At 68.2% G+C, this 115,030-nt stretch carries 94 protein-coding genes, 1 tRNA gene and 23 pseudogenes (2 of these 118 running past the window's edge); 60 read left to right on the top strand and 58 right to left on the bottom strand.

Features of this window, described 5'->3' with window-relative positions:
* From OG953_RS40710 to OG953_RS40695, 4 genes and pseudogenes are all read right to left on the bottom strand, one after another.
* Positions 1–331, bottom strand: partial view of an alpha/beta hydrolase gene (locus OG953_RS40710; protein ID WP_405690908.1) — the 5' end (the start) only. 698 nt of this gene lie to the left of the window's left edge; 331 of the gene's 1,029 nt are visible here — the first part of the coding sequence; the start codon lies at positions 329–331; the stop codon falls past the left edge of the window.
* 55 nt (positions 332–386) lie between these two features.
* Entirely contained in the window at positions 387–2,003 is a 1,617-nt protein-coding gene (locus OG953_RS40705; RefSeq protein ID WP_405690906.1) for a phosphodiester glycosidase family protein, read from the bottom strand.
* Positions 2,004–2,091: 88 nt separating this feature from the next.
* Positions 2,092–2,579 (bottom strand): annotated as a pseudogene (locus tag OG953_RS40700) (IS5 family transposase); the annotation flags it as partial.
* Positions 2,521–3,075, bottom strand: a pseudogene (locus OG953_RS40695) (LUD domain-containing protein); the annotation flags it as partial. The pseudogenes OG953_RS40695 and OG953_RS40700, both read right to left, overlap by 59 nt.
* Positions 3,076–3,410: 335 nt before the next feature.
* Between OG953_RS40695 and OG953_RS40690 the strand changes: the two are divergent.
* Both OG953_RS40690 and OG953_RS40685 read left to right on the top strand, forming a co-directional pair.
* A pseudogene (locus OG953_RS40690) lies at positions 3,411–3,593 on the top strand (IS5/IS1182 family transposase); the annotation flags it as partial.
* A 106-nt stretch (positions 3,594–3,699) separates the two neighbouring features.
* Positions 3,700–3,966 carry a hypothetical protein gene (locus OG953_RS40685; RefSeq protein WP_405692502.1) on the top strand — a complete coding sequence of 89 codons (267 nt, stop codon included), beginning with the start codon at positions 3,700–3,702 and terminating at the stop codon, positions 3,964–3,966.
* A 71-nt stretch (positions 3,967–4,037) separates the two neighbouring features.
* Here OG953_RS40685 and OG953_RS40680 read toward each other — a convergent pair whose 3' ends face one another.
* Positions 4,038–5,024 (bottom strand): class I SAM-dependent methyltransferase, encoded by a 987-nt coding sequence (locus tag OG953_RS40680; RefSeq protein WP_405690904.1) that lies wholly within the window; start codon positions 5,022–5,024, stop codon positions 4,038–4,040.
* Positions 5,025–5,516: 492 nt separating this feature from the next.
* Here OG953_RS40680 and OG953_RS40675 point away from each other — a divergent pair, with 492 nt between their 5' ends.
* The 3 genes and pseudogenes from OG953_RS40675 to OG953_RS40665 all read left to right on the top strand — a co-directional run bounded on the left by OG953_RS40675 (position 5,517) and on the right by OG953_RS40665 (position 7,819).
* Positions 5,517–5,666, top strand: coding sequence for a hypothetical protein (locus tag OG953_RS40675; protein ID WP_405690902.1), 150 nt, complete (start codon positions 5,517–5,519; stop codon positions 5,664–5,666).
* 638 nt (positions 5,667–6,304) lie between these two features.
* Positions 6,305–7,300: pseudogene (locus OG953_RS40670) on the top strand (reverse transcriptase domain-containing protein); the annotation flags it as partial.
* A gap of 33 nt (positions 7,301–7,333) precedes the next feature.
* Positions 7,334–7,819 (top strand): group II intron maturase-specific domain-containing protein, encoded by a 486-nt coding sequence (locus OG953_RS40665; protein ID WP_405692371.1) that lies wholly within the window; start codon positions 7,334–7,336, stop codon positions 7,817–7,819.
* A 365-nt stretch (positions 7,820–8,184) separates the two neighbouring features.
* Here the strand turns inward: OG953_RS40665 and OG953_RS40660 are convergent, their stop codons facing one another.
* The 5 genes from OG953_RS40660 to OG953_RS40640 all read right to left on the bottom strand — a co-directional run bounded on the left by OG953_RS40660 (position 8,185) and on the right by OG953_RS40640 (position 15,614).
* Positions 8,185–10,590, bottom strand: a complete 2,406-nt coding sequence (locus OG953_RS40660; RefSeq protein WP_405690901.1) for an Ig domain-containing protein — start codon at positions 10,588–10,590, stop codon at positions 8,185–8,187.
* A gap of 77 nt (positions 10,591–10,667) precedes the next feature.
* A complete protein-coding gene (locus OG953_RS40655; protein ID WP_405690899.1) occupies positions 10,668–11,987 on the bottom strand; it encodes a Gfo/Idh/MocA family protein in 1,320 nt (439 codons plus the stop codon).
* Positions 11,984–12,403, bottom strand: coding sequence for a carbohydrate ABC transporter permease (locus tag OG953_RS40650; protein ID WP_405690897.1), 420 nt, complete (start codon positions 12,401–12,403; stop codon positions 11,984–11,986). The genes OG953_RS40655 and OG953_RS40650 overlap by 4 nt, the downstream gene beginning before the upstream one ends.
* A 56-nt stretch (positions 12,404–12,459) precedes the next feature.
* A complete protein-coding gene (locus OG953_RS40645; RefSeq protein WP_405690894.1) occupies positions 12,460–14,592 on the bottom strand; it encodes a PQQ-dependent sugar dehydrogenase in 2,133 nt (710 codons plus the stop codon).
* 59 nt (positions 14,593–14,651) lie between these two features.
* Entirely contained in the window at positions 14,652–15,614 is a 963-nt protein-coding gene (locus OG953_RS40640; RefSeq protein WP_405690892.1) for a hypothetical protein, read from the bottom strand.
* A gap of 392 nt (positions 15,615–16,006) precedes the next feature.
* On the opposite strand from OG953_RS40640, the gene OG953_RS40635 reads away from it, so the two are divergent.
* Entirely contained in the window at positions 16,007–16,363 is a 357-nt protein-coding gene (locus tag OG953_RS40635; RefSeq protein ID WP_405690889.1) for an ATP-grasp domain-containing protein, read from the top strand.
* On the opposite strand, the pseudogene OG953_RS40630 reads toward OG953_RS40635, so the two are convergent.
* The 3 genes and pseudogenes from OG953_RS40630 to OG953_RS40620 form a co-directional block, all read right to left on the bottom strand.
* Positions 16,332–16,559: pseudogene (locus tag OG953_RS40630) on the bottom strand (transcriptional regulator); the annotation flags it as partial. The gene OG953_RS40635 and the pseudogene OG953_RS40630 sit on opposite strands and share 32 nt — an antisense overlap.
* Positions 16,560–16,622: 63 nt before the next feature.
* The gene (locus tag OG953_RS40625) at positions 16,623–17,216 is read right to left on the bottom strand and encodes an isochorismatase family protein (protein WP_405690887.1); all 594 of its coding nucleotides are present in this window, start codon (positions 17,214–17,216) and stop codon (positions 16,623–16,625) included.
* Between the two features lie 72 nt (positions 17,217–17,288).
* Positions 17,289–17,828, bottom strand: a pseudogene (locus tag OG953_RS40620) (hypothetical protein); the annotation flags it as partial.
* 124 nt (positions 17,829–17,952) lie between these two features.
* Between OG953_RS40620 and OG953_RS40615 the strand changes: the two are divergent.
* From OG953_RS40615 to OG953_RS40595, 5 genes and pseudogenes are all read left to right on the top strand, one after another.
* Positions 17,953–18,450: a nucleoside deaminase gene (locus tag OG953_RS40615; RefSeq protein ID WP_405690885.1), complete on the top strand. Its 498-nt coding sequence runs from the start codon at positions 17,953–17,955 to the stop codon at positions 18,448–18,450.
* A gap of 758 nt (positions 18,451–19,208) precedes the next feature.
* A pseudogene (locus OG953_RS40610) lies at positions 19,209–19,526 on the top strand (sugar ABC transporter substrate-binding protein); the annotation flags it as partial.
* Positions 19,527–19,596: 70 nt separating this feature from the next.
* Positions 19,597–19,898 (top strand): annotated as a pseudogene (locus OG953_RS40605) (ATP-binding cassette domain-containing protein); the annotation flags it as partial.
* 12 nt (positions 19,899–19,910) lie between these two features.
* Entirely contained in the window at positions 19,911–20,618 is a 708-nt protein-coding gene (locus OG953_RS40600; RefSeq protein WP_405692369.1) for a hypothetical protein, read from the top strand.
* 844 nt (positions 20,619–21,462) lie between these two features.
* Positions 21,463–21,891 (top strand): annotated as a pseudogene (locus OG953_RS40595) (aminotransferase class V-fold PLP-dependent enzyme); the annotation flags it as partial.
* A gap of 285 nt (positions 21,892–22,176) precedes the next feature.
* Here OG953_RS40595 and OG953_RS40590 read toward each other — a convergent pair.
* Positions 22,177–22,359: a DUF6480 family protein gene (locus OG953_RS40590; protein ID WP_093896711.1), complete on the bottom strand. Its 183-nt coding sequence runs from the start codon at positions 22,357–22,359 to the stop codon at positions 22,177–22,179.
* 517 nt (positions 22,360–22,876) lie between these two features.
* On the opposite strand from OG953_RS40590, the gene OG953_RS40585 reads away from it, so the two are divergent.
* Positions 22,877–23,209 (top strand): transposase, encoded by a 333-nt coding sequence (locus tag OG953_RS40585; RefSeq protein ID WP_405692367.1) that lies wholly within the window; start codon positions 22,877–22,879, stop codon positions 23,207–23,209.
* On the top strand, positions 23,094–24,023 hold the full coding sequence (locus OG953_RS40580; RefSeq protein ID WP_405690883.1) for a transposase: 930 nt from the start codon (positions 23,094–23,096) through the stop codon (positions 24,021–24,023). Before OG953_RS40585 ends, OG953_RS40580 begins: the two co-directional genes overlap by 116 nt.
* Before the next feature lie 201 nt (positions 24,024–24,224).
* Here OG953_RS40580 and OG953_RS40575 read toward each other — a convergent pair.
* The 3 genes and pseudogenes from OG953_RS40575 to OG953_RS40565 form a co-directional block, all read right to left on the bottom strand.
* Positions 24,225–24,587, bottom strand: a pseudogene (locus OG953_RS40575) (alpha/beta fold hydrolase); the annotation flags it as partial.
* Positions 24,588–24,822: 235 nt separating this feature from the next.
* A complete protein-coding gene (locus OG953_RS40570) occupies positions 24,823–24,948 on the bottom strand; it encodes a hypothetical protein (RefSeq protein ID WP_405690881.1) in 126 nt (41 codons plus the stop codon).
* Between the two features lie 744 nt (positions 24,949–25,692).
* The gene (locus tag OG953_RS40565; protein ID WP_405690879.1) at positions 25,693–26,061 is read right to left on the bottom strand and encodes a VOC family protein; all 369 of its coding nucleotides are present in this window, start codon (positions 26,059–26,061) and stop codon (positions 25,693–25,695) included.
* 41 nt (positions 26,062–26,102) lie between these two features.
* On the opposite strand from OG953_RS40565, the gene OG953_RS40560 reads away from it, so the two are divergent.
* Positions 26,103–26,888 carry a hypothetical protein gene (locus OG953_RS40560; protein ID WP_405690878.1) on the top strand — a complete coding sequence of 262 codons (786 nt, stop codon included), beginning with the start codon at positions 26,103–26,105 and terminating at the stop codon, positions 26,886–26,888.
* A 12-nt stretch (positions 26,889–26,900) separates the two neighbouring features.
* Here the strand turns inward: OG953_RS40560 and OG953_RS40555 are convergent, their stop codons facing one another.
* Positions 26,901–27,575 (bottom strand): DUF6233 domain-containing protein, encoded by a 675-nt coding sequence (locus OG953_RS40555; RefSeq protein ID WP_405692365.1) that lies wholly within the window; start codon positions 27,573–27,575, stop codon positions 26,901–26,903.
* Positions 27,576–27,831: 256 nt separating this feature from the next.
* On the opposite strand from OG953_RS40555, the gene OG953_RS40550 reads away from it, so the two are divergent.
* Positions 27,832–28,278 (top strand): Crp/Fnr family transcriptional regulator, encoded by a 447-nt coding sequence (locus OG953_RS40550; RefSeq protein ID WP_405690875.1) that lies wholly within the window; start codon positions 27,832–27,834, stop codon positions 28,276–28,278.
* Positions 28,279–28,574: 296 nt separating this feature from the next.
* Here OG953_RS40550 and OG953_RS40545 read toward each other — a convergent pair whose 3' ends face one another.
* On the bottom strand, positions 28,575–28,982 hold the full coding sequence (locus tag OG953_RS40545; RefSeq protein ID WP_405690873.1) for a DUF2795 domain-containing protein: 408 nt from the start codon (positions 28,980–28,982) through the stop codon (positions 28,575–28,577).
* A gap of 58 nt (positions 28,983–29,040) precedes the next feature.
* Positions 29,041–29,442 (bottom strand): annotated as a pseudogene (locus OG953_RS40540) (CBS domain-containing protein); the annotation flags it as partial.
* A 2,142-nt stretch (positions 29,443–31,584) separates the two neighbouring features.
* On the opposite strand from OG953_RS40540, the gene OG953_RS40535 reads away from it, so the two are divergent.
* Complete coding sequence (locus OG953_RS40535) at positions 31,585–32,853, top strand: APC family permease (protein ID WP_405690871.1); 1,269 nt, start codon at positions 31,585–31,587, stop codon at positions 32,851–32,853.
* 12 nt (positions 32,854–32,865) lie between these two features.
* Here the strand turns inward: OG953_RS40535 and OG953_RS40530 are convergent, their stop codons facing one another.
* The 4 genes and pseudogenes from OG953_RS40530 to OG953_RS40515 all read right to left on the bottom strand — a co-directional run bounded on the left by OG953_RS40530 (position 32,866) and on the right by OG953_RS40515 (position 34,757).
* Complete coding sequence (locus OG953_RS40530; protein ID WP_405690868.1) at positions 32,866–33,180, bottom strand: PadR family transcriptional regulator; 315 nt, start codon at positions 33,178–33,180, stop codon at positions 32,866–32,868.
* A 98-nt stretch (positions 33,181–33,278) separates the two neighbouring features.
* Positions 33,279–33,419, bottom strand: coding sequence for a hypothetical protein (locus OG953_RS40525; RefSeq protein WP_405690866.1), 141 nt, complete (start codon positions 33,417–33,419; stop codon positions 33,279–33,281).
* A gap of 218 nt (positions 33,420–33,637) precedes the next feature.
* A pseudogene (locus OG953_RS40520) lies at positions 33,638–34,069 on the bottom strand (MFS transporter); the annotation flags it as partial.
* A gap of 238 nt (positions 34,070–34,307) precedes the next feature.
* Complete coding sequence (locus OG953_RS40515) at positions 34,308–34,757, bottom strand: MFS transporter (RefSeq protein WP_405690864.1); 450 nt, start codon at positions 34,755–34,757, stop codon at positions 34,308–34,310.
* 23 nt (positions 34,758–34,780) lie between these two features.
* Here OG953_RS40515 and OG953_RS40510 point away from each other — a divergent pair, with 23 nt between their 5' ends.
* A complete protein-coding gene (locus OG953_RS40510) occupies positions 34,781–35,110 on the top strand; it encodes a MarR family winged helix-turn-helix transcriptional regulator (RefSeq protein WP_405692363.1) in 330 nt (109 codons plus the stop codon).
* On the opposite strand, the pseudogene OG953_RS40505 reads toward OG953_RS40510, so the two are convergent.
* A pseudogene (locus OG953_RS40505) lies at positions 35,046–35,667 on the bottom strand (IS630 family transposase); the annotation flags it as partial. The gene OG953_RS40510 and the pseudogene OG953_RS40505 sit on opposite strands and share 65 nt — an antisense overlap.
* Before the next feature lie 622 nt (positions 35,668–36,289).
* Here OG953_RS40505 and OG953_RS40500 point away from each other — a divergent pair.
* From OG953_RS40500 to OG953_RS40485, 4 genes and pseudogenes are all read left to right on the top strand, one after another.
* Positions 36,290–37,444 carry a PP2C family protein-serine/threonine phosphatase gene (locus OG953_RS40500; protein WP_405690861.1) on the top strand — a complete coding sequence of 385 codons (1,155 nt, stop codon included), beginning with the start codon at positions 36,290–36,292 and terminating at the stop codon, positions 37,442–37,444.
* Positions 37,445–37,487: 43 nt separating this feature from the next.
* On the top strand, positions 37,488–37,931 hold the full coding sequence (locus OG953_RS40495) for a hypothetical protein (protein ID WP_405690860.1): 444 nt from the start codon (positions 37,488–37,490) through the stop codon (positions 37,929–37,931).
* A 238-nt stretch (positions 37,932–38,169) separates the two neighbouring features.
* Positions 38,170–38,823 carry a DUF5958 family protein gene (locus OG953_RS40490; protein ID WP_405690857.1) on the top strand — a complete coding sequence of 218 codons (654 nt, stop codon included), beginning with the start codon at positions 38,170–38,172 and terminating at the stop codon, positions 38,821–38,823.
* Positions 38,824–39,337: 514 nt separating this feature from the next.
* A pseudogene (locus OG953_RS40485) lies at positions 39,338–39,445 on the top strand (ABC transporter permease); the annotation flags it as partial.
* Between the two features lie 138 nt (positions 39,446–39,583).
* Here OG953_RS40485 and OG953_RS40480 read toward each other — a convergent pair.
* Positions 39,584–39,862, bottom strand: a complete 279-nt coding sequence (locus tag OG953_RS40480) for an oligopeptide/dipeptide ABC transporter ATP-binding protein (protein ID WP_405692361.1) — start codon at positions 39,860–39,862, stop codon at positions 39,584–39,586.
* 478 nt (positions 39,863–40,340) lie between these two features.
* Between OG953_RS40480 and OG953_RS40475 the strand changes: the two genes are divergently transcribed.
* Positions 40,341–40,556, top strand: a complete 216-nt coding sequence (locus OG953_RS40475; protein ID WP_405690855.1) for an ABC transporter substrate-binding protein — start codon at positions 40,341–40,343, stop codon at positions 40,554–40,556.
* 105 nt (positions 40,557–40,661) lie between these two features.
* Complete coding sequence (locus OG953_RS40470) at positions 40,662–41,576, top strand: ABC transporter substrate-binding protein (protein WP_405690853.1); 915 nt, start codon at positions 40,662–40,664, stop codon at positions 41,574–41,576.
* A gap of 325 nt (positions 41,577–41,901) precedes the next feature.
* On the opposite strand, the gene OG953_RS40465 is transcribed toward OG953_RS40470, so the two are convergent.
* Positions 41,902–42,684 carry an SAM-dependent methyltransferase gene (locus OG953_RS40465; RefSeq protein ID WP_405690850.1) on the bottom strand — a complete coding sequence of 261 codons (783 nt, stop codon included), beginning with the start codon at positions 42,682–42,684 and terminating at the stop codon, positions 41,902–41,904.
* A 349-nt stretch (positions 42,685–43,033) separates the two neighbouring features.
* On the opposite strand from OG953_RS40465, the gene OG953_RS40460 reads away from it, so the two are divergent.
* Entirely contained in the window at positions 43,034–43,576 is a 543-nt protein-coding gene (locus OG953_RS40460) for a hypothetical protein (protein WP_405690848.1), read from the top strand.
* A 32-nt stretch (positions 43,577–43,608) separates the two neighbouring features.
* Here the strand turns inward: OG953_RS40460 and OG953_RS40455 are convergent, their stop codons facing one another.
* From OG953_RS40455 to OG953_RS40440, 4 genes are all read right to left on the bottom strand, one after another.
* Complete coding sequence (locus OG953_RS40455) at positions 43,609–44,625, bottom strand: TolB family protein (protein WP_405690845.1); 1,017 nt, start codon at positions 44,623–44,625, stop codon at positions 43,609–43,611.
* Positions 44,622–45,920, bottom strand: a complete 1,299-nt coding sequence (locus OG953_RS40450) for an MFS transporter (protein WP_405690843.1) — start codon at positions 45,918–45,920, stop codon at positions 44,622–44,624. The genes OG953_RS40455 and OG953_RS40450 overlap by 4 nt, the downstream gene beginning before the upstream one ends.
* Positions 45,920–47,266, bottom strand: a complete 1,347-nt coding sequence (locus OG953_RS40445; RefSeq protein ID WP_405690841.1) for a discoidin domain-containing protein — start codon at positions 47,264–47,266, stop codon at positions 45,920–45,922. The genes OG953_RS40450 and OG953_RS40445 overlap by 1 nt, the downstream gene beginning before the upstream one ends.
* 513 nt (positions 47,267–47,779) lie before the next feature.
* Positions 47,780–48,946 carry an alpha/beta hydrolase gene (locus OG953_RS40440; protein WP_405692360.1) on the bottom strand — a complete coding sequence of 389 codons (1,167 nt, stop codon included), beginning with the start codon at positions 48,944–48,946 and terminating at the stop codon, positions 47,780–47,782.
* Positions 48,947–49,480: 534 nt separating this feature from the next.
* Here OG953_RS40440 and OG953_RS40435 point away from each other — a divergent pair.
* The gene (locus OG953_RS40435) at positions 49,481–49,753 is read left to right on the top strand and encodes a DUF6191 domain-containing protein (RefSeq protein ID WP_405690839.1); all 273 of its coding nucleotides are present in this window, start codon (positions 49,481–49,483) and stop codon (positions 49,751–49,753) included.
* A gap of 7 nt (positions 49,754–49,760) precedes the next feature.
* On the opposite strand, the gene OG953_RS40430 is transcribed toward OG953_RS40435, so the two are convergent.
* Positions 49,761–49,916: a hypothetical protein gene (locus OG953_RS40430; RefSeq protein ID WP_405690838.1), complete on the bottom strand. Its 156-nt coding sequence runs from the start codon at positions 49,914–49,916 to the stop codon at positions 49,761–49,763.
* A 286-nt stretch (positions 49,917–50,202) separates the two neighbouring features.
* On the opposite strand from OG953_RS40430, the gene OG953_RS40425 reads away from it, so the two are divergent.
* The 7 genes from OG953_RS40425 (at position 50,203) to OG953_RS40395 (ending at position 57,974) form a co-directional block, all read left to right on the top strand.
* Positions 50,203–50,922: a cupin domain-containing protein gene (locus OG953_RS40425; protein WP_405690836.1), complete on the top strand. Its 720-nt coding sequence runs from the start codon at positions 50,203–50,205 to the stop codon at positions 50,920–50,922.
* Positions 50,919–51,983, top strand: a complete 1,065-nt coding sequence (locus OG953_RS40420) for a hypothetical protein (protein WP_405690834.1) — start codon at positions 50,919–50,921, stop codon at positions 51,981–51,983. Before OG953_RS40425 ends, OG953_RS40420 begins: the two co-directional genes overlap by 4 nt.
* On the top strand, positions 51,980–53,167 hold the full coding sequence (locus OG953_RS40415) for a hypothetical protein (RefSeq protein ID WP_405690832.1): 1,188 nt from the start codon (positions 51,980–51,982) through the stop codon (positions 53,165–53,167). Before OG953_RS40420 ends, OG953_RS40415 begins: the two co-directional genes overlap by 4 nt.
* On the top strand, positions 53,164–54,075 hold the full coding sequence (locus OG953_RS40410) for a hypothetical protein (protein WP_405690831.1): 912 nt from the start codon (positions 53,164–53,166) through the stop codon (positions 54,073–54,075). Before OG953_RS40415 ends, OG953_RS40410 begins: the two co-directional genes overlap by 4 nt.
* Positions 54,076–54,174: 99 nt before the next feature.
* Positions 54,175–54,717 (top strand): hypothetical protein, encoded by a 543-nt coding sequence (locus OG953_RS40405; RefSeq protein ID WP_405690829.1) that lies wholly within the window; start codon positions 54,175–54,177, stop codon positions 54,715–54,717.
* An 82-nt stretch (positions 54,718–54,799) separates the two neighbouring features.
* Positions 54,800–56,575: an asparagine synthetase B family protein gene (locus OG953_RS40400; RefSeq protein WP_405690827.1), complete on the top strand. Its 1,776-nt coding sequence runs from the start codon at positions 54,800–54,802 to the stop codon at positions 56,573–56,575.
* 37 nt (positions 56,576–56,612) lie between these two features.
* The gene (locus OG953_RS40395) at positions 56,613–57,974 is read left to right on the top strand and encodes an aldehyde dehydrogenase family protein (RefSeq protein WP_405690825.1); all 1,362 of its coding nucleotides are present in this window, start codon (positions 56,613–56,615) and stop codon (positions 57,972–57,974) included.
* A gap of 320 nt (positions 57,975–58,294) precedes the next feature.
* Here OG953_RS40395 and OG953_RS40390 read toward each other — a convergent pair whose 3' ends face one another.
* Positions 58,295–59,509: an RNA-guided endonuclease InsQ/TnpB family protein gene (locus OG953_RS40390; protein ID WP_405690823.1), complete on the bottom strand. Its 1,215-nt coding sequence runs from the start codon at positions 59,507–59,509 to the stop codon at positions 58,295–58,297.
* A gap of 50 nt (positions 59,510–59,559) precedes the next feature.
* On the opposite strand from OG953_RS40390, the gene tnpA reads away from it, so the two are divergent.
* The 3 genes and pseudogenes from tnpA to OG953_RS40375 all read left to right on the top strand — a co-directional run bounded on the left by tnpA (position 59,560) and on the right by OG953_RS40375 (position 61,939).
* The gene (gene tnpA / locus OG953_RS40385; protein ID WP_405684004.1) at positions 59,560–60,000 is read left to right on the top strand and encodes an IS200/IS605 family transposase; all 441 of its coding nucleotides are present in this window, start codon (positions 59,560–59,562) and stop codon (positions 59,998–60,000) included.
* Positions 60,001–60,061: 61 nt separating this feature from the next.
* Positions 60,062–60,385 (top strand): hypothetical protein, encoded by a 324-nt coding sequence (locus tag OG953_RS40380; RefSeq protein WP_405690822.1) that lies wholly within the window; start codon positions 60,062–60,064, stop codon positions 60,383–60,385.
* 330 nt (positions 60,386–60,715) lie between these two features.
* Positions 60,716–61,939 (top strand): annotated as a pseudogene (locus tag OG953_RS40375) (tyrosine-type recombinase/integrase).
* Between the two features lie 1,671 nt (positions 61,940–63,610).
* On the opposite strand, the gene OG953_RS40370 reads toward OG953_RS40375, so the two are convergent.
* Positions 63,611–63,841, bottom strand: a complete 231-nt coding sequence (locus OG953_RS40370) for a hypothetical protein (protein WP_405690820.1) — start codon at positions 63,839–63,841, stop codon at positions 63,611–63,613.
* The gene (locus OG953_RS40365) at positions 63,838–64,035 is read right to left on the bottom strand and encodes a hypothetical protein (RefSeq protein ID WP_405690818.1); all 198 of its coding nucleotides are present in this window, start codon (positions 64,033–64,035) and stop codon (positions 63,838–63,840) included. Before OG953_RS40365 ends, OG953_RS40370 begins: the two co-directional genes overlap by 4 nt.
* Positions 64,036–64,191: 156 nt before the next feature.
* Between OG953_RS40365 and OG953_RS40360 the strand changes: the two genes are divergently transcribed.
* A complete protein-coding gene (locus OG953_RS40360; protein ID WP_125506294.1) occupies positions 64,192–64,914 on the top strand; it encodes a GntR family transcriptional regulator in 723 nt (240 codons plus the stop codon).
* A gap of 70 nt (positions 64,915–64,984) precedes the next feature.
* Here the strand turns inward: OG953_RS40360 and OG953_RS40355 are convergent, their stop codons facing one another.
* Complete coding sequence (locus OG953_RS40355; RefSeq protein ID WP_405690816.1) at positions 64,985–65,830, bottom strand: GntR family transcriptional regulator; 846 nt, start codon at positions 65,828–65,830, stop codon at positions 64,985–64,987.
* 258 nt (positions 65,831–66,088) lie between these two features.
* On the opposite strand from OG953_RS40355, the gene OG953_RS40350 reads away from it, so the two are divergent.
* From OG953_RS40350 to OG953_RS40325, 6 genes are all read left to right on the top strand, one after another.
* Positions 66,089–66,415 (top strand): hypothetical protein, encoded by a 327-nt coding sequence (locus tag OG953_RS40350; RefSeq protein WP_405692358.1) that lies wholly within the window; start codon positions 66,089–66,091, stop codon positions 66,413–66,415.
* The gene (locus OG953_RS40345; protein ID WP_405690814.1) at positions 66,415–67,743 is read left to right on the top strand and encodes an FtsK/SpoIIIE domain-containing protein; all 1,329 of its coding nucleotides are present in this window, start codon (positions 66,415–66,417) and stop codon (positions 67,741–67,743) included. The genes OG953_RS40350 and OG953_RS40345 overlap by 1 nt, the downstream gene beginning before the upstream one ends.
* Before the next feature lie 138 nt (positions 67,744–67,881).
* On the top strand, positions 67,882–68,100 hold the full coding sequence (locus OG953_RS40340) for a hypothetical protein (RefSeq protein WP_405692501.1): 219 nt from the start codon (positions 67,882–67,884) through the stop codon (positions 68,098–68,100).
* A complete protein-coding gene (locus tag OG953_RS40335) occupies positions 68,004–68,771 on the top strand; it encodes a replication initiator (protein WP_405692356.1) in 768 nt (255 codons plus the stop codon). Before OG953_RS40340 ends, OG953_RS40335 begins: the two co-directional genes overlap by 97 nt.
* On the top strand, positions 68,764–68,949 hold the full coding sequence (locus OG953_RS40330; RefSeq protein WP_405690813.1) for a helix-turn-helix domain-containing protein: 186 nt from the start codon (positions 68,764–68,766) through the stop codon (positions 68,947–68,949). The genes OG953_RS40335 and OG953_RS40330 overlap by 8 nt, the downstream gene beginning before the upstream one ends.
* A complete protein-coding gene (locus tag OG953_RS40325; RefSeq protein ID WP_405690810.1) occupies positions 68,946–70,214 on the top strand; it encodes a tyrosine-type recombinase/integrase in 1,269 nt (422 codons plus the stop codon). Before OG953_RS40330 ends, OG953_RS40325 begins: the two co-directional genes overlap by 4 nt.
* 108 nt (positions 70,215–70,322) lie before the next feature.
* Here OG953_RS40325 and OG953_RS40320 read toward each other — a convergent pair whose 3' ends face one another.
* The 4 genes from OG953_RS40320 to OG953_RS40305 all read right to left on the bottom strand — a co-directional run bounded on the left by OG953_RS40320 (position 70,323) and on the right by OG953_RS40305 (position 81,860).
* Positions 70,323–70,892, bottom strand: coding sequence for a hypothetical protein (locus tag OG953_RS40320; protein ID WP_405690808.1), 570 nt, complete (start codon positions 70,890–70,892; stop codon positions 70,323–70,325).
* Entirely contained in the window at positions 70,892–71,920 is a 1,029-nt protein-coding gene (locus OG953_RS40315; RefSeq protein ID WP_405690806.1) for a Hint domain-containing protein, read from the bottom strand. The genes OG953_RS40320 and OG953_RS40315 overlap by 1 nt, the downstream gene beginning before the upstream one ends.
* A gap of 35 nt (positions 71,921–71,955) precedes the next feature.
* Positions 71,956–77,937: an RHS repeat domain-containing protein gene (locus OG953_RS40310; RefSeq protein ID WP_405690804.1), complete on the bottom strand. Its 5,982-nt coding sequence runs from the start codon at positions 77,935–77,937 to the stop codon at positions 71,956–71,958.
* 182 nt (positions 77,938–78,119) lie between these two features.
* Positions 78,120–81,860 (bottom strand): LamG domain-containing protein, encoded by a 3,741-nt coding sequence (locus tag OG953_RS40305; protein ID WP_405692355.1) that lies wholly within the window; start codon positions 81,858–81,860, stop codon positions 78,120–78,122.
* Between OG953_RS40305 and OG953_RS40300 the strand changes: the two genes are divergently transcribed.
* Positions 81,741–82,007, top strand: a complete 267-nt coding sequence (locus tag OG953_RS40300; RefSeq protein ID WP_405692498.1) for a hypothetical protein — start codon at positions 81,741–81,743, stop codon at positions 82,005–82,007. The two genes, OG953_RS40305 and OG953_RS40300, sit on opposite strands and share 120 nt — an antisense overlap.
* Here the strand turns inward: OG953_RS40300 and kdpC are convergent.
* From kdpC to OG953_RS40275, 5 genes are all read right to left on the bottom strand, one after another.
* Positions 81,979–82,557: a potassium-transporting ATPase subunit KdpC gene (kdpC, locus tag OG953_RS40295; RefSeq protein WP_405692354.1), complete on the bottom strand. Its 579-nt coding sequence runs from the start codon at positions 82,555–82,557 to the stop codon at positions 81,979–81,981. The two genes, OG953_RS40300 and kdpC, sit on opposite strands and share 29 nt — an antisense overlap.
* Before the next feature lie 86 nt (positions 82,558–82,643).
* Positions 82,644–84,773 carry a potassium-transporting ATPase subunit KdpB gene (kdpB, locus tag OG953_RS40290; RefSeq protein ID WP_405690802.1) on the bottom strand — a complete coding sequence of 710 codons (2,130 nt, stop codon included), beginning with the start codon at positions 84,771–84,773 and terminating at the stop codon, positions 82,644–82,646.
* Positions 84,773–86,437, bottom strand: a complete 1,665-nt coding sequence (gene kdpA, locus OG953_RS40285) for a potassium-transporting ATPase subunit KdpA (protein ID WP_405690800.1) — start codon at positions 86,435–86,437, stop codon at positions 84,773–84,775. The genes kdpB and kdpA overlap by 1 nt, the downstream gene beginning before the upstream one ends.
* Before the next feature lie 12 nt (positions 86,438–86,449).
* On the bottom strand, positions 86,450–86,539 hold the full coding sequence (gene kdpF / locus OG953_RS40280; protein WP_405690799.1) for a K(+)-transporting ATPase subunit F: 90 nt from the start codon (positions 86,537–86,539) through the stop codon (positions 86,450–86,452).
* 250 nt (positions 86,540–86,789) lie between these two features.
* Entirely contained in the window at positions 86,790–89,309 is a 2,520-nt protein-coding gene (locus OG953_RS40275) for a DUF4118 domain-containing protein (RefSeq protein WP_405690797.1), read from the bottom strand.
* Positions 89,310–90,059: 750 nt separating this feature from the next.
* Between OG953_RS40275 and OG953_RS40270 the strand changes: the two genes are divergently transcribed.
* The 3 genes and pseudogenes from OG953_RS40270 to OG953_RS40260 all read left to right on the top strand — a co-directional run bounded on the left by OG953_RS40270 (position 90,060) and on the right by OG953_RS40260 (position 92,486).
* Positions 90,060–92,009, top strand: a complete 1,950-nt coding sequence (locus OG953_RS40270; RefSeq protein WP_405690795.1) for an amino acid transporter — start codon at positions 90,060–90,062, stop codon at positions 92,007–92,009.
* Between the two features lie 125 nt (positions 92,010–92,134).
* A pseudogene (locus OG953_RS40265) lies at positions 92,135–92,230 on the top strand (zinc ribbon domain-containing protein); the annotation flags it as partial.
* Positions 92,231–92,294: 64 nt separating this feature from the next.
* Positions 92,295–92,486 (top strand): alpha-L-fucosidase, encoded by a 192-nt coding sequence (locus tag OG953_RS40260; protein ID WP_405692352.1) that lies wholly within the window; start codon positions 92,295–92,297, stop codon positions 92,484–92,486.
* Positions 92,487–92,846: 360 nt separating this feature from the next.
* On the opposite strand, the gene OG953_RS40255 is transcribed toward OG953_RS40260, so the two are convergent.
* Together OG953_RS40255 and OG953_RS40250 are read right to left on the bottom strand one after the other, a co-directional pair.
* Positions 92,847–94,124, bottom strand: coding sequence for a hypothetical protein (locus OG953_RS40255; RefSeq protein ID WP_405690794.1), 1,278 nt, complete (start codon positions 94,122–94,124; stop codon positions 92,847–92,849).
* Between the two features lie 15 nt (positions 94,125–94,139).
* Positions 94,140–97,511 (bottom strand): PQQ-binding-like beta-propeller repeat protein, encoded by a 3,372-nt coding sequence (locus OG953_RS40250; protein WP_405690792.1) that lies wholly within the window; start codon positions 97,509–97,511, stop codon positions 94,140–94,142.
* 407 nt (positions 97,512–97,918) lie between these two features.
* On the opposite strand from OG953_RS40250, the gene OG953_RS40245 reads away from it, so the two are divergent.
* Complete coding sequence (locus tag OG953_RS40245; RefSeq protein ID WP_405690790.1) at positions 97,919–98,347, top strand: glycoside hydrolase family 76 protein; 429 nt, start codon at positions 97,919–97,921, stop codon at positions 98,345–98,347.
* Positions 98,348–98,443: 96 nt separating this feature from the next.
* Here OG953_RS40245 and OG953_RS40240 read toward each other — a convergent pair.
* The 5 genes and pseudogenes from OG953_RS40240 to OG953_RS40220 all read right to left on the bottom strand — a co-directional run bounded on the left by OG953_RS40240 (position 98,444) and on the right by OG953_RS40220 (position 100,712).
* A tRNA-Ala gene (locus tag OG953_RS40240) sits at positions 98,444–98,516 on the bottom strand.
* A 309-nt stretch (positions 98,517–98,825) separates the two neighbouring features.
* Entirely contained in the window at positions 98,826–99,029 is a 204-nt protein-coding gene (locus OG953_RS40235) for a cold-shock protein (RefSeq protein WP_015613078.1), read from the bottom strand.
* Between the two features lie 324 nt (positions 99,030–99,353).
* A complete protein-coding gene (locus tag OG953_RS40230) occupies positions 99,354–99,686 on the bottom strand; it encodes a DUF1349 domain-containing protein (RefSeq protein WP_405690788.1) in 333 nt (110 codons plus the stop codon).
* A 45-nt stretch (positions 99,687–99,731) separates the two neighbouring features.
* Positions 99,732–100,190 (bottom strand): annotated as a pseudogene (locus OG953_RS40225) (TetR/AcrR family transcriptional regulator); the annotation flags it as partial.
* Positions 100,191–100,301: 111 nt separating this feature from the next.
* On the bottom strand, positions 100,302–100,712 hold the full coding sequence (locus OG953_RS40220; RefSeq protein ID WP_405690787.1) for a VOC family protein: 411 nt from the start codon (positions 100,710–100,712) through the stop codon (positions 100,302–100,304).
* 207 nt (positions 100,713–100,919) lie between these two features.
* Between OG953_RS40220 and OG953_RS40215 the strand changes: the two genes are divergently transcribed.
* Entirely contained in the window at positions 100,920–102,308 is a 1,389-nt protein-coding gene (locus OG953_RS40215) for an IS1380 family transposase (RefSeq protein ID WP_405690785.1), read from the top strand.
* A gap of 161 nt (positions 102,309–102,469) precedes the next feature.
* Here OG953_RS40215 and OG953_RS40210 read toward each other — a convergent pair whose 3' ends face one another.
* The gene (locus OG953_RS40210; RefSeq protein WP_405690783.1) at positions 102,470–102,862 is read right to left on the bottom strand and encodes a helix-turn-helix domain-containing protein; all 393 of its coding nucleotides are present in this window, start codon (positions 102,860–102,862) and stop codon (positions 102,470–102,472) included.
* Positions 102,863–103,016: 154 nt separating this feature from the next.
* On the opposite strand from OG953_RS40210, the pseudogene OG953_RS40205 reads away from it, so the two are divergent.
* Positions 103,017–103,199 (top strand): annotated as a pseudogene (locus tag OG953_RS40205) (IS701 family transposase); the annotation flags it as partial.
* Between the two features lie 2 nt (positions 103,200–103,201).
* Here OG953_RS40205 and OG953_RS40200 read toward each other — a convergent pair.
* The 3 genes and pseudogenes from OG953_RS40200 to OG953_RS40190 all read right to left on the bottom strand — a co-directional run.
* A pseudogene (locus OG953_RS40200) lies at positions 103,202–103,345 on the bottom strand (transposase); the annotation flags it as partial.
* 85 nt (positions 103,346–103,430) lie between these two features.
* Positions 103,431–104,690 (bottom strand): MFS transporter, encoded by a 1,260-nt coding sequence (locus tag OG953_RS40195; RefSeq protein WP_405690781.1) that lies wholly within the window; start codon positions 104,688–104,690, stop codon positions 103,431–103,433.
* 50 nt (positions 104,691–104,740) lie between these two features.
* Complete coding sequence (locus tag OG953_RS40190; RefSeq protein ID WP_405690779.1) at positions 104,741–105,499, bottom strand: GntR family transcriptional regulator; 759 nt, start codon at positions 105,497–105,499, stop codon at positions 104,741–104,743.
* Between the two features lie 244 nt (positions 105,500–105,743).
* Here OG953_RS40190 and OG953_RS40185 point away from each other — a divergent pair.
* The 8 genes and pseudogenes from OG953_RS40185 to OG953_RS40150 all read left to right on the top strand — a co-directional run.
* Positions 105,744–105,851: pseudogene (locus OG953_RS40185) on the top strand (IS5/IS1182 family transposase); the annotation flags it as partial.
* Positions 105,852–106,269: 418 nt separating this feature from the next.
* Positions 106,270–107,185: pseudogene (locus tag OG953_RS40180) on the top strand (Mu transposase domain-containing protein); the annotation flags it as partial.
* Positions 107,182–107,514, top strand: a pseudogene (locus OG953_RS40175) (ATP-binding protein); the annotation flags it as partial. The pseudogenes OG953_RS40180 and OG953_RS40175, both read left to right, overlap by 4 nt.
* 119 nt (positions 107,515–107,633) lie before the next feature.
* Entirely contained in the window at positions 107,634–107,798 is a 165-nt protein-coding gene (locus tag OG953_RS40170) for a hypothetical protein (protein WP_405690777.1), read from the top strand.
* A 33-nt stretch (positions 107,799–107,831) separates the two neighbouring features.
* On the top strand, positions 107,832–108,821 hold the full coding sequence (locus tag OG953_RS40165) for a tyrosine-type recombinase/integrase (RefSeq protein ID WP_405690775.1): 990 nt from the start codon (positions 107,832–107,834) through the stop codon (positions 108,819–108,821).
* A complete protein-coding gene (locus OG953_RS40160) occupies positions 108,811–109,503 on the top strand; it encodes a hypothetical protein (RefSeq protein ID WP_405690774.1) in 693 nt (230 codons plus the stop codon). The genes OG953_RS40165 and OG953_RS40160 overlap by 11 nt, the downstream gene beginning before the upstream one ends.
* Positions 109,454–110,968: a tyrosine-type recombinase/integrase gene (locus OG953_RS40155; protein ID WP_405690772.1), complete on the top strand. Its 1,515-nt coding sequence runs from the start codon at positions 109,454–109,456 to the stop codon at positions 110,966–110,968. The genes OG953_RS40160 and OG953_RS40155 overlap by 50 nt, the downstream gene beginning before the upstream one ends.
* Entirely contained in the window at positions 110,965–111,471 is a 507-nt protein-coding gene (locus OG953_RS40150; RefSeq protein ID WP_405690770.1) for a DUF6262 family protein, read from the top strand. The genes OG953_RS40155 and OG953_RS40150 overlap by 4 nt, the downstream gene beginning before the upstream one ends.
* Here OG953_RS40150 and OG953_RS40145 read toward each other — a convergent pair.
* Entirely contained in the window at positions 111,441–112,058 is a 618-nt protein-coding gene (locus OG953_RS40145) for a GNAT family N-acetyltransferase (protein WP_405690768.1), read from the bottom strand. The two genes, OG953_RS40150 and OG953_RS40145, sit on opposite strands and share 31 nt — an antisense overlap.
* Positions 112,059–112,184: 126 nt before the next feature.
* Between OG953_RS40145 and OG953_RS40140 the strand changes: the two are divergent.
* Positions 112,185–112,475 (top strand): annotated as a pseudogene (locus OG953_RS40140) (ATP-binding protein); the annotation flags it as partial.
* An 85-nt stretch (positions 112,476–112,560) separates the two neighbouring features.
* Complete coding sequence (locus OG953_RS40135) at positions 112,561–112,956, top strand: hypothetical protein (protein WP_405690766.1); 396 nt, start codon at positions 112,561–112,563, stop codon at positions 112,954–112,956.
* Between the two features lie 7 nt (positions 112,957–112,963).
* On the opposite strand, the gene OG953_RS40130 is transcribed toward OG953_RS40135, so the two are convergent.
* Positions 112,964–113,791 (bottom strand): hypothetical protein, encoded by an 828-nt coding sequence (locus tag OG953_RS40130; protein WP_405690764.1) that lies wholly within the window; start codon positions 113,789–113,791, stop codon positions 112,964–112,966.
* Positions 113,792–113,967: 176 nt separating this feature from the next.
* On the opposite strand from OG953_RS40130, the gene istA reads away from it, so the two are divergent.
* Positions 113,968–115,030: the 5' portion of an IS21 family transposase gene (gene istA / locus OG953_RS40125; RefSeq protein ID WP_405681794.1), read on the top strand. Its footprint extends 353 nt past the window's final position; only the first 1,063 of its 1,416 coding nucleotides appear in the window; it begins with the start codon at positions 113,968–113,970; its stop codon lies beyond the right edge, outside the window.

Genomic DNA, 115,030 nt, shown 5'->3' with positions numbered 1-115,030 from the left:
TGTAGTCCCCGCAGCAGCCGTGCAGCAGCCAGAGGGTCGGCCAGTGCCGGCTCCGGTCGCCCGGGTCCCAGCCACCGGGCGTGAGCAGACGCACGTTCACCGTCCGGCCGCCGAGAGCCGGTGAACGGACCGCCAAGTCGACCTGCCGGTCGGCGACCTGGGTTACCGCGACGACCTCGGCACCCCGGGACGAGGGCCCGAACCCGCCCGCTTCCCCGGCGGGTGACACCGTCGACGCGGTGGCCGGCGCCGGCGGGGTGGACGCCAGGGTGAGCAACAGCGCGGCAAGGACGAGCAGGAGGCGGGCTCGGCGGATCGGGATGTCGGTCATGGCGGCTCCTGGCGGTTGGTGGTCGCCGGCTCGGGCGTTCTCGGACCGGGCTGGGTCAGCCCCGGTCGGGCAGGATCAGCAGTGCGTCCCCGACGGGGCGTTCACCGGCCGCGTCGGACGGGTCGTTGATCACCTCTCCGTCCACCACCATCGTGGTCGACCCGCCGCCGTCAAGATTGACCGCGTCGCGCAGGCCGAGTGCCCGGGCGACGGCGGCGCTCTCGGGGATACTCAGCCCGAGCGCGTCCGTGCTGCGTCCGTCGGCCGTGACCAGTACGGTCCTGCCGGCGGCGTCCACCCCGGCCAGCGTGCGTGGATTGCGCTTGTGCATCCAGCCGTAGTAGAAGCTCGCGTTGCCGGGCTGCACCATCCCGTCGGTTGCAGGCGTGACGTGCAGGCGCCCGTCGCGGACCAGTTCGGGACCACCGTTGAGGATGCTGGTCGCCGGTGACGGAGAGACCTTGCGGCCGCTGCCGTCCCGCAACGTCCTCTCGACGCGCAGGGGCCGGCCGACCTGCGCCAGGGCGGCCAGGGCGGCGACGCGGGTGCCGGTCGCCTGCACGGAGCTGCCGCCGGCCGGCAGCGGTCCGCCGCGTGGTGAGCGCATCTCCAGGACCCGTCCGCGGGTGTCCAGTACGGCCTCGAGGCCGTCGCCCCGCGGCGTCTGCCGACCGTATTCAGGCGTGAAGGCGACGAGCTCGTCGCGGTCGGTGCAGGTCACGTCGTGCAGGGGCAGCGAGGTCGGCGTGTCGTCGACGGTGCCGCCGCAGTTCCTGATCAAGCCCGGTACACGGTCGATGCCGTCCAGGGGTTGCGACGCGTTCCGGCCGACGACCCGCCCCTTCCAGGTGAGCCGGGCGACCCCGCTGTGCCGGCCGGAGTCGCGCATCACCAGGCCGGGGCGCCCGTTCACAGGCTCGCTCAGCAGCCGGCCGTCGTAGACGCCGACGCCGGCCGGGTCGCCCGGTGCTCCGGCTCGCGGGTCGAGGACGAAGAACCCGGCGTTGACCGCTGCAGTCGCGCCGGCCGCGGCCGCCAGCTCACTGGTCTTCTCGCGGTTCTCCAGATCGGGACCGTACGACGCCTTGAGCTCGCCGCGGAACCGGTCCGGGTCGATGGTGAGCACGTCGATCCGCCACGGGCCACGGTCCGCGGGGTTGCCGTCCCAACCGGTGTATACGGCGGACCCGGCGTACCCGGCCCCTCTCAGCCGGGTGAGCTCGGCCGTCGCGGCGGACTGCGAGTCGAACTGCCCGACCCGGACCCGCCACCCAAGCGTTCCACCGGCGTAGTCGGCGACGGCCGGAGTCGTGACTTCCTCGACCCGGGCGTCGAAGCCGTCCCCCTGCACCTCGGCAGTCAGCTCGTCGGCGCTCGCCCGGTCCTTCAGCGCCGTCGGCGGCGCGTCGGGGTCCGGCGAGGTGGCACCGCCGGGTATGGCAACCTCAACCGTCCACGCAAGCGCCGGGGCATCGGCACCGCGCACGATCCGCGTGAGGGTGACACCTGGCTGCAGCGTCCGCGTGCTGCGGGTCTCGGTCAAGCCGACGGCGCCCAGCGGCAGGGCACGCGTCGGCCCCGGACGCGGCTCGGAGGAGGCAGGCGTCGGCGAGGCGCCCACCACAGCCAAGAGGGCCAGGACCGTACACGCGCCGAGCAACTTACTGTTCACGTAACCCCCTTGGGAAGATCGGCCCAGCAACGGTGCGTGCGGCAGCGACCACCAGTCAAGCCGTGTGCACGTCAATCTCCGAACTGCTTGGCGTGACCAGCAGGTCCAACGGGCGTCGAGGGCCCTCACCGGCCAGGTAAATCCTCGTCGTCAGCCCGCCCCGGGAGCACCCCAGGGCCTCATCCGGGCGGTGCCACGCGGGGTGCGTCCGCTTGCCTGGGACTCGCGGGCAACGCTCGCGGGCACCAGCCGCATGCTGGTGAGCACGGCAGACGGTCGAATCCACACCGCCCATGGACGAGTCGATCCGTCCCTCCGCATCGGCATTGGCCGGCAAGGCCCGCAGCCATCCCAGGTCCCGTCCGCGGACCACCTGCGATGGCTGTCATACACCGTCTGTCGCTTCCCGAACCGGGACGGCAGATCCTGCCACGGAACACCCGTCCGCAGCCGGTACAGGATCCCGTTGATCGCCCTCCGGTGACACTTCCACCGCTCACCCCGCCCGACGATTCTCGGCAGGTTGCGGCGTGATGATCGCGCCGATCGGGCCGGAACAGGCCGAGCCGTAGGCATGGCCACCGATGCGCTCATAGACCGGGCAGACGTTCAGGCAGGCCTAGCAGCGGATGCAGCCGAGCGCCTGGCATCCCACGGTGTCCGCCGGCGTCGCGGTGCGGCCGTTGTCCAGCAGCACCAGGTGGAACTCCTGTGGCGCGTCGCCCGGCGTGACGCCGCGCCAGGTGGAGGTGTACGGGTTCATGCGCTCACCGGTCGAGGAACGCGGCAGCAGTTGCAGGTAAGCCTCCAGATCGGACCAGGCCGGGAGGACCCTCTCGATGCCCGTCACGGTGATCAGCGTCTGCGGCAGGGGTAGAGACATCCGCCCGTTGCTGCGCAGATGCAGACGGGCAGCCACAGCCAGGTCCGCCGGGCAGTCGGTCAGCCCCTCGGGAGCCGGGCGGCCGTAAGCGGCCATCTGCCGGGTGAAAATCTCCTTGCTCTCCGAGCGGTTGCGGTGGATGGCGGGGACCAGGGTGTGCGAGGGACGGTCGTCACCGAGCTGCACGATGGCTGGCAGTGGGTGTCCTTGAACGAATGCCGGGCCGGAGCACGGTGGCGGCTCCGAAGAGGTGGACGTTCCAGGTGCCGCCGCCTCCGGCGCCCCGCGGCGAAGACGTCGGCCCTGCCGTCGACGTCGCGTGATCAGCGATCACCGAAACTCAAGGATTCGCAACCATGCACGAGGTCGTCAGGGCTCGCAGAGAATCAACATGCGGGTTTGATCTCCCTCGGGGGCCGGCCCCGCCTGTACCCAAGAATATTCGACGGTTTCCGGCAACTGCTGTTCAGCTACCGTCTCGGGCACCGAAAGCCCGACGCGGCGGCCTTCGACGCCGCCTCGACGAACGCCGGGGCGGTGAGCGACTCCGCGCGCGAGGCGCGGGCGCCAAGGACAAGCTCTCCGACGCCGACCGGATCCTGGCCGCCGTCCTGTGCCTGCGAGAGATCGGCACCCATGCCCTGCTCGCCCGGCTCTTCGGCGTCACCGGAAGCACGCTCGCGCGGGCCGTCCAAGAGGTGCGGCCCCGGCCAGGAGGCTGGCTCAGAAGCCGCCGCCGCGATCGTCGCCGAGCAGCCCGGGTGCCCGGACGGACTAGACACCTTTCTGCTCCGCGATCCGGAGCTGACGGGCATGGCCATCCCGCAACTGGACGCTCTGGTCAACTCGTCGTCGCTGCCGGCAAATCCCGTGGCGGCCCGCGGTCCGGATTTCGTCCAGCAGGACGGTGAGGTCGGCCTCCGTGGTGTCCGGGTGGAGGATGCAAGCACGAAGGGCTGCCTCGCCGGAGAGTCAGGTTCCGGTGTTGAAGGCGCGCCCTCGATGTTGCACGGCGGCCGGGACTGCGGCTGGTTCAGCGCTTCTCTCGTGCCGGCGTCGAGTGCTGTGGACCGACGGTGATCGCGGCCAGTACCTCCCGGTCTCCGTACCGGCGCCGGCCACCACCCTGGGCGCTTCGGCGCCCCCGGCGGCTACGCCCTGCGCGTCACCTTCTGCACCAGCCGGGCAAGACCGGAGGATCCGCCGCTGGGCTCGGCCTCGTTCAGCGCCTTCTCCAGCTGGGCGAAGTGGTCCTTACGCGTCCGGCTCAGGTATTCGTTCGAGATCAGCGGCTTGGCTATCTTCCAGGCGCGGGGGTGGTCACCCTCGTAGTGGGCAACATAGGCCTTGGCGAATTCGACCACGTCCTTGAACGGGATCCCGTCGGTGTGGTCCCGGTCGACGACATCCTGGACAGCAGACATCAGCTTCAGCTTCTCGTCGGTGTCGAAGGCGTCCTCGGCTATGGCCTGCAGCACGTCCTGCGGGATCGGCTTGACCACCTCGAAGGCCAGAGTGGAGCGGATAGGCGGCCCCGCGATCTCGATGTACGGCAGCAGCAGACCCGTGCTGTAGTGCAGCCACGGCAGCCGGGGGCTGGCGAAGTCCTGGTGCAGCAGCACGGAGCCCGGCTCCAGACGGGGCAGGAAGCGCTCGGCCACACAGCGGAAGACCCGCGCCGTCTTCGCGATGTCGACGTGCAGGAACTCGATGGGGCTGTGGTCTTCGGGGTCGGAGGTCTGCCAGATGTCGCCGGGGTGCAGGTCGATGAAGTCGATGAATGGCTTCAGCTTGTCCTTGAAGTCGTCGAGGAAGGAGTTGGTGTCCTCGGGCGCGACCCCGGCCGAGAAGAATTTCTCGGAGGCGAAGGTGCCCTTCCCGACCCGGAAGAAGTCGTACGCGTGCAGCTTGTTGGTCTTCTTGTCGAAGTCCGGGTTCTCCTTCAGACCGAGTGCGAGCGCGTACGTCGATCCCCCGCCGCCCGACCCGAGCTCGATCACCTTGCCCTCTCCAGTCAGCCGATGGCGTCCCAACAGGTAGAGGAAGCGCAATTCCCATGCGCTCACCTGGGAGTAAGGGATCGCGTCCGGAAGTTCGACGTCGTCGAGCTGGAGGTAGAGCTTGCTGAGGGGCGCCACGGGTACCTCGCGGTTTCAGTCGGATGGACGGGTCGCGATATTAACGTCGTGCGCCGGGGATCCGTCGGCGTAAACCGGCGATGGATTCGAGGATTTCCCCGGCCGTCACACCCCGGATGAAAGGTGTTGGGCCGACGTTCCCCATCTGGATCCGAGCGCGGATGATCCCGGCTTCGAGTGACCGCGTGGCGAACGCCGTACTCACGCACCACGGCAGCCCGTGCACGAGCTGCCCACCGCCCCTGACCAGGCATTACCTGTCGCGTCCCCGATCGCCGACCACAACCAGGGGGCAACCCCTGGGGAACCGGGAGTTGTATCCGCCCAGGTCCTGGACGGAGGACGCCGACCCCTGCAAAGCCGCCCGGGTTCCCGAGGAACGGACCTTCGCGACCAAGGGCGAACTGGCCACCGCGCGTTTACCACTGCGCCGCCGCCAAGCTGCCGGCCGACATCGTCTTCGCTCCGGATCCGCCCACCCATGACCAGTGGATGTCTGCCCGCCGCAGCCTGAGCCCGCCCGAGGAGATCGCCTACTACCTGGCCGATGCGCCGGTGGGGACGAGCGTTGCCGAACTGGTCCGCACCGCCGGGCCTCGCTGGGCAATCGAGGAATGCTTCGTGCGACACGAGGCTGCTTGAGCTGAGTGAACTCACTGAGAGGAGGTTCCGCTGAGGAAGGTGTAGTTCCGGGCCAGTGTTCAGGGCCTGTCCCCGCCCCGGCGTGCGTTCCTGGTAACGGGAGGGTGCGAAGCCCGGGGGAAAAGCCCAAGGACTCCCGTTCCATCCGGGAGTGACAGGCAAGGGGAATGAGTGGACGGGTGAATGCGAATGAATCCTTGGCTATGCCTCGTAACTTCGACCCCTGCCGATGGGATGTGTCAGCGGGGTACAGGACTGGTCGTTGAGAAGCGACAGGCGCCGGCTGGAGAGAAGCAGTCAGCCGGGAGAACACCGCCGTCCCGGGGTAGAGAGGGCACCCACCCCACTCGCATCTCGCTCATGCAGAACGTGGAAACCCCGCAGGGGTCCTGTTGCCATCACGCAACGGGTAGGCCGACCGCAAGGAAAGCTCAAATCCCCGACGGGAACAGGATGCCGGTAGCCGAAAGGCAGCAGGAAACCGGGACAGCTTAACTGGCCACTCCGGCCGGTTGTCCCGCATAACTGGCCGGATAAGGCCCAGGTGGCCCGGCCCGAAAGGGTGCTGACGTGGGTCAGGTGAGCCTGCGAAGAGAGCGATGACAAGGATGACGGAACTGAAGGACACGTGAGACACCGTGCCGCCGAGCGGCCCGGCGAACGGACCGGAAGACGAACTACTCGAATGGCATGCGATCGACTGGGATGCCGCCGAGGAGAACGTACGTCGTCTGCGCCAGCGCATCTTCGCGGCGTCGCAGGCAGGGGACCTGAAGAGGGTCCGCAACTTGCAGAAACTGATGCTCCGAAGCCGCAGTATCACGCTGGTCAGCGTGCGACGGGTGACGGAGATCAACGCTGGCCGCCGGACGGCGGGCAGCGACGGCAGAGTCGTGCTCACAGCCCCAGGAAAAGCCGAACTGGCCACCTGGGTCCAGCACAGCTCAGCTCCGTGGAAACCCAAGCCCGCCCGGCGCGTCTACATTCCGAAGAGCAACGGAAAGCGGCGTCCCCTCGGGATTCCCGTCATCATTGAAAGAGTCCTGCAAGCCAAGACGGTCAACGCGCTGGAACCCGAATGGGAAGCCCGGTTCGAGCCGAAGTCCTATGGGTTCAGACCGGGCAGGGGCTGTCAGGATGCGATCCAGGCGATATTCACGGTCGCGCACGGGAAGACCCCGAAGCGGAAGTGGGTACTGGATGCAGACCTGGCAGCGGCATTCGACCGCATCGATCACGGTCACCTCATCGAGATGCCGGGAACCTTTCCTGCGACGGAAATGGTCACCCGATGACTGAAAGCCGGAGTCATCGAGAAGGAGTGCTTCACCGTCGCCGAAAAAGGAACACCTCAAGGCGGCGTGATCAGTCCCCTTCTGCTCAACATTGCTCTCCATGGAATGGAAGAGGCTGCCGGAGTCCGCTACTTCACTGGCGGATCACATGCCGGTGAAACAAGACCGGGCTCGCCGGTGCTGATCAGATACGCCGACGACCTGCTTGTCTTCGCTCATTCCAGAGCCGAGGCCGAGCAGATCCAGGCGCGACTGGCCACCTGGCTGAAACCCAGAGGTCTGGTCTTCAACGAGGAAAAGACGAGCATCGTCCACCTCAACGAGGGCTGCGATTTCCTGGGCTTCAACATCCGCCGCTACCGCGGCGGGACGGTGCTTCTGATCAAGCCCAGCACGGCAGCCGTGCGACGCATCCGGAAACGGCTGGCCGCCGAGGTCAAGGCCCTGCGAGGGGCCAATGCCGAGGCGGTAATCCACAAGCTCAACCCGATCATCCGGGGATGGGCCGCCTATTACCGGAGCGCGGTGTCCAGCCGCATCTTCCATGCCCTGGACGCCTACGTGTGGAAGCTCGTCTACAAATGGGCAACCCACACGCACCCGAACAAGCCGAAGCACTGGGTCACCGCCCGCTACTTCGGCATGTTCAACAAGGCCAGGCGAGACTGGTGGGTCTTCGGCGACCGCAACAGCGGCCGCTACCTCGCCAAGTTCTCCTGGACGAAGATAGTCCGGCATCAGATGGTCAAGGGCAGGTCGTCCGTGGACGACCCAGCCCTTACCAACTACTGGGCCGGACGACGTCGCAAGCACAAGCCAGCACCTGCATACGCCTGCGAGCCATCAGGGCTTGCTTGAGCCGTGTGCTCGGACAACGGGCCCGCACGGTTCCAAGGAAGGACCGCCGCAGCAATGCGGCGGTCCTACCCGACCAGGCGGCGAAGAACGAGTGCGGTTGGGCGAGTACGAGGTCCGCCGCCATGTCGGCTGGTGCCGGCAGATCACCCTGGCGATGATGACCCCCCGCCTTCCTTGCCGCCATGGCCGCGGCAGCCACGGAGAGGTGGCAGCAGAAATGGTTCCTGCCCGCTCGCGCCCCTCACCATGACAGAAATCCGCAGGCTCTTGGCAGCTTGCCCTCCCAGCACTCGCACCAGCACCGCCGCGAACGCTCACGGAGCTGGTCACGCTGGCAAAGACGCCACCGCACGAGCGCCGGGGCATCAGGGACGCACGGTGATCTCGTAGTCGGCCTGGGCGTCGGGGAGGCCCGCCGCGTTGTAGGCCGTGATGGTGACATCGGACTCCCTGGCCCGGACCGGCTTCCCGGTGATGCCTCCGGTGTCCGGGTTCAGCCGGAGGCCTTCGGGAAGGGCGCCGGCGGTCACCGCGAACCGGACCGTGGCCGGAGTGTTCGTGGTCACCTTCGCCTCGTAGAGCTCGTGCATGTTTGCCGCCGGCAGAGGGCCGGCGTTCAGCCGGGGAGTCGGCACGGCGACGTCCTGGGCCGCACCGATCGGGTTCCCCCGCGCGTCGAGCTCCTGTAGCGACCACTCCTTGCCGGGCTTGACAACCGTCAGATGCCAGTTGGTGGACCGGTCGCGGAGGCGTGCCTTCTGCGCCTCGGTGAATGCGCCGAGGTTGCGCGCCGTCTCCCACTGCTTGATCGCGTCGAGCACCAGCTCACCGTGCTCGCCGTTCGCGGTGAGGCCGGCCACCGAACCCTGGAATCCGGCACCGGCGTTCAGCCCGGCACCACGCGCCAATACACTCTCTATGCTCAGCAAGCTCTCCGAGCCGCGCAGGCTGATCCAGCCCAGCATCCCCGGAAGGAAGTTGGCCCGGTAGAAGGCGTTGTTGATGAAGACCTGGTTCATGCTGGTCACGCCGACTTCGCCCCAGCTCGCCCGGGTGAGCGCGTCCCACGTGTTGGACGTCATCCGGCTCGTCTCGGTGATGAAGCCGTCCTTCGCCTGCGTCTTCTCATAAGTTCCGTTCACCAGCCGGGCTTGCCCGTAGGAACCCCAGCCGGACTCCGAAGCCGACTCCACGCCGTCGTAGGAGTTGGACATGATGCCCGTGTCGTTCCAGGCGGTGGCCAGGCGGGTGGAGATCTCCTCGATGATGCCGCGCCCGCCGATCGCGCCGCCGTAGCTGTTGGTGACGACACGGGCGGCGCGGTCGCCCGCAGCGTGGCTGGACGCGACAGAACCCCACTGGGCACGACGGAGTCCGGTCACCTGCCACTCGGCTCCGACCTGCTGGGCCGTCTCGTATGCGACGAACTCGTCGCCGATGCGCAGCAGACGGCCGTACACTCCGTCGGCAAACAGCCCGCCGGAGTTGAGGTACAGCGTGGTGTCGCCGGGCGACAGCGGACGGGTCAGCGAAGCGCGGCCTCCCGTCGCGAGCCGGTCGTCAGCCGGCGATGGTGAGACATAGCGGTCGTTGGTGCTGACGAAGTCCGAGATGCTGTGCACGCCGAGCCGGACCCCGTGGGCCTTGGCGATGTCCACCGCTGCCGCGGCCCCGGCGTCGCTGCCGCCCAAGCTGGAGTTGAACTGGTAGTGCCCCGTCGACTGCCACGGCCCGACTGCGTTGGGCAGGGAGTACATGTAGTCGATCCCGGCCGCCTTCGCGAAGCGGGCGGCAGCCGGGATGGTGTCGGTCCGCAGATCCCCGAGCACGAGGAAGGACTGGCTGCTGGCCTGGGCAGACTTCTGCCACTGACCGTTCTGCGTCGGGTACGGCAGGTTCTCCCCGGATGCGATGTTCGACAGCACGGTCGGCGTCAACTCGGGTGAGGCGCCGAAAAGCGCGATCTTGGAACCGGTGATTTGCCCGCTGTCGCCGGGCAGCGGGCCGACCGGGATCCGGTATCCGTTGCTGTTCTGTCGCTCGCGCTCCCGCGTGTAGTCGAAGGTGAAGGCCCGCACCACCGAACCCCACTCGGTCTTTCCCGCGGCGCTCCATTCTTCGTGGGGAGCCACCTGCAACCGGGAGGGATTGTGGTCGACCTCACTCTCCCAGCCGAACCGCTGGTACTCCTGGGGCCAGGCACCTTCGGTCCGGTCGGTCAGTGGCCTCAGCCCGATGGCGAACTCGTTGTCGCGGACCACGCCGACCGTTTCACCGACGGTCTGTGTGACGGACGTCGCCAGCGGGCCCCAGAGCAGCGTCTGCACATCCGCTCCGGCGGGGCCATTGACCTTCACCGCCTCGAGTGTGGCGTAGCCGGCCTTGTTCTCCACCTTCACCTCGACCCTGAAGCCGACCTTCTCATTGGTGAAGGTCAGGAGGCCGCGGTGGCTCCCGGAGCGGGTCACCTTGGTCGGTCGTTCCTGCCGACCGTTGATCACCAGGCTGACCAGCGATGCGGACTTGCCGCGTGCCAGGTAGTCGGTTCCGGTCCGGGAGTCCTTGAGGCCGATCACCGTCCCTGTGGAGTCCAGGTCGATGGTCAGGTATCCGGCTGAAACCTCTGTCGCAGCGTGCGTCACAGACGTTGCCCTCCGAAGGGACGTCATGCCAACGCCCTGTGCGCTGCTGGCCGGCACAGCCGTCGCGATGCCGATGGTCAGCGCCAGCGCGCCGGCCCCCGCTGCGGCGCTCCATGTGCGTGCATTCATGTTCTCCCTTTCCCGCCGCGGTCAGCGGCGTTGTGCCCGGGAGGTGGTCCTCCCGTGTCCTGGTGATGGGGTGCGGATCAGAGCTGTACAAGCTGCCCGGTGCGCCGGGACCACTCGGCGGCGAACACCACACGATGACTGTCGCGGCCCTCACGGACGCCGGTGAGCAGGAATTCGGGTCGGCCCTCGTGATGGGAACGAACGAACGCGGCCACCAGGCCGACGTCACCGCCTCCGTGACCTTCGGCGGCGGAAGCTCCACCGTCGTCGGTGTCGATGACGGTGCGCTCGTCGGTGGTGAAGTCGTAGATCTCGATCTGCCTGCCGTCGCCGGTGATCTGGCCGCGGGTGCCGAATATCTTGGTGTGGCGGTTCTCCTGCGGGGTGAACGCGGTGACGCTGAAGGAGGCGGTCACCCCGCCTTCGTACTGGAGATTGACCACCTGGTGGTCCATGACGTCGTTGTCGCTGCGGTACACGCACCGCCCGTACGGGCCCTCGGCGAGGGCCTGCTCCACGGCTTCCTCGGTGAGCTCATCGGCAACGATCCTGGTGAAGTACCGCCTGACGCCGCCTTCGCGCAGCCCGATCTGGTAGAGCTTGCGAGCCGAATACGCACATCCCGGCTCGACCGCACATGACACGCAGCGCTCCCCGGCGTCCTCGGGCGCGTTCTCGGGTCGGAAGTGGGTCAGCGCGCCGAAGGAGGAGACGGCCCTCACCGGACGGCCGACGATGTGGCCGATCCAGTCGATGTCGTGGCAGCACTTGGTGAGCAGCATGAAGCTGGAGGTCGCTTCACGCCGCCAGTTGCCGCGGACGTACGAGTGCGCGTAATGCCAGTAGCCGATGGGCTCCAGGTGCTGGACGCTGACGATGTCACCGATCCGGCCGGACTCGATCAGCCGCTTGAGCCGGACGGTGTACGGCGCGTAGCCCAGAACGTGGCAGACGGTGAGGGAGACCTGTGCATCCTCGGCGGCGGCCGCGATGCGGTCGACCTCCTCCACCGAGGTCGCCATGGGCTTCTCCAGCAGGATGTCGTAGCCACGCGCCGCGAACGCCTCGGCGGCTTCGAGGTGTTCGGCGTCCTGTACCGCGGTGATCACGGCGTCGGCGACCCGGGGGCCCGCGGCCATCGTCCGCCAGTCGTCGAAGCAGTGCGTTGCCGGGACGCCGTACCGGGCGGCGAGCCGGTCCCGGCGGCCGGCGCGCGGGTCGGCGAGCGCGGTGATGGTGACGGGGATGTCGCCCTCGGTGGCGAGTTGGGCGTACCCCGATCCGCGCGCGCCCGCACCGGCGAGGGTGAGCGGACGGCCGAGCAGTACGCCGTGGTGGTCGCGCAGGTTGGCGAACTCCATGGCGGTGGGCGTGGTGCTGTGGTGAGTCACGGTCATCCCTTGACGGCTCCTCCGGTGAGGCCCTTCACAAAGTGCTTCTCGAGGGCGACGTAGAAGATCAGTACGGGCAGGGCGGCGAGGAACATCAGCCCGAAGACCTGGCCGTAGTCCTGCTGGTGCTCGCCGATCGCCCGATAGACACCGACGGTGACGGTGGTGCCGCTGGCCGGACCGAGGATGATCAGCGGGTTGAGGAAGTCGTTCCAGATCCAGACGCCGAGGAAGATCAGCACACTGGCCGTCGCGGGTCGCAGCAGCGGGAGGACGACCTGCCAGAAGGTGCGCCAGCGCCCGGCTCCGTCCATCGCCGCGGACTCCTCCACCTGCGGCAGGATCATCAGGCCGGCGAGCAGCGCCAGCAGCGCGAGGCGCGCGAAACGGGAGCGGCTGCGGGACAGGTAGTGGCCGAGCATGGCCGAGACCAGGGTGAGGATGACGACGGAGAGGAAGGTGATGGTGACGGAGTTGATCAGACCGTTCCAGAAGAGCCGGTCGGGGCGGTGCCCGTAACCTTCAGGTGACGGACGCGGCCCGCGTTGTCGAAGGATCCGAAGCCCACCCGGCCCGAGGCGAAGACCGGGTCGGTGGCCGTGATCAGCGGGTTCCGGCTGCCGTCCAGGTAGACGGCGGTCTCACCGGTGTCGGCGCAGTGGGTGAGGCGCACCTTGTGCCACCCGTCGTCCTTGATCGCCGGAGGTGCGCCGAAGGTTCCGTTCCACTGATCGTCGATGCGAAGCCGGTCGGCGTCGTTGACTGTGAACATACCGTTGTGCGGGTAGATGGTGTTGTCGCTCGACAGGTGCGTGTACTGAAATCGGGTGTCCGACTGATAGTCCCAGATGACAATGACGTCACGGTTGGTGATCTCGACGGGGGTGTCGATCCGTACCTCCGCCTCGACGCTGACGGAGGAGTAGCTCGGGCCCGCGGTCAGGACGGCGTACTCGAAGGGGCGGCGCGGTCCCGGGCGGGCGACGCCCGGCTCGGTCATGATCGTCTCCCGTGTCGTGTACGCCCACTTGGCCGGGGTGACCGGCGCCCAGTTGTCGGCCCCGGTGGTGTGGGTGGTGGGGGTGTTGCCGATCTCGCAGTCGGCGAAGGTGCGGGTCCCGGTCACCTTCCAGACCTTGCCGTTGGCCTTCGAGACGATGTACAGGCCGCCGCTGCGGTCGGAACCGAAGCGCAGGTCGACACGTTGGTCACCGGCGAGGTCGCGCATGGTGACCGTCTTCCCGGCGGACTTGTCGAAGAGCATCAACTGCTCGAGCGGCGCGAGGCCGGCGTCGCGGCGCATGTCGCGGGTGTCCGCGGCCAGGATCCGACCGTCCACGAGGTCGCCGAAGATGTACTTTCCGCGCAGCGCCGGCGCGTCCTTGCCGCGGTAGACGAAGCCTCCGGCAATGGCGCGGCCCACGTCGGACCGGCAGTTCCAGTCGGGTCCCGGGTCGTGGTCGTAGGCGGCGACCGGGTAGGTGTAGCCGTACTGGGCGTCGTCGGCGGGGAGGGGAAGGATGCGGGCGCACGGGTCGGTGGTCTTCTTGTCGAATGCGAAGGGACCCTCGCGCTCGCTCCAGCCGAAGTTGTCACCGGCCTTGACCTCGTACACCGACTCGATGGCGTGCTCGCCTATATGGCCGAGATACATACGGTGGCTGCCGCCTGCATCCCAGCTGAAGCGGTGCGGGTCCCGCATGCCTATCGCGTAGATCTCCCCGAGCGAACCGGGCTCACCGACGAACGGGTTGGACGCGGGGATGCCGTACCGGCCGTTGGCGCTGTCACGGCCCGCGGGGTCGATCCGCAGAAGTTTGCCGTGCGGGAGCGTCCGGTTCTGCGGCTCGCTGTTGCCGCCGCCCTGCCCTCCGTCGCCCACCGCAAGGTAGAGGAGGCCGTACTCCTTGTCGTGGGGCTTGGCCGTCGGGTTGAAGTCGATCTGCTGGATGCCGTGGACCTGGCCGGTGAAGCCGATACGCAGCACCTCGCGATGGGTGCCGTGAAAGACGGCCGCGGAGGGGTCGTCGGCGGTCCACTCGGTGATGACGCCGTGATAGGTGAGCGTGCCGGCCTGCTGGTAATCGGGAGTCTCGGTGGCCTGCGAGGCGAGTTCGGTGTGGATGGTGTAGAAGCGCCCGTTCGCTCCGAACTCCGGGTGGAATGCGGCGTATCCGAAGCCCTGGCCGAGACCGCGGCCCGAGAAGAAGTGCGGGAATGCCGCCTTGACGTCCAGGTAGGAGTGCGGGGTCCCCCCGGAGGTGCGCATCGCGGTGCCGGGGTCGGTGAGGTAGAGGGTGCCGTTGAGGTCGGGGGTCGCCATCCGGCCGGACCCGTCGGGGAGTTCATTGATGGTGTTGATCCGTGCGTGGCGCATCAGGCGCGGGTCCGTCGGCGCCGGGACGGGTTCCGACTTGGGGAACTGTGCGAACTCCTGCAGGACGAGACCCGTCCTGGACTGGACGGGCTTCTGCGGAATGGGGTCGGTCAGGGCGGCTGTCGCCGCAGCGGGCTCGTCGGCATGGGAAGGCGCGGCAAGACCGCCCAGGGCGAGGGCCGCACAGACGGCCACGGCCGCCCAGTGCCTTCGGTGTGTACGTCGTGACGCCATGCGGGTCCCTTCGGGCTGGCGTGACAAGTTGGGAAAGGACGATCCAGGGACGAGAACGGTCAGCTGCCCCGCGTCATGCGCCGGAACTCCGCCGCCAACGCTCCGGCCGGCACCGGGCGGTCCAGGAACAGAAGGTCGTCCATGCGGCAGTCGCAGGCGTTGTTCTCCCGGGTGTTCTGGGGGAAGCTGCCGCCGATCTTGATGCCGCGGGGATCAGTGGGCGAGGCGCGGTGGGGCGCCGGCGTGGTGGCGAGTTCCCAGGGGTCGCCCGGCGTGACGTAGAAGCCGTCCAGGGGCTTGCCGTCGCGGTAGAGGGCGAGAGTGCCGTCGCGGAAGTCGAACGTCGCGGCCAGGTGGACCCATTCACCGCGGGGCAGCAGTTCTTCCCAGGGTGCGCCGGCAGTGAAAGTCTGGGAGGCGCCGTTGTCCAGGCGTCTCCCCAGCGCGACCAGCTTCAACTCACCTTTGACCTGGATGAGTTCGAGCAGCGCACGCACCGCGTGACCGTCAGAGGTTCCGGACAGTACGCCGGCCAGCCCGATCGCGTTGTAGTGGTCGCTCGGGTTGGCCGTGTTGGAGTTGAGAGCGGGATTGTCGCCCGTCATCTTGAACCAGCCCATGACGGTGGCACCCCGGGCACTGCGGAAGGCTCCGAGGGACGACATGCCCTCGGCGTCCCAGGTCCCGGCTTTCCAGTCGTCGTTGCCCGCGGTGGCCGGGTTCTGCTGGCGCACCTGCAGGGCGGGCGAAGCGCCCGGGTACGCCTCGTCGACCACGCGCATCGCGGAACCGCCGTTGATCAGGCTGAGCGCGGTGCCGGACCGTCCGATGTCCTGCTCGCGACCGAGGTCGGCGGGGTCCGGGTGCCCGAAGTCGTACGCCACCACGGCCTGGGCTCGCAGTGGGGTGTGGGCGGTTGAGGGGCGGGCCGCCTGGGCCGGAAACGTGGCGGCGGCAAGCGAGGCGGTCGCGGCGAGCGCGGCGACGGCAAGTGAGTAGCGTCTGGTGCGGGGCGGTGCCATGCAGCCTCCCAGCGGTAGCGAAGGGGCAGTCGACCGGGGTCTCCGGTCGACAGAAAGCGCTTTCGTTCGCGGGCAGGGACCATGTAACTCCCTCGCGACGGCCCTGACAATGGGCGTGTACTCGCCAATTTTGTGGGGTCTTTCGGCGGCGGACTCCTTGCTGACGAGGATGCAGCCCGCGAGCGGCCCATCAAGGCACAGATGCCAAGCCGCTCACGGCGGTTTACGGGTGGCTCGCCCGAGTCCGGGCGGGTACGGCGGGTGGGTGAAGCGGTCTGGTGGGTGACCTCGCAGGCACCGGTCCACCCGCTGGACGGCATCGCCCCGGCTGCAAGTCATCACTGGAACCGTCAGTTGATGTGGAAAGCGCATACAGATCGGTGTATCGCGCCATGCAGGAGGTCAAAGGCGTTGCCGACGTGCCCAGGGCCGCGCGGGCGCCGCCGCGGCTTCACGCTCGCCCCGCATGGATCGAACCGGCCCGCCGCATCGCGGAGTCGTTCGACCTGCACCACCTGACGAACATCCAGTTCAGGTTCATGCGCGACGAACCGGTCCTGCTGAACGTCAACACCCGCCCGGCCGACGGCCTCCACCAGCTCGCCCGGTGCAGACTGAACGCCCCCTGGGCCGCGGGCCCACACCCGCTCCGGCCGGTACCACTGCGACCGTGCAACTCACTCTCCACGAGGAGCCCGGCAACAGCAGCGGACCAGCTCCCCGGCGCTGCAAGACGGGTCCTTCCGTGACCGCGTCGAGGGTCCATTGCAGGCTGGGATAGGGAATCCACCGCTTGGCGGAGCGGCGCCGCAGGCGCATGATCGCGCTGCTGCCGTCTGCGGCGCGTGCCAGGTTGAACAGGTGGGCGCGCTCGGCATCGTCGAGCTGGAGGGCGCGGGCAATCGCGCCCAGTACGCCGGCGGACACCCCGGCGAGGGAACCTCGACGTGGCCCCCGCCGGGCTGGCGAGACACCGGTGCACGTCGCGGCCTCGAACCGGTGCCAGAACTACTCCGGAACCGGCGCCTCACCGGAAACTGCAATTCCTGCCTTGCGGAAGTCGTTCAGCGCGGCAGCTGTTGTGTGCGGGGCGACGCCGACCGAGTAGTCGAGACGTACCCGTGCGCGAAATCCTGCCGCGACGGCATCCAGCGCGGTCGCACGCACGCAGTGATCCGTCGCGATGCCCACCACATCGACGTCCTCGACCCCACGGGCACGCAGCCAGTCCGCCAGGGAGGTTCCCTCCGCGTCCGCGCCTTCGAAGCCGCTCTTCGAAGCAGAGTGGGCGCCCTTGAAGAAAACGGCGTGCACCTTGCCGTCCGTGACGACAGGTGCGAAGTGCGGATGGAATTCACTGCCCTCGTTCCCTGCCACACAATGGACGGGGAAGCTGTCCTGGAAGTCCGGGGTCTCGGAGAAATGGCTGCCCGGATCGATGTGATGATCCCGGGTGGCCACAACGTACTGGTAGTCACGGCCTGCGCTCCGGTCGACCAGATCGGCGATCGCCGAGGCGACCCGCGCGCCTCCCGCGACGGGAACGCTACCTCCTTCGCAGAAGTCGTTCTGCACATCCACCACGATCAGCCCTCGGCTCATCACGAAGCCCTTTCAGAATTGTGGAACACAGGAAAGAACCGCTTCGGAAACCTGATCCGGCACGGGAACTCGCGGTGTGAAGCAGGTACCTCTGCGCCGCATGTCGTGCAGCGTCCGCTCGCTCACGAACACCCCGTGTTCCAGAGAGCGGATGCCTGCCCGGACCGCGTCGTCGCAGCCACGCTCGCTGTAGCCGTGGCACACCACGCCCTTGCCGCCGCGAGCGCTGGTGTCACCCTTGCGGAACGCTTCACCCGCCTCGGCGGCGGTGTTGAGGTGGATGTGCGCGTCCACGAGGCCCGGCAGCACCCAGCGGCCGTACGCGTCGAGGCGGGGCACGTCGTCGGGGACCTCGACCCGTGCCCGCGCCCCGGCCGCGCGTACCCGGCCGTCACGTATCACGACGACCGCCTCCTCTGTGACCTCACCGGTCGCAGGATCGAGCAGTGTGCCGCCCTCGACACGCAGCCGCTCACCACCGCTCACCGTGCAGCTTTTGGTATACAGATTCGTGATGAGGCACTGCTCAGCTCGTACCGCAGCCCGGGTGCGGGAACGCTCGAACGCCACCGCCGAGCGGCCGCTGCCGAACTGTCGGCGCCGCGCGGCGATGGACGCCGCCGATGGCTGCGATGCCTGACATCTCTTGGGCGCCTCAGGCCACGGCTTGGCACGGTGGGCGCCGTGGGATCCCCCCTGGCGGCGAGGGTGATCCCTTACACGTAAGGAGCGAGTCTTGTCATCTGCCGAACTGACCGGCGTGGAGCACCAGCACCTGGAGCGGGCCGTCCAACTGGCGGCCGAGGCACTGCGGGCCGGGGACCAGCCGTTCGGCTCTGTCCTGGTGAGTGCCGATGGCCAGATCCTCGCCGAAGACCGCAACCGCGTGCGCAGTCTCGGCGACAGCACGCGGCATCCGGAGTTCGAACTGGCCCGCTGGGCCGCCGTGCACCTCACGGCGGCCCAGCGGGCCGCGGCCACCGTTTTCACCTCCGGCGAGCACTGCCCCATGTGCTCGGCCGCACACGGCTGGGTCGGCCTCGGCCGCATCGTCTATGCCCACTCCGCGGCCCAGTTGACGCAGTGGCTGACCGAGCTGGACGTACCGTCATCGCCTGTGCGTTCCATGGCAGTACAGGACGTGGTACCCGGCCTCGTGATCCAGGGCCCTGTCCCGGCTCTGGCCGACCGTCTGCGGGAAATGCACCGCACTTTCCACCCGCCGCCCCACTGAGAGGGCTGTCCAGGTCCAGGCCGCAGCGGACGCGACCGGCGAATTCGACTGAGGTCTCCCGGCCGGCTCCACCACCATCGTGCCTCCTCATCATCCCGCAGCAGGCGTCCGCACCGACCCGCCGCCGACGCCTGCGCCAAAGTGGGCCGAAACATCAGAACACCAGGGCGGAACACCTTGGCAGAGCCTGCTCGCCCGCCTGGTGGAGGTGGTGCGGGAGGTGAGGGACCGGGCCGCTCGCGCGGTGGTCTCACCAGCGAGCTCCACCTGGGCGCGGACGGCCGCTGCCGCCCGCTGTCCCTGGTTGTCACCGGCGGGCAGCGGGCGGACTGCACCCGGTTCCAGACCGTGCTGGAGGAGATTCGCATCCCGCGGCTCGGGCCGGGCAGGGCCACGCAAGAAGCCCAACAGTCTCACGGCCGACAAGGCGTACGGCAACACCGCAGCAGCCGTGGTCATCCGGCTCCGCACAGGACCGCCCGGACCAGGCCCAGCCCTGACAACAGGGCCCGACCCAGACCTCGGTGTCAAGCACATGCACGCCGAGCCGGTCACGGATGATCCCGACGCTCACCGCGCCAGAGGTGAGCGGCTGCTTGCACCAGATGCAGGCGCGCCCCATGGACTGGTCCCACGTCGACGTCCCGGCGTCCCGGCTCGTCGTTGATCAGGTACGTGACCAGCGTTACGGGCGGGCACGGGCTCAACGCTCACAGATTCGTGAGCGTTGGCAGGTCATGGCGTGAGGGCGGCTACGCACGTACATCATCGACCAACTCGGCCTGGACAAGGACGAGAAGGGCCCATTCGACATCGAGCTTTTCGCCGGCTCCAACGACAACAACGACCGCTACTTCTTCAACGGCGCGATGAAGGTCCTGCAGCCGTACATCGACAAGAAGCAGCTCGTCGTCCAGTCCCACCAGACCGAACTCAACCAGGTCACCACCCTCCGCTAGGACGGCGGCACCGCCCAGCGGCGCATGGACGACCTGCTGACTTCCTCGTACGGAGGATCCAAGCGCCTGGACGCGGTGCTCTCGCCCTACGATGGCATCTCCATCGGCATCCTTTCCACCTTCCCCGCGCTCCGGACCTCTGCGCCCGAGCCGGGGAGGCCCGTCAGCGACAGAGAAAGGCACGACCGTGGCGCGACCCGTCCTGGAAATGCGCTCGATCGTCAAGACCTTCCCAGGAGTCAGGGCGCTCTCGGACGTCACCCTGACCACCGCCCGGGCGAGGTCCACGCCATGTTCGGGGAGAACGGCGTCGGCAAGTCGACCCTGCTGAAGGTCCTCTCCGGCGTCCATCCGCACGGCAGTTACGAAGGGGACATCCTCTTCCACGGCGAGCCGTGCCGGTTCAAGGACATGAGGGCGAGCGAGCAGCACGGCATCGTGATCGTCCACGACACGCTCGGCGCCGACGACCGAACCCGGCTGCGGGAACTGCTGTTGCGCATGGTCCTGGTGGTCGACGACGGCGGCCGTGCGGTGCGCCGCCGCGTCCCCGTGCGGGAACTCGACCGGGTCGCCGATCTGCTCGGACGGCTGGCCGCGGCCCGGCTCGTCATCGACCAGGACGTGGCACAGCTGTGCCACGACTCCCTGTTCAACGCCTGGCCACGGCTGCGGGACTGGATCGCGGACGACCGGGCCGGACTGCTCGCACGCCGAAGGCTCGGTGATGCGGCCGACGGCTGGCACGAGGCGGGAGGTCCGGAGAGCGGCCTGTACCGGGGCGATCAGCCGGCGTCGGCACGCACCCAGCTCGCCGGCAGCGGCGGCACCCTGCCCATGCGGCCCGTCGAGCGGGACTTTCACCGCGCGAACGGTCGCGCGGAGCACCGCACGAGAACCCTGCGCCGGGCCGCGGTCTCCGTCGTGACCGTGCTGGCTCTGCTCGCCACGACACTCGCCGTGCTGGCGCGCGACGCGCAACAGGACGCGGAAGGCCGCGTGGGACGTGCGCGGTCCGGCGCGGGTACGGTTGCTGGACACCGTCACGACCCCCACGGTGATGGCGGTCGCCGCCCACCCGACGCGGGATCTGCTGGTCGCGACCGGTGCGGAAGGAAAAAAGGCCTGGTGAACGGTGGAGGGCGGCCGCCGACTCAAGGGCGTCGAGCCCGAGGACGAGTGGGGCCGCGCATGGGGATACGGCGGTGACCTGCCTTCGCTGAGCTTCCGCCCGGACGGGGAAAGGCTCGCCGCCGCGGACAACGGGGCCGACGGGGGCTCCGGGAGACGGTCGAAACCGGTGCGGAGCTGCTCGGCTCCCAGGCCGAACTCGGGACGGCACGCGCAGGCGGACCTGCCCGGTCGGTCGCCTACAGCCCCGACGGACGCCATCTCGCCGTGGGCGACATGGAAGGCAGGGTACGCGTCTGGCCGCAGCGTGCTCCCGCGCCCCGGCTCCTCGGGGCCATGACCGACGGGGATCCTGGGACCAGCCCGATCAGCGACGACGGAACGCTCATGGTCGCCAATGGCACGGAGACCACCCAGGTCTGGAACCTGCGCAGCGCGGACACGGCCGAGGGGGCCGATCCGCGTCTGCGGTTCGCGCTGCCCAAACCGTGGGAGGCCCGTTACTTCCTTCCCGGGACCGATCGTCCGGTGCTGATGGCGCACCGGGCGGTGGACGGAGGGCACGAAGGACCACGCGTTCCGGCTGTGGGACTTCGGCGGGGATGCGAAGAGACCTCCGGTGCCGGGAGCAGAGATCCCGGTGAAGGCCCAGGACGTGCGCACGGCGGTGTCCGCGGACGGCAGGATCCTGGTTGTCGGCGGCTGGGCCACCGGCACGGTGCAGGGTGTGGGACATACGGGACGTCCGCCGTCCGGTGCGGCGCGCAACGCTCCCCCGCGGTGCCGGTCGCCGGGTGGGAGAGCCTGTTCTTCCTGGGCGACCGAGGGCTCGCGGTCGTGGACCGGAGCGAGCCGGGGCGGGGCGCATCTGGGCGGCAGAGAAGGACGGCAGATGGCGCACGCCGGCGATCGCCACATTGGCGCCGGGGCCGGCGCGGCAGTGGACTTCCTCGCCTCACTGGCCCTCGGGGCCGACGGCACCCGGCGGGAACGGCTGCTCGCCGCCTTCGTGGCGATCGAGGCCCATGAGGACGCCCTGAGGGCCCGTATCGAGCAGGGACTGGCCGACCTCGCGGACATCACCGTGCATTCCCGGGCCACGCACCGCACCCCCACCCTGCTGCTGACCCTGGCCGGCCGCAGCACCACCGCCGCCTCACAGTACTTGGCGGAGCGGGGCGTCGACGCCCCGGCCGGGTCCTTCTACGCACTGGAGGCATCCCGCCGGCTCGGACTCGGCGACGAAGGCGGACTGCGGATCGGCCTGGCCCCCTACAGCAACGACGAGGACGTCGACCGCCTGCTGGAGGCCCTCGCCGGCTTCCTCGGCACCACGCCCGCCGTCGGCTGACCCGGCCACGCCCGTGGACCCCGGCCCCTCCGTATCCGGCCGGTGCGGGCCCTCAGGACCTGCGCCGGTCCCGCCCGCGCACTGCTGCCGGGACCGGCTCTCCGCGTACGCTCAGACCAGCAGGATTCCGGTGCACGATACAGACGTTGGACTCTCGTCCGGTATTTTCCTGATGAAACAAGCTGCCACGCGCCCTGGGCCGAAGCCGGCCCGACCTGGAATCACCGGCCCGTCCTCGGGGAGGTCCAGGCGGATGCCCAGGTCACCGGCCATCGCTGGGGATGGTCATCCGTAGCCGAAGATCCGCGCGATGAAGAATGCGGCAAAGATGACCGACCCCAGCAGAACGAGTCCTGCCCATAGGGCGGGGTGTTCCCAAATGCCTCCGTCCGCGCGTTCCTGGTGGGCTTCACTGATGGAGCCCTCGGCAGGTGGTGTCTCCCCTGGGGGATTCAGTGTTATAGCCACACGTTTATTCTCTCTCGGCCGCATCCCGTTCGCATTGCGCGCAGGACTGTGGTCCTCCTTCCACGAGCGGCCGGGGACATAGCTCCGTAGCGGCGGTCACCGCGTCGGCCAGGTCTTCGAGTGCGGCAGGAGTGCGCGAGCGCGGCCACCACTACGCCATCGGGAAGCTGCGCCGGGCCACCACTGGTCGCCTCCGGTCTCAGCATCGGAGCGGCGGGCGGCCGGCCTGGCTCGCGAGACCTGAGTGCTGCGCCGGTACCTCGGTATCGAGAACGGCTCGGTTGTCTCGATCCGAACGGCATCGACGTATGCCTGAGCTCAGCGAGCGCAGCCTGGATGCCGTCCCGGCCGTCTTCGCTGAAGGCACCTCCGCACCAACCGGAGATTATTCCCCTCATGCCGGATCCTCCCCGCGCCTTCCCCTGACCCGTCAGGGCCTCACACGGTGTTAGGCAGCGCGGGCAGAGAGGATGGAAAGCGATGAGCGGCCCGGTCTGCACCCACAGCAGTTGCCGAGCTGGGTGCCGAGCCCGGGGAGGCTCAGGATGATCTCGGCGTCCGGAGGGCGTTTGCCGTCCGGGGACGTCCGGCTGTCTCGCCGGGGGCGTTGGCTTTGGTGTCGGTGTTGCAGTACGCGGAGGGGCTGACCGATCGGCAGGCCGCTGACCAGGTGCGGGCCCGGATGGACTGGAAGTTCCCCCGCGGCTCCGGACTGGCTGCGCGAGATCGAGGCGGTGCAGGTCCTGCGGGTCTCCTGGGTCCAGCAGTACCACCGCGACGAGAGGGGGGTGCGCCGGCGGGAGGGCAAGGATCTCCCGCCGGTTCATCACCGGTTGTGCTCGCCCTATGACACCGATGCCCGTTACGGGATCAAGCGCGGCTCGGGCTGGACCGGCTACAAGGCCCACCTGACCGAGACCTGTGAGCCGGATGCGCCGCACGTGATCACGCAGGTGGCCACCACCGATGCCGTGGTGGCCGGCACTGAGATGACCGAACCGGTCCACCAGGCGCTCGCGGAACGGGAGTTGCTGCCGGACGTGCATGTCGTGGATGCCGGCTACACCACTGCCGCCCTGTTCCTGTCCGCGACCGAGCGGGGTATGGAACTGCTCGGCCCGGCCCCGCACGACAGCAGCCACCAGTCCCGAGAGGATCAGGGCTTCTCCCGCGCCGACTTCACCATCGACTGGGACAACGAGAGCGCCACCTGTCCAGGCGGGCACCGAAGTTTCGAGTGGTGGGAACAGAAACACCACCGCAACGGCACTCCGGTCCTCAAGGTGTTCTTCCCCGCCGAGCACTGCCGCCCCTGTCCGAAGCAGACGTCGTGCACCAAGCCCCCGTCCGGACGCCGGGGCAGGGGCATCACCTTCCTGCCCCGCGAACGGCACGAGGCACTCGAAGCCGTCCGCCAGACCCAGGAGACCGACAATTGGAAGAACCGTTACGCGATCCGGGCCGGGGCCGAAGGCACGATCTCCCAGGCCGTCCGTGTCACCGGCCTGCGCCGCACCCGCTACCGCGATCTACCCGCGACCCGCCTCGGCCACGTCTTCGCCGCCACCGCGCTCAACCTCATCCACATCGACCGATGGCTGACCGGCACCCCACTCGGCGGCACCCGCACCTCCCGCCTCGAAGCTCTGATGCTCGCGGCCTGACCACCCGAATCACGCATTCCTCAGCAGAGTCCTTCAGGCGGGGATTCCCTCCGAAGAGAGGGATGGATTACATGTCTGCGATGGCGAGTTGGGGCTGTTGGCGTAGCTCGTCCGGGTGATCTCATGGGAATCCGTCCTCCAGGACAGCGGACTGTCCGTAGAACAGCCAAAAGGACAGGGTCAGATCACCGGCTCCGAACCGGCGGAGATCCAGACGAAGAAACGCAGGCCCACCTTCTCCAGGCCGCCGGGGTCGAGCAGCGTGACCGAGGCAAGACGGCCGGGCCTGCGGTGCGCTTGGTTGAGGGTGAGCCATCCGCCGTAGGAAGAGTCGACCAGGTGCGCGCGGTCGAGCCCGAGCCCGGCAAGCGTCTCCTCCAGCCACTGTGCGGCGCGTTCGGGTTGATGGATGGGTTCGTGCTGGACGCTGTGTCCGGGATCGCCTGGCGTGTCGATCGCATAGACCGGGCAATCGGCGCTGAGGGCGGGGGTGTTCGGGTACCACATAGCAGAGCAGGAGCCCACTCCGTGCACCAGGGCGACGGGGGTGCAGGACTGCGCAGCCCGCCGAGGGAGCCCTGACCGAACTCCTCCGGCAGGCGCAGGAGGACAATCTCATCCGGCCCAGGTCATTCCAGACCAGGGCCCCTCCGCGTGTTGAGTCCGTGTTGCCCCGGCGTACCTCTGCCGGCGAGAAGGACGGCGAGCGCACGAGTAACGTGCCGCCACCCCGGGGGCGGGGGTGGCGGCACGCAGCAGATCCGGGAGGGCCCGCGTTCAGTGGCGGGCGGGGGTCAGGTCAACGGCGGCGCCCACGGTCGTCGTTGCGGTGGTCGCGGTCACGGCCCCAGGACTCGGTGTCGACGGTGCGGCCCCGGTCGTCGCGCAGCGTGGCCCTGTCGGAGTAGTTGCCGCGCAGGACCAAGGCCGGATGATGGTGCGGGATGACGGCAGCAGCGCCTGCGGTCTCCGCGTCCGTATCTGCGCCTGCACCAGGCTGGCCGGCTCGGCCGTGTCGTCGACCCAGTCCGCCTCGAACAGGCTGGCCACCAGGGTGTCATGTTAGGCCGACAGCTGACCCGCCCGCTTGTTCATGCGTGCCTTGGCAAGGGTGCGCAAAGATCTCTCGGGCCGATGCCGGACAGTCCCGACCGTCACAGCAGGCCCGCTCAGATCCGGAGCGCCACACCGAATGCTGAGCCGGCACATGGGCCCATGCCCTGCGGAGACGTCCCCTGCGATTCGCACTCGGCGTCGGCAGCCCGGACAGTGGAGCAGGCCCGTTGCCGAAGAATTACCGGGCGCCGGAAACGCAAGGGCCGGCCAGAAAGTCCAAGCGACCGCGCACGGGATTCCATGGCCACAGACACTCTCAACTCCTTGGTTCCATCGTTGAATTGATCCGATGTATCTCTCACCCGCGCCGTGGTCTTCTCGGCCGCGACGGCTTCCTTCGCAGCCGCCCTCTTGCGGGCCGCATCTCGCGCACGGTCGCCTCTTCGCCGTGCTCACTGCACGCCTCCTTGGCCGCTATGACCGAGGCGTTCAGGGCGGCCAACAGGTGCAGGACCTTCGCGGACTTCCGCTCCTCGCTCTCGGCCGGCTCAGTGGGGCCTCGTCCTCCGCCTTCACCTCGATCCTCAACGCGACTGCCAGCGGTGTTTCGACGTCAACCTCTGGTCAGGCAGAAGGGATGCCCGGCCGGGTCAGTGAAGATCCGCCACCTGTCTCCGCCCGGTTGGTGCTCCGGCTTGGTCGCGCCCAACTCCAGTAGCAGGGTCTCGGCCTCGTCAAGGTCATCGACCTCGAAGTCGAGATGGACCTGTTGTGGCACGGTTTGGCCAGGCCAGTGCGGAGCCTGGTGGTCATCGACCCGTTGGAAGCCGATAAAGAGCCCGTCCTCGCCGGTGAGGCCAGCGAAGTCACCGTCGGATTTCAGGTGAAGTTCGAGCCCGGTGGCCTGCCGATAGAACGCGGCCAGCGCCTCGGGATCGGCACAGTCGAGTGTTATCGCCGTAAGCTTCATCTGCGGGGGCATGGCAACTCCGTGACAGCCATCATGCTGTGGGTTCGACTAGCGTGGCGTCACACCGTAGTGATCAGCTCCACGCTTCGCGACCTGAATTACGTCAACGCCGCGCCGCAGCGCAGAGTGAAAGCCCCACGGCCACGCAAGATACGACGGAGCACTGGGGCAGAGAAGCCTGCATCCGCTGCTCTCCCCTGCGCCCGGACCAGGCCCATCGGGCACGACTGGCCGACATCCACGACAACCTGATCGCCCGCATCGCCGGATCGGAGCGCGAAGGCCGGCTCGGCGAGGTCGAGGGCCTCCAGGTCGGCCTCGCCGGAGCAAAGCAGAAAATCGCCCAGCTCGACAACCTCATCGCCCAATGCATCCGTGTTCTCCACGACGCTGTACTGCCTATGCTCCATCCCATGCGCAGTGTGTTCGTGTTCCCCGCAGGTGAAAGAGCTGAGACCGTCGCCTCACTCGATCGGCACCTGCCCCAGCAGCGCGATCCGTGGAATCTGGGCGGCAACCTGTACATCGAGATCGACGATGAGCAGACCGGCTGCCTCTTCTCCGACTGGGATTCCGACGACGTGGCAGTCCTCGAAGCGACCATCGGACACCACCCCACCTGGGCAGTGCAGATCGACATCTCCGGGCGGATCGACGGCACCTCAGAGGTTCACCAGCTGGTAGCGCTGCTGCTTGAACACGGCGGCGTGGCAACCGACGACTATTCAGCCCACCCCTGGCCCCTGCAGGAAATCAAGTCTGGAGCAGTGAACGACGGTCTGCGCTTCTACGACTTTCGTGCCTACCACGAACTCAACCGCGAGCAAGGACGCTCCTGAGTCGATCGCCACTCACGCGCAAGTTCGGAAAAGTGACCAGGCCAAACGAGATGACACCGGTCCACAAGGACCGTGGCATGCGTATCTCCAGGCCCCCTGGCGGTGTGGGCCGGGAAGCGGACCGGAGCACCGGGGAAGGGTGCCGACCCCGCACAGAGGTCGGGGCGCAACCGGACCACCGCCCGTAACCCGATCCTCGCGCCGGGCGGGTGTGATCGCATACGGAGACACAGCGCACCACAGCAGGCCGAGCGCATAGTCCGAACGACAGAACCTGCAGGCCAGGGCACTGTCCTCGTTGAGCAGGCTCACGGCCTGATCGCGAGAGTTGGCCTTGCCCCGTGCGCCAGACGTCCGGCAGAAGCCTCGGTGGACGCCGATGATCGCGCGGCGGCCTTCGCAACGACCTGCTCGACCACCCCAGTCCGGGGTGGGGGGCTGAGTGCGGCAAGCACGGCCTGGCGTTCTTCCTTCTTTCCGCCGGCGGCGGGTACGCGCTGCGAGGTCCCGCGCGTGGACTCGCTCCAGGAAACGGAGCGGCTCAGCCGTGAGACGCGATCGTTCATATGTTCGATTGCAGGCCTTGAGGCAGCCCAAGACCTCCGCCCGGCGGCAGGAGAACGTGGCTCCGAAGGCAGCAACGCTGCTCGGCCGCCGGAACAACGCTCGTTCCGGTGGTCGGCGCATCGCCAGACCCGGTTCAGGTAGGGCGTCACGGTCCGGTCTGTCGCGTACTTCTGCCGTGGTGGGGAACAACTCCCTCTACGAGAGGTCGCCAGAACCTTGTGACTGCACGAGCCGCCGCGCTCTGGGCCTTTCCTCGTGTATCGCCTCCCATGGAGTCGTGTACTGCAGCATCGAGTACTGCAGCATCGAGCGAATCCGTTGGACGACATGAGGATTCCGCCCTCCGCAGAGAGCCGCTCCTCGGAGGAGTACTCCGATGACCACCACACTCAAGATCACGTCCCTGCCGCGCGCACACCGTGACCATCTCCTGAGCCTTGCCGACAACGTCTGGTTCCCCGCGGCACGGCGACTTTTCGAGGAACACACCATCGCCGACCGCTTCTGGATCCTGAAGACCGGGGCGGTGACCCTCGATGCACAGCTTCCTCACCGTCGTCGCGCGGAAATTGAAACGCTGGGGCCGGGCGAGCTGATCGGACTGTCGTGGCTCTTCCCGCCCTTCGAGTGGGAACTGGGCGCCGAGACATTGAGCCCCGTCCGCGCCTATGAATTCGACGCTCCCCAGGTCCGGGCGCTGTGCCGGTCGGACCCCGGGTTCGGATTCGCGATCAGTCAATGGGTCGGCATGGTGCTCACCCGACGGCTGCACGCGACGCGCGGTCGGCTGCTCGATCTCTACGAAGCCGCCGCGCGGGCCTGAGCCTGTCCGTGAGGGTCAGGCCGGTTTCCAGATGCTCACTGCTCTCCTCCAGGCGATGAGGCACGGAAGACCGTCGCAGCTCACACGGACCTGCCGAGAGCTGGGCTGTGGGCGCGTTCTCGTGATGCCGCGATCTCCGCTTACGCCTTGTCGCGGCTTTCCCAGCGGGATCCCTCGACGGAATTGCCCTGCCAAGAGCCGGCTCAGGTCCCTGGGGGACCTGTCCGGCGTCTCGGCGCTGGGCGGCGTACGCGTGAGCGCTTCGTCCGTGCGCGACAGCACTGCCCCGGCGAGGATCAGACACGTGGCCGGTATCCCAGTGCCCTTGCGATCTCTCCAGCGTTCGCATACCGGTCGTCCGTGGGAAGTTCTCGCACCGCGTCCATCAGCACGTCCGGAGCGTACGCGCCAGAAAGAGCGCGCAAGAGGGACGCGCGGTCCGCAGGGAAGACCGTGCGGCTCAGGCGACGCGCGAGTTCAGCTCTGATTTCCTCGGCCTCGGCCTCGGCGCGCGCCCGCTCTCGTTCCTCACCAGGTGGGAGAACGGGGCCGCCCGGGTCAACGTGCACGTCGTCGTCGGCGGGAGGCTCGGGGTCGTACGCCTCGTTTGCGTGAGTGGTGTGGCCGGACCGCAGAAATCCCTGCAGTTCGTGCTTGCGCTGATCGTCCTCATGGGGGCTGAGACGGCTGCTTCCTCGCTCCATGGTGGGGACACCTCCTCGCCGGTCGGATGTGCATCCGCCCGGGCAGTTCTTGGACAGCGGCTTCAAGCAAGTCCCCGACGGCCGGGGCGGGCAAGGCGCGGGCGACATCTGCCTGGGCAACCATGCCGACCAGGGTGTGGCCGTCGATGACAGGCAGCCGACGCACCTTGTGGGTACTCATCGTGCGCAGACCCTCCCGTGCGTCGTCGCCCGCGCCGATGGTGACGGCTTTCCCCTGAGCCAGTTCACCGACGATGGTTGCCACGGGATCCTTGTCGGCCGCCAGAACCTTGGTCACGATGTCACGGTCGGTGACTACTCCCTTCAGGCGCTCGCCCTGACCACGCATGGGCAGGGCACCGACTCCCAGCTCCGCCATCCCGTGAGCCGCGAGCAGGACAGACTCGTTTGCGCCGACACACTCGGCGTTGGGGGTAATGATTTCCCGCGCGGTGGTTATGAGGGACACGTCCCTTCTCTTCTATTGGGTCGGAGCCTCTGCAACCGGGCTGCCGGGCGCCAGAGCCCCACCGTGCAGAGCCGCAAGAGGAGGCGCGCAGCGCACACTGCACGGCGTACTCCACGATGTCCTCGCTCCCGCGAAATCCTTGGAGCACCATCCCCGGCCGTCTGCGGGGCGGATGCGAGCGACTGGTGGAGCAGAGGGCAGTCGATTCCACCCAACTGCGCGGCCCGTACGGCCAAAGCCGCCCCGTTTCCCATTCCCAGGTCCAGCGCAGCCGCCCGTGGTTCCAGGTTCCCTTCTGAAGACTCCGGTCGCCTCTCGAGACGACCCGCCTGCGCACCTGGCCGGCCGGAGCACCTTCTGGTCCTGGCCGCTGAAGAAGTCGGGGCGGCGTGAGGGGTTCGGCTCGATCACTGTCGATTCCAGCCCGGGGCAGGCTGCGGCTGTTCCGCGCTGAGCAGCTGGTCGTATTCAATGGGTGGGCCGCTTCCGTGCGGGCGGTACGTAGGCAGACACACGAGAATACAGATGTGCGCCATGTCACACCGGGTACCCTGATCACAAGCCGGACGCGCCTGGCCTGAAAGCTTCCTCCCAGCGTTCATCCACAAGTTCGGTGGCGCACGACGCAAGGACGAGAGCGATGACCACAGAACCCTCCCCTGAAGATCCGGGGCCCGTCCCCAGCCAGCCGGATCCAGTGCCACACGACCCGCAATCGCCGTCCGTGCCAGGTCCCGGCGAACCCGAGCCTCAGCCGGACGCGGAGCCACCCCCGGCGCCGGGTCCGGGCTCCTGCCCCGTCCCCGAGCCACCCGACTGACCAGAGCGCTCCTGCCCGCGGCCGTGGGGGCTCGCGTGAAGAGTCGCGTATTCGGCAAGACGCGGACCTGGACGATCACGCTCAGTCATCACTGCAGGGGTCGTCGCCTGGAGGACGAACTCGCGGGTTGCGAAAACTCTCCCGCGTTGCGGAGGGATGCCACTCTCATGCACGTCCGCGACGAGGCTCCGGCTCGGCCTGCCCTGGCGGCATCCATGCCCGTGGCTCCCCGCACCAGCGGGCCGGACCCCACGCGCCGACATGTGACCGGGGACCCGGCCGCACTCTGCCGCATGACCGCTCATCAAGTACGGCAGATATCCATCGAAACCCAAACGAACGCGTCTGTCCAGCGGCGATGACCTGGACTTCGCAGCCGTTGCTCCGGAGGCTGCAGAAGGTAACGGGGAAAGCCCCGCCTGGCTCACCAGGGCGCTGACGCAGACCCTGCATGAAATCACCGAACGTCTCCTGGAACCACGACGGTTACGGTCCAACCCGCGAGTGATCAAACGCAAAATGTCCAACTGGGCACTCAAACGCACCGAACACAACAACCCGCCTCGCCCGGACACCCCCGTCGTCACCCTCGTCGAGCCCACCAAAACAGCCCCAACCCCACGAGTGAAGCCCTAAAACACCGGTATTGCATCTGGTCAAGTTGACGTGAATCATCCACATGGCTGCGTGCGGGTGTCAGGGGTCCCCGCCTCGCGGGAGTCCCCGGAGGCGGCCGGCGACCGAATGTCCGACCGGAATGACCGCTCAGGCAGATGGTCGGGAGCCCCCAGCGCGTCCCGTGATTGAGTTCATGCATCGGCCGGCCCGACGCGCTCCCCACCATGCCGACCCCGGCTGCCAATACACATCGATCGAGCTCACAACGCGCCTGATAAAAGCGTGAGTTGAGGCATCCGTGGCATCCATGGGGCCAGTGGGCGACAGTTAAGACTGTGAGGATGGAGTCACCGTCGCCGGGGCGGCCTGACTGGTGTTAGGACTGCCCCCTCGGGTGTCCGGGCTGTTGATCCGGCAGCCACTCCGGCGGCGGTCTTGATGCGGGCCGCCGGCCGCGCGGGCAGTGCGCCCGAGCAGTCGAAGTCTTCGACATTCTCGAGGACGCCGCGAGCGTGCGGTTCGAGTTCACGCAGCTCAAAAGCGGTCGGAGCGACCTTGGCCAGTGCAACACCTATGGTGCACGGACCGCGTTCCGCAATTCCCGGCAGCGTCGCCTACTCGACACCTTGTTCCTATATCGTGCGCCGATATCGGAGTCCGTAATGGCTCGTGGGGCCGTGGTCGAGGGGTGAGCGATGGGAACAACGGCGGCGTCCGCCGCGGCGGGGGAGCTTCGGCGGCATCTGGGTGTGTTCGACGCCGTGGTGATCGGGCTCGGGTCGATGATCGGCGCGGGGATCTTCGCCGCGCTCGCCCCGGCTGCCGGTGCGGCGGGCTCCGGACTGGTGCTGGGTCTGGCGCTGGCCGCGGTGGTGGCGTACTGCAACGCCACCTCCTCCGCCCGCCTGGCCGCCCGCTACCCACAGTCGGGGGGTACGTACGTCTACGGCCGCGAGCGGCTCGGGGACTTCTGGGGCTACCTGGCCGGCTGGGGCTTCGTGGTCGGCAAGACCGCCTCCTGCGCGGCGATGGCCCTCACCGTCGGCTCGTACGTGTGGCCCGGGCAAGCGCACGCGGTCGCGGTCACCGCGGTGGTGGCGCTGACCGCAGTGAACTGCGTCGGCGTAGAGAAGTCCGCGTGGCTGACGCGAGGGATCGTCGCAGTCGTCCTGGCCGTGCTCGCCGCCGTGGTCACTGCATGCGTGAGCGGCGGCGCGGCCGACACCACGCGGCTGGACGTGGGGGCGGACGCCAGCTTCGGCGGGGTGCTCCAGGCGGCCGGGCTGCTGTTCTTCGCCTTCGCCGGCTACGCGCGCATCGCCACCCTGGGTGAGGAGGTCCGCGATCCCCAGCGGACCATCCCCCGCGCGATCCCGACCGCACTCGGCATCACCCTGGTGGTGTACGCGGCCGTCGCCGTGTCCGTGCTCGCGGTGCTCGGTCCGGACCGGCTCGCCCACACCGCCGCCCCGCTTGCCGAGGCCGTACGCGCCGCGGGCATCCCCGGACTTGCCCCGGTGGTGCGGGCCGGGGCGGCCGTCGCGGCGCTCGGCTCGCTGCTCGCGCTGATCCTCGGTGTCTCGCGCACCACGCTGGCGATGGCCCGCGACCGGCACCTGCCGCACGCCCTGGCCGCCGTCCACCCCCGGTTCCAGGTCCCGCACCGCGCCGAGCTCGCGGTCGGCGCCCTCGTCGCAGTCCTGGCCGCCACCACGGACGTGCGAGGAGCGATCGGCTTCTCCTCCTTCGGCGTGTTGGCCTACTACGCCATCGCCAACGCCTCTGCCTGGACCCTGCCCCCCGCCGAGGGCCGCCCCGCCCGGATCGTGCCGATCGTCGGCACGGTCGGCTGCCTGGCCCTGGCGTTCGCCCTGCCGCTCGCCTCGGTGCTGTGGGGGGCCGCGGTGATCGCGGCCGGTGCCGCCGTCTACGGTCTGCGCAAGGCCCTCACCCGCCGCGCCTGAGCGGCGGGCCGGTCACGGGCGAGGCCGGTCCTCGGTGGGCAGGACCTCGCGGGCCGGCTCCGCCAGCGCCCGGCGGTCCTCGGCCAGCGCCGTCTTCCCCTCCTCGGTCGCCCGGTGGACGCGGCGGGTGCGCCCTGCGACGACCCACTGCTCGGAGACCGGCAGCCCGTCCGCCTCCAGCCGGTGCAGCGTTGCATACAGCGTCCCCGGGCTGACCCGATAGCCATGCGAAGCCAGCTCCTGCGCCATCCACGCACCGTGGATCTCCTCCTCGGCCACATGGTGCAGGATGTGCAGCCGCACCGCGCCCCGCTGGAACTCCCTCACCCGTCCACCGCCTCCCTCGGCTCGACAGCACAGCGCCGAATCCGATATCGGGCACCGATACTGCGGCCCGATTTCCCCGCGCGCTCATCGCAGGTTGATCAGCCGGTCGATGATGGTCCGTCGTTCGGCTGGTTCTGGCTCGATCGCCTGTTGAGAACGGCCAGGTCGCGGCGGGCTTCGATCGCCGTGCGCGCGATCGCCGCCAGGATGTCGGGAGGCAGTGCCTCGGCCTGGGGCATCGTGGTGCCGGAGAACGAATGCCGGTCGGTGGCACTCGGCAGGGGGTCTTGACCTGTTCGGAGGTGACCGCCACTCGCACGAACTCCACCTCGGCGTCGGCCGCTTCGGCGAACGCGCGCCGATACGCGATCGACATGATCGTGCCGCCTACCGCGATTCCGAGCAGGCTGCCGGTCTGTCGCACGGTGTTGGTAACTGCCGATCCGGCGCCGGCCCGTTCCAACGGCAGGGTACTCATCAGTGCTGCCGTCACGGAGCCGATCACCATGCCGATCGAGGGGCCCTGGACCAAATATACGATCTCGTTCCAGACGAGTGGAGTACGCAGCCCGAAGAACGCGAGGGAGCCCATGGCCAGTCCCGCCATGGTCAGCGCCGTCGTGGTAACGGGGCATAGCGACCAGCGGCGAACCAGACGGACACCGAGGGGCGCCCCCACGATCGAGCCGAGCGCCGCTGGGGAAAGGGCCAAGCCCGCCTCCAGCGGCGAGAAGCCGCGTGCGCCTTGCAGGTAGAAGGCGCTGTAGAAGCTGGCAGCGGTCATGGCGAAGAGCAGCAACCCGAGCGCCGCATTGCCGCCGCCGAACATACGTTGGGCCAGCAGTCGGGGATCGAAGCTGGGCTGTCGGGCTCGCAGTTCGACGAACACGAAAGCGGCCAGCAGAATCAGTCCGGCGGTGATTGGTGCCCAGACTTCTGCAGGGCTCCAGGAGGCCACCTGCCCCGCACGGATCAGCCCGTGGGCCAAGGGCAAGTCCGCTGATCGACAGCAGCAGCCCGGCCGCGTCCAGCGGACGCGAGGTAGGGCTGCGGAAATTCGGGACCAGCGTGGCGATCCCGATCAACACCAGCACCACGACCGGGATGTTGATGAGAAAGACCGAACCCTACCAGAAATGGTCGAGAAGGACTCCGGTCAGCAGCGGGCCGGCTGCGATTCCGACACCTGCGGATGCCGAGGAAATGCCGATCGCGGTTGCCCGCGCGGCACCGCTGAAGGTCCACATGAGGACGGCCATGGCGGCGGGCATGATCAGTGCGCTGCCCGCACCCATCGCGGCCCGAGCGGCAATCAGTTGGCCGTCGTCGCCGGCGTACGCCGCCCACACCGAGGAGCCGACGAAGATCACCATTCCCATTGCGAGCACGGTCCGGTGGCCGAAGCGGTCGCCCAATGCGCCTGAGGTGAACATCGAGGTGGCGAAGACCAAAGTGTACGAGCCGGTGGCCCATTGCAGCTGGGCATGGCTGGCGCCCAGTCCGCGGACCGGGTCGGCGAGGGTCTCGAAGGTGGCGGTGAGGATGGTGTTGTCCAGCCAGATCAGCAGCGAGGACAACAGGAGTACGGCGAGGATTTGGGCTGTCGACCTCGCAGTACGCCACTCTGATGATGACCGAGGCGCATCCCGGGATGTCAGTCGCGGACGTAGCTCGGGAGGTGGCAAGTTCCCGACAGGCCGCCAACGAGATGCTCGGCGGTCTCGAGCTGGAGGGGCTGATCGAACGGCGCCCGAATCCGACTAATCGGCGTATTCACCAGATCCATGTCACCGAGTCCGGGCGGGTGCGCTTGGCAGAGGCTCGCGTCGCCGTCGACCGCCGTGAAGCCGAACTGGAAGCCGCGTTCACACCGGAGCAGCGAGGCACGATCCGCGACTGGCTCGAAGGTATCTCCGAAGCCTGCCGCTGACCCACCAGTGTCCTGCGTCGGAGATTCGTTGGCAGAAACAGGCGAGTGGGTCGAGGATCTCTTCGGCTGTCTTGGTCCAGGTGAATGGTGTTGGGTTTTCGTTCCATTCCTTGACCCAGACTCGGATGTCGGCTTCCAGAGTGCGCACGCTTTTGTGTGCACCACGGCCGATCTTCTGGTCGGCGAGAGAGCCGAACCCCCTCTCCACCTGGTTGATCCAAGAGGAACCGGTAGGCGTGAAGTGCAGGTGGAACCGGGGGTGCTTGGCCAGCCAGGACTTGATGGCCGGTGTCTTGCGGGTGCCGTAATTGTCACAGATCAGGTGGACCTCAAGGTGCCCAGGAACCTACTTCTCGATCTTGACGAGGAACTTCTTGAACTCCACTGCCCGGTGGCGCCGATGCAGTGAGGTGATGACCTCGCGTGTCGCAACATCGAAAGCCGCGAACAGGATGGTCAGGCCATTGCGGATGTAGTCATGGGCGCCGCTGGGGCATACCCGGCATCATCAACAGCACCGGCTGGGAACGGTCCAGCGCCTGGATCTGCGACTTTTCGTAACGCGGAGTCGGTCAGGGGGAAGACGATCGCCGGGCGTGAACCCTGGTCGCCCCATCCATGAGGTTGCTCCCGGGGCTTCTGTGGGTCAGTCGTCGAACCGCCTCCACTCGGCCGCGGCGCGGGGTCGGCTGTGCGGGAGCACTGCGCTGGGTGGCACGAGCCCAGGGATCGAACCCGATGTCACCAGCCTCGCCCGAGACCCACTGCCACCCGCCAACTCCTCCTGCCCCAAGGACAAAGCGCGTTCATGCAAGTGCGGTGCCGCAGGTGGCCGGAGATCGCCGCTGCAGGCGTCGCGGTGCGCTGCGTCCGTGCCCGAGCGCGGCACGCGAAGCGCCCCACCGAGGTCGCGCGCGGTGGTGAAGCGGGCGATACGACGGGACGTCGTCGTTGCTCGTCGGCCGTACCGGTCCTGACATGCCGTTGGCTGGAGCAATGACCGGCCCGCAGCCTTACGGCGCAGCAGGATGGACGTCTTGACCATGTCTTATGTCAGGAGTTCCGCGTGTACGGGCTGTGTGAGTGGAGCCGCCAGGAGTGCCGTCCGCGTGCGGGCTCCACAGTGGCTCCGTGCTCCGGCGGGGCAGCGTCCGCGCTCGCGCCGCGCCGGAGAGAGCAGTGAGGTGGCCGGGCCGCCCCGGGGCGGCGAGCGACTGGGCGGCGCGGCCCGGCAGCGGGGGCCCGCCGGTGCCGGCCGCGCCCGCATGGATGCGCTGGCTGCCCGCCTTTTACATCGCGGGCATCCTGGTGCTCGAACCCCTTACGCCCGTGCAGTGGCCCGTGAGCTTCCTGCTCATCGCCCTCCCGGTGATCGCCGCCTTCGCCCACGGCCCGGCTGCCGTCGCTGCCGTCACCGTGTTCGCGATCGCCTTCGAAGGGGTCCTGGCCGGCACCCCGTGTTGCGCGGGCCGCTCGGTGAGCTACGTGTGGGAGCGCCATTACGTGGCAGCCTACCTGTGCACCGCTCTGGTCGGCGTTCTCGGAACAATCCTGGCTGCCCACCGCGTGCGCCGGGAACGCACCCTCGCCAACGTGCGTTTCGTGGCCGAGATCGCGCAGCGTGTCCTGCTCAGCCCGGTCCCTCACCGCATCGGCCCCATTCAGGTGGAAGCCCTCTACCTATCCGCCGCTGCGGAGGCACGCATCGGCGGTGACCTGTATGAGGCCGTCCCCACCACGTACGGACTCCGCCTTGTCATCGGCGACGTCCGCGGAAAGGGCCTCCTTGCCGTGGAGACGGCCGCCACCCTTCTCGGTGCCTTTCGCGAGGCCGCCCACGACGAACCCGACCTCGCCACCGTTGCCCGCCGGGTGGAGACCAGCATGAACCGCAGGGCCACCCGCCTTGCCGGAAGCGACATGAGCGAACGCTTCGTCACTGCCGTCTTCGCGGAGATCCCCCGCCGTCACGTGGTCCGCATCGTCAACTGCGGCCACCCCCCGCCCCTGCTCATCCGCTCCGACGGGGTCACCGAGCTGGAGACGGCCGACCCCGCACCGCCCCTCAACCTCGGCATGCTTCTCACGGAGGCCTACCGGGTCGACGAGTACCCCTTCCGCCCCGGCGACCAGTTGCTGCTCTACACCGACGGCGTCACCGAAGCACGCGACCCCACCGGGGCCTTCTATCCCCTCCCCCAGCGTGTCCTCTCCTGGGGTCCCCTCCCGCCCCGGGAACTCCTCGACCGCCTCCACCACGATCTCCTCATCTACAGCAACAACCGCCTCCACGACGACACCGCGGCCCTCGCCGTCTACCACCTGCCCGACTAGGAACCAGCGCTCACCCCGCAGCCCGCCGCTGGGAGCGACAGGCGTGCGACGGCCCCGCGGAGGCGGATCCGCGGGGCCGGGGGGATCAGCTTGTCTGCGCGACCGCGGCGAGCGTGCGAATGGCGGGCAGGTCGGTGTACAGGTCGGTTCGGTCAAGTCCTACGGCGAGGGCGCGGATCCCGTCCTGGTGATCCCGGCCGCGTTCATGACGGACGCGAAGAACGACGCCACATCGTCGTACAGCACCGGCTACAGCTCCGCCGTCGAGCAGAAGCTCACCAAGGCGGGCAGGGGCTGGAAGCTCATCGTCACCCCGGACGCGATGTGGCCGGCCGCACCCGAGCAGCAGTACCCGGTCACGATCGACCCGACGATCGCCATCGCCCCGACGCCGACCACGGCCCAGGACGTGATGATCTCCTCGGACGGCCCGCGGACGAACTACGACGACAACTGGCGTCTACAGCGCCAACGCGATCACGGGTGAGCTGTCCGGCACCGCGGTCGTGGTCGTCGACGGCGACGCCGGAATGACCGCGGCCGTGGTTCCTGGCCCGCGTCGGGAGCCCGGCGTCGAGCGCCGCCTGTTCAACGGGAGGCAGCCATGACCGAGCGCGACGCCATACCCCACGAATTCACCCAGGGGCTACGCCCGATGTCACAGGCATCGAGTGGTTTGACGCACTCAGCTCAGCCCGGAGGAGCAGTCCGAGACGCTGCGGTTCTTGTCCCACCAGTGCATCCAGGCTCGCGCCGCCGCCGACGACGGACCGGAGAGTGTCCGCCGTACCGGGCTGCGCCCGACGCACACGCCCGCAGTACTGATCACACGCGGCCGGATCGACCAGCAACTGGGGAAGATCGCCTGCCTCGCTCGGAAGGCGTTCCGGCTGCTGATCGCGGTACCCGCGATTGGCGACGAACGGCGCCGCGAGCGCCTCCGTTCCGACGGGTGCGCGGTCACTGTTAGCACAGGCTGTCCGTCGCTGACGGATTCCCTCGGACGGTATCTGCGCACGGCTCGGATCCTGTATCCGGCGTGCTCGCTTTACTGCCCAGGCCGGTTCCGGCGGGCCCCGCACACGTGGGTGGAGCTGGCCTGTACCTGTCGAAGACGGGTGGCGTTCGGCAATTGGTCCATGACTGGCGCATCGTCCTCCAGGGCGACTGCGGAGGGTGGTTCGAGACCGTCCGCGGCCCGCTCTCCGAGCTCGGAATCCCAGTGTCCTGACCGTCGTGCCCGGCCCGACCGGGCTACGGGTGGCACGTGGCGCGACTCGCGCGAAGGACCCGCTGAGCGCGGCGTAGGTCCCAGTGGCGCGCCGCGGGTCCCGCCCCGGAGCCAGCAAACAGTCCAACATCACCACCAACGACGTTGAGCCGAACGGGTGACGAGCTGGGTGGTCAGGGCTTCAAGATCATCCCATGGCCCCTTTGGGGCTTACCTCGGCGCTACCCCGAGATGGCCCCGAATTGCAAGACCCGGACGAGGTAGCCGATCACCGGTGGTCTGTCACCGTTTCTTCCACGCTCTCTTGGCCTGCTCGGGGTCAGGTTGATCAGCGGCATGACGAGTCCGGGACTCGGACGCTCACCGTGAGTCACTTTCCCGGGCCGCAAGCGTCGTCCGTAGGCCTGGTGTCCCGTCCTGATGTCAGTGGTCCTGAGGGGTACTGTGCTCCGGCTCCTCCAGGTATTCGGGGCAGTCGGGGTTGCGGCAGGGGCCCGGGCCCCGCACGGGCACGAAGACTCCGAGAGTCTTGTGCCGCCTCATGATGGTGGCGGCCACGGGGTGCTTACAAACTGGGCACACAAGCAGCCCCTGAGGACCGGTCTCATGCTCAACTTTGATCATTCTTTAACAATAGGCCGTTGTGGTCCGTACAACCTTCCCGCGAGACAACCTTCCCGCTGTCGATGCCGGGCGTGGTTTCCGGCGCGTTGCTGACGTTCGTCCCGGCCGGCAGTGACTACGTGAACGCCGAACGCCTCGGCTCCACCATGTGGTCGACGACCCACCGCCGGGCGAGCCGTCGGCCCACCCGAAGGGTCCCTCAACCGGCACCGCCAAGGTGATGCGCGGCGGCTCGCACATGCGCCACGCGTCCCGAAGGGGCGAGCCCACCGCTCGCGCGCTGCTCAGGAAATCAACGGCCGGTGGCACGCGGCTGCGCGGCCCGGGGCAACCTCACGCATCGCGGGTGTCTCTGCTGAGCAGCGGGCGTCGGCGAGTGGGCAGCGGGTTCGGAAGCGGCAGCCGGAGGGCGGGGCCAGCGGGGACGGCGGGTCGGCGGGGAGTAGACAGGGCGGGCGGGAGGCCCACCGCGTCCAGCTGTCGTGCGACGACGGCCACGCGGTCGCGCGCCGGCTGACCCGGCGGCGTGGGTTGAGTGACGAGAGCGGGTCCCGGAAGACCATCTGCATTCTGGGACGCAGCGCGCGCAGGCCGCGGGTCTCCCGGTGGCGGTCGCGCAGGTCGAGGACGGTGCGCTGGACGGTGACGTCGAGGGCGGTGGTGGGTTCGTCGGCGAGCAGCAGGGCGGGGCACCGGCCAGGGCTGCGGCGATGCCGGCCGGAGCGCCGACTCTTTCGGTGGCAGCATCCGGGTCGACGTACGGGTCTCCGAAGAGGCCGAGGCGGAACTTGTCGCGCAAAATGCATGAAGCGGACAAGCACGTCCTGGCAGCAACGACCTGCGCGCTCGCCGTCACCCTGACCGCCGGTGCCTGCACGGCATCCGACGACGCGGTGTCCGGCGGTGGCCCCGCCGAGGCCGCTGCGGCCGACGGCCCGACGGTCGACGGCGGGACCCTCAAGGTCGGTCTGGACCGGCCGTTCACCAAGCTCGACCCGGCCGACGGCACGCTGACTGTGATGGTCAACGGCGACAACGGCGTTGTGCAGCCCTACCTGGCCAAGTCGCGTTGGCCAGGACCATCATCGGCATCCGAACGCGGACGCCACCGGCTGGACTCTTCAGCTGCGCGAGGGCGTGAAGTTCAGCGACGGGAAGCCGCTGGACTCCCAAGCGGTCGTCGACCACGTGAAGCGTCTTACAAGCCGGAGAGTAAGTGCTCCTGCGCCACCGACGCGGCGACCATCGGCGCGCTGAAGGCGAACGGCCCCACCACCGTCGACTTCACCCTCAAAGCACCCAACGCCGCCTTGCCCGGCCTCTTCACCCGCTCGCTCGGCTACATCTCCGAGACCCCCAACGGTGAGGGAGCGGCGGTCGAATCCGGCCCGTACACCGTGGAGAGCGTCCAAGCGGGCGTCTCGGTCACCATGGCGCGCCTGCTGGGGGGCCAAGGGCCACGCCGACAAGATTGTCCACCGGGTGCTGCCGGACTCCGACAGCCGCTACCAGTCCCTGCGCTCCGGCGATGCCGACCTGATCTGGACCGAGACCCCCGCCCAGTTCAAGCAGGCCGCCGGCAACGGCCTGCGCACCGCCACCAGGCCCGGCTCCACCTCCACCGTCCTGTTCAACACCAAGGCCGCACCCTTCGACGACCCCCGTGTGCGCCAGGCGCTCCAGTACGCCGTCGACCGCGAGGGCGTGGAGAAGGTTGTCTTCCTCGGCCAGGGAACAGTCTCCGACGGCCCGATCGGCTCCCGCTCCCCGTACCGCGCCGCGAACACCTACCCGGCCCACGACCCGGCGAAGGCCCACGCCCTGCTCGCAGGGGCAGGCCACCCGGGCCTCTCCTTCGACTACCTGGTCGACAACCGCCCCGATGCCCAGCAGCGAGCCACCGTGCTCCAGCAGATGTTCGCGGAGGTCGGGGTGAGGATGACCATCAAGCCAACGGACGCCGCGGGCCTGGACACGCCTGGCTTCCGCAAGGACGCTCATGCCCAGGGAACGCCTCGTTCAGCTCTACGTGGAGCAAGGCCGCCCCTTCCTGGCCATCGAACGGAAACCGGCATCGCCAGAAGAACGCTCACCGAACTCGCCGATGAGCATGGCGTCTCGCGGCACAGCCCCCGCCCACCAACCGAGATCGACCGGAATTGGCTGTACGAGCAGTACGTCAACCAGGGCCGCACACTCAGCGCCCTCGCTCGCGAGAAGGCCATCTCCCGGGCCGCCGTAGTGCGCTGGTGCGACATCCACGAGATCCCGCCGTGATGGCGCCGACAACAGGCGCGGACCGAGTCGAAGGCAGCCCCCTGACCTTGCTCGCCGCGTTGACGGGCGGAGCAGGTAGGCCTGGTCACCGCCAACCGCAGCCCCCAACCCGTACTGGTCAGAGCCCTGCTGAAAGTCGCACGCACCGTACGCGTACGGGCAATCCTGTGCGTGCCGGAACACCGGCTCGGCCTGCCGCAGGGCGGCACGCACCGGGCGGGGATCGCCGAGAGACGCCGGGTGCGCGCTGAAGCGTGCAGTGACCGCTTCGTATAGCCACATGCGAACGCGGGCTCAGAGCGTCGACCGGTGCAGTCGCCGACTTCTACACCTTGCGGGCGACGAATCCCCACTGGTCGACCGGTTCAAGGTCCTCTTCGTCCGCTCGCCAGAGGGTGATAGACCCGAATCCGGGCTCGACCAACTCCATCCCGTCGGCGCTCGCGAGGATCTCCTCCGGCCGGCGCACCAGGTATGGCGGAGTGTCGCCCGCCGCGTAAGCCTTCTGCGCAGCCAGCGTCTGGGGCGTGGCGACCGTGTCGCAGAGGACCAGATAGCTGCCTGCCACTGTGCCGGCCAGGTACTGGCGCATGAGTTCGATGCCGGCCTGGGGCTGGAGGTGTCCCAGTGTGGACAGCACCATCACGGCCACGGGTCGTGTCATGTCCAGGGTGCGCGCCGCTTCCTTGAGTACCCGTTCGGCTTCCAGCATGTCCGCGTGCACGTAGTCCGTCATCCCGTCCGGTGCACTTGTCAGCAAGGCACGGGCGTGTGCCAAGACCAGCGGGTCGTTGTCGACGTACACGATGCGAGCCTTCGGCTCGACGCTCTGCGCGACCTCATGGGTGCTGTTCTGCACGGGAAGCCCGGTCCCGATGTCAAGGAACTGGGATATTCCCGCTCCGGCCAGATACCGCACCGCACGCGCCTGAAAGGCCCGTGACGCCAGGGCGAGTTCCCGCGTCTGGGGGTAGCTCGAGATCACTTGATCTCCCAGCTCCTGGTCCACTGGGTAGTGGTCCTTGCCGCCAATCCAGTAGTTCCAGACGCGAGCTGAGTGCGGAACAGCGCTGCGGAATTGGTCTGCGTTGTATGCCTCTTGTTTCATAACACCCTCTTCTATCACGGTTGTTAACGCCTCACGCCGTTGCGGCGGCGTGTCAGGTGGCGATGCAACCGCACCTTCGCGAGGGGTTGGCACTTCGGGCCGTCCGCTGTACACCGGCGCCGACGGACGCGCGTGCCGGTGTTGTTCGGGAAGCGCCACCCACAGTTGTACAAGGGAGGGGATCGTGGTGCGGGTGGTGGAGACTTCGGTGACGACAGGCCTGAGGAAGCGTGTGGAACTACGGGTGCACATCCACAGAGTCCGGCTGGGCAGCAATGAGGTCCGGGTGGTTCGACCGGCCCCGGCCCCGGCACGGTTGGCATTGCGCGACGACCGCCCTTGACTGTCGATGTACGCCGACCGGGGCAGCGCCGTCCAGCTCGCCGCCGTGTGGACGCTCGCCGCCCGGTCCGCCCGGTCGCTGGTCTACCTGCCGATTCGGGCCAACCCGTTCCCCGACGGCGACGTCAGCGACGGCGAACCGGTCTCGCTGGGCCTGGTCCTGGTCCATCACAGCCTGCAATTTCCGACCACGTCGTGGAAGCAGGTCCAGGCACGACTCGGTGCCGGTAAACCTCACACCGCGACCACCCCGGACCATGACTTCCCCGCCGAGACCGCCATCGACTATCAACGGCGACAATACCGGGCGTACCGTGACCACCTCCGTTTCGGCATCGCTGCGCACACTCTTTTCGTCGTGGGCAACTCCACCGCGTTCCGCGAGCACGGCACCGCTCTGCGCGGCCTCGTCGACCAGGCCCCGTCACACCTGCACCGCTACCCGGACGCCGGGCACTTCTGCGTCAAGCTCGGCCCTGGCCCATGGCCACGGGCACGGACCCGTCGGCATGCACCCGCCCGCTTGCACATCCAGTACTGCACCGTCTGACGCGGGCACCACCAGGCCCCGGGCCTCCTCGCTCAGCCCACCGCCACCGGCGACGATCCGCCCGCCACGGCCACGCGGGGTACCCCGGTGCCGTCTGCGGGGACGGTCCAGATGTCGCTCGCCCGGCCGGCCGCGCCCGGCAGCGCGTAGGCGACCGTGCCGTCGTCCAGCCAGGCCGCCTGGTCGTCGACGCTGCGTGTCTCGGCGAGCGGCGTCTCACGCATGGACCGCAGATCGAGGACGTACAGCCGCCAGGGCGCGGCCGGGTCGTCGGAAACCTTCTTCTTAAAGGCGATCCGGGTGTTGTCAGGTGACAGGGAGGGGCACTCGGCGTTCTGCCGCAGCGCCTTCGCCGACCAGTCCCTCATGTTCCCCTCGACGAGGTAGGTGCGGCCCTTGGTGGAGACGGTTGCGTAGAAGCGGTTGTCGTCGCGGGCGAAGGTCACCCCCCAGTAATTGACGTCAGGGGCGTGGTAGCGGACACCGTCGATGGTGAGGGGGATCTCCTCGATGGACTTGATGAGGTAGCCGGTGCGCAGGTCGAGGACGGCGGTCCGCGTGGAGAAGGCGGTGGTGGCGTACGAGTCACCGGTGGCGAACACCGTCCAGGACAGCATCCGCCCGGAGGCGGAGACGCGGGCGCGGGTGGGAAGGCCCGGCACGGTGATCCGGCGCATCTCGCGCAGCCGCCGGTCGAGAACGATTGCGTATGTCTTCGGCAGCACCCCGGGCTCGGCGCGCAGGCAGAGCGCGGTATCACCTGAGGCGTAGAACCGGTCACAGGCGGGGCCGCCGGGGGTGCGGGCGCCGGGGGTTCCGGCGAGCGGCTGATGTGCGACGCGTCCTGTGACCGTGTCCCGGAAGTACAGCGCGGGCCCACGGAGAGTGAACGAGGCGACTGCATCTGCTCGTTGCCCCTCCGACCGGCGTTCCGCGTGCAGGGCGTACCCGACGGAGCCGCCCGCGAGGAGTAGCACCGCGGCCACCACGACGGCGATACGGGCCCGTGGGCCCAGCGGGGGCGCGGGTCTTGGGAACCTGGCACTCATGCGGTCCGCCTCTCGAGGATCGGGGCTCCCGGCCCCTTGGGGGCCGGGGTGCCGGACTGGTTGCGCGGCAGCAGTGCCCAGCCGCCCGCGAGCGCAGCGAGCAGAGCCGATATCGCCGCCCACAGCGCGGGGCGTGGCCCCCACACCGTCCACGCGGCGCCGAAGCCCGCGGCGGCGAGCATCCGGGCCAGCGCCTGGCCGGTCTGGAGCAGGGCGAGTCCGCCCGCCCTGCCGTCGGCGGGCAGCACCGGTCCGGCGAGGGCCATCAGTACCCCGTCGGTGGTGGCGTAGAAGACGCCCAGCAGCACGAGGACGGGCCCGAGGAGAAGCGGGGCCGGGCCGCCGGTCGGAGCGAGGAGCGTGGCGTACACGCCGAGCAGCGCGACGTGTCCGTACAGGAACGGCAGCCGTCGGCCGACCCGGTCCGCGATGCGGCCCGCCGGGACCGCGAGCAGCAAATAGCACGACGCCGCGCCGAGCGGCAGCAGCGGGAACCAGCCGACGGGGAGGCCGAGGCGGCGCTGGAGCAGGAGATAGACGAAGGCGTCACCGACGGTGGCGGCACCCAGCAGGGCGGCGGCTCCGAGAATCCGGCGGAAGGCGGGATCACGGAGTGCCCCAATTGTCTTGCGTGTACGGGGAGTCGAGTTCGTGGGTGGTGCCGGGTGACCCCCGGGAACGTACAGGACGAGGATCAGTACCCCGAGCAGGCCGACGCAGAAGCTGACGACGAACACCGCGTCGTAGGCGTCGGCGGTCGCCCAGAGCAGGGCGAACGCGGCGAGCGGGCCGAGCAGGGCGCCCGTGGTGTCCATCGCCCGGTGCACGCCGAAGGACCGGCCGAGCGCCTCGGGTCGGCTGCTCAGGGTGATCAGCGCGTCACGGGGCGCCGTACGAATGCCCTTGCCGACCCGGTCGGCGGCGAGGGCGGTGGCGATCCCGGCTGTGGCACCGCCCGCGAGAAGCAGGCCGAGCCGGGAGCAGACGGAGAGGACGTAGCCGATCCCCGCGACCCGTTTGTGCCGGCCACCGCGGTCGGCGGCGTGCCCGCCGAGCAGCCGCACGACGGAGGCGGCACCGTTGAACAGGCCGTCCAGAAACCCGAATTGGAGAGGTGAGAGACCGAGTCCGAGGACGAGGTAGAGCGGCAGCACCGCGGTGACCATCTCGGAGGAGATGTCGGTGACGAGGCTGACCGTGCCGAGTGCCAGGACGGTGCCGGGGACGCGTCGGCCCGCCCCGCCGGTGCGGGGCGGGGCCGGTGCGTCCCGGCGGCCTGTGGTCGCCAGATACATCAGTGGCAGGCGTACTTCGGGCTGGTGTCCTTGGTCTTGCCGTCGGTGCCGACGTAGCTCCAGCTGTAGCCGGAGTCGGTGAAGTCCATTTTCAGGACGCCGTATTCACCGCTGATCCGCTTCTGGCTGTTGGGCTGGACGTTCTCAATGGGGTACGGCTCGGCGCCGCCCATGCCGCCGACGATCTCGGTGATTCCGTCGGCTGTGGCCTTCCCATCGGGGCTCTGTGAGGCGAACCGCTCGTAGTGGTGGTCGTGCCCGTTGAGCACGAGGTCGGCCTTGGCCCCGTACAGGATCTTCCAGACCGGCCTGCTGACCGGGTCGTTGCCGTGCCCGCCCGAGGAGTACAGCGGGTGGTGCCAGTAGGCGGCGATGCACGCCTTGCTGTTCCTGGCGAGGTCGGCCTTGAGCCAGTCGATCTGGGCGCTCTGGTCGAAGGAGTTGGAGTCGAGGGCGATGAAGTGCCAATTGCCCTCGTCGAAGCTGTAGTAGCTCTTGCCCTGGGGGTACGCGATCGCCCCGAAGTACGTCTTGTAGCCGACCAGCGATCCGGCCGGATCGTACGTCTCGTGGTTGCCCGGTACCGGATGCGTCTTGTCCTTGAAAGCACCCCAGGTCTTGTCGTAGTAGGCGCGGAAGTCGGCGATCCGGGCGTCGTCGTACTGGCTGTCGCCCATCGTCAGATAGAACTTCGGATTGAGCTTCTGGGCCAGTGCGGCGGTCTTGGGGTGGGCACAGTCACTGTCGGAGGCGGTGCACTGGGCGGCGATGTCACCGGCGGCGACCACGGTGAAGGCACCGGTTTGCGGGGGCGCGCCGTCGAAGGTGCCGTACACCTCGACCTCATACAGCGAGTATCCGTAGGCAGTGCCGCGCGCGATGCCGTACACGCGCAGGTAGCGGCCCTTGCCGGAGAGGGCGGACCAGTCGTCGGTGCCGCCGTTCCCGGCCGTCTCGTTGGCGAGCCGGGTCCAGGTGGTGCCGTCGGCGGAGATCTCGATCCGGTAGGCCTTGGCGTACGCGGCCTCCCAACTCAGCTCCACCCGCGTGACGTTGGCGGTGGCACCGAGGTCGACACGTATCCACTGCGGGTCCTCGCCCTCGGCGCTCGCCCAGCGGGTGGCCGGGTCGCCGTCGAAGGCGTTCTGCGGGCCGAGGCCGGAAGCTTCGCTGGAGGAGGCGGTGGCGGGCTTGCCATGCGAAATAAGAGGGTCGGCGGCGGCGTCGGCCCGGTCGGGGTAGGCGAGCAACAGGCTTCCGACGAGGAGGAGTACGGCGGCGATGACCACGCCGACCGTACGGCGCCGCGTGGGCGTGAGGAGCGGAGCTGAGCCGTTCAGGTGCATCCCTGGACTCCTGGCCTTGGGGGTGGCGAGAGCTGGGCATTGGTGCGTGACCTCGCGCCCCGACCCTCGTGCGGGCAGGGGGCGGCATCATGGTGGCCGGGCCAGAGCTCTCACTGAGCGCGTCACGCCTACGGGGGCAGGCACCGCGCCGAGCCACCACCCAGGATGCTAGCGAACAGTAAACTTTCCTACCAGTCCCCCAACTCCCTTTGCATTGCATCCTGTTCGCTCACCGAGCGAACAGACCCGGCCCGGATGTCCAGGCTCCGGACCGGTGGGGTTCCCCGACCGTAGCCCTGCCCTGCGCGGTGGCTCAGGCGGTGAACGCCCCTCGGCATCCCGCGGCCGTCACGGATGAGATGAGGGGGGATCCCCTTGCGGGTCATGCGCACGCCGATACGTTTGGGTGGTCAGGCAGGTGTGGCGCAGGTCGTACACGCGCTTGCCGACGGGGCTCACCGCAGATGATCCGCGTGCCGTACCCGGGCGCCCGGTCCGGCCGTCCCCCATCGATCAGATGCCCTTCCGCGGGAGCGACCCGGCCCGTGTAGGGCGGCAGCTCGGCCCCGTGTAGGGCGACAGTTCGGCCGTCAGCCAGCGGAAGACATGCGGCACCTGACGTTTCCACAGCCCGATGGTGTGCGGCCCGCTCACTTCGGCCACCACCACCCGCGTCGGGGGTGCTGCCGCCCGCCGCAGCGCGAGGCCGTCACGGTAGCCGTCGTTGCGCCCGCCCGAGAGGTAGAGCGCGACGCGCGGCGGGGTGGCGGCGTGGCGCAGGATCCACAGCGGGTTGTTGACCCGCCGCAGCTCCGGGTCCCGGCCCGTGAGGGAGACCCGCTCGGCGGCCGGGTCGTTGTAGCCGGAGAGGCCCACGGCGGCCCGGTACCGGTCGGGGTGGGAGAGCGCCATCTTCACGGCGCAGTGTGCCCCGGCCGAGTACCCGGCCACCGCCCAGCCGCTCGCGCTGCTCTGCGCGCGGAAGGTATCGGTCACCATCTGCCGGACGTCCACACTCAGCCAGGACTCGGCGTCCACGACACCGGGCACATTGGCGCACCCGGTGTCCTGACCCGCCAGCAGATTGGTCCGCGGCTCCACGAGGATGAACGGGGCAATCTCCCCACTCCGCATCCCGGCCCCCAGCTGCGACTGCACCCGCAGGCTGCCGAACCACGCCTTCGCCGATCCGGGGAAGCCGCCGAGGAGCTCGACCACGGGGAACTTCCGGTGCCGGAAGGCCGGTTGGTCGTACTGCGGCGGCAGCCATACGTAGACTTCGCCGCGCACCCCCGACACCCGGCCGCTCAGCTGGGTGACGCGGACGCCCCGGCCCATCCGGGCGTCGTGCGTCAGGCTGAAGTCCTGTACGGCCTTCGGCTCATTCGCCGGGTGCTTGTGATCTCCGAGTCCGTCGCGCCCGAGATCGGGCGCGGCGACGATGTGGTGTCCGGTGCCGAGCAGGTCGGCCCAGCTGTCGTACAGGCCGTTGGTGTTGTTGACCATCACGAAGACGCTCAGCACGGCTGCCGCCTGCGCGAGGACGACCATCACCAGGCGGACCGCGCCGCGCGCCACGGCGGGGCCGCGTACCCGGCCCCACAGCAGCAGGGGAAGCAGCACGGTGACCACGGCCAGCGCGATCGTGGCCAGGAAGAAGGGTGTCCCCGTCAGGCTCATCACGCCTGGGAGGATGCCGCATGCACCGCGCTGGTTTACCCGCCTTTCCACCTTTTTACGTCGGACGCGAGAGACCGTGGAACGCCAAGTTGACGCCAGGAAGCGTCGGCCGGTGTCCTAGCCCTGCCCGCCCGGCGTGCGACGTGAGGAACCAGCGCTCGGGGTGACCCTGCGCGCCGGTGCGCCGGGTCAGGGCCGGACGAGCCGGCGCTCGGTGGCCCTGCGGTTCAGTTCGTGGTGTCGCCGATCCGGATCGGGTCGATGCTGTCGGCGTCGCCGAACACGACATTTTCGATCGCCTTCGCGGTCGACAGCGGGATCTCGTCGAGCTCTTCGTCGGCGACCGGGACGATCCGGTCCTTGCCGAGTTCTTAGCCCTTGCCGATCTCCTCCTGCTGCACTTCTCCGAACTGAGACTCAATTCTGTATGATGGGTTGATTTAGGGCCATGTGGGTGGCGTCTTCACTCGTCCAGTGTCGCTTGAGCCGTAATCGTCGAGAATGCCAAGGGTTTTCTGAATGTTAGAACTTGGGATGGTTTTCGCAGTCGCACTGCTGCTTGCCCTTATCGGCATCAGTCTTCTCCGCTGGATTAACAGGAAGCGTGGCCAAACTTCGGACTCGACCGCGAACTTCGAGTTCATGGAGGTCTTCCACCCGTCCCAGCAACACGTACGGGAGGAGAGTCAAAGGCAACAGTTGCTCAGGGAAGACGAAGGCATGGGTGCGCCTCCTCTCGATCTGGACTCGGGGAGGGCCTTCATCGTGAGCCCTCCCCGGAAGAAGCATGAGGACGAGGGCCACTGAGCGCGTCTCAGAAAGCGGCGGCATCCATGGCGGATGCGAAGCTGGTCGGTCGCATGTCCGTCCAGGAGTTCCGCTCCGGCGCGAGCGCGATGTGGACGTGTTCTTCATCCTCGATCTCCGTGTGGTATGCGAGCGCGGAGGCGAACTCTGGCATGTACGGCACGGCTGGGTGACCACCGCGCCCGGCTGGGTGACCACCACCAGGCACCTCTCCGACCTCCCCGAGACCCCGACGGATTCCCGATCCCAGCCCTTCGTCGGTCCCACCGGCATGTGCGCCCTCATGGAGACAACCCCGCGTACAGCACCGTCCGCCCGACGCGCGTTCACCCACCGTTCCCTCACACATTGTCCAACAGCCGCTCCAGAGGCTCCCCTTGTTGTGAATCAAGGCAATACGATGCACTTGCGGAGCGTGCGCCGCGCACAGGAAAACAGGGGGAGGAGCGATGTCCAGGAGACCGCATGACGGCATATCCGACACCATGCCGGGCGGAGTGTGGGGCACGCTCCCCGAGGGTGTGGAGCTGTACCACCTGAGGCCGGACGGAGGCATCGAGCTGGCCGACCGCGAGGGCGCCCGCGAGCTGGGACCCGAGCGGGAGTTCCTCCGCTTCATCGATGACGGGCAGTTCGCCCACTACCTGGTGGGCGACGCGACGACCTCCCCCGAACGTCCCTCGAACGCCACGGTCAAACTCGGTGTCGTGGGGCCGCGCAGCGCCTTCACCCCGCATGCCCACGGCGGTGAACACTTCGTCCTCAGCCTGGGCCACGCAGCGTGCGGCCTCCACGACGCGGACCGCGACCGGGTCACCGAAGTCCCGCTGACTCCCGGGATGTTGATACGGATTCCGGAGATGATGCCCCACTCCTTCGCGAACAGGGGCACCGATCCGCTGACGATCCTCGCAGCCAACACCGGTTACGGAATCGACCACGAGGACTACGCGATAACCGCCGGGGAGGCGGAGCGCCGCGTCGCCGGCGACACCCCGACGGTCGGCCAGGTGGCCGTGGCCACCGTCACCGACTACCGCGCACTCGCCGCCGCCCTGCGGGGCATCGAGCACCTGCAGAGGGAGCGCGGCATCGCCACCACCAGCGTCCGCGAGCGTCTGGCCGCGCGACTGCGCCGTGTGGCGACCGCACTGGAGGCCCGCCGGTGATCTGTCCGCACTGCGAGAAGAACTTACTCCGCAAGGAGCGCCCCAACAACACCTGTTCCCACTGCAGGCGCACGTACGCGCTCGACCCCAAGACCAACTCCCTCGGCCTCAGCGACCTGCGGGTGCGCAGGATCCTCGCCAAGGTGACGGAGGAGGGCAGGATCGCAGTGGCGCCGGACCAGTTGTGGTACGCGCTCTCTCGCAGACGCCTCAAGGAAAGCCAGTTCGCGTCGGGATGTGCGGGTGCCTCGCTCGGCGCGGGCCTGTTCGTCGGCGTCCTCGGCATCTTCACCGAGATCGCGTACCTCGTCCTCGTCTCGGGCGCCCTGTTGCTCGCCTCCGCGGGCTTCGCCTTCGCACGAGCCGCCGGTGCGGGCCGGGGCTTCCCGGTCATGAGCCGTGCGGCGTTCCGTTCGGAGGCGCTCGCGCCCTGGCGGAACGTGTACGGTGGGCTGCCGCCCGGGGTGGTCGACGACACCCCTCCCGTTCCCTCTCAGGCCAGATCTCGTGCGTCCTCCGGCGCTCGGACCGGGGCCGTACTCCTGTGCCCCGACCGCTCCATCACGGCGTTCCTGATCGCCGACGGCCTGCCCGCCCGTTACGGGATCGAGCTGGCCAAGGATCTCGACGCGGTCCGCGCCCTGCCCACGCAGGGCCCGGTGATCGTGCTCCACGACGCCGACGCGCACGGGGAGCTCCTCGTCCGGCGTATCCGCGAGAGTCTGGGGCAACGCACGGTGATCGACGCCGGACTGCCGCTGCGCACCGTCCGCGGTCTCACCCAGGCCGTGCCCTACCGCGACCGGAACGATCAGCCCGGCCGGGAGACCATGGCACGGCTCACCGCGCTCGGCGAGTTCACCGAGGAGGAGCTGAAGTGGCTGGGAAAGGGCTGGCGGTTCCCGCTCGTCGGCATGCCTCCCGCCCGGCTTCTCGCCGCCGTCACCCGGATCGCCGAACAGGTCACCCGGAACGTCGATCCGGAACGGCGTCGTGCCGCGTCCGTGGGATTCATGACCTGGCCGGGCCCGACGACCCATGACCGTGCGGGTGAGCGATGATCTGCCCCGGCTGCGCCGCCTCGCTCACGGGCAAGGAGCGCACCGGCCGCGTGTGCGCGCACTGCGGGAAGCGCTTCGCACTCGACCCTGCGGTCCACGGCATGGGCATGCACGACATCCGTATCCGAGGCATCGCGGAGCGCGCCACCGACCACGGCCGCCTGAAGATCACCCTCACCCAGCTCTGGTACCTGTCCCGCACCCGCAACTACGCGTGGGCCGAGCAGGATCCGCAGGGTGTACCGACCGGGATCCGCTGGCTCGTGGCTCTGCCGGTGGCCGTCGCCCTCCTCCTGTGCGCGGCCCTGACCGACGGTGTCCTCGCGTTCGTCGCCGGAGCTGCCGGCTGCGTCGTCCTCGTCGTCGCATCGGCCATGCGCCATCGCCCCGGTCAGCCGCCCCGTTCGCAGATCATCCCCTCCGAAGAGACCTTTCGTCAGCTGATGACGGGCGTCTGGTCGGCAACGTACGGCCGTCTACCGAAAGGCGTCGTCGACGACGCGCGCCCCGTGCCCAGGCCGCGCGGCGCGAGCCGTTCCCGTGGGCCTGCTCCGTTGTCCCGGCCCACGGCCGTGATCCTCTGCACCGACCGGGTGGCAGCCCTCTTCCTCACGGCCAATGACATTCCCGGCCGTCTGGGGGCCGTCCTCCTGGAGGCCGCCGGCACGGAGGCAACCACGGGGCGCTCCGACGTCGTGGCAGGGGCCCTCGAGGAACTCGCGGAGTACCACAGCGCGCTCCCGGTGGTCGTCCTGCACAACGCCGACCCGCTGGGCGCCCTGCTGGCACCGCTCATCCGCGCCGCGCAGCCCGACCGGGTCGTGGTGGACGCGGGCCTGCCCGTCTCCGCAGCCAGAGGCAAGCAGGGCGTCGTACGGCTCGCCCGGCACAATCGATTCGCCGACGTGGAACAGCTGCGTACGGTCGCGGGTCTGCCCGAGGCCGACGCCGAGTGGCTCGCCGACGGCTTCTGGAGCCCGATCGCCGCCGTGCCGCCGCGCCTTCTCGAATCGATCGTCGTACGGGCGGTGGAGCGGGCCCTGGCCACCCCGCCGCCCGGCCCCCGGCACGCCCACACCAACGGCTTCCTCACCTGGCCGCAGACCCCGCAGACCCCACGGGTGCGGGACACCGGCCGACCCGGCGTCGGCACGTCCAAGCAGGAAGGCACCAGCTCCGCATGACCACGCGACGCCCCCAGGCTCCCGGAAGCGGGACCTCCATCGCCCCGGCCCCCCGAACCGGCCGCGGACCCGGCGCCCGCCTCCTCGATCTCGCGATCACCGGGGCCGGGGCCCGCGCCGCGGGCCCCGGCGGCATCAGGTTCACGGAACGGCAGCTCTACTACGAGACCTGCCGCCTCCTGAGCCCGGCCGCGACACTGCTCACCCGCATCCCGCGGACCCCCGCCCCTCCCCTGCGCCTGCCCACGTTCACGCGCGCTCTGGAGGCGCGGGGCAGAGAGACCGTGGAGGGCCTGCTCCCGCCGGTACCGTCGGCGCCGCCACGGCCCCCGGCCACACCCGATTCCTCCGAACCCGACGTCTACGCCTACGGGCTGCCCCGCCTTCTCGTCTGCCAGGACCGCTCGATCGCCCGCATGCTGCTCGCCAACCATGTGCATCTGGAGGCGGCCTGCCCCGTCCTCGCGGCGGTCGATGCTCTGCCGCTCGCCCCTCGCCTCGTCGCGGCGCTGGAGCGGGCGGAGGGCGCGACGGTCCATGTGCTGCACGACGCGAGCCCGGAGGGCATCGAGCTCCCTGCGCGGATCAGGGCCGCTCTCGGCCGCGTCCCCGGCATACGGGTGGCGTCGATCGGACTCGTACCCCGTCACGCGGCGGCCCTGCGACTTCCCACCGGCCGCGGCACGGCACCGGCTCCGCCTCTCGGACCCTGGCCTCCGGCGCTGCGTCCCCAGGAGGCCACGTGGCTGGCGCGGGGACGGTTCGCCCAGGTCGCGGCGGTGTCACCGCCCCGCCTCGTGCGTACGGTGCTGCGCCTCGCACGGGGACCCCGACCACCCCGGAACTCCATGTGGACCGAACTGCGCGGGCTGCGTACCACGGGTTTCCTGACCTGGCCCGCCTCATGATCCACCGAGTCACCCGCCCGTGAACCGCGGGGTGACCCGTCCGAGCAGGCCCTGGCTCCCGCGGCCACGACCGCCCCACAGACCCGAGGAACGCACACGATGATCCGACCTCAAGAGATCGGCTACTCCGACGAACTGCTCGCCGACGGCAGTGTCCACCGGCGCTACGAGGACGACCGGGAGGAGTGGCGCCAACGCGAGGGATCCCACCGCGGCCTCGTGCGCTGGCACGACAATCGGAACGCCTCCGGCACCGACGAGCTCCTCGGCAACCGCATCATCAAGCGCACCCTCGCCGACGGCACGGTGACGTATGCCCGCGACATCGGATACGGCCGCACCCTGTGGGGCCGCGGCGAGACGGTGATGGTCAACCGGACATCGATCGGCGGCAGGATGGGCGTCATGCTCGCGGGCCTGGGCGTGGCGGGCCTCGCCATCACGGCCGCCCAGCTGCCGCCGCTGAGCATGAGCCCGGAGGAGGAAGAGGAGCTCCGCCAGCAGCAGGCACAGAGCCAGTCGTCGTCCTCGGGCGACTCGGGCGGAGGCGGGAACGGCGATTTGGGTGACGACGGGGCGGACGACTGGGACGCCGGGTGGGACAACGGCGATGACGCGTGGAGCGACGACGACTTCGGCTGAACCGGCCGCGTCGACACCACCGGAAGCCGTAGCGGCAGCGGTTGCAGTACGGACCAGGGAACACAAAGGAAAGGAGCCGTCCATGGCACGCTTCTGCGTCTGCCTGGCCCCGACCACCCGGCAGGCCCGGTCCCATGTCGAGGCGATGGGTGCGGCCGGGACCGGCCGGGCAGTCGTGGACGTCGCCGGGGCTGATCTGGGACTGATCGCGGGCGAACCCGGCCGGGCCGAAGGCCCGTTCACGGCATACGGCCTGACGGCGGTGGGCGAGGTCACCCTCCACAACCGCCCGGACCTCCTGGCCGCGTTACACGCCGAGGGGACACCCGTACCTGCCCGGTGCTCCGACGGTGAACTGCTGTTGCGCTGCTGGGCACGGCTCGGCGACGCGGGGGTGGCGCTCGCCGAGGGCATGTTCGTGCTGGCCGTGCTGGACGGTACGGACCTGATCCTGATCCGCGACCAGGTGGGTGCCCGGACTCTCTTCTACGCCCGCGCCGAAGGAGCCTGGGCGGCCTCGACCTCGCTGAGGGCGCTGCGGCGCTGGCCCGCGCTCGGCACGTCGATGAATCTGTCCGCGGTCCGTTCGTTCCTCACCTTCGCCTATCTGCCGGGCGAGGAGACGCTCCTGACCGGCGTGCGGGAGGTCCTGCCCGGGCGGGTGCTGCGGCTGGCGCAGGACGGCACGGTCACCGAAGCGGTGCACTGGGAGCCCCGCGAGCACATCGCGCACCCGGTGCCGCAGGATCCGACGGAGCATGTCCTGGCCCTGCGGGCGCTCCTGGAGCGGGCGACGGCCGACAGACTCCCGGAGGCGGAGCCGGCTGCGGTCCTTCTTTCCGGCGGAATCGACAGCTCCCTCGTCACCGCGCTGGCGGCGAAGCTCCACAGCCATCCGGTACACACGTACTCGATCAGCTTCGGCGACGAACTCCCCAACGAGCTGGGCTACTCGGGCCTGGTGGCCGCCCACTGCCATACCCGCCACCGGGTCCTGAACGTGTCGGGAAAGACGGTCGCCTCAAGGCTCGCGGAGGCGGCTGCGCTCCTGGACAGTCCGGTGGGCGATCCGTTGACGGTCCCGAACCTGTTGCTCGCGGAGGCCGTGGCCGCGGACGGCGCCTCGGTGGTGCTCAACGGCGAGGGAGGCGACCCGGTGTTCGGCGGCCCGAAGAACCTCCCGATGCTGGTGCAGGAGATGCACCGTGAACCGGGGGCGCACTGGGAAGAGGACCGGGCGACGGCGTATCTGCGCTCGTACCGCAAGTGCTGGACGGACCTCCCGACGCTACTGACCGCGCAGACGCTCGACGCGCTGCGGGACGCCCCGCGCCCCCAGCGGTTCGTGGAGCCGTATCTGACTCCCGGCGCCGACAGCCCACACCGCATGGACCATCTCCTCAACCAGCTCCTGCACTGCAATCTGCGGACCAAGGGCGCGCACCACATCCTGACAAAGGTGGAGCGCCTGACGGCGTCGCAAGGCATCGAGGGCCGGGCACCGCTCTTCGACCGCCGGGTCGTCGACCACGCGTTCGCGACGCCGCCGACGTACAAACTCCGCGGCTCGGCGGAAAAGTGGATCCTCAAGGAGGCCGTGCGCGACCTCCTCCCCGACACGGTCGTCGACCGCCCGAAGAGCGGGATGCGGGTGCCGGTGCAGCAGTGGCTGACGGGCCCTCTGCGCGATCTCGGGAACGATCTGCTGCTGAGCCGGCAATCGGCCCGCCGGGGCCTGTTCCGCCCGGACACGGTCCGCACCTGGATGAAGGGCGAGGGCACGCTTCTGCCCCGTCAGGGCGGCAAGCTGTGGCTGGTGCTGACGCTGGAACTGTGGCTGCGATCGTACGCGTTGTGAGGATCGAGCAGCAGGAAGCGACGAGCGGGAAGCAACGATGAACACTGAACTCACCGACCCTCGCACGGGGCGTTCCCGCGGCACGGCGCCCGTCTCCCGCGGGCCCGAGGTGGCTGTGGCCGTGGCGGCGGCCCGTACGGCGCTGGGCACGTGGAGCGCCTTGACCCCCAGGGACCGGGCGCGACGCCTGGACCGGCTGGCGACGCTGATCGAGGCCGGCGCGGCGGATTACGCGGCTCGTGAGCGGGCCGGGACGGGCAAGCCGGACGCGGAGACGGCGGGCGAGATCGAGCAGGTGGCGGATCTGTTCCGGTTCTACGCGACGGCGGCACGGACCCGGACGGCCCCGGCGGCGGGCCGGCTGGTGTCCGGGCACGAGAGCTGGGTGCGCTGGGAGCCGATGGGCGTGGTCGGGGTGATCGTCCCCTGGAACTACCCGCTGATGATGGCGGCCTGGCGCTGCGCCCCAGCACTCGCCGCGGGCAACACGGTGGTGGTGAAGCCGGCGGAGACCACTCCGGACACGCTGGAACTGCTGGCGGAGCACGCCGCGCGGACCCTGGGCGAGGGCGTGCTCCAGTCGCTTCCGGGAGACCGGCGGACGGGTCGGCTGCTGGTCGATTCCCCGGTGGACATGGTCGCGTTCACGGGCAGTGGCCGGGCGGGCCTGGATGTGGCGGCGCGGGCGGGGACGCGCCGGATCAGCCTGGAGCTGGGCGGCAACGCCCCGGCCGTCGTTCTCCCGGACGCCCCGGCGGACACGTACGCGTCGCTCGCGGAAGCGGCCACGTACAACGCGGGCCAGAGCTGCGCGGCGCCGGCCCGGGTCATCACTCTCACGGAGAACTACGAGTCGACGGTGGCCCACCTGACGGAGGCGATGGGTGCCCGGCTGGCAGGTCGCGACTTCGGCCCGCTCAACAACCCGGACCAAGTGGCGCGTTACGACTCCCTGGTCGCCTCCTCGTCGGCGAAGCGACGGCTGGCGGCGGACATCGCCGCCCCGCCCGGCGAGGAGCACGGCCACTGGCGCGCGGCCCTTCTCCTTGCGGATCTCCCGCACGACGACCCGACGGTCACCGAGGAAGTCTTCGGCCCGCTCCTCACGGTCCAGCACGCGGACACGGTGGAGGCGGCTCTGGCCCTGGCGAACAGTGTCCCGCAGGCCCTGGCGGCCAGTGTCTGGACAACCGGTCTCGGCACGGGCCTCGATCTTGCGGCCCGCCTCGACGCGGGCGAGGCCTGGCTCAACTGCCACCTGGTGCAGACGGCGGAGCTCCCGCACGGCGGGCGTGGCTCGTCCGGCCACGGCACGGACCTGAGCACGCTGGCGCTCCAGGAGTACCAACGGCCCAAGACGGTGACGGTACGGCTGTCGCCCGGCGTACGCGAGAGCTGAGGTGGAGGGCCACCGGACGACGGCGGGCGGCACCCGCCGCCTGAAGTCGCTGCCGATGAGGGCCGGTTCAACTGACGTCGGACTGAGGTAGGCCGCCGCAGGACGATGACGTATCCTCGGAGCCCGCTCAGCGGCTCTCTGCCGGAAGGGAGGAAGCTGCTTCAGGAACATGCAGGGGTCACGAAATGACGTACGCCTTAGGGCTCTTCTTCATGGCCGGATCCGCCTTCATGACCTGGAAGGCAGTTCAGCTCTGGCGGAACGCCAACCTGATCGACCACTTCGTGACTCCTCCACCCCGTGAACGGGGTGGCTTCTCGCTATGCCTGGTTGGCGTTGCGACGGACCAGCCCGGCCCGTAGAACGTTGAGTGCCCCGACCTTGTCGGCATGCGCTTGGTGGCCGCAGCTGACGCAGTGGAACTTCTCCTGTGTGGGCCGGTTCTCCTTCGCGGTGTGCCCGCATTCGGGGCAGGTGCGGGAGGTGTTGCGGGGGTCCACGGCCATCACTTCCCGCCCGGCACTCTCAGCCTTTGCGTTCAAGATCGCGAGGAACACCCCCCATCCGGCGTCAGCGATCGAACGGTTGAGGCCCGCTTTGGCCGCTGCCCCGTTGGGCAGGAAGCCGCCTGGCGCCTCGGGGTCGGGCTTCGGTGCGGGGGCCTTGCTCATGTTGCGGATCTTGAGGTCTTCGTGCGCGATGAAGTCGTGCTCACGGACCAGGCCGAGCGCGGTCTTGTGTGCGTGGTCGAGCCGCTGGCGGCGCACCTTGCCGTGGAGCGTGGCAACCTTCTCCACGGCCCGCTGGTGGTTGCGGGTGCGATCCTTGGCCTTGCGGCGTGGGAACCGGGACAGTGCCTGCTGTGCTGCTTCGAGCTTGGCGGCGGCCTTGCGGCCGTGGCGCGGGTTGGGGACGTGTACACCGTTGGAGTCGGTGAGGAACGAGGCTATGCCGAGGTCGATACCGACCACGCTGCCGGTCCTGGGCAACGGTTCGGGCTGGTTGTGCTCGGCGGTCAGCACGACGAACCACTTGCGGCCCTCGCGCTTGACGCTGACGGTCTTGACCTTGCCGACCACCGCACGGTGCTGGTTGACCTTGACGTGCCCGACGCCCTGGAAACGGACCCGGGTAACGGGGTCGTGCGGGGTGGAGTCCCACCGGCAGCCGTCGCCGTCCTTGGCAAAATCCACCGTGTCGAACCAGTTCACCCCACGAAAGCGCGGGTAGCCAGGCGTCTCGCCGGCCTTGATCCGCCGGAAGAACGCACCGAACGCCTTGTCCAGGCGACGCAGCGTGGCCTGCTGCGAGGAGAAGGACCAGCGGCCCTGCCGCTCCAAATCGAACGCCCGGATCTCCTTCAGCTGCCCGGACTGCTGCCCGTACGTGATGCTCGTCCTCGACACGTGCCGGAAGGCGTCACGACATTCCTGCAACGCCCCGTTGTACAGCGAACAGTGGTCGCGCAGCATCTCACTCAAAGCCTGTGCCTGACCCACGGTGGGCCGCATGAGGAATTTGTACGCACGGATCACCGGCCCACCCCCTTCCGGTCGAGCTCGCTCGAGCATACTACGCTTGGTTCATGTCACCACGCTGGGAACCGAATCCCGAGGTCCGTCGAGGCCGTCACGTCGTCCACAACCTGCACGCACACTTGGTGTTCGTGACGAAGTACCGGCGCGAAGTCTTCAACGACGCCATGCTGACGCGCTGCGAGGAGATCATGAGGAACGTCTGCACGGACTTCGGCGCGGAGCTGATCGAGTTCAACGGCGAAGAGGATCACGTGCACCTCCTGGTGCACTACCCGCCGAAGGTCGCCCTGTCGGCCCTGGTGAACTCGCTCAAGGGCGTTTCATCCCGCTACTTGCGACAGGAGTTCACCAGCCGTGTCAACCGCTTCATCATGCACGGCCGTTTCTGGTCGGGCTCCTACTTCGCCGGGTCCTGCGGTGGCGCACCGTTGGATATCGTCAAGCAGTACATCGAGCAGCAAAAACGTCCGCTCCAGCCTGAGAGTTAGAGCAGTCCCGAGATCGGATTCCCTCCCCGCCTGAAGGCGGGGATTCCCTCCGAAGAGAGGGATGGCCGCCTTCTCCTTCCTGCCGTTCGGCAAGGAGGTCAAGCGAGGCGAGGTCCGGTCGATCGGCCTCACCGCCGTCTCGCTCTGGGGCATCACAGTCCTGTTCCTGGTGGGCAGCCTGGAGATCGAGATGACCGGCTCCGGGGTCCTCCTCATCGCCATCGCAGTGGTGACCGTGCTGACATGTGCGGCGTGCGAGGCCAGTGTCATCCTGTTCAACGCCCCGAAGTTCGTCGTGCCGCCGCACATGCGCTCCGACCAGGGAGTACTGGCCGCCCGCCGGGCATGTCGGGCAAGCAGCCCTCGGGGGCCCCAGCGCCGCTGATACCCCGGTGAACAAGACGCGCAACTTACCGGCGTCCTGGGGCTGCGACGTCTGAAGCCATTGCGTCAGGAGTTCTTCGAGCCGGTCGGCGCCCGTCGCCCCGCAGCGGACCGGATCAGAATCGCGTCAAGGTCACCGGGCCAGGCCCCCTGCCCGCCGCTCACGGCCGATGCTGATCAGCAGCACCCGTCACCCGGCCACGCAGGAAAGCCCCGTGACCGGGCGCGTGTGCGGCGTGAGGAGGCGCGTGCCGTGACGGAATCGGATAGGAGCCGGGGAAGGCTCAAGGTCTTCCTCGGGGCGGCCCCCGGCGTCGGCAAGACCTACCGGATGCTCGACAAGGGACATCGCAGAGCACAGCGGGGAACCGATGTCGTGGCGGCCTTCGTGGAATGCATCCGCGTCTACGGCACCACCGCCAAGAAGCCCTGGCCAAACTCACCGAGAAGATCGCCGCCAGCAACCGCGGCCTCCCCATCCCCTCCGCGCAGGGCAGCGTTGCCGCGTACCTGACGTACTGGCTGGAGAACGTCGCCGTCCACCACCTCCGCGAAAACACCCACACCCGCTACACCACCTGCGTCAACCGCTACCTCATCCCCGGCCTCGGCAAGAAGAAGCTCACCAAACTCACCGCCGAGGACATCCGCACCTGGCTCAACCAGCTCCGCACCACCTGCCAGTGCTGCACCCGCCGCATCGACGCCCGGCGCAACCAGCCCCGCCGGTCAATGCTGCTCCATGCTGCGGTCCCCGCTGACGCTGACCTACATCCACTCCGTGCTCAAGTCCGCCCTGGAGCACTCCGTCCGTGAAGAGGAGATCCCGCGCAACGTCGCCCGCAACGTCCGCACCGGCACCCCACGACCCCGACGCTTCGAACCCCTCACTGCCAACGAAGCCCGCCAGTTCCTCACAACCGCCCAAGGTCACCTGGTGCACGCCCTGTTCGAACTCACCCTCCACACCGGACTCCGCAAGGGCGAACTCCTCGGCCTGCGCTGGGAGGACCTCGACCTCGACCGGGGCACCGCTGCCATCCGCCGAACCTTGCAGCGCACCAGCACAGGTGGGCTCACCGCGCTGCCCACCAAGACACGGGCCTCCGAGCGCCGCATCGCCCTCCCCACCCGCTGCCTCCACTCGCTGAAGCGCCACCACGAACGGCAGCAGCGCGAGCGCGAGGCCGCAGGCACGGCGTGGCAGCACAGCAGCCACGTGTTCACCACTGCGCAGGGCCGACCCCTCGACCCGACCAACCTCACCCGCACCTTCACCACGCTCCTCCGCAAGGCCAGCCTCCGCCGCATCCGCTTCCACGACCTCAGGCACTCGACGGCCAGCCTGCTCCTAGAACAGGGCATCGAACTCGTAGTCATCAAGGAACTCCTCGGCCACGCCTACATCAGCGTCACCGTCTACGCCCACGTCCGACTCCGCCTCCAGCGCGACGCCATCGACGCCCTCAGTGCCACGCTCGGCAGCTCGGAGACCACCGACGCGGCCCACGGGAACGGCGACGACCCGCCGCCTCGTGTCACCACCGTCCGCTGACGTTGCCGTCAACTCCTGCCGTCACCCCACGCAGAAGCCCCGCCAGGGCGCACCTGGCGGGGCTTCAAATTTGCTACTGCATGGCTTGCTCCGCGAGAGCATCAACGTTCACGACACTCTCAGCGGCAAATCCCGGGGCGGTTCCCCGATCAGGCCGAATTTCCCCGCAGGTCAGATGCCGCCCTCCTGGCCGCCTCTAGCGGGCCAGAGAGCAACTTCTTCCGCTTTCCCCATCCCTCTGCCCTGGCGATGGCCTCGCCAAGAAGGTCAAGCAATTCTTCTCGCGCATCCCCCTCGGGATGCCTTGGGAGTGCTACCTGAACAACCAGCGATCGGAAATCCTCCAGGAATGATCCGATTCTGATGCCAGAAAATTTCGGACCGTAGATTTCCCCTGGAACGAAATAGGTAACCGTCAGGTTGAACGGAACATCAGGCGGCCTACCGAGTTCCTGCGGCGCCCCCCGCAAGGAGTCGAGTGCAGAGGTCCACCGCTTGTCCTCAAGCCCTCCACCGATGATTGACTTCAGAGACAGGGGAGCGAGGGGCGCGTTCACGTCTCCATCAATTTCCGACATCATTACCCCAGGTCCATTTTCCCTGCATGTGATTCCTTATTGAACGGGCCAGGCCAACGCTGCACGATCCACTTCTCCAGATCGAGCATATCCGAGCGCGATCCGCTAGTTAGCACGCGCATGCGATCTGCGCCCATCGCGGCCATATCCCTCGCTGAATACCGACCTGCTGGGTCTTGGGTGATGCCGGTCTTGAGGTAACCCCCATTTGCGTCTTCCAGAACGTACAGGTAGTTCGTCGCGGAACTGTTGCGCGAGTTTCCGTGAGTGGATGGAGCCGGCGTCGGCCGCGGGTTGAGACTGGGACCCATCTGGCCATTGGCCAGCCTGGGCTGAGCCCCAGTAGCGCAGGCGCAAGCAGTCGAGTGACCTGCGGTGCTGCCTCCGCAGTTGTGAACGAGGACCGGCGTAGCCCCCGCGAGCACATAGTACGTGTGCGCGCTGGTCGGTCGTCACCTGCATTTTCGCTGGTCAGCGAATTCCGGCCTGTCCGTGGGCGTGCGTGGAAGTGCCGTGTTGTGCGCCCGTGTTGCCGTCGGCGTTGCCGTCAGACGGCTACGTGCGTGAGGGCCGTGGAGTGGGCTTTGGCCGGTGTCCTGCCCGGGTTGGGGTCGGGCATGGTCAGGGGGCCGTACGCTGGCCCGGCAACTCGGGCAGGTCGTGAGCCTGCCCGGAATTTGAACGAGTGGCCCCCTGGCCTTGCCCGACGCGGGCCCCGACCCGGGGAGGTGGGTAAAGCCCACGGAGCCGACCGGCCCCACCTCCGGGCCTCCGTCCCGGCCAACTCCCCGCCGTCGGCCTGGCGCTCGCCGCGCCGGCGCGTCCGGTCTTCTTCGCGCTTCCGGTAGCCGCTGCGCTGCCTCTGCGCGGCCTGGTCGCTGGCCGGCCCGCGGTGGCGGAGCCGAGAGCGGGCCGGGTGGGCGGCCGTGCCGCGCGCGACCCGCGTCAGCGGGTCGCCTTGAAGACGTAGAGAAAGTTTGGACGCATCCCGCTTCGGCGGTACGCCGTGGTCGGTGGCCGAGCGTCCGGCTGTGGCTGCTGGCCTGGTGCGATGGTCTGCGGGTTGTGGGTCCTGTTCAGGCTGGCGGTGGTTCTACTCGGCTCGGGTGACCTTGGCGTGGTCGGTGAAGACGCGTCTGAAGAGGTCGTGACCGGTGCGTCCGGTGTGACGGAGTGCCCAGTCCTGTGCGGCTTCCTGCTCAGAATGGGGGCCGGATTCGGCTCCGCAGCTGGCAGTGACACAGAACGCCTCGTAGGTGATCCCGCCTTCGGGTGCATGGCGGATGGTGTGAGCGACGTGCCGGTAGACGGCGCGGGGGTTCACTGGTGCCCCTCGGGGTGGCGTCGCATGTAGACGTTGCAGTCGCTGACGGTGGTCACATCGCCGACCACGCGGGCTCGGTCACGTACGTTGGCCAGTTCGGCACAGCCCGCGCAGCCCTCGACGGGCGTCGGCTCCAGTTCCAGACGCAAGGGCAGTTCGACCGGCGGGGTCGAGTACCTGGTCGGCTCCGTCACTGCACATCGCCACCTCTCGCACGTCACATGGCCGACCTCTAGGCAGGTCGGTGCTCTAGTTCAGTATTCGAGTGGCCGAAGCACTCCCGCTACGGTTCGTAGTGTACTAGTGTGCTCTCACTGACAGCACGTCAACTCAACGGAGGGGCACGCCTTATGCCCAGTCCCAAGACGTTCACGAAGATCGCGGATCACTTCCGGGAGCGCATCCTGTCGGGAGAGCTTGAGCCCGGCGCCAAGCTGCCGACCAACCGCGAGATCGCCGGCCAGTGGCAGGCCGCAGCCGCCACCGTCTCCCGCGCCTTGCAGGCCCTCCAAGTGGAGAACTTCATCCGCACCACCCCCCGAGGCACCTACGTCGCTGACGACCCGCGCTGGACGCTGTCGGCACGGGACCGGCTGGCCCGGGTCCAGAGGGTGAAGTCGTTCCTGGCGGAGGGCGAAACGAGTCGGGTGACGGCCGCCGAACTGATCATTCCGCCGCTGTATGTGGCGGAGATCTTCGACCTGGAGGCCGGGGATCAGGTGGTGCGGCGCGAGTGGCTGGCCGGCCGGGGCAAGACCCGGACCGTGTTCGCGGTGACCTGGTACCCGGCCCCGTTCGCCGCCCTGGTGCCGGACCTGCTGAACACCGCGCCGGGCCGCAATCACGGACTGTCCGCCCGGGTCCTGGAAGCTACCGGGCGCACGATCAGCCACGCCCGCGACGACATGCACGCCCGCCCCGCCGACGCCCGCGAGGCGAGCGCACTGGGGCTGCCGGTCGGCTCCCCGATCCTGGCCGGTGCCCACCGCTGGTCGGACGCGGAAGGAATCATCGAGTACGGGGAGTGGTGTCTGCCGCCCCGGTTCACCATCGGCTACGAGTACCAGCCCTGACCGATCCACGCGAAGCGTCCCCGAAGGCCAACCTGCGGCCTTCGGGGACGCCGTCGTTCACATGCCTGCCTCAGCCCGCGTCGCGGCCTTCGAGGCGTTCGACACGTTCCTCCAGCTCCTCGATCCGCTCCAGGGCTCGTTCCAGCTTGTAGGCCAGATCCGCTACTCCGGCCGCAGCCGGGAACTCGTTCGGCGGGGCAGCCGACGCTTCGTCCGACTCGGCCACCGGCTGCACCGCGACCGGCACCTCTGTGCCGAACTCGCCCCCCACGACGACATACGCCACCGACCCGTTGCGCTGGTGGGCCTTCTTCATCCTGCCCTCCAGTGCGAGGAAGGTCAGGGCCTGGTCCGCGGATTCCGGGTCGCCGCCGATCGTGTCGACCACCTCTTCCACGGTGACCCTGGCGCCCCTGGCCAGTGATCCATCCCTGATCTTGCGGACCAGGCGGCCGTGGATGAGCTGCGTGGCGAAGCCGTGGTCGTCCCAGTCCCGTACGTAAACCTCGTCGCCGGGCAGCTCGCCGGGATAACGCAGGAGGAAGTTGCCGGCCAGCAGGGCGATGGCGTTGGTGACCACGTTGAGCGGCACCGCGTAGTGCTCCGCCAGGACCTCGCGCGCGGGCAGCCTGGCACCGGGGGCCAGAGCGCCGGAGTAGATCTGCTGCTGGAGATCGCCGGCGACCTTCTCGAAGGCGTCCTCGAAGTCGGCCGAGCGCGTGACGAACGTGCCGCGCCCCTGGCGGGCGATGACCCAGCCCTCATTCCTGAGAAGCCGGATCGCCTTCTGCACGGTCAGGCTCGATGCCTTGTAGGTCTGCATGAGCTGGCTCTGCGTCGGCAGGAGCTGGCCCGGACGCAGTTCGCCGTCCCGGATCTGCTGCCGCAGGTCGTCCGCGATGCGTTCGAACGTCAAGCGCGCTTCGTCAGCAGCAGCCATGTCCATCCCTGGTCCCAGTCCGATTCCACCCGCCGCAGGCCGCCCGTGCCTGTCGTGTTTCACCAGCTCAGCGGCCTCACGGGGTCAGGGTAGCCGCCTGATGGATGGACCACCGCAAGAACGGATGGAACTCAATAGGGATGGACTTCGGATGGAATGAATGTATGGTTGCGGCACGCGATCACCCACACGGGTGACTCGCACCCCTCTACCTGGAGGTTTGCCGTGAAGACCATGCCCATCGACCAGTCCCAGGCCCTGCTGATCCTGGCCTCCGAGTCCCGGCCGCACTTCAAGGACCGCGAGGGCCAGCAGCCCGCGATCGACCGGGCCACCGGCGCCCACCTGCACCTGGTGGACGTGATGTTCGCCTTCAACGGCCGCGCCGAAGTGATCACCGTGAAAGTCCCGGAGCCGGGTCTCGGCAAGGGCCTCAAGGTCGGCTTGCCGGTCGTTTTCACCGGACTTGTCGCGTCGGCCTGGGAGAACGAGATCAACGGCAAGGACCGGCATGGCATCTCCCTGCGCGCCGACGCCATCACCGCCAAAGCAGGCGTCTGATGCCCGCCAACTCCCTCGGACTCGCGCTCCTCGCCGTGATCGGCCTCGGCGCTCTCGGGCTGCTGGGCTGGGCCGGGTACTGCTTCGCCCGCTGGTACCGGGCCGATGCCGAGACCCGGGTCAGTCTGCGGCAGGCGCGGCGGCTGCGGTGGGGCTGGAAGCGGCTCGCCCCGATGCTGGGCCTGGCAGTCAAGGACGCCACCCCGACCGTGCTCCAGCAGTACGGCCCGCAGGAGCAACCGCCGAAGCCACGCGTGCTGGTGCCACGCCTACACACCCGCGCCGACGCCTTCGGCTTCACCGTCACCGCCGATGCGCTGCCGCAGGTCGGGCTAAGCGCCTGGCAGGACGCCGGCGAGGGCCTGTGCGACGCCTGGGGAATGCGGCGCATCCGGATCAGCCAGCCCAAGCCCGGAGTGATCGTCGCGCGCGGCTTCCGGCGCGAGCCTCTGGAGGCGGTGATCCGCTCACCACTCCTCGGCCCGGACGGCCCCCCGGTGTGCCGACCGGGGCAGTTCGTCTCCACCGATGACGTGCTGCTCGGCTGGGACGAGGACGGCACCCCCATCGTGCTCAACCTCGCCTACTCCGCCCACGCCCTCGTCGCCGGCCTCACCCGCTCCGGCAAATCGATCACCGTCAACACCCTCCTCGCGTACGCCTCCCTCATGCGGGACGTGCGTCTGATCGTGATCGACCCCAACCTCGGTGCGGTCGCGCCCTGGTGGCGTACCGCCTACAAGGTCTCCGACGCCATCCACCCCGACGAGCCGACCGAGATCCTGCGCTGGGTGCGCGAGGAGATGCAGCGCCGGGAGCGGCTGTTCTGGTCCGGCCGCACCGACCGCATCACCGACTTCAGCCCCGAGCTGCCGCTTCTGCTCGTGGTGATCCACGAGGTGGCGAACTACACCCGCCACCCGGACCGCAAGGCCCGCGAACGCTTCGAGGTCGAGCTGCTGGCCATCGCCAGCCAGGGCGCCAAGTTCGGCATCCGGCTGTGGCTGCTCACCCAGAAGCCCTCCGCCGACGTGCTCACCACCGCCATCCGCACCAACCTGTCCGCCCGGATCTGCCACCGCGTCGACACCATCGAGGACTTCCTGCACCTCTTCCCCGACGGCCGGGAACTGGACATCACCGCCGCCGAGCGCACCATGCCCCAGGGCGTGTCCATCGCCTCCGTCGGCGACATGCGCACCCCCGTCCGGCTGCGCTCGGTCTACCTGCCCACCGAAGCCTGCTGGCAGATCAACGACCTCATGTGCGCCGAAGGGCTCAAGGTCCGCGACCTGCCCGACCGCATCGACCTGGACAAGGCCGCGTGACCGCCGCCACCTGGTCCCGCTTCGCAGTGATCCCCGGCAAGGGCGTGTAGTCGCCAAACCCTCGCCCCTGCCGGGGCCTCCCTCCCTTACCCGTCCACAGCACACGCGTGTGCCGCAGCGCAGAGAGGTCCCGCCAGCATGCCACCGCACGACCCCACCGCCACAATCCCTCACCCCGAACCCGCCACGGCCGTACTGCCCACGTTCACCGGGTACCGCGACCTGCTCGGCCTGGTACGGCAACTGTCCTCCCTGGGTGGCTGCGCCCAGCCGATCCGGCTCGAAGGCCAGCGCACCGAGATCGACGCCTTCACCGGCGAGATCCTGCGCGAACTAAAGTCCAGCAGCGTGGGCTGATCCACTTCCACGCCGTCATCCGCCTCGACGGCCCCGCAGGCCCCTACACCCCGCCGCCCGGCTGGGCCACGCCCGAGCTCCTCGCCGATGCCATCCGGATCGCGGTCACCCGCGCCCACATCGACGGGCCCGAGGTCAACGGCCGCGCTCGCTCCTTCGCCTTCGGCGAGCAGATCGATACCAGGGTCATCCGGTCCTCCGCCTTCCAAACCGGGACCGCGATCACCGAGGGCAAGGTCGCCGGATACGTCGCCAAGTACGCCACCAAGGGCACCGAAGCCGCGACCGGCACTCTCGACCACCGGCTGAAGAGGATCACCGACCTCTGGTTTGAGTCCCTTCCCGAGCACGCCGCCCGCATGATCCGCACCGCCTGGTCCCTCGGCGCCCGCGACGACCTCAAGCACCTGAACCTGCGCAAGTGGGCCCACATGCTCGGCTTCCGCGGCCACTTCTCCACCAAGACCCGCGCCTACTCCACCACCCTCGGCGCCCTCCGGGCCGCCCGAGCCGCCTGGCACCGCCGCCACACCCCTCCGCCCTCACCGACCACCCTCGTCCTCGCCCACTGGGCCTACGACGGCACCGGCCTCACCCCCGACCTCGAACGCCTCGCCGCACTCATCGGCGGCGGCCCGACGGGCGAACAGGAGGTAGCGACTCGTGCGTGACGACGAACTCCTCACCGTCCCCGAGGTCATGGCCCGCCTCAAGATCGGCCGCTCCGTCCTCTACGACCTGATGCGCACCCGCCGCCTCGCCTCGCTGACCATCGGCCGCGCCCGCCGCATTCCCGCCCACGCCCTCGCTGACTACGTCCAGCGCCACCTGGAAGAGGCCGCCCTATGACCGCCCCCAAGCGCAAGAAGGCCCGCGCCAACGGCGAAGGCACCATCTACCAGCGCAAGGACGGCGGCTGGGAAGCCGCCGGCTACGTCCTCGCCGCCGACGGCACCCGCAAACGCGTCCGCGTCTACGGCATCACGCGGAGGGAAGCGGCCGACAAACTCGCCGAGAAGATTGCCGACAGCAACCGCGGAATCCCCGTCGCCACCGCCGACAGCACCGTCAGCGACTACCTCACCTACTGGCTGGGCAGCGTCGCCGTCCACCGGCTTCGGGAGAACACCCACACCCGCTACGCCACCTGCGTCCGCCTCCACCTCATCCCCGGCCTCGGCACAAAGAAGGTCGCGCGCCTCACCGCCAAGGACGTGCGCATTTTCCTCGACCGGCTCCGTGCCACCTGCCAGTGCTGCACCCAGGCACTCGACACCGAACGGAAGAAGTGCTGCGCGGTCGGCGAGTGCTGCCAGAAGCGGCTGTCCGCTTTGACCGTGGCCTACGTGCACTCGGTGCTCAAGTCGGCACTGGAACACGCCGTCCGCGAAGACGAGCTGGCCCGGAACGTCGCCCGCAACGTCAAGACCACCACGCACCAGCCCAGGCGCTTCCGGCCCCTCACCGGAGCCGAGGCCCGCCAGTTCCTCGACGCAGCCCGCGCCGACCGGCTCCACGCGCTGTACGAACTCGCCCTGCGCACCGGACTCCGCAAAGGCGAACTCCTCGGCCTCCACTGGGAAGACCTCGACCTCAACAGCGGGACCGCCAGCATCCGGCGCTCGCTCCAGCGCACTCGCACCGGCGGCCTCACGCATCTCCCCACCAAGACCCGGGCGTCCGAGCGCCGTATCGCGCTCCCGACCGAATGCATCCACTCCCTCAAGAAGCACCAGGAACGGCAGGACAAGGAGCGCGAGACCGCAGGGCCGGACTGGAGAGACAACAGCCTCGTCTTCACCACGCCCACAGGACGGCCTCTCGACCCGGCCAACCTCACCCGCCGCTTTCGCAGCTTCCTCAACCGGGCCGGACTCCGGCGCATCCGCTTCCACGACCTACGGCACTCAACCGCCACCCTGCTCCTGGAACAAGGCGTCGACCTCGTCGTCATCAAGGAACTCCTCGGCCACGCACACATCGGCGTCACCGCCGGCGTCTACGCCCATGTAAGGCTCCGACTCCAACGTCAAGCCATCGAGGCCCTTGGGAACGCACTCGATGCGACCGACGACGACCATGGTGACCCACCCGCCGCAGCCGTCGTCCGCTGACGTTGCCGTCAGCGTTGCCGTCAAACGTCGCGGAGCCCTCATCGACATTACTGTTGTCGATGAGGGCTCCGCCGCAGCGCTATCAGATTCCGATAACCCAGGATGAAATCACAGGGAAGTTCCCGGAATGCTCCACTCGGCACACTCCGCTACGACTCGCGCAATCTCCCGGCGCTTCGGATAGCTGGAACGAATCCTAGAGAGGCGTTCCGCGTACACTTCCGCGACATCGGCTCCCTCGTCGGACAACAGGCGGAAATCTCCTTCACGCCACATGTCCTCAACTCCCCGCAGGGTCGTCTTGATTCCCTGAAACTCTGCCCTCGAGTATCCGCCGCCAGCCTGCAGCAAGTCATCGCAGGAATCCCAGAAGTTCCCGACGCTTGACCTGATCCTCCATTCGCGATCAGCTGCAGGCAGCTCCTTCGACGCCACCAGAATCGCTACGCCAGCGGCTGTCGATTGGAAATAGGACGGGGTGGACGAGCCCTCTAGGGCGCCGATCTCGCTTCGCCAGCTCCTCAGCGAAGCGATCTTCTCTGCGCCTCCAGGAACTGCCGGACTGCTGCAGCCAGCGACGATGTCATCGATCTCTGTCAGGCGCGAAGCCTCGGCAACCTCAAGGACGGGCCGCATCCTGGCGAGAGCCAGTCCTCCTGTCAGGCTCCACATGTCCATCAGCCACCGCCCCCTAGAACCACTCGCCATGGCGTGTTCCCAGTACTCGACACTCCGGTGCCCTTGCCGATCGGGCTTGGTGTGAGGCCCACGCCTGGACCTGTCGCTTGCGCGAAGCATGCAGGGCACATCCTAGTCGACGAAGCCATCCCTGTGATCTCCCAGTCGCTCCCCAAGCGATTCATGATCGTAGCCTCGGCATGGCCTTGCCCGGGGATGTAGCGCTCGCCGCGCAGCGGCGCATTGCCGCCCCTCCATTCATCGGGTAGACCCGTGCGTTCAGTTGCAACCCACGTTTCAGATCGGCCCGAATTCACGTTCCGAACTCGGGCAACCGCAACTGTCGATGCCTCGTCGGCCCGCGTTGCATAAAGCCCGCGGGCTCGATCAAGCAGAGCACCGCCGCAATTGTGAACCAGGACCGGGGTGGCACCCGCCAGCACATAGTACGCGTGGATGTCCTGGATGGTGAGGTCGTGGGTGCGTTGGCGCTTGGTGTAGTGGCTGAGCGCGGTGATCTGGACGTGCGTTCCTGCGCTTGTCCTGAGCCACTGTCCGACTTGGAGGTCGCCGGCGCGGATCCATTGCTTTAGTTCAGGCACCCAGAAGGGGTGGGTGTCCGTGGCTACGATGCTGGAGAGCGTGTCGCCTGTGGTGATGGTGACTTCAGTGAACTCTTTGTCATCTTCCGTCGTAATAGTGGAGATGACTTTCTTTTTGACGCTCTTGCCCGTCGCAACGTCGGTTGTTGTTACGGTGTCGCCGACTTCCACGTCCTCGATTGCTTTGTGGCTGCCGTCAGCGAGCAGAACTCCAGTTCCGGGAAGAAAGCTGTGGCATGCCCCCGTCACCTTCTCGAGGATCTTCCCGGCGATGGCAGTGGTCACCACAGCGCTGGCGGCTCCCCACAGGGCACCGTCGATCATGTCTGAGACTTCGCCGGCGGTGCTGTGGTCTGCGTCCTCGGACAGGGCGTTGTTTACCGCAGCGCCTGCGGCACCTGCGATCGCACCGCATCCTGCGGTCACGGCGAGGCTGGCGCCACCGGTTGCCGGTGCGCTGCCTATGGACGAGAGCAGGCGCCCCCAGTGACGATTTCAGTGGCCGCCACAACGATCTCTTTGTGGTCCTGCGCCCAGTCTTTGGTGTCTTCCCAGGCGTTCGACCATCCGCATTTGGACCAGAAGCCGCAATGCTTCCCGCTGCCACCGGAACCGCCTCCGCCGGCCGTACCGCTGCTGGCGGTTCCGGAGGTGTCGTCAATGCCGTCGTACTTTTCTGGATTCCTCTTCTTGTCCTTCTTGACGGAATCCTGAACGGAATCGACACCACCACAGCCGATTTCAGGCATGCACACCCCGAGCCCGGAGGGATCACTGACCGTGACCGGAGTGTTGTTGGCGTAGGCGTACCCATTGAGCGACTGGTGCTGGTCAACCGAAAGGAGTGGGTCGACGCTGATGAATTGGCCGATTCCGGGGTCGTATTCGCGGGCGCCGATGTGGGTGAGGCCTGTGGTGTTGTCGGCGGGCTTGCCGAGGAAGGCCTTGTCGTCGGGCCAGGTGGTGGGTTTCGTTCCGCGGGTGGAGCCGAAGGGGGTGGTGTAGCGCTTGGTGACGGCCCAGGTGGTGGGTTCGAGGACCAGGGCGGCGGTGCCGTGGGGGTCTGAGCAGAGGAAGTTGAGCTTGGTGCCGCTGATACCGCTGGTGGCGGTGCGTACGGCGATGGTCTGGCCGGCGGCGGTGTAGTAGCGGGTACCGGACAGGGCCTTCGTCGTGCCCTTGGTGGTGAGGCGGACTTCCGTGCCACCGAGGTAGAGCACGGTGTCGCCGTCTCCGACCGCGCGCCGGATCAGAAGTTCGCCGGAGGCGTCGTACAGGTAGTTGGTTTCCAGCTTCGGCTTGCTGTCGGCTGCGGGTTCGCTGGTGGAGACGAGTTTGCCCTCGGAGTTCCAGACCAGGGTCTGCTGGGCCTGGGTGCCTGGCCGGCTCGTGGTGTTGCCGGTTGCGTCGTAGTCGTAGGTGCTGGTCTTGGGGCCGGTGGTTGTGGTCAGCGGGTGGGGCTGGCCTCTGGTGGTGCCGTACGCGTAGTTGGTTGTGGTGTCTCCCGAGGCGGCGTGCTGCTTCTCGGTCTTGCGCTGGCCCGGCGTGTTGTACGCGTAGCTGGTCCAGTAGGGGGCTGCGCCGTCGATGTTGGCGGTGGTGCGTCCGCTGGTGGCGCAGTCTTCGGTCTTGGGGGTCCAGGCTTCGGTCAGGCGGCGGTTGCCGTCGTAGGTGAAGCACTGGTAGTCCGCCTTCGTGGTGCCGCCCCGGGTGCTGGCGTCGAAGATGGAGGTGACGTTGCCTGCGTCGTCCTGGGTGAATTTCAGTTCTTGCGGCATGTAGCCGTGGACGTCGTCGGTGACGTAGGAGCGGGTCAGACGGCGGGTGCCGTCCTCGTAGTCGTAGTTGAGGTAGGCCTTCTTCGCCGAGGAGGTGGAGTCGGTGCCGAGGGTGAGCTGGCGCAGGTCTCCTTGCGGGGAATAGGCGGCTGTTTGGAGGTAGGCGGTGGTGCCCTGAGCGGCGGTCTGCTGGCCGAGGGCGTTGTACTTGTTGGAGACGGTCTCGGCCGCAAGGCCCGCGACGGCGGGCTGGGATGCCTGCTTGATGGTGCCGTCGATGTTGTAGCCGGTGGTGAAGGACAGTGTCTTGGGGACGCCGGCGTCGACCAGTGGCTCCTTGTCCTTGTCGGGCAGGATGAGCTGGCTGCCGGTGACCTGGTAGAGGTTGTCGTAGGCGGTGACCTTGGTGGTGTACGCCTTGCCGGTCAGGCCGCCGTCATAGCGGGTGGCCGTGTCCTGCTGGCCCTTGGCCAGGTCGTCGAAGGCCCAGGAGGCGAGCTGGGTGGCGTCGGACTTGGTCCCGTCCCACAGACCGGTCTGGCGGCCGAGGTTGTCGTACTCGGAGATGAGGGTCTTGCCGCGGGAGTCGCTGGTGCTGGTCACCTGGTCGAGCGCGTTGTAGTGGGTGTGTGAGGTGCCCTTGTCCGGGTCGGTGGCGCTGTCCTGGCGTCCGAAGAGGTCGTACGTGTATGACCACTTGGTCTGGTCGGGCCCGGTGACGATCTTCTGCTGGCCGGCCGGGGTGTATTCGTAGCCCGTGGTGGTGTAGTCGCTGCCGGTCGCCTGTGGTCCTGCGTACTCGCGGCGCTCTGTCGTCTGTCCCAGTGTGTTGGTGGTGACCATCGTGGCCTGTCCGCCTGCTGGGGCGCTGTTGGACACGGTGTCACCGGTGTAGTCGGTCTTGGTCTTGAAGCGTTCGACACCCCGGACCTTGGTCACCGACAAGGTGGCACGCCCGGCACCGTCGTAGGTGGTGTCGCTTTCCATGGGTGCCTGGCTGCCCTCGGTTCCCACCAGTTTCCCGGACGGGACTGTCTTGTCCGCCCAGATATCCGCCAGGCTGGTGACGGAGAGTCCTCGCTCGTCGTACAGGGTCTCGGCGACGATGGTCCCGCCGTTGGGCGAGGGGGTCTGCGTCTGCCGGGGCCGCAGCAGGGAGTCGTAGATCTCGTAGGCGGTGTTGTAGCCGGAACCGTCGCCTTTGAGTGAGCCGGTCGACACCCACGGTGTGTCCGTGGCCGTGATGCTGTAGTTGTAGACGTAGTTCGGGGTGGCGTTCAGGATCTTGAGTCGGTTGGGCAGCCACACTTTGGTGACCCGGCCCAGCGAGTCGTACTCGGACTCGGTGATCTTGTCGTTGGGGTCGGTGACCTTGGTGGCGGCGCCGGTCGCGAAGTCCACCGTTGTGGTTGTGGTGTAGCCCTTGATGTTGGTGCTCGTGCTGGAAGTCAGAGGGCCGATCTTGCCGGACGGAATGTATGCCGCGGTTGTGACGAGTGCGTCGTTGGTGTCCTTGACGGTGAGTGGCCGGCCGAGGATGTCGTACGTCGTGGTAACGAGCTTCTGGAAGACCGGCGCGTCATCGAGGCCGTAGGACTTGGCCCGGCCCGTCCACTGGACTTCACCCTTGGTGGGCTTCTGTGTCGCACTCCAGGTGGTCGTGTCGTACGCGGTGGCGATGTCGGAGATGACGTCGCCGGGACTGGTGGAGTCTGCGGGCAGGTCCAGCGCGGAGTCCGCGGTGGAGCAGGGCTTGGTGACCGTGCGGGTGCGGGCTGCCAGGGAGTTGATGGCCAGGGTGTCGTTGCGGGCGTACCAGGTGCGGGTGCACTTCTCGTCACCCGTGATGGCGTCGTCGCCCTTGTCCTCGACGGTTTCGGGCATGCCGTAGTCGTCGAAGGTGGAGAGGGTGGAACGGACCCGGTCCTTGGGCGTGCCGCTGCTGGTGATATTGGTGCGGGTGTGGGTGGCGGCGGTGCGCACGTAGTACGCCTCGGTGTCCGCGTACGACTTGTGCTGTGTGGCCGTTCTCTTCGACCACGGGTCGCTGATGGTGCCGCCGACCTCGTTGGCACCGTTGTAGGTGACCGTTTCGCGGGTGAATCCCGCGTACGGTTCGGAGTCAGTGATCTCCGCGGCCTTGATGCCGGTGACCTTGACGGTCTTCCGTTTGTCCGGGTCGAGGGTTTTCCCGTCGTCCTTGAGGACGCGGTCGCCGTTCATACCGCGCATGTAGATGGTGACTGTCTTCGACTGGGGCTTGCCGGGAACGCCGGTGAGGTGGGTGACCTGACCAAAGCCGCGCCAGATGGACCAGGTGCGTTCCTTCTCCTTGGTCATCGGGTCGTCGTTGTAGTGCCAGGCACCGCCACCGTCGTAGCTGTAGGTGTTCTCTACGGCTTCGGAGCCGCCGTGGGGGTCTGTGGTGGAAACTGAGGAGACCGGGTATTTCTGGAACCAGTCCAGGATCGGTGTCTTCTCCCCGTTCGGGGACCAGAACACCGGGTAGCAGCGTCCGGTGTTCTGGTCCGGGCGAGGCAGCGTGTCCCTGGACGTGCAGCCGGCGTCCATGTAGGTGACGATGGTCTGTGCTCCGGCCTCGGACGTGACCGTCTTCAGGCGCGGCTTTTCCAGGGACAGGATGTCGTCGGTGGGTGAGTCGACACGGTTGGGGTGGGACTCAGGGGTGAAGACGACCGGGTCCAGGGCCAGGTCGGTGCCGCGCTTGCCGGTGTGCTTGATCTCGTCCAGCCATAGGGACTGGTCCGTCGAGTCACCCGTGTCACCGGGGTCGACGTAGTGCTGCTTCAGTGTCCAGTTGTCCACGGCGGAGAAGCCGGGGGTGGCCGCTGCGGCGTCCCAGGCGTAGGTGGTGATACCGGTCATCCGCTTGCGGGAGAAGAAGGTCGGACTGACGTTGCCGGTGCACTTGCCGCCGTCCTTGCAGACGGCGTCGAACGGAACGTCCGGCCAGTTGTCCCGGGTGTCCTCGGTCAGGGAGTCGCAGCCGGTGCCGGATGCGTCGCAGCGTTCGTCGTAGGTGAAAGTCACCTTGTTCGAGGCGGGCTGGGTGGCGAAGAGGCCGTCGGCTCGCTGTCCGTAGCGGATTTCGTTCAGGTATCCGCCGCGGGTGTAGGAGGTGCCGGTGTTGTCGTCGCCGAGCTGGTCGTAGTTGTTGGTCTCAGCCGTGTACCAGTAGGACATGGCGTTCTTGTGGGTGTCCTCGACATAGTCGAGGTTCCACCGCCATGCCTGCTTCTTGGCCCGGCCGGAGAAGCTGGTGCCGTCCGCATAGCCGGGCTCGCCGGAGTCGTCGCCGAAGACCGGCACTGTCCATACCGAGTCGGTGCGGTCAGCAGTGCCTGCACCATCCAGCTTGTTGAGACCGAAGACGTACTTCGTACCGTCCCCCGTGGTGACCGTCCAGTACTCGCCCTTGCCGTCGACGCCCGCGTCGCCGTCGTCGCCGTTCTCGGCACCGGTGGAATGCGTGACAGTGGAGGCGTCGTCGTTCTTCAGCCGCCACTTTCCTGACGTGTCGTCCTTGACCAGCTCACTGGACTTGCCGTTGAGGACGAGCGACGCGTTGTCGTACTTCCAGCACAGATCAAACTTGTCCGGCTGACCGTCGTCGTCACAGACGCCGTATTTGCGCTCGACATACGACGAGGTGATATCGAAACCGGTACCGATCGTGGTGCCCTGGTTATTGGAGTTCGCGGTCTGACCGTCCACCGCACCGGAGTCGTAGGAGATCGACAGATCAGGCGCCGGCCCCGCCGCCGCGGGCGGCGTGCGCAAGGGATACGACCAGGTGAACGTACCGGAAGAGCCTCCTGCCTCCCAGGTCGAGGAAGCATCCAGCGGGGTCGCCTTGTAGTCGCCGCCGCCTGACTTGGTGCCCGCAGCCAGCGCCACGACCATCGTGCGTCCTTGGGCCTTGGCCGCAGGCCCGGCAGTAGGTTCCGTACCGAAGGTCAGCTGTGTATCGATGCGGTTGTGCTTACGATGGTTGGTGAACTCAAGGGGTGCACGGGTACGGCAGGCGGACTTTGTCGGACTGCTCAGTGCGCAGGCCGGGAGGCGCAAGGCCTGTAGTCGACCGGCCCAGTCTCCTCCGTAGGCGGAGGCGAACTTGTCGTAATCGATACCGAGTCGGACGCTGCCACCGGTGGCAGGACCGGTTACGGACAGGACAATGCCCTTGACGCCCAGTTTCGCTGCCTGTTTCTGGTCAAGGACCTTGACCTCGACCGAGTCGGCCGACTTGGGTTGCTTCTTCCCCTTGGCCTGGTGGGGACGGTTCAGAGTGAGCGGGAGCGCACCGGGCGACGCCTTCGCCGGCCCCGACGCCGGCAGGGTCATTGCGGCTCGCCCGGATGTCGGCCAGGTGACGACCTTCTCGCGGTCCTTCTTGGCCCGTGCGACGGCAACTCGGCCTTCGGCAGCCGACTTCTTCACCGCCGCCGCGGCCTTGTTGTTCACTTTCGCGGTGAACGGCGACACCTTGTCGGGGTGCAGCTCCACTTGCGGTTTACCCAGCGGATCAGCATGCGCTGCGAACGCGACCGGCGACAGCAGTCCCGGTATGAGAGTGAAGCCGGCAAGCGCCGCGATCCGCCGTGTCCAGGCTGCGCCGCCTGGTCCGCTTCTGCGCGCACGCATAGCTGATCCGAACCCGTTCATCTGGTTTCCGCTCCCCGCATGGGCCACCTCGGGCGGCCGGCGTTCTTGCCCCGCGGCCAGTGCCGAGGGGGACGTTTGGTGGGCAACGCAATGAATCTGAAAGCCTGCGCAACAGGGCGGCCAGGTGGCGGCTCGACCGGTGCCGCCACCTGACTCGCCAGTCAGCCTGCGCCCGATCCGGGCTGTACTTGGGAGCTGACCTGATCCGCCGTCATAGCGCCTGTCCAGACCCGCAGGCCCTCAAGGCTGCCGGCCAGGTAGTTGCCAGTGGTTCCGCCCTTGGCACCACGGCCCATGGCCAGTTCGCCACTACCGGGCTGGGCCGCTGTAAAGCCTGAACTCGCATCGGACGGTTGATCAAAGCCACCGACGTACAGGTGCAGCTTTCCGTAGCGGGACACTGTCTTGGACGGATCGGAGGTGTCGTCCCAGACTTCCTGGGCGTCGAAAACTCCGGTCACCTGGACCCACGTGTCGGTCTCTGCGAGATCCCCGCCCGGAACCTCTGCACTCTGGATGACTTTGCCGTCCGAGCCGAGGGCGGTCCGGGTGAACTTCCACTGATACGTACCGGCTGCGGGCTTGGTGATCCACAGCGCCCAGGCTGATTCATTGCCCGTGCGCTGGCCGGCCACCTGTCCGGTGTAGCCCACCGGCTTCGCCGCCAGTGCCTCGGAATCCACCTCCACCGATGCCGAGACCGTGAAGGACCCGCTCTCGTCGACCACCGGGCCGGTCATGGAGGCGTAGCCGGTGGTTCCGTTGAGTACCACCGCACTCTGGTCTGCGTTCGGAGCGGCACCTCCCGCCAGCTTCATCGATGCCACGGGGTAGGCCGTGGTCTCGGGTATCACCGTGGCCGTGGCACCAGCGGCATCCCACTGGGCCACGAGCTCGTTGGTCGGCATGTCGTCCACAGCGGCCTGCGCCTCCTTGGCGATCTCGTCGCCGGTGAGGGGGCGCTGCCACACGGCTACCTCGTCCAGGAGACCGAAGAAGTTCTCGCCGTACTTGCCGCTGACCTTTGAACGTCCCATCTGCAGGCCTTCGTTGGCGGTCCAGGGCTCGTAGTTCGGTGCACTCTTGATCAGCACGACGGGTTGTCCCTGCGGGCGTCCGTTCACGAACAGCTGGATGGTGTCGTTGCTCTTGTCTGCGTCGCCCTTGGTGTCGAAGACGCCAGTCAGGTGTGTCCATACGTTCAGCGGTGGGTTCACCTGGTCGGCAACGGAGCGGACGAACGTGTGAACCGCCTGATCCCTGTCCGTACGATTGAAGATCCACTGCTTGCCGCTGGAGGAGTAGTACAGAGCGAACGCACTGCCGTTCGTGCCGGGCTCGGTCAGCACCACCCGGGTCGCCGACGGGTTCGACAACTGCACCCATGCAGAGACCGTGAACGAGTCCTTCGTGTTCACCGCGGCGGTGGCGGTGGCCGCGTAGCCAACCTGCTTTGCCGGATCCGTGGTGTCGTCATTGAGACGCAGCGAATAGTCCAGATCACCGCGGCGTGCACGCGTCGACCAACCCGTACCATCTGCACCGAAAAACGTCGCATCGTGACGGGCACCGGCCTCAGTGGCCGTGTCCTTGGCGGTCATAATGCCTGAACCGGGAGCCCCGTCATCCAGGTGCCATCGGCCGACCGGGCCGCTTGCCGGTGAGACCTTGAACGTGAATTCCGCCGGTGTTCCCCACCTCGTCCGGCCGGAGGAGTCGAGCTTGAGGTCGCTGGCCTCGACCGACAGCACCTGGGTACCAGTCAGTGACGGAGTGACGTCATTGACGGTCACGGTGGATCCACTGACCTGTTTGGTGTCCTGGGCCGAGGTCGTCAACAGACGCCACCGGTAGGCCTTGACATCGGTGTCCGCGGCGTTGGGTGCGAAGGTGAAACTGCCCGGTACTCCGGGGCCGCCCTTGCCCTCACACAACGTCACCGTGCATGCGGTGTACGGGGCACCCGCCGTAATGGTCGGGGTCTTCGGCGCAGTCGAGTCGATTTTGAAGTAGCACCACGACGAGTACGGGGAGAACAGATCACCCGAAGCACCGTCATATGACCAGTGGGACTGAGTGCGCGCCTTGAGGCGATACAGGCCACCATCTGCACGATTGGACGTGCGCAGGCTCTGCAGTGTCTCATCCGGTACCCAGCCGCTGGCCGGGCGATAGTCGGACCAGACCTGATGCCATGCGGCGTCGTCGCCCCGCTCGACAATGTACTCAGCCTGCAGCGATCCCTCCTCATCCCCCAGGTGAGCTTCGACCTTCGTCTGAACGCGTGCCTGGACCATCGGGTCAACACGGGTCACCATCAACGGGTCCGTCGACGACGTCCTGCAGTACGAAGTGCTGCCGTTACCCGGAACGACTCCCACATTGGTCGGGACGCCCGGCTGATGGGCGTAGTTGACCTTGAGCTCGGCATTGTCGTCGAACCGCTTCCAAGACCGCGCGTCATTCTCGTCCTTGGCCTTCAGCATGAAGGTCAGGCGTTTGATCTTCCCATCGGCGAACGAGCGCACCGTGGACTTGAGGTTCTCATCCGGCTCAGTGGGATTGTCGTTGAACTCGACCCAGTGGTCGGGCTGCGACGGGTCGCAGTTGTCACCGCGGCCGTAGGACACGTTCCGGTCGCCCATCAGATCCAGAATCTTCGGTCCTGGCCAGCGGGTACCTTCGGACATATTGTCGGTCCGCACCAGATCCACCCAGTGCGCGTCGCAGTTGAACGACCACGTTTCAAATGCTCGGAAGGTTGCATCCAGAATGTACTTGCCCGCGAGCTGGCTCGGCGAGAGTTCGTACAGCATCCGGTTCTTGTATCCGTTGCCGCAGTAGTAGCCGTCCGCGTTCCCGCACAGCCCGACCCCGTACTCCCCCTTGAACTGCCACCATCGGTCGCCGTCCGAGGAGATCACCGACCGCTCGGACACCCCGAGTCCGACCGACGGGTCGATGCGCACGGGATACACCGTCCCCGCACCCCGCAGCAGGTCCAGATCCGGCGTCACCGAGACAGCCTCACCCTCGACCCTCACCGGAAGCACCGCTGTGGCATCGCCTGTCCCCGGCTGCGTGGAATCGCCCTCACCGGCTGGATCCTGCGGATCATCCGCCGCCACTGCGCGGGTCTGCTGGGCCGCAGGCGCCTGGTCACCAGCAGAATCCCACATCTGACCAGCCGGACCCTTGAAGACCGTGTTGCCGTTCTCGTCGACCGCGCGCAGGCCTCCGCCGGCTCCCGGCACGATCTGCAAGCCGTCGCCGGAAACCGACAGCGTCACCTGCTCCAGCTCTGAACTAGCGGCAGCCTCAGCCGACTTGACGACCAGAACCTCGTGGTAGCCCTCGGCCGTCGCCGTCAACTCCAGGTCGACGCCCGCCATGACATTCGCATACGTGGCAGTCGCACCGTTAATGGTCGGCTCCGGCAGCACACCGGGCCAGCCCAAAGACACCGAGCCCTGCTTACTACCCAGACGAATCATGTCCTTCCCGCCGCCGCCGGCGAACGCCAGATCCACCACAGCGGCCTTCGGTCCCACAGAACCGTCGGAACGGTGCACCAACGTCGTGTCCACGCCCTGCCACGAACCGTCACTTGCCCGCACACGCCGCGGTGCCGTCGACTGGGTCAGAGTGAACGAGCCGTCGGGATTCGCCTCGGTCGTCGCATACTCGGTGCGCGCCGCGGTGATCTCGACCGGCTCCCCACTGTCGGCGAACGGGGCCAGGGAGCCCAGGGCGAGGGCGCTCGGATCGCCGCGCAGGAGTACATGGTTCGCACAGCTCACGGCAACGACCTGTGGCTGGAGAGCGCTGTCCGCCCACCAGCGGCCGGTTCCGGTGCCGAGGACGTGTTCGACCAGGGTGGCGCCCACAAGGACAGCGAGCATGCCGCCGAACGCGGCGATCCCCGTAAGTACGGCCACGGCCCCCACGTCCACGTCACACCCCCCACGCCGGTCTATGTCCTCGCCTCGGCCGCCCTCGCCTCGGCACCCCACATTCTGGTCACATCAGCCTGGCCAGATCGTGGTTGAGTTCGACGACATTGACGCGTTCCTGGCCCAGAAATCCGAGAACACGTCCCTGGACGTGGTGGGCGACCAGCGTCTTGACCTCGGCGGGGGCGAGATGGCGGGCCTTCGCGACGCGGTCGACCTGTTCGTAGGCGTACGCCGGGGAGATCGCCGGGTCGAGCCCGGAGCCGCTGGCGGTGACGGCGTCCGCGGGGACAGACGCGGGCGGGACCCCGTCGAAGGCGGCAACGGCCGAACGGCGGTCCCTGACGGTCTTGATCAGGTCGGTGTTGTTCGGGCCCAGGTTGGAGGCGCCGGAGATCGTGGGGTCGTAGCCGCCGGCGGACGGGCGGGGCTGGAACCACTTGGGGTCGGGGCGCAGCGGCTCCTTCGCGTCCTGGGGATTCCTCTTCGGCAGGGCGAAGTTCTGGCCGATCAGGCTGGAGGCCACAGGCGTGCCGTTCGTCGTCAGCAGGGAGCCGTTGGCCTGGTGGGAGAGACCGGCCTGGGCGATTGCGGTGACGAGCAGTGGATAGGCGATGCCGGTGATCACGGTGAACGCCAGCAGCATCCGCAAGGCGGTCAGATGGTGCTGGAGTACGGGGGGAAGGTGGGTGCGCACCGCGGGATCGCCTTCTTCTCTCGTCGGGCCGTCTGTCAGCGCAGGCCGGGGATGAACTGAATGAAGAGGTCGAGCAGCTTGATGCCCACAAAGGGCAGTACCAGCCCGCCGAGCCCGTACATCCAGATGTTGCGGCTGAGCAGTGTCGCGGCGGAGGACGGCCGGTAGCGCACGCCGCGCAGCGCGAGCGGGATCAGCGCGATGATGATCAGCGCGTTGAAGACGATCGCGGAGGCGATCGCCGAGGTCGGACTGTGCAGGCGCATGATGTTGAGCTTGTCCAGGCCCGGGTAGACCATCGCGAACATCGCCGGGATGATCGCGAAGTACTTCGCCACGTCGTTGGCGATCGAGAAGGTCGTCAGCGCGCCGCGGGTCATCAGCAGCTGCTTGCCGATCTCGACGATCTCGATGAGCTTGGTCGGGTTGGAGTCCAGGTCCACCATGTTCCCGGCCTCCTTGGCAGCCGAGGTACCGGTGTTCATCGCCACGCCGACGTCCGCCTGGGCGAGCGCGGGCGCGTCGTTCGTACCGTCGCCGGTCATCGCGACCAGCTTGCCGCCCTGTTGTTCGCGGCGGATCAGGGCCATCTTGTCCTCGGGGGTGGCCTCGGCGAGGAAGTCGTCCACCCCTGCCTCCTGGGCGATGGCGCGCGCGGTCAGCGGGTTGTCGCCGGTGATCATGACGGTTCTGATGCCCATGCGGCGCAGTTCGTCGAAGCGTTCGCGCATGCCTTCCTTGACGACGTCCTTGAGGTGGATGACGCCGAGGACGCGGGCGCCGGGCGCGTCGCCGTGCCGGGTCACCTCGCCGACGACCAGCGGGGTGCCGCCGCTCGCAGAGATGCCGTCGACGATGCCGCCGACCTCTGCCGTGGGGTGGCCGCCGTTGTCACGCACCCAGCGCATCACTGCCGTCGCCGCTCCCTTGCGCAAAGACAGGTTCTCCCGAGGATCGTTGAGGTCGACACCACTCATCCGGCTCTGAGCGGTGAAGGGTACGAACTGTGCCTGGGCCAGTTCTCCTTCACTGCGTCCGCGCAGCGCGTACTGCTGCTTGGCGAGGACGACGATCGAGCGGCCCTCGGGCGTCTCGTCGGCGATCGACGACAGCTGGGAGGCGTCCGCGAGCTCCTCGACACTCACCCCGTCCACCGGCAGAAACTCGGCGGCCTGGCGGTTGCCGAGGGTGATGGTGCCGGTCTTGTCGAGCAGGAGGGTATTGACGTCGCCTGCGGCCTCCACCGCGCGCCCGGACATCGCCAGCACGTTGCGCTGCACGAGCCGGTCCATGCCCGCGATGCCGATCGCCGACAGCAGCGCGCCGATCGTCGTGGGGATCAAGGCCACCACGAGGGCTGCGAGGACGACGATGGGCTGCTCGGCCCCCGCGAAGATGGCGAAGGGCTGCAGGGTCGCCACCGCGATCAGGAAGATGATCGTGAGGGATGCCAGCAGGATGTTGAGCGCGATCTCGTTCGGCGTCTTCTGCCGCGCGGCCCCCTCCACGAGGGCGATCATCCGGTCGATGAAAGTCTCCCCCGGCTTCGAGGTGATCTTCACAACGATCCGGTCCGAGAGCACCTTGGTGCCGCCGGTGACCGCCGACCGGTCGCCGCCCGACTCGCGGATCACCGGCGCCGACTCGCCCGTGATGGCCGATTCGTCGACGCTCGCGATGCCCTCGACCACATCGCCGTCGCCGGGGATCGTCTGCCCGGCCTCGACGACGACGTGATCGCCCAGACGGAGGTCGACGCCCGGAACCTCCTCCTCTGCGGCGTCGGTCGCGCCGGGCCGCCAGCCGCCGAGACGGCGGGCCATTGTCGTCGTCTTGGTGCGGCGCAGAGTCTCCGCCTGGGCCTTGCCGCGTCCCTCGGCCACCGCTTCGGCAAGGTTGGCGAAGACCGACGTCAGCCAGAGCCATGCCGTGATCACCCAGGCGAAGACACTGGGCGCCCTGATGGCCGACAGCGTGGTCAGCACCGCCCCGACCTCCACCACGAACATGACGGGGTTGTGGACCATCGAGCGCGGATCCAGCTTGCGCAGGGCGTCGGGGAAGGACGTCAGAAGCTGCTTGGGATCGAGCAGTCCGCCCGAGACCCGGTGCTGCTGACGCCCGGCGCCGGGCGGGGTGGGAGCGAGAGTGGTGGTCGTGGACATCAGTGCAGACCCTCCGCAAGGGGGCCGAGTGCGAGCGCGGGGAAGTACGTCAGACCGACAACGATGAGGATCACTCCGGTCAACAGCCCGACGAACTGCGGCCGGTGAGTGGGCAGGGTGCCCGCGGTGACCGGAACGGGCTGCTGCCCGGCGAGCGATCCGGCGAGCGCCAGGACGAACACCATCGGCAGGAACCGGCCGACGAGCATGACCACACCAAGTGTGGTGTTGTACCAGACGGTATTCACGCTCAACCCCGCGAACGCCGAGCCGTTGTTGTTCGCAGCCGACGCGAACGCGTACAAAACCTCGGAGAAGCCATGCGGACCGGAATTGAGCATGGCCGCCCTCTCCCCCGGGAATGCCATCGCCAGCCCCGCACCGACCAGCGCGAGTGCGGGCGTGGTCAGGATGTAGAGCGAGGCGAACTTCATCTCCCGGCCCCGGAGCTTCTTGCCCAGGTACTCGGGCGTACGGCCGACCATCAGTCCGGCGACGAAGACCGCGACGATCGCCAGGATCAGGATCCCGTAGAGCCCGGAGCCGGCGCCGCCGGGCGCGATCTCCCCCAGCATCATGTTGAAAATCGTCATTCCGCCGCCGCCCGGCGTGTACGAGTCGTGGAAGGAGTTGACCGCTCCGCACGACGTAAGGGTGGTGGACACGGCGAACAGAGCCGAGGCCCAGATCCCGAAGCGCGTCTCCTTGCCCTCCATCATTCCGCCGGCCGCGTGACCGGCCGTGCTACTGACGCTGTGCAGCTCGTTGGCGGTCACGATGGCGACCGACGCACACCAGATCAATGCCATCACGGCAACAATCGCGTAGCCCTGCCGGTTGTCGCCGACCATCGTCCCGAAAGTCCGCGGGAGCGAGAACGCGATGACCAGCAGGAGGTAGATCTCGATCAGGTTGGTGAAGGCGTTGGGGTTCTCGAAGGGGTGCGCGGAATTCGCATTGTAGAAACCACCGCCGTTGGTGCCCAGTTCCTTGATGGACTCCTGGGAGGCGACGGGACCCCCGGTCACCCCCTGGTGCCCGCCTGCGATGGTGGCGATGTCGTGGATTCCATGGAAATTCTGAACGGAACCGGCTGCCACCAGAACGATTGCGAAGACGAACGCAAGGGGCAACAGAACGCGAAGCACAATCCGTGTCAGGTCCACCCAGAAATTCCCGACGCGATCGGTCTTCTTCCTGCTGAAGCCCCGGATCAGCGCGGCCACGACGGCAATACCCACGGCCGCGGAAACGAAGTTCTGCACCGCGAGGCCCGCCATCTGGACCAGATGGCCCATGGTCGACTCGCCGGAATACGACTGCCAGTTGGTATTGGTGACGAAGGATGCCGCGGTGTTGAACGACTGGTCCGTGGTGACCGGCTTCATTCCCAGGGACAGCAGGAGATGGTTCTGCAGGCGCAGAAATGCGTACAGGAACAGTACCGAAACTGCGGAGAAGGCCAGGATGCTGCGCAGGTAGACCGACCACTTCTGGTCGGCGTCGCCGTTCACTCCGCCTGCCCTGTAGATCAGGCGTTCGGCCCGCCAATGGCGATCGGTGGTCAGAACGCGGGCCATGTAGCCGCCCAGCGGGCGAAACGAGAGACCTAGCGCGACCACCAGGGCGAGTACCTGGAGCCATCCCGCGAGGGTGTCGTTCATCCGGGCTCTCTCCTAGAACTTCTCGGGGAAGATCAGGCAGATGACCAGGTAGATCACGAGGCACGCGACAACGATCAAGCCGACGATGTTTTCCACACTCACAGGCGTCCGACCCCCTTGGCGGCCAGGCCGATGAGGACGAACACCAATACCGTGAGGCCGATGTACGCGACGTCCGACATGCGCGAGGCACCCCGCAGAGTCTTCAGGGGCAGGCTTTTTCAGCCCTCCCGGTTGGAATATGGGGTTGATCTGGCATACGAGGTCGATTCATTTCTGACGCTATATCAGTTGACTTCGAGAATGCCCTGCCGCCCTGTGCGCCGATGGGATGACGGTGGAGTGCAGGGATTCACCCGGCGCGGCCCGATGTCGCGCTGCCGCCGGGCGCGGAACTCGGAAGAGTGAGCATCGCCGAGAAGGCGGGGCCCTCAGTGGTCGTCTCCAGGGTCCCGTCCATGGCCTCGGCCAAATCGCGCGACAGCCGCAGAGCCAGGCTGTCGGCCCTGCTACCCGGAGCCCGGGAGGCCGCGGCGCCCAGTTCCGGACCTCGGACGGGCACGCCGTCCTCCACCCGAATCTTCACGCGGCCGGCCTGGACCTCGGCGGTGAAGACGGGGGGCCGGTCCGGCGGACTGTGACGCAATGCGTCGGCCCCCAGGGCGGTCAGGGCGCGGGTGAGGAGAGCAGCGTCCGCGATCACGTCGGGCAGCTGTTCCGGCAGATGCAGAACGATCGAATGGCCGCCGGGCCCGAGGTCGTCCAAGGCAGCGCCCAGCACCTCGTTGAGGTCGACCGGGCGGAGGTAGAGATCGAGTGCCCCGGCGTGCAGACGACTCACATCGTCGAGATCGGTGACCAACTGCGCCGCACGGTGCACCGCCGCGCGGGCAGCGTCCAACAACTGCGCCTCCTCCGGGGCAGGCGCGTCGGCGCGTCGACGCCGCAAGCGCACGAGCGCTGCTTCAGCCGTGTGCAGCGGAGCACGCAGATCGCGGCCTGCTGCGAGAAGCAGGGATGCCCGGGTGCGTTCGGCGTCGGCGAAGGTGTCCGTGCCGCCGGAACGCCCGGCGATCCGCCCTCGGGCATGGGCCAGTCCCAATTCGGCGGCGCATGCGGCGAGGACGCGCTGGTCCTCCGTGCTCAGTCCTGAGCCGCGAGCAGCCAGCGTGAGATTGTCGTCGACGGGGCTTTCCACATCCGCCTCGTAGGGCTTTTCCGGCGGCCGCTCCCCGGCGCTGGCGACCACGTACCAGCGGGGCACGGGAGATGATTCCGGATCCCTTTCGAGCAGGCTGATCGCACTGAGGCCGAAGTTCTCCCGGATCTGCTCCACCAGTGCCGTCAGATCCTGGCCACGCATCATGGCGGCAGCCAGGCGGCTCAACGCCCTCGCCTCCGATGTCGCGCGTACGGCCTGGTACGTACGCTGCGCAGCCGTTCCCGCTGCCGTGCCGACGAGAGCGGCTGTGGCGATGAAGACCACGAGCGCGGTGATCTCGTCCGGGCGCTCAATGGCCAGCGAGTGCACCGGTGCGGTGAAGTAGTAATCGGCGAGCAATGCTGCGGCAACGGCGGCGAACAGCGCGGGATGGAGCCCGCCGACCAGGGCGACCACGACGACGACGAGCAGATAGATCACCAGGTCGCTGGAGAGGTCGAGATGGCCACGCAGCACGGTCAGCAGGAGCGTCAGTACGGGCAGCAGCATCACGGCGCCGACCCACGCGGCCCAGTACCGTCTTGGGCCCGTGCCACGGATCGGATGCGGAAGCCTCACCACAACAGACCCTGCTGCCTCCTCATGGGTGACGATGTGCACGTCAATGGGGCCGGACCCCTTGATCGTCCGCTCTCCCACACCTGCCCTCAGGAGGGAGGCGAGACGGCCGTGCCGACTCGCGCCCAGCACGATCTGGGTGACGTTCTCCGCCTCGGCGAACTGGAGCAAGGCGTCGACGATGTCCTCGCCAGTGGTCTGGTGGTAGCTGCCGCCGAGCGACTCCACAAGGGTGCGCTGGGTGTCCAGTACCGCGGGGTCGACGCCCGTGAGCCCGTCCTCCAGGACCACGTGGAGGGCCAGCAACTCGGTGCCGGGGGTACGAGCGCTGATCCGCGCGGCACGGCGGATGAGGGTCTCGCCCTCCGGCCCGCCGCTCAGGGACACCAGGATGCGCTCCCGGATCTCCCAGAGAGCGACGATGCCGTGTTCCGCGCGGTAGCGCTGCAGCCCCTCCTCCACCCGGTCGGCGAGCCACAGCAGGGCGATTTCGCGCAGGGCGGTGAGGTTGCCGACCCGGAAGTAGTGGGTGAGGGCGGACTCGATGCGGTCCGGCGGATAGATGTCGCCATGGACCATGCGGCGGCGGAGCACCTCCGGTGGCAGGTCGACCAGTTCGATCTGGTCGGCCCGGCGGGCCACCTCTTCGGGCAGGGTCTCGCGCTGCGTGACCCCCGTGATCTGCCGTACCACGTCGTTGAGGGATTCCAGGTGCTGGACGTTGAGCGTGGTGACGACATCGATGCCGGCTGCCAGGAGCTCCTCCACGTCCTGCCATCGCTTGGCGTTGCGGGCCCCCGGAACGTTGGAGTGGGCCAGCTCGTCGACCAGCGCGACCTGGGGACTGCGGGCCAGCACCGCGTCGAGATCCATCTCGGTGAAGAGCGCACCGCGGTGGCTCAGCGTACGCCGGGCAATCGTCTCCAGACCGTCGGCCATGGCCGCGGTCGGCCGACGCCCATGCGGCTCGACGAAGCCGACGACCACATCCGCGCCCCGTGAACGCAGCCGCTGTCCCTCGGCGAGCATGGTGTACGTCTTCCCGACCCCGGGGGCGGCCCCGAGGTAGATCCGCAACCGTCCACGTGCCACCGGCGGACTCCTGCCCAGGTCACCCCCATGTCGTGCTCGCGCCCTTCCATGGTGCGCCCCTCACAGCCGTTCCACTCGACGACACCGGCCCGGAGCCCTCAAGGGCACCCCCGGGGTGTATCGCGTCCTCGGCGGACTGCGGTGACTCGTGCAGGCCGCATGGGTGAGAGCCAGTGCGAAGGGGGGCGAGGGCACCGGCGATGGTGACAGGAGCGCTGAGCAGACCGGAGAGGCGGCCCTGAAGCGTGTTGCACGAGGTCGCGATCTGCGCATTTTCTCTGCACGCGTGGGATGTTGAGGGATGAGCCGATGTGGGTGGAGACGATTGGCCGCTGGCGGCGGGCCCGCAACGCCTGGACGACCAGCGAACCATGGGTCCAGTACTGGCTGAAGATCGCCACCGCGTCCACACCCCGTCGAGCCCAGCATGACCTCGCTCGAGGGGAACGTCCGGGAGCAGCGAGCCGGCCCAGCGGAGCGCTGTCACTGAGGACCATCTCGTACGGGTCGTCGTCAGCGACTCCGGTGAAGATGCCCGCGCCTTCCGTGGGCCCTGGGACCAGCGAATTCACGGTGCCCTCGGTGCAGCGTTCTCACTGTCCGAAGGACGGTCGTGGTGGGCGGGCGCGGACACGTTTCTCCTCGGTGCGGGGGAAGCCCTCGGTTGTGGATCACTCCTTGCGTACGCTGATGCGGCCGTCTCCTCGATGGCCGGAACCTTTCGCTTCGCCAGACGCCAGGAGCACGCCGATGGCCACCCCCGCCCACGCCCCTACGAGTCGCCTGCGCGCGTGGATGCTGGAAGGCTTGTCCGACATGGCCGGGCACCAGCAGGGGCCGCACGCCAAGCCTGAGCCCGCACACAAGGGGCAGCGGTGGTGGCGGGTGATGTGCCTGACCGGCGTCGACTACTTCTCCACGCTGGGCTATCAGCCGGGCATCGCCGCTCTTGCGGCCGGGCTCCTGTCCCCCGTGGCCACCATCGTGCTCGTGATCGTCACTCTGGCGGGCGCGCTGCCGGTCTACCGGCGGGTGGCCGAGGAGAGCCCGCGGGGCGAGGGATCGATCGCGATGCTGGAGCGGCTGCTGTCGTTCTGGAAGGGCAAGCTGTTCGTCCTGACGCTGCTCGGCTTCGCTGCCACGGACTTCCTGATCACCATCACGCTGTCGGCGGCGGACGCCTCCACCCACCTGGTGGAGAACCCGCACCTGACCGATGCGCTGCACGACAAGCAGATGCTGATCACGTTGCTGCTGGTCGCGCTGCTCGGGGCGGTGTTCCTCAAGGGCTTCCTGGAGGCCATCGGCGTCGCCGTCGTCCTGGTCGGAATCTACCTGACCCTGAACGTCGTCGTCGTGGTGGTGGGCCTGTGGCACGTCGCCACCGCCGCGCACGTGGTCACCGACTGGACCAACGCCCTGACCACCGAGCACGGCAACGTCATCGCCATGGTCGGCGTCGCGCTGCTGGTCTTCCCGAAACTGGCCCTCGGCCTGTCCGGCTTCGAGACGGGCGTGGCGGTCATGCCACACGTCGAGGGCGACCCCGACGACACCGAGGAGAAACCCACCGGCCGTATCCGGGGCACGCAGAAGCTGCTGACCACCGCCGCAGTGATCATGAGCGTGTTCCTGATCGCCACCAGCTTCATCACCACCGTGCTCATCCCGGAGAAGGAGTTCGAGTCGGGCGGCCGGGCCAACGGCCGCGCACTCGCGTATCTGGCGCACGAGTACCTCGGAAACATCTTCGGCACGGTCTACGACGTCTCAACCATCGCCATCCTGTGGTTCGCCGGCGCCTCCGCCATGGCCGGCCTGCTCAACCTGATGCCCCGCTACCTACCCCGATACGGGATGGCCCCGCACTGGGCGCGCGCCGTGCGCCCGATGGTGATCGTGTTCACCCTGGTGGCATTCCTGGTCACATGGATCTTCGACGCCGACGTCGACGCCCAGGGTGGCGCCTACGCCACCGGCGTCCTCGTGCTGATCAGCTCCGCCGCCATCGCCGTCACCATCGCCGCGCGCAAGGCCGGCCAGCACAACTGGACCATCGCCTTTGCCGTCATCTCGGCGATCTTCCTCTACACCACCGTGGTGAACGTCATCGAGCGCCCCGACGGCGTGAAGATCGGTGCCTGCTTCATCGCCGGAATCATCCTCATCTCACTGCTTTCACGGCTCGCCCGCGCCTTCGAGCTGCGGGTCACCAGCGTGACCATGGACAACATGGCGGAGCGTTTCGTGCGGGACGTCGCCAGCCGCAGGATCCGGTTCATCGCCAATGAGCCCGACAACCGCGACATCGCCGAGTACCGCGACAAGATCGAGCAGATCCGTCACGACAACGACGTCCCGGCCCAGGAAGACTTCGTCTTCGTCGAGGTCACGGTGCTCGACCCCTCGGAGTTCGAAGCGCGCCTGGACGTACACGGCGAAGTCCTGCACGGCCGCTACCGCGTCCTGACCCTGGAGAGTTCCTCCATCCCCAACGCCCTGGCCGCCCTGCTCCTGCACGTCCGCAACACCACCGGCTGCACCCCACACATCTACTTCGAATGGACCGAGGGCAACCCCTTCGCCAACTTCTTGCGCTTCTTCCTCTTCGGCCAGGGCGAGGTCGCCCCCGTCACCCGTGAGGTCCTCCGCGAGGCGGAACCCGACCGGGCCCGCCGCCCCCGTGTCCACGTCGGATGAGCCGGGCGAGCGCTGCGCGGCAAGGCTGACCGGGCCTTCGACCGCACCTGAGCCACCACCAGGAGCGCGGTCATCCGCTCAGTGTCCAGGACCCGCCGCACCCACGACCGGCGGACCAAAGGAGGGTGCCTGCACACGCGAAGGAGAACCGGCCCACACAGGAGAAGTTCCACTGCGTCAGCTGCGGCCACCAGGCGCATGCCGACAAGGTCGGGGCACTCAACGTTCTACGGGCCGGGCCGTCGCAACGCCAACCAGGCATAGCGAACCGACAGCAGCGACACTCTGGACACGAACCGCACCTGGTTCCACACCACATCCACAGGGCAACCGCGTTCGGCCCAGGAGATCGTCGACAACCTCCACAAGGCAAATGCCGGAAACTCCCTCTTCCTGCTGAATGTCGGTCCTGACCTCAGCGGTCGGATACCCCGGAACTACGTCGACCGGCTGAAGGAGATCGGCAGTCTGCAGTAGCCGATGCCGCCGAGGACTCCCTCTGGGGTCAATGCCCGGGAGAGTCGCGGGCCGTGTGCTTGGAGTCCGCGGCTCCGGGCCCACGGCGCATTGTCAGGCGCACGGCCGAGGTAACCACTGAGGGCGCCTCGGCCCGCGGTATGCGGCCGGTTCAGGGGGCAGCCCCAAAAAGCTGCCGGCGCAAGGGCAATCCGGTGAGCAGTTCGACGTCAACGTGTCCGTCCGGTGAGACAAGGCCATCCTGGTTGCCGGTCTCGCACCATCCGGCCCGCCGGAGCCGGTCGCCCCCGCCTGGTTTCAGGCCGGACGGGGGCGCCCTTGTCGTACGCGGACATCACGGAACTCACAGAGCTACGGAGATCACGGAGCGAGGAGGTGGCCTGCGGCAACCGCCGAGGCCACCGTCCCTCCGGCCACCACCGCCGAGGCCGCGAACAGTGGAACCCTCGGCGTCCACGTCCGCAGCGTCCGGGAGCGGGAGACACGGTCCAGCAGCGCGTCCCGGCCGCGCAGCACGATCAGGCCGACGCCGGTGAGCGTCAGCGCCATGCCGAGGCCGAAGGCGACGACCATCGCGAGGGCGATGCCGACCTTGCCGGTCAGCAGGCCGGTGAGCAGGACGAGGAAGGCTGACGGCGAGGGCAGCAGGCCGCCCGACGCGCCGAGAAGCACGAGGCCTCGCCAGGTGAGGAGGGACGGGGCATCCGGGAGGTGATGGCTGTGCCCGTGATCGTGCCCGTGGTCATGCCTGTGGTCATGCCCGTGCTCGTGATCAGGCCCGTGATGGGGTTGGTGGTGCCTTCGGTGGCGCAGATGGCGCCGCAGCAGGCTCACCCCCACCCCGGCCACCACCAGCGCCGCGATCAGCTGGAGCCACCCCGTCAGCGCCGCGATGTCCGGCGTGCTGTTCGCCGCCAGCCACCAGCCGACCGCCAGAGCGGCGACCGAGAACGTGTGCATCACGGCGACGATCCCGCCCAGCCACACCGCGTCACGCGGCCTGCCCCTGCCGCCCACCAGATACCCGGCGGCCAGCGACTTCCCGTGCCCCGGCGCGCAGGCGTGGAGGGCACCCACGGCCGCAGCCACGAGCAGAGCCAGCGGGAGGGCCGCGCCGTGGTCCAGCAGTGAGGTCAGGTCGGTTGTCCAGGCCGCCCAGCCCGAAGCGGCCGGTGCGGCAGCGGCTCCCGCGGCCGCCGGTATCAGGGTCAGCGTCCGCGTCGGCTCCTGTGCAGTGTGCAGCCCGCCGGAGCCCGTGCCCGTCACCGACAGTGTCCGGTACGCCGGGTTGACGTCCGTCAGCGCCGTGACCGTCAGTTCGATGCGGTCCACCGGCCGCGGGCAGACGAAGTGGAGCTTCACGTCGTCCGCCCGGTCCACACGGCAGGGGCGGCCATCCTGGCGTACGACGATGTGCGAGCGCAGATAGCCCGCCTCGTCACCGCCGGACTCCTTCTTCAGGACGGCGACGTCGTCCCGCTGCGCGGACCAGGTGGCGTCGACGCTGGTGCCCGCCGCCTCGATCTTCACGACGGGAGGGGTTCCGAAGGGGTGCGCCTGCGCCGTCCCCGCGCTGCCCAGGAGCAGCGCGGGGACGGCGGTGAGCAGGAGCAGCACCCCGGTGCGGAGTGATCGCACGCTGGTGCTTCCCTTCTACTTCCGGCGTGCGGCGAGCGCGTGGACCGTGCCGTCGTCCGTGAGGGCGAAGACCCAGTCACCGCTCACGGAGAGGGCCGAGGCCACTCCCGCGCCGAGGTTGTACGAGGCGACCTGCGTCCCGCTCGCCCGGTCCAGAACGAGCAGGCGACCGTCCCACGTCCCGACGTACACATGGGACTTCGTGACCAGCGGGTGCATCGTCGGCGAACCGTCACCGGCCGAACAGCCCATGGCGACCCGCCACTTGTCGTCCAGCGGGCTCTCCCCCGCCAGATAGCCGGACTTGGCCTCCCACACCGGCTTCGACGGGTCGGACGCGCTCGTGTCGTAGGCGCGTACGACACCGTCGCGGCCCGCGACATAGGCGGTGGCGCCCCATACGGCCGGGCTGGTGATCGGGGCGGGACCCGGCTCGCAGGTACTGCCACCGCCCAGCTTGGACTCCCAGGTCACCGCGCCCGTCTTCGGGTCGTGGCCGCGGGCGCCGGACGCCGTGAACGTGACCAGCTTTGCCGCGCCGCCCGAGGCTGTCGGGTCGGTCAGGACGGGCGAGGAGTGGCTGTCGATGCCGCCCGCGGTGTCCTTCACCCACAGCTGGGTGCAGGTCGCGAGGTCCATCGCTATGACGGTGTTGCTCGACATGGAGTGTAGGTAGGCGGTGTTGGATCCGGGCTCGCGGATCACCGTGCTGTGGGCCTGTCCCCAGGAGAACGCGGCGCCGAAGCCGCCGGGCAGCTTCCCGCCGGTCTCGGCGTCCCGGCAGCGGACCGTGGAAGCGTCCTGGTAGACGGCGACCGAGCGGTGGTCCGCGCCCGTGAGCGCGAAGACGCTGACCGGTCCGCCGGCGCGGCCGTAGCGGCGCACGGTGTCCCCGTGGGTCTCCTCGCGGTCGATCGACTGCCAGGCGATGCGGCCGCTCGCGGCGTCGAGCGCGTAGATCCGGCCGACGCCGGTGGTCAGATAGACCTTGCCGCCGTGGAGCGTCGGCGCCGACTCGGCGTCGCCGTCCAGATACGTACGCCACAGCTCACGCCCGGAGGCGATGTCGTACGCGAGCATCATGCTGTACGGCGAGTCGAAGGCGCGGGACGAGACGATGAGCTTGCCGTCCGCGACCACCGAGCCGTTGAGGTTGAACTGCTCGCCGGTGTGGCGGGCCCACTTGAGGTCGAGCTTCGCGCCGGGATCGTCGCCGCTCGCGGACCGCCCGGCCTCGTCGCCGCCCTGCCGCAGCCATTCCTGCCCGGTCCCGGGCTTCGCGAGCTCCGATTCACGCACGATCTCGAAGGTGTTCTTCACGACGGGGAACCGCTTGCCCCGGGTGTCGTACACGAGCGACTCGGCGGTGTACGTGCCGGGCCGCAGTCCGTGCAGCGTGCCGCTCGCCCGCGTCCAGGCGCCGCGTGCGTCGGGGCAGGGCTCCGGCGTGCCGCCGGGCGGGGTGTAGCAGTTCTCGATGCCGGGGCGGGACGCCCCCTTGCCGAAGCGCGCGTCCTCACGCTTCACCAGGTGCCCTCGGCTGTTGCGGACGGTCAGCACCGCCCTGGCGGGCGTGCGGCCGTCGTCCTCCGCGTACACCTCGACGGGCACTGCGGCCTTGGTACCGTGCACACTGCCCTGGGCGGGGCTGACCAGCGCGGCGTCGTCGTCGATGGTGAACTGCCGGTGAACGCCGGTCACATGACCGGTGTCCTCGTTGCGGGGCGTGCGCGGATCGTCCGTAATGGCGCTGAAGTCGAGGACCTTGTAGTCGGGGCGGGCGCCGTCGATGCCGTACGTGCCCTGGTTGTTGATCTCGACGGATCGTTTGAAGGCGCCGCGCCGGAACTCGGCCTGCTGGTTGTGACCGGCGGCGACCATCCGTACGTCGTACTTGGCGAGCTCGTCGATCGTCGGCTGCATGCCGGCGCCCGGGCCCCACTGGGTGAACAGAGAGCGGTGGGCGAAGACGAACACCTGCTTGCCGGCCGCGTGCCGGGCGAGGTCCTGGCGCAGCCACTCCAGCTGCGGCTTCAGCCCGCTCGCGTCGTAGTTGTCCTCGAGGACGACGATGTGGCGGCCGTTTCGGTCGAAGCTGTACCACTCGGGGGCGAGGTTGCGGCGGTAGTACTCCATGCTGCCGGCGTAGCCCTGGGAGGTCGCCGTGCCGCCGAAGTCGTGGTTGCCCATCACCGGATAGAAGGGGTGACCGAGCCGGCCCTCCTCCAGGCCCTTGCTGAACATGTCGTACCCGCCCTGGCGGCGCGGCTCGTCGGCGTAGTCCGTGACGGTGAGGTCACCGGTCGCGATCTGCATCGTCGCGCCGTCGACCTCGGACATCGCCTGGACCTGGCCGGTCCACTGGGGCAGGGCGCCCCGCGCCTGGGCGTCGGAGGTGTTACTGACTTCGGAGTCGGAGTTCATGACCCACTTCTCGGTGGGGTTAGAGGCGTTACGGTCGGGTACGAGCGCGAAGTCGACGTCCCTGCCACCGGTCTCGGGGACCTTGTGGAAGAACTGCGGAATGTAATCCTTGCGCAGCGCGGGCGTGTAGCCGTCGGGCGAGACGATGCTGACGAGGTCGGTCTCGCGCCGCTTCGGGTCGATCTGCAGGCTGTACGAACCGTCCGCGCCGGTCGTGGTCCACACGGCGCCGTCGGTGACATCGATGCCGGGCATGGGCTGCTCGCCCTTGTCCCGTTCGCCGTTGCCGTTGCGGTCCTTGAAGGCCGTGCCCTCGACGGTGACGGTGTCGACCGGATCCGCGCTGTCGTCGGCGAAGGCCGCCTGGGGCGCGAGGAAGGACAGTGCGACGGCTCCGGCGGTCGCCAGCTGCCAGCGCCGCCGGGTACGGCGCAGTCCGCGGACGAGGAACGGCAGTCGGCAAGCTACGAGCAGCAGTACGACACCGGCGGCCGTGACGAGCGCGACGGTGAGCCAGGGGAACGACGGCAGGGCGTGCGCGCCGTGGACGTCGACGAGCGGGGTGGCCGCAGAGGCGTCGACGGCCGTGCCGTCGAACTCGACGACGACCTGGGTCAGTCCGCCCTTGTCGATGAGCGGGCTCAGGTCGAGCGCGTCGACGTGGCAGCTCCACGCCAGCTCGATGACGACGCCGCCGGGCACGCCGCCGTTGTCGCCGGGCACGCCCGAGCCGGTGGCCGGGCAGGGGGCCGAGAGCAGCCCGGCCGCCCACGCACCGGCCTGCTCGGGGGCCACGACGGCGTTGTGCACGATCAGGCGGCCGCTGGTGACGTTGTCACCGGGCGCGACCACGAGTTCCGCATGCTCGCGCGTGACATGCGCGGACGCGGCCTGGGCGCCGATGCCCAGCACGAGAAACAGCAGCGCGAGGGCGAGCCCGGCTGCTCTGCATATGTGCTTCATAAAGCGGACGTTAATGATCCGCTGGTCGGTTACCGGTCGGTCCTGAGCGACTTCACGGAGCCGCCCGGAAATGTTCAGCGTCCCGTTCATGGCTGTTGGGTCACGCGGGGCGCTTGAGATGTGTCATCAGCTCTTTCATGTCCTCGATGACAGGGGGCCTTGAGAGCGGAGAGGTCTACGGGATCCTGCGCCTGCTGCACGATTTCCCCCTCACCTCGCTGTTTCTGTTGGGGTGAAGAGACGTTTCCGATCGTCAGCTGTCGGATGGGCAAACTGATTTCGCTGCTTGGCATGACGGAGTTCCGGCGCGGTGGTCGGGCTCTCCGAGGCCTTTCGGATCGTGGGCGGTCAGGACGGTTCTTGATCAGCTGACAGCACGGGGCAGTGCGGCGAGGCGGTCGAAGGCCGTGGCCAGTCGTGTCTCCAGGTCCGTTGGGGTGCTGGACACCACCTATCGGCGACGGGCCCGGGACGAGTGGGCATGGTTCCGGGCGGGCGGGATGATCAATGGGAGCGGGACCGTCAACAACGTTCTGACCGCGGCCTGCGCGAACAACGGTGACACCGCCTGGACCTACAACCAGGGCGTGGTCCTGGCCGGCCTCGCGGAACTGCACCGCGCAACGGGCGACGGCTCACTGCTGGACAGCGCCCGCGCCCCGGCCGACGCCTCGACGTCGTCGGGCTACCTCAACCCGGGAGCCACCCTGCACGAGCCGTACGAGCCCGACGGAACCGGGTGCACATCCAACAGCTACTCGCCCCGGCCTCCCCCGCGCTGGCCCACGCCGCTCCGCCACCGGCGCTGCCGGGCAACGTGGACGCGAGGATGCTGACGTTCCAGCCGGCCTTCGACTACGACAACGACCGGCCCCAGACTCAAACACCCGACCGCATGCGAGCAGACGCGGGTTTGACCACCTGGCGTTGGATGGGGCCGACCGGATTCGAACCGGCGTCTTCCTACATGCCGTGAAGGCGCGACGACCACTGCGCTACAGCCCCACCCTGCTCGTGATCCTAGAAGCCATCTGCGTTCCGTGCTTCCGGATTATCCGAAGTGGTGTTCTCTGAGCAGCGGCTCGGCTCGCCAGGGCGCGGACCGGCATGGCGCTGAGGATTGGCGGCTGGCGCCTGTGCGCTCAGCGCGCGAGCGAGCAGGGCATGCGGCGGCTCCGAGCCCCAGGTCTTTCTGTGCCCGGAGTCCTGCAGGCGGTCTGCACGCCACGGCACGGGGCCCGTCTGATTGGGTCGAGCGGGATGTGCCGGGCCCCGGAGCGGATGCTCCGGGGCCCGGCGGTGCCTGTCGCCGGATCAGGCGGCGGTGATGTTCTCCGCCTGCGGCCCCTTCTGGCCCTGGGTGATGTCGAAGGTGACGGCCTGGCCTTCCTGGAGCTCACGGAAGCCTGTGGAGTTGATGTTGGAGTAGTGCGCGAAGACGTCGGGGCCGCCGCCGTCCTGAGCGATGAAGCCGAAGCCCTTTTCCGAGTTGAACCACTTGACGGTTCCGCTGGCCATGCCGGTGCCTCTCAGTCGATAGTCGGATCCGCACCGCGCGGACCCGGAGGTGATCGCCCTGGTTCTCAGGCACTGCACAGCAAAGTGCCCGCGCGGAGCGCGGGCAGGTACTGCGAACCACGACATCTGCCGGTGACACTACATGGCGAGACCGCCCATCACCAGAGAGCAATGAGTCGTCATCGATCCTGAGTTGAGAATGTCCGTCAACAGTCACGAAGTGATCCGGGCCCTGCCCGCGCGCGCATGAGAGTCGCACGGCGGGAACGGGCTCGCTCCGAGCCGGAGGCCCTTCTGGCGCCAGGGGCGTGTTGACCCCCTGCTCTACGATTCGGTCGGGTCGTGGAGTGACGCGTCGGCCGGCCCCTGACAGAAGCCGGTGAACCGCACTTTCAGGCCCTCTCGCAGTGGGGAGCAGCAGAAGGGGCCGGCTGATGCTTCTGCCTCGGGTGCGAGTGGGGCGAGCCGGACCATGGGCCATGGGTCGTTGTCGCGGCGGGCCCGGATCGTCACGGCATCGCCGTCGCGGCTGGTCCGGACGGCGTCGGCGTAGATCAGTGCCTGGTGCGGATAGGGGTTGTGCGCGGTGTCGAGTCCTTGGGCGATGTGCCGAGCTGAGAGGTCAGAGAGCCGCACGAGGTCGTCGGTGCCGGGCACCGTGGTCTGGTGTGGTGCCGGTCAGGCGTCTGAGTGGCAGGGCGGTCAGGCGTCTGGCCGCGCGGCAGTCTGCACGCCAGGGCCGCTGTCTGTGCTGGTGATACGGATGATGGCTTCGAGGGTGAGGGCGCGTTCGTGGGGTTCGGTGTCAAGGGCACGGTGAATGGACAGTCCTTCGATGAGGGCGTCGAGCTGACGGGCCGTTGCCGGGTCGAAGTGCCATTCCAGGGCGCGGCTGCTGCGACGCATCCATTCCCGGGTCAGTTCCCGGTAGGTGGGCTTGCGTGCCGCGAGGGCGTACAGCTCGTGGGTGAGGACGAGTTCGCGCTGGTTGCCGCTGGACAGGTGGTGGATGAGGTCCGCGACCGCTTCCCGTGTCTGGCCGGGTGTGGTGGCGGCTGCGAGGCGTTCCTCGAATACAGCGACGATGCTGCTGGTGAAGCCGGTGAACGCCTCACGCAGCAGCTCGTCCGTGTCAGCGAAGTGATAGGTCATCGACCCGACCCTCGGCCGCTTCACCGGCGGCCCTCTGCTGGAGCGCTTCGGCCGGGTGCGTGTCGTCCGCCCGTTGCCGCGATTCTGCTCTGGCTCCGCTCATAACCCGTGGGACAGCCCTCAGGTCCTCGGCTGGGTGAAGCGGATGCTGTTGCCGAAGGGATCGCGAAGGCCACAGTCGGTTCCGTACGGACGATCGGTGGGCTCCTCGGTGAACTCGACGCCCCGGTCCAACAGCGTTTCGTACGTCTTGCGGCAGTCGTCCGTGCTGAAGATGAGCGAGCCACCCATCACGCCCTTGGTCACCAGCTCGCGGACCTGCTGCGCCGTTTCCTCGGACATCGCCGGAGCACCTGGCTTCTCCAGCAGGATCTGGCGCTCCGGGTGACCCGGGACGCTGACGGTCAGCCAGCGCATGAAGCCCAGGTCGATGTCGGCGTTGACCTCCAGACCAAGCTTTCCGACGTAGTAGTCAAGGGCTTCGTCCTGGTCGAGGACGTATATCTGCGAGTGTGTGATGGCGTTGAACATGTGCATCACGCTACCGGGCAAGCCGGACGAAAACTTATCCAAAACTGCTCAATCGACGGACGGTACGGGCAGTGCGGATGCTCAGCCTGGATCCACCGGCTTGATGTCTGTGGACAGTTTCTCGGGGAACGAAGAAGTGCCCTGTGACCTGCGATGATGGGGTTTCTCTAGGACCACATCAGGCACGATCAGCAAGGCACTTCCGAGATGCAATCTTCCCATGCCGCAGCGGCGGTCTCATCCGCGTTCGACGACCCGAACCTGATCGCGCACGGCGGCCTGGAGCCGGTGGTGCGGTTGGCCGAGCGGTGCGGTCTGCCCGCACTGGTCGGGGAATACATCCGTCTGCCGGCCTCGAAGGACGGCACCGGTGCCTTCCCCGCGGCGAAAGTGATGTCGCTGGTGGGCGGCATGGTCGCGGGCGCCGACAGCATCGATGACATGCACCGGCTACGGCACGGCGCGATGGGCCGCCTTTTCTCCGGTGTGCGGGCCCCGTCCACGCTGGGGTCGTTTCTGCGTTCCTTCACGCACGGGCATGTGAAGCAACTGCATGCTGTGGCCCGCCGGTTCCTTCCCGAACTGGCCCGTCACGCGCCGTTGCTGCCCGGCGCGGGCCAGGTCGCCTACGTGGACATCGATGACACCATCCGCCGCACCTACGGCTACGCCAAGCAGGGAGCCGGTTACGGATACAGCAAGGTCAAGGGCCTGAACGCGCTGCTCGGCATCGTCTCCACACCCCTGGCCGCCCCGGTGATCGCCGCCACGAGGCTGCGCAAGGGACCATCGAACTCCGCGCGCGGGGCGGCGGCATTCGTCGCCGAGACCATCCGCACCGCTCGCGCCTGCGGCGCCAGTGGCCTGCTGGTGATGCGTGCGGACTCGGCGTTCTACGGCGCCGATGTCGTGAACTCCTGCCGGGCGCTGGGCGCGCGGTTCTCCATCACCGTGCGGATGAATGCTTCCGTCAAGGCCGCCATCGCCCGCATCGATGAGGACGCCTGGACGCCGATCAAGTACCCCCAGGCGGTCTGGGACGAGGAGGGCCAGTGCTGGATCTCCGACGCCGAGATAGCCGAGACCGGCTACACCGCCTTCACCTCCAAGCCGAAGAAGCAGCAGGTCACCGCCCGTCTGATCGTGCGCCGCGTCAAACGCCTGAGCGCTGAAGCCGTCCCCGCCGGACAGGGCACGCTGTTTGACACCTGGCGCTACCACGCCGCGTTCACCGACTCCCCGCTCTCCTTGAACAATGCCGAGCGTGATCACCGACGGCACGCTGTCGTCGAGCAGGTGATCGCGGATGTCAAGAACAGCGCCTTCGCCCACGCGCCCTCCGGACATTTCCAGGCCAATGCCGCGTGGCTCGCCCTGGCAGCCCTGGCGCACAACCTGACCCGCGCCGCCGGCGCACTGGCCGGAACGTTCCATGCCAGAGCGACCACCGCCACCATCCGTGACCACCTGATCAACGTGCCCGCCCGCCTGGCCCGCTCGGCCCGCCGCCTCACCCTGCACCTACCCGAACGCTGGCCCTGGAGCACGGACTTCACCCAGCTCTTCAGCATCGTGCACGCGCCACCAGCCCTCTGACACTCCCTGACCGACCTGCCCGAAAGGGCCCGACACCTGCGGAAAAGTGGAAAAGCTGGACAGACCAGCGGCCACCTCACGCCCGAATCCGCAACTCAGCCCCGACACGCCCTGCACGACCCCGAACCAATCACACCACAATCAAGCCGGTGGATCCGGGCTCAGGCGCTCGGTCGCATCCACGCCATCGTGAAGCACGTCGGTACGCCCGTGGCCTCCGCTTCCTTGCGGTACGTCCTCGGTGACCGGCCGACGATGTCGCGGAATGTGCGGCTGAAAGTTCCCGGGCTGCCGAAGCCGACTTGGAAGCAGATGTCCGTGACACTCCGGTCGGTCTCCCGCAACAGGAACATCGCACGCTCGACACGGCGGCGCTGCAGGTAGCGGTGCGGCGTCTCGCCGAACGTGGCCCGGAATGTGCGCGTGAAGTGCGCCTGGGACACATGGGCGATCCGGGCCAGGGCCGGGACGTCCAGCGGCTGCGCGTAGGCGCGGTCCATCGCATCCCGTGCCCGAAGCATGCGGCGGTTGGTCTCTTCTGCAGCGCGGCTCACGGCGCCATCACACCACGGTTCACCGCTGTCCGTGGCAGATCCAGTGACCTGTCCGCCCCCTTCCCGCTCAAAGTGGCGCACCACGAGACCCGCGCCCAGCAGTACTGCCGAAGTGCTGCAACGGTCTTTGTGGTGACGGTTCGTTGGGGTTGTCATGGGGTGGGATGCGAGGCCGGAGGATGCCCGGCGTTGGTCAGCGGGTCCGACCGAGGTGCACGGCCGGTTCGTTCACCGGTTCTCCCGGGCCGAACCGCGGAAGTCGGCGTTGGCGTATATGCGGGGCCTGGTTGCGCCACTGGAGCGCAAGAACGGCTGGACTCTGGCTGAGGAAGCCGGTCAGGTGTGCAGCATGTACTGGATCCCGCACAGCACCTCCCGGTCCGGCAACGGCTTGCGGCCCGGATACCGGAAGCGCCGGTCGCGCTGCGGCAGCAGCGGCTCAAGGCGGTCCCCCCGCTCATCCGACACGATCCACGGCGACATCCCCACACCGGACCGAACGCTCAACTCCCCTGCCGGACAAGGCCATCAAGGCCGATCCACCTCATGGTGTCAGCCGTTGCAAGCCTCAGCGCACGAGCTCGGGATCTTCTTCCTTGGGCAATTCGCGCATGCTTCGAAGCGGTGACAGGATGTACGGGAGGATGCTCAACGTCATACCGGCGGCACCGATCCACAATGTAGCTTTTGCCCCGACCACAGAGCCCGAGGCTCCCCCCAAAAGCCCGCCGAGCGGAATGCCGCCCCAGGACACGAACCGGGCTGTCGCGCTCATCCGGCCCAAGAGCCGATCTGGTGTGAGGGTTTGTTGGAAGCTTGATTGAGCCACAAAGCGGACGACTCCGCCCAGGGAAAGGGACGCTAGTCCGAGCGCAGCCACATACACGCTCCAACCCGGATGCGCCAACGGCATCAGGGCTGTCAGCGGGCAGGTGACAAGTGGTGCGAGCCAGATGACCGGGCCTTGCCCGACCCGCTTCGAGAACCTGGTTGCCGACAGCGCGCCCAGCAGGGCGCCGCAGCCCATTCCCGACAGAATGAGGCCGATACCGAAGGACTCAAGGTTTATCTCCCTCTCCAAGAAGACCAGCAACATGGTTTGATACATGACCAGGAAGAGGTTGAATATCGCATCTCCCAGGATTATTGCACGCAGGGTGGGATGCTTGAGAACAAACTTCAATCCATCTTTGATGTCTCGAAGCAGTTGAGGATGCTCACTCGGCTCCGGCTTCTGTTCGCGTTTGCGGATACTGGTCGCGAGCAGACCCGACATCGCCATCCCGACCGAACTCACCAAAAGCGTTACAGGGGCCCCGAGCCAGCCGACCAGCGGTCCTGCCATCCCTGGTCCGCTGATACTGGTTACCGAGCGTATCGCCGAGAGTTTTGAGTTTCCTTCAACGAGATTGCCGCGTCCCACCAGGTGCGGCAGATAGCTGACGTACGCGACATCGAAGAAGACTGTCAGCACTCCATGAACCAACGCGACTGCGTAGAGCCACCAGATCGTCAGAAGGTTCGACCACCACGCCACCGGTATCGTCAAGAGAGCCACCGCCCTCGCGAGATCAGCGCTGATCATCACTGATCGCTTCCGCATGCGGTCCACCCACGCGCCTGCCGGTAGCCCGACCAGGAGTGAGCCTGCCGTGGTCATCGCGGCCAGTGATCCAACCTGGAACTCGTCAGCATTCAATGCCACGATCGCAACCAGAGGCAATGCGAGAAAAATGATGCGATCGCCCAGCTGACCGAGCGCGGTGGCGGCAAACAGACGCCCGAAGTCCGGATCGCGCAGGAGCCCGAGTCGGGAGGGTATTGACATTCGAGTTACCTACTGTCGGATTTGAAATGTCGCTCTACTGGCTTCAACTGCTACGGCTGGTCGACCACGAACTCGTAGGCCACTTCCCGGCGCATGTCCGGAATGACGATGTCGGCGGTTTCCACCGGACGTCCGTCGGTGTCGTAGATGGTCCGCTCGATCTGGAGCACCAGGTCCCCGACGCTGATCCCCAGTAGATTCGCCTGTGCCTGGGTGGCTCGAGCCGGGCGCGGCAGCTCGACCACGGTCTCGATGTCCACGCCGATGGAGCGCATGCGCTCAACCACCCCCTTTCCCGCGAGGGGGCCCGTCTCGGGCAGAACGATCGGCGTTCCGTCCGTGATGGCCATCGGCTCCCAGGATTCGGAGAGCTGGACGGGTTGACCGTCGGCGAGGAACTCGTAGTGCGTGTTGACGCAGAGGTCTGCGGGGCTGATGGCGAGCCGCTCGGCAATTGACTCAGGAGCGGGGACGCGTGTCTGGCTGTGCGAATCCCAGGCGCTGGCCTTGCCCCGCTCCTTCATGCCGGCGAGGGAGGGGGAGCCGTCCCGGCGTTCGCGTTGCCGCGAGCGGACCATCCGCAGGCGTTCGCGCGGCATGCGGACGTAGGTGCCCGAGCCCGCGCGCCCTTCGAGGAGGCCCTTGATGATCAAGCGGTCCATGGCCCTCTGCGTGACGTTGCGCCCGACCCCGTACTCCTCGGCGAGCTGCGCCCGGGACGGCAGGCGCTCCCCGATCTCCCACTCTCCCGCGAGAATCCGTGCGCGCAGCGCGTCGGCTACTGCAAGGTACGGCGCCTCTCGAGGCATTTGTGACCCTCCGGTTGCTCTGCTGCGCGGCAGCTGGTGATTCCAGGCGGCGTTGGCAAGCTACTGCACCAGGTGAAAGCTACTGGAGTAGAAATACGCTCGGTACTCAAGCGGCTACGGAGGTTCGTGTGACGCGAATCGGAATTGTGCCGCCCGCGCGGCTTGCAACGGCTGACACCATGAGGTGGATCGGCCTTGATGGCCTTGTCCGGCAGGAGAGTTGAGCGTTCGGTCCGGTGTGGGGATGTCGCCGTGGATCGTGTCGGATGAGCGGGGGGACCGCCTTGAGCCGCTGCTGCCGCAGCGCGACCGGCGCTTCCGGTATCCGGGCCGCAAGCCGTTGCCGGACCGGCGGTCCTGCTGACCGGCGGGAACCGCGAAGGCGTCACCCAGTTGCTGCCGCTGCTCGACGCGATCCCGCCGCCTGCGGCCCTGTTCCAGGCGGGTGTAGTAGTCGGTGCTGATCGAGGCCAGGAGGGCGACTTCCTCCCAGCGCAGGCCCTTGCCCCGGCGCTTCGGGCCGCTGTCCGGGAGCCCGACCACACGGGGGCTGCCGTCGCCTTCCGGGATTCCCCCCAGCTTCCGGTGCACCCGTGACAGGACGACCGCGAGCACGATCAGGACGATGTCCAGTGCGGCAACGGAAACCGGCCGGGGCGCCCAGAACACACCGATGCCGGCGGCAGCACAGGCAGCACACGCGACGAAGCGCTCCGGCCAGGCACGGCCGGTGGCCCTGCGGAGATACCACGCCTGGGAGGCCAGGTGCAGCGCGGGACCCGTTCTGCTGCTTCACCACCAGCCAGGACCTGCAGACTTTCTTTGACTGCCACCGCCGGGCGTTTGCCCATTTCGGCGGGGTGCCGATGACGATCGTCTACGACCGGACCAAGACCGTCGTCCGCCGGCACGTCGCTCCGGGGGTGAGGCGGTCCCGCTGCACCCGGAAGCGGTCGGGTTCGCCGGCCACTACGACTTCGACGTCGACGTCCTGGCCGCCTACCGGCCCACCGGCAAGGGCCGCGTCGAACGCCAGGTGCTGATCGTCCGCGATCACGTCCTGTCGGGACGAGCTTTCTCCTCCATCGAGGAGATGGACGCCGCGTTCAACGGCTGGGTGCCCCAACGGCGGGCTCAGACGCACAGGACTCACCAGCAGGTCATCGGCGAACGGGCAGCTCATGACCACGCGGACCTTAGGCCGCTGCCGCCGACGCCCTATCTGGTGGCCGAGCGGCACCTGCGGCCGGTCGGCCAGGACTGCCTGGTCGCTTTTTTCGGCGGCAACCTCTACTCGGTGCCCGCACGCAAGGTCCGACCGCGTCAACTGGTGGAGATCCGGGCCATGAAGTCGCAGGTCGTGCTGCATTCCACGGTCGCCGACTCCAGCGGCGGGACGCTGCTGGCCACCCATCCTCGGGCGATCGGCCGCGGGGCTCGCGTCGTCGAAGAGGCCCACTGGACGGTCTGCCCACGGGCAAGGGACGCCGCACCACCACCGGCGATGTCCTGCCACGGCCCCGTCGTGAGCGTCCTCTGGGCGAGGAGGCCGGACCTTTGCAGGCTCTGCTGAACCGGGCCGCGGCCACCCGCATCGAGGTCGGCCGCCGTCCGCTGTCGGTCTATGACGAGCTGACCGGAACCCGTCCCTTCACCACCCGTCCGAGCACGAGGGAAACGTCTTGAGCGAGCTGGTCTCCACCCGCATCCGGAACACGGCCGGCAAGCTCGGCCTGCCCCACCTGGCCGAAACAATCAACGAGTACACCCGGCGGGCCGACGAGGGGCAGATGGGCTACCTCGAATTCCTCGACCGGGTGCTGTCCGAGGAACTGGCCGTCCGTGATGACCGCCGCTTCCGCCAGGGCCTGCGGCTCTCGCGGCTGCCGCACCACAAGACGCTCGACGAGTACGACTTCTCCTTCCAGCCCGACCTCGATCCGAGGAAGGTCAAGGACCTTGCCACCCTCTCGTTCGTCGACGGCAAGGCGAACGCCGCCCTGCTCGGGCCGCCCGTTATCAGCGGGGCCTGAGCCCCTCTCTTCTCTGTCTGCAACGAGCGTCACCGTGAGCGTTCTGCGTCGTTGATGCATTGCTATCAACAGGAGTTCTTCAACGAGACGGAACGACATCAGTGGCACACAGCTTGGCGGTCCGGCCCGCGAACGGGCAGCGGACGTGGACCGTGATCGACGAGAAGTACCGGACCGTCGCTCCGGTCGAGGACTGGCTGGAGGCCCATCGGCAGCTGTGGTCACCGAACACTGTCCGTGGCTATGCCACCTCGCTGGCCCAATGATGGACCTTCCTCGAACAGCGTGACGAGACCGCGATGTGGCGCGAACTCGGGGTCCCGGCGGTCGCCGGGTTCCTGTCCTGGCTCCGCAACGGCCGCACCGTCGAGCACGCGCTGACCGAGCCCGAACAGGCGCCGGAGACAGGGACGTTGGAGGCGAGGCTGGCTGCGTTGATCTCCTTCTATCGCTGGCAGGAGGCGGTCTTCTCGGTGCCGGTCGCGGGCCGGCTCATGCGCGGGACGCCGCGCCGGGCCCCGGCCCGGGGACTTCTCGCGCATCTGGACGCCCGCACCGCTCCCGCTCCGTCCTCGCTGGTCAGGGTCCGGCGCCAGCGGCACCGTGGGCGCCCACCGCTGCTGTTGCCCACTGAGATCCAGGCGATTCTGGACGGTTGCGCGATGCCGGACGCCTTGGTCTGCGAGTGGGCGGGCAACCTGCGCGACCGGCTGCTGTTCGCGCTGCTCGCGGAGACCGGGATGCGCCTTGGCGAGGCCCTCGGCCTGCGGATCTGCGACTTTGTGATGGGCCGCGGATCCACTCCCTATGTCGAGATCGTGCCCCGGGAGGACAACACGAACGGGGCCAGGGTGAAGATGATGCGCCCGCGTCGGGTCTACGTCGGCTGCGACCTGGAGCGACTGTTCGCCGACTACCTCACCCAACTCGTCTGCCGGGCCGCCGGGTTCGGCATAGAGATCGATACCGGATCGCCGTTGCTGGTGAACCTGGAGAGGCCGCCGCTGCTGGCCGCCCTGCGTGAAGGGACGGTGCGGGACAAGGTGTCCGCGCTGCGCAAGAAGGGCATCGGTCCGGCCTCCTGGACGCCGCACTGGTTCCGCCACGGTCACGCGACCGCGCTGCTGCTGGCCGGGACGCCGGAGTGGGTGGTCTCACGCCGACTCGGTCACGCACACGTGCAGACCACGCTCGACCTATATGGCTGGGTCCGCGAGGACGAGGCCCTGCGGGCTGCGGCGAACTGGAAGTCGTACATCTCCGCCTGGCAGGTCGACGATGGCCGGTGAACAGCGTCATCTGCACGCGGCCGGCGAAGAGGACCCGTTCTGGCGGCTCTGGCTGGAGCTGCCCGAGCCCTGGAAGGGGCCGGTGATCGGTGACGGCATCGACGACTGGGACAGGATCACCGAGAACGGTGACCGCCGCATCGACCTGACCGGGCTGCCCGACCTGATTGCCGCCGAGCTGGCCTGGATGGCGCACTGGCAGGCGATGGACGGGACCCGCTCGTCGGTGCTGGGCACCAACCAGTTCGCGAACATCCTGCGCCGGGCGATCCGCGACAACCACCCCTTCCCGACATCCATCCGTGCCATGGGCTGGGAGACGGCGGCCGCTTTGCAGCGGTGGTTCTATGCCACCCGCTGGGGCCGGCTCCCGCCCCGCGGCAGCGTCGCCCGGCTGCGGGTGATCTTCCGCTTCTCCCGCCTGGCCCTGCTGGCCCGCTGCACCAACGGCCCCTGGTGGTCCCTGGACGAGTGGCATCCCCGTTGCGACCCGCGGATCCCGCTGGCCGAGCACGAGCCCCAGGCCCACTATGGCTGTTCGCCCTCGAAGATCGGTCAGCCGTGGCTGCGTGAGGCCGTGAAGTGGTGCCTGGGCCACCCAGCTGGAGGCCGGGACCTTGCGCTGGTCGACGGTGAGCCAGGAGAGGATGCGGTGCTTCGCCCGCTTCGACCGGTGGCTTGAGACCTTCACCGACCCGCTCGATGTCCTGGGCGACCCCGCCCACGCGGTCCAGCTGGCCGCCGCCTTCCGCCGTTGGGACGCCGACCCCGCCAACCGGCTCCTTCGCCAGAACGAGCAACGGTTCGCCGGGCAGCCCGTCCATCCACGCCTGGTCAACGACGACCTGCGGGCCGTCGCCGAACTCTTCGCGTTCGTCGCCGCCAACCCTGCCGAGGCCCGCCAGGTTCTTGGACCCAACCCGTGGTCGCGGGTCACCGACGCACACGCGGCCGGCTGGTTCCGCCAGGTCTCCCGCATCCCGCACCAGCGGGAACTCAACGACGAGCACTATGTCGATGACCACGCGCTCGCGCAGATCCCCGCCGCCCTGCCCCTGCTTGGCCTCAGCCGCGATGAGGACATGCTGATCACTCGCGGCGACGGGCAGCAGGTCACCGCCTGCGGCTTCGACGACCCGCAGGCCATGCGCATGATCCTGCTGCAGATCCTGACCGGACGACGGTCCAGCGAGATCCGCACCAGCCGCTTCGACTGCCTCTCCCCGGTCCCCGACCGGGCCGTCGACGCCGCCGAGGGCGAACAGATCGCCCGCTTCCACTACGCACAGAGCAAGATCGACATCGCGCCGGACAACATCCTCGTCGACGCCGAGGTCGTCGCGGTCATCGAGGAACAACGACACTGGGTCCGCGACCACTTCCCCGGCATCACCCCGCGCCACCTTTTCCTGCAGCGGACCGGCAACCGCCAGGGCGACAAGCCCTACCCTTCGGGCACCTACAACTGGATGCTCCGCGAGTTCAGCAAGCTCGTCAAGATCAACGACAGCAAGGGCAAGCCCGTCGGGCTCAGCCACACCCACCGCTTCCGCCACACCAAGCTGACCCGACTCGCCGAACTCGGCCTGCCCGTGCACGTGTTGATGCGCTATGCCGGACACGCCACCCCGTCGATGACGATGCACTACGTCGCCGCCCGCCAGGAACACGCCGAGCAGGCGTTCCTGGCCACCGCGAAACTCCGCGCAGACGGCACCCAGGTGGCTTTCTCCCGCGACGACCACGACAGCCTCCACCTGTTTGACCGTGCCGACCGGTTCATGCCCCACGGCTGGTGCCAGCTGCCGCCCCTGCAGACCTGCGACAAGGGAAACGCCTGCCTGACCTGCTCGGTCTTCGTCACCGACGCCTCCCACCAGACCGCACTTCAGCGGCAGTTGGCCGAGACCGAAGCCCTGATCAACCGCAGCACCACCGCGTTCCAGGAACGGCACGGCCGCCCGATGCCCAAGGACAACGTCTGGCTGATGCAACGCAGAGCCGAACACGCGGCCCTCACGAAGCTGCTGGACACCATCCGCTCCAAGCCGGGACGCGCGGTCCAGGGCGCCGGCTGCGGCACAGCCCCCACCGGCCCCGTCCCTCTCACCCTCGACCTCGACCGCCACCGAAGGACCCGGCCATGACCGACGACGCTCGCGCCAAACGCACCCAGACCCTTGCCGCCGCCGCGAAGGCCAAGTCCCAGGCCAAGACCGACGCGGCAGAGAAGGCGATCCGCACCCTGGTCAAACGCAGTGAGCCGATCACCTTCCAGGCCGTCCAGCGCGAGGCCGGTGTCTCCCACGCCTTCCTCTATAACCACCCCGACCTGCGAGGACGCATCGAACGACTCCGGGCCCAAGCCCGTCTTGCCCCCGCACCGGCCTCTCCGGCCGACGAGCAAAGCACCCTCGTCCTCGCGCTGACCGGCCAGATCACCCGCCTCAAGAAGCGGCACCGAGAAGAAGTACAGGCACTGCGGGACGCGCTCGAACAGGCCCACGGCGAGAACCTCGACCTCCGCCGCGAACTCGCCCGCCGCGGCGGAGACACCCACCGCCACAAGCCCGAGTCATCGGACCCTGCTGATGCCCTGCCCAGCAGAATACGGCGTCATCACTGGGCAGCCTTCGGATGGCCGCGGTGACGCTCCCATTCGGGAGCGAGGATCGACATCACGATGTCGTCCACCCACGCACCGTCATACAGCAGCGCGTCGCGTCGGACGCCCTCCACGACGAACCCCGCCTTCTCATAGGCGCGTCGGGCACGCGGGTTGAAGGCGAACACCCCAAGCGAGATCCGGTGCAGACCGAGGCCCTCGAAGCCATAACCGACGATCAACCGCGCCGCTTCGGTCCCGAACCCCCGGCCTTGGCCCGCCGCAGCCAGCGCGATCCGGAAGTTGCAGCTGTGATTGCCGCTGTCCCACTCGTTGAGCACCGCCTCGCCCACGCAGGCGCCGGTCGCCCGCTCGACGACGGCCAGGTCCAGCCGGTCCGCTTGCTCGTGGCGGGTGCCATACCACGCATGCATCCGTTCCTCAGCGGCCTCGTCCCAAGGCTCACGATCTGCCGATCCATGGCTGCTGCCGGTCAGGCGGCCCACCTCCGGATCCTGGAGCAACGAGCGAAGCACGGAAGCGTCCTGGTCCAGGAGGAACGGGCGCAGGAGCACCCGCTCCCCAACAAGCGTGGGATTGACGGAAAAGTCTGCCTGCACATGATCACTCACGAAGCGATTCTCAACGCAGCTGGGTGTCTCGGCAAACGAGTTCCTCGGGCCACCTCACATCGATCGAAGGAACTTCGTGGCCAGCCATGTTGAGCGGTATCAGCAATCAAACCAGCGATAACGGGCGGGGTCGGCAAGACGCACATCGCCGTCGCTCTCGCGGTCGCGGCCTGCCGGGCCGGCTACTCGATCTACTTCACCAGCCTCGACGACATGGTCCGCAACCTCAAAACCGCCGAGGCCGCCGGACGTCTGACGAACAAGCTCGGCACCTACCTGCGGCCCAGCGTCCTCGTCGTCGATGAGGTCGGCTACCAGCCCCTCGAACGATCCGAGGCGAACCTGGTCTTCCAGGTCATCTCGAAGCGCTACGAGAAGGGCTCGATCGTCCTGACCTCGAACAAGACCTTCAGCAAAGCGCACATGTTCCGGCGAACCTGTGCCAGGCAGCGCCGAAAGTTCACGGGTTCCGGTAGAAACTCGGATGCTGCATGATCGAACGATGTTGGTCGAACTGGTGAAGGTCGCAAAGTTTCCCTGGAGCCCCTGGCTGGCCCAGATCCGGACCCCGTTCGGAGGGACAGCGGTCCGCTGGTGCGGTGACCAAGCCGCGAAGCCGGGCAAATACCACGTCGAGTGGACGGTCGATGAGGGCATCGCCTGGGGGCGGAACGCGAAGCCGGCTGTCGGCGTCGGACCGGGAGTCCGACCCGGCGGACACTGCGTTGTCCTGCGCGGACGGTTGAACCTCACCGTGGACGGCGCCGCCGTGCTGGACTTCGATGGCTCGCAGATTCTGCTGGACCTTGCTGATGCGCTGCCCGAAGGTGTTGCCGGCACGTGGGTTGAACTCTTCATCGAGCGCGAGAAGATCGCTCTCTACCCATACGACCTCTGACCAGAGGTCAGCCCTTGGTCGTCGCCCACTCCGCCAAGCGGGTCTCATCGATGCGGTCGGACAGATAGATCATGGTGGCCTCGGGGTCCACGCCGAACGCGGCGGCGACGAGCTTGGGGTCCATGGTGTTGACCAGGTCAAGCAGTCGAGTGCAGCGGATCACGCGGGGTGGGTAGCCGCAGGCGTCGAGGACGTGACTGACATAGGCGGTGGATGCCGGTCCCCGGCCGGACTTCGTCTGGCGGGTGACCATCACATGCGGGTTGTCCGTCCGCTGGTCTTCGCGGTGGGCCAGGCAGCGTTCCACTGCCATCCAGGACGGTGGATCCAAAGGGACCGGATGCGGGCGGTTGCCGAGCCGGGCGGTCCGGGTACGAAAGTCGAGGTCAACGGCCTGCAGTATCTTGACCTCGCGGCTTGAGGCGCCGTGCAACAAGGCGAGCATGCCCAGCAGGGCTTCGTGCGGGTGGACGGCCGGATCCGTTGTCCAGCGGCGGAACAGCACACGTTGCTGGTCAAGCGTCAGCGTCGCACCGGTGAAGCCGCTCGGTCCTCGGCTGGTCAGACCGCGGGCGGGATCGATGAGGACGATCTTCTGGGAACGTGCGAAGCGGAAGAACTGTCCGAGCACCACCAGCCGACGCTGCCGGGCCTTGGGCGAGCCTGCCAGGAAAGCTTCGAGGTCGTGCACGTCGGTCAGTGCCCAATCCTGCTTGCCGCGCTCACCGGCGAGGAACCGGGCGAGGTCACGCACGATGGCCAGTGCGGCTTCGATGGTGGCATCGGTGCGGGGCAGCGTTCCGGCACGCCGGGACCGCTCACGCGAGCGGATCATGACGTCGGCGAAAGCCTCCACCGAAGGCCGCAGGGGGGCGGGTGTCGGCGTACGGGCTCTGGTGCAGAGGTGCGTACGGGTTGATCTGCAGAGGTGCTCCGGCGTGTCTGGCCGGGGCCGGGGCGGTGAGTGGAGTCTGTCGCTGACGTTGTGCGGCGATGAGGGAGGCTCGGGGCATGCTGCTGGAACCGGAGCGGTGGCTGGAGTTGCGGCGCTTCCGGTCTCTGCATGAGGCTGGCGCGAGCATCTCGGAGATCGCCCGGGAGACCGGCCTGAACTGGCGCACGGTCAAGAAGTACCTGGAGAGCGACGGGCCGCCCGAGCCTCCGGCTCCGGCGCCGCGGTCGGATCTGGGCAACCAGGTGATCAAGCCATGGGCGCATGTGATCGATGCCTGGCTGCGGGCCGAGGTGCTGCTGAAAGCCGCGGTGATCCATGAGCGTCTCGTCGAGCAGTACGGCTTCCCGCACCACTACCAGCGCGTCAAGATGTATGTGCAGCAGGCCCGCCCCAGGATCGCGGAGGAGCTCGGATACACCCCGCGGGAGCTGGCCCGCCTCCACCGTCGTTTCGAGGTGGTGCCCGGCGCTCAGGCCCAGGTCGACTGGGGTGACGAGGGCGGCATTCTGGCCCATGTCGGGATCCCGAAGGTCTACTCCTTCCACATGGTCCTGTCCTACTCCCGGGATCCGTTCTGCTGTTTCACCACCAGCCAGAACCTGGCGGCGTTCTGGGAGTGCCACCGCCGGGCGTTCGCGCATTACGGCGGGGTGCCCGGCGTGATCGTCTACGACCGGACCAAGACCGTGGTCCGCCGTCATGTCGCACCCGGCGAGGCGGTCCCGCTGCATCCGGAGGCCGTCGCATTCGCCGGGCACTACGACTTCGACATCGATGTGCTGGCCGCCTACCGGCCCACCGGCAAGGGCCGGGTCGAACGCCAGGTGACCATCGTCCGTGATCACGTACTGGCCGGCCGGGCCTTCTCCGGGCTGGATGACCTGGACGGGGCGTTCATGGCCTGGGTCCCCCAGCGCCGGGCCCGCACCCACCGCACCCACGGCGAAGTGATCGGCGTGCGAGCCACACGAGATCACGCCGCGCTGCGGCCGCTGCCGGCCCGCCCCTACATCGTCGCCGACCGATTCTTGCGGCACGTCGGCAAGGACTGCCTGGTCGCTTTCGACGCCAACTTGTACTCGGTGCCCGCCATCAAGGTCCGCCACCGACAGTTGGTCG

The sequence above is a fragment of the Streptomyces sp. NBC_00057 genome (assembly GCF_045041165.1).
In the GTDB taxonomy this organism is placed as follows: Bacteria; Actinomycetota; Actinomycetes; order Streptomycetales; family Streptomycetaceae; genus Streptomyces.
This window is presented reverse-complemented; position numbering and strand designations above follow the sequence as displayed.

Bases quoted from the DNA above. Each gene is read 5' to 3' on its own strand.
- OG953_RS40360 (WP_125506294.1), top strand. From the start codon at position 64,192: ATGCCCAGTCCCAAGACGTTCACGAAGATCGCGGATCACTTCCGGGAG.
- OG953_RS40655 (WP_405690899.1), bottom strand. From the start codon at position 11,987: ATGACCGTGACTCACCACAGCACCACGCCCACCGCCATGGAGTTCGCC.
- OG953_RS40405 (WP_405690829.1), top strand. From the start codon at position 54,175: ATGATCCGACCTCAAGAGATCGGCTACTCCGACGAACTGCTCGCCGAC.
- OG953_RS40660 (WP_405690901.1), bottom strand. From the start codon at position 10,590: ATGAATGCACGCACATGGAGCGCCGCAGCGGGGGCCGGCGCGCTGGCG.
- OG953_RS40460 (WP_405690848.1), top strand. From the start codon at position 43,034: ATGTACGCCGACCGGGGCAGCGCCGTCCAGCTCGCCGCCGTGTGGACG.
- OG953_RS40130 (WP_405690764.1), bottom strand. From the start codon at position 113,791: ATGATCCGCTCGCGTGAGCGGTCCCGGCGTGCCGGAACGCTGCCCCGC.
- OG953_RS40395 (WP_405690825.1), top strand. From the start codon at position 56,613: ATGAACACTGAACTCACCGACCCTCGCACGGGGCGTTCCCGCGGCACG.
- OG953_RS40535 (WP_405690871.1), top strand. From the start codon at position 31,585: ATGGGAACAACGGCGGCGTCCGCCGCGGCGGGGGAGCTTCGGCGGCAT.
- OG953_RS40250 (WP_405690792.1), bottom strand. From the start codon at position 97,511: ATGAAGCACATATGCAGAGCAGCCGGGCTCGCCCTCGCGCTGCTGTTT.
- OG953_RS40640 (WP_405690892.1), bottom strand. From the start codon at position 15,614: ATGGCACCGCCCCGCACCAGACGCTACTCACTTGCCGTCGCCGCGCTC.
- OG953_RS40350 (WP_405692358.1), top strand. From the start codon at position 66,089: ATGCCCATCGACCAGTCCCAGGCCCTGCTGATCCTGGCCTCCGAGTCC.
- OG953_RS40165 (WP_405690775.1), top strand. From the start codon at position 107,832: ATGTGGCGCGAACTCGGGGTCCCGGCGGTCGCCGGGTTCCTGTCCTGG.
- OG953_RS40380 (WP_405690822.1), top strand. From the start codon at position 60,062: ATGGCCGCCTTCTCCTTCCTGCCGTTCGGCAAGGAGGTCAAGCGAGGC.
- tnpA (WP_405684004.1), top strand. From the start codon at position 59,560: ATGTCACCACGCTGGGAACCGAATCCCGAGGTCCGTCGAGGCCGTCAC.
- kdpA (WP_405690800.1), bottom strand. From the start codon at position 86,437: ATGAACGACACCCTCGCGGGATGGCTCCAGGTACTCGCCCTGGTGGTC.
- OG953_RS40440 (WP_405692360.1), bottom strand. From the start codon at position 48,946: ATGAGCCTGACGGGGACACCCTTCTTCCTGGCCACGATCGCGCTGGCC.
- OG953_RS40235 (WP_015613078.1), bottom strand. From the start codon at position 99,029: ATGGCCAGCGGAACCGTCAAGTGGTTCAACTCGGAAAAGGGCTTCGGC.
- OG953_RS40400 (WP_405690827.1), top strand. From the start codon at position 54,800: ATGGCACGCTTCTGCGTCTGCCTGGCCCCGACCACCCGGCAGGCCCGG.
- OG953_RS40525 (WP_405690866.1), bottom strand. From the start codon at position 33,419: ATGCCCCAGGCCGAGGCACTGCCTCCCGACATCCTGGCGGCGATCGCG.
- OG953_RS40220 (WP_405690787.1), bottom strand. From the start codon at position 100,712: ATGTTCAACGCCATCACACACTCGCAGATATACGTCCTCGACCAGGAC.
- OG953_RS40215 (WP_405690785.1), top strand. From the start codon at position 100,920: ATGCAATCTTCCCATGCCGCAGCGGCGGTCTCATCCGCGTTCGACGAC.
- OG953_RS40545 (WP_405690873.1), bottom strand. From the start codon at position 28,982: ATGGAGCGAGGAAGCAGCCGTCTCAGCCCCCATGAGGACGATCAGCGC.
- OG953_RS40550 (WP_405690875.1), top strand. From the start codon at position 27,832: ATGACCACCACACTCAAGATCACGTCCCTGCCGCGCGCACACCGTGAC.
- OG953_RS40565 (WP_405690879.1), bottom strand. From the start codon at position 26,061: ATGCCCCCGCAGATGAAGCTTACGGCGATAACACTCGACTGTGCCGAT.
- OG953_RS40340 (WP_405692501.1), top strand. From the start codon at position 67,882: ATGCCACCGCACGACCCCACCGCCACAATCCCTCACCCCGAACCCGCC.
- OG953_RS40650 (WP_405690897.1), bottom strand. From the start codon at position 12,403: ATGCTCGGCCACTACCTGTCCCGCAGCCGCTCCCGTTTCGCGCGCCTC.
- OG953_RS40195 (WP_405690781.1), bottom strand. From the start codon at position 104,690: ATGTCAATACCCTCCCGACTCGGGCTCCTGCGCGATCCGGACTTCGGG.
- OG953_RS40645 (WP_405690894.1), bottom strand. From the start codon at position 14,592: ATGGCGTCACGACGTACACACCGAAGGCACTGGGCGGCCGTGGCCGTC.
- OG953_RS40190 (WP_405690779.1), bottom strand. From the start codon at position 105,499: ATGCCTCGAGAGGCGCCGTACCTTGCAGTAGCCGACGCGCTGCGCGCA.
- OG953_RS40415 (WP_405690832.1), top strand. From the start codon at position 51,980: ATGATCTGCCCCGGCTGCGCCGCCTCGCTCACGGGCAAGGAGCGCACC.
- OG953_RS40450 (WP_405690843.1), bottom strand. From the start codon at position 45,920: ATGTATCTGGCGACCACAGGCCGCCGGGACGCACCGGCCCCGCCCCGC.
- OG953_RS40465 (WP_405690850.1), bottom strand. From the start codon at position 42,684: ATGAAACAAGAGGCATACAACGCAGACCAATTCCGCAGCGCTGTTCCG.
- OG953_RS40150 (WP_405690770.1), top strand. From the start codon at position 110,965: ATGACCGACGACGCTCGCGCCAAACGCACCCAGACCCTTGCCGCCGCC.
- OG953_RS40345 (WP_405690814.1), top strand. From the start codon at position 66,415: ATGCCCGCCAACTCCCTCGGACTCGCGCTCCTCGCCGTGATCGGCCTC.
- OG953_RS40435 (WP_405690839.1), top strand. From the start codon at position 49,481: ATGGTTTTCGCAGTCGCACTGCTGCTTGCCCTTATCGGCATCAGTCTT.
- OG953_RS40455 (WP_405690845.1), bottom strand. From the start codon at position 44,625: ATGAGTGCCAGGTTCCCAAGACCCGCGCCCCCGCTGGGCCCACGGGCC.
- OG953_RS40675 (WP_405690902.1), top strand. From the start codon at position 5,517: ATGTCTGCCCGCCGCAGCCTGAGCCCGCCCGAGGAGATCGCCTACTAC.
- OG953_RS40480 (WP_405692361.1), bottom strand. From the start codon at position 39,862: ATGGTCTTCCGGGACCCGCTCTCGTCACTCAACCCACGCCGCCGGGTC.
- OG953_RS40160 (WP_405690774.1), top strand. From the start codon at position 108,811: ATGGCCGGTGAACAGCGTCATCTGCACGCGGCCGGCGAAGAGGACCCG.
- OG953_RS40555 (WP_405692365.1), bottom strand. From the start codon at position 27,575: ATGCGCCGACCACCGGAACGAGCGTTGTTCCGGCGGCCGAGCAGCGTT.
- OG953_RS40625 (WP_405690887.1), bottom strand. From the start codon at position 17,216: ATGAGCCGAGGGCTGATCGTGGTGGATGTGCAGAACGACTTCTGCGAA.
- OG953_RS40600 (WP_405692369.1), top strand. From the start codon at position 19,911: ATGGTCCTGGTGGTCGACGACGGCGGCCGTGCGGTGCGCCGCCGCGTC.
- OG953_RS40685 (WP_405692502.1), top strand. From the start codon at position 3,700: ATGGCCATCCCGCAACTGGACGCTCTGGTCAACTCGTCGTCGCTGCCG.
- OG953_RS40135 (WP_405690766.1), top strand. From the start codon at position 112,561: ATGTTGGTCGAACTGGTGAAGGTCGCAAAGTTTCCCTGGAGCCCCTGG.
- OG953_RS40300 (WP_405692498.1), top strand. From the start codon at position 81,741: ATGGTTCGCACAGCTCACGGCAACGACCTGTGGCTGGAGAGCGCTGTC.
- OG953_RS40310 (WP_405690804.1), bottom strand. From the start codon at position 77,937: ATGCGTGCGCGCAGAAGCGGACCAGGCGGCGCAGCCTGGACACGGCGG.
- OG953_RS40410 (WP_405690831.1), top strand. From the start codon at position 53,164: ATGACCACGCGACGCCCCCAGGCTCCCGGAAGCGGGACCTCCATCGCC.
- OG953_RS40320 (WP_405690808.1), bottom strand. From the start codon at position 70,892: ATGGACATGTGGAGCCTGACAGGAGGACTGGCTCTCGCCAGGATGCGG.
- OG953_RS40270 (WP_405690795.1), top strand. From the start codon at position 90,060: ATGGCCACCCCCGCCCACGCCCCTACGAGTCGCCTGCGCGCGTGGATG.
- OG953_RS40635 (WP_405690889.1), top strand. From the start codon at position 16,007: ATGCAGGAGGTCAAAGGCGTTGCCGACGTGCCCAGGGCCGCGCGGGCG.
- kdpB (WP_405690802.1), bottom strand. From the start codon at position 84,773: ATGTCCACGACCACCACTCTCGCTCCCACCCCGCCCGGCGCCGGGCGT.
- OG953_RS40325 (WP_405690810.1), top strand. From the start codon at position 68,946: ATGACCGCCCCCAAGCGCAAGAAGGCCCGCGCCAACGGCGAAGGCACC.
- kdpC (WP_405692354.1), bottom strand. From the start codon at position 82,557: ATGCTGCTGGCGTTCACCGTGATCACCGGCATCGCCTATCCACTGCTC.
- OG953_RS40425 (WP_405690836.1), top strand. From the start codon at position 50,203: ATGTCCAGGAGACCGCATGACGGCATATCCGACACCATGCCGGGCGGA.
- OG953_RS40445 (WP_405690841.1), bottom strand. From the start codon at position 47,266: ATGCACCTGAACGGCTCAGCTCCGCTCCTCACGCCCACGCGGCGCCGT.
- OG953_RS40305 (WP_405692355.1), bottom strand. From the start codon at position 81,860: ATGCTCGCTGTCCTTGTGGGCGCCACCCTGGTCGAACACGTCCTCGGC.